The organism is Stenotrophomonas sp. NPDC077421 (assembly GCF_049545505.1).
Classification (GTDB): Bacteria; Pseudomonadota; Gammaproteobacteria; order Xanthomonadales; family Xanthomonadaceae; genus Stenotrophomonas; species Stenotrophomonas nematodicola.
Window position 1 is genome coordinate 1 of record NZ_JBMWDP010000011.1, and the last position, 114521, is coordinate 114521.

General features: G+C 68.7%; 97 protein-coding genes, 1 tRNA gene and 1 pseudogene. 64 read left to right on the top strand and 35 right to left on the bottom strand.

All coding sequences use genetic code 11. The annotated features are described in order from the left end of the window. A pseudogene (locus ACPEH1_RS07875) lies at positions 1–345 on the top strand (succinate--CoA ligase subunit alpha); the annotation flags it as partial. Positions 346–522: 177 nt separating this feature from the next. Further along, entirely contained in the window at positions 523–2157 is a 1635-nt protein-coding gene (locus ACPEH1_RS07880) for an NAD+ synthase (protein ID WP_313242674.1), read from the top strand. 186 nt (positions 2158–2343) lie between these two features. Here ACPEH1_RS07880 and ACPEH1_RS07885 read toward each other — a convergent pair whose 3' ends face one another. Beyond that, positions 2344–3228 carry an outer membrane protein assembly factor BamD gene (locus ACPEH1_RS07885; protein WP_017356167.1) on the bottom strand — a complete coding sequence of 295 codons (885 nt, stop codon included), beginning with the start codon at positions 3226–3228 and terminating at the stop codon, positions 2344–2346. 113 nt (positions 3229–3341) lie between these two features. On the opposite strand from ACPEH1_RS07885, the gene rluD reads away from it, so the two are divergent. From rluD to ACPEH1_RS07900, 3 genes are read left to right on the top strand one after another with little or no spacing between them, the layout of a single operon-like run. Beyond that, positions 3342–4331 carry a 23S rRNA pseudouridine(1911/1915/1917) synthase RluD gene (gene rluD / locus ACPEH1_RS07890; protein ID WP_017356166.1) on the top strand — a complete coding sequence of 330 codons (990 nt, stop codon included), beginning with the start codon at positions 3342–3344 and terminating at the stop codon, positions 4329–4331. After that, on the top strand, positions 4331–5107 hold the full coding sequence (gene pgeF / locus ACPEH1_RS07895; protein ID WP_136003012.1) for a peptidoglycan editing factor PgeF: 777 nt from the start codon (positions 4331–4333) through the stop codon (positions 5105–5107). Before rluD ends, pgeF begins: the two co-directional genes overlap by 1 nt. Further along, positions 5095–5490, top strand: a complete 396-nt coding sequence (locus ACPEH1_RS07900; RefSeq protein ID WP_313242676.1) for a thiol-disulfide oxidoreductase DCC family protein — start codon at positions 5095–5097, stop codon at positions 5488–5490. The genes pgeF and ACPEH1_RS07900 overlap by 13 nt, the downstream gene beginning before the upstream one ends. 16 nt (positions 5491–5506) lie before the next feature. Here the strand turns inward: ACPEH1_RS07900 and ACPEH1_RS07905 are convergent, their stop codons facing one another. The 5 genes from ACPEH1_RS07905 to ACPEH1_RS07925 all read right to left on the bottom strand — a co-directional run bounded on the left by ACPEH1_RS07905 (position 5507) and on the right by ACPEH1_RS07925 (position 13616). Next, positions 5507–6787 carry an OmpA family protein gene (locus tag ACPEH1_RS07905; protein ID WP_313242677.1) on the bottom strand — a complete coding sequence of 427 codons (1281 nt, stop codon included), beginning with the start codon at positions 6785–6787 and terminating at the stop codon, positions 5507–5509. Positions 6788–7117: 330 nt separating this feature from the next. Next, complete coding sequence (gene otsA, locus ACPEH1_RS07910) at positions 7118–8485, bottom strand: alpha,alpha-trehalose-phosphate synthase (UDP-forming) (protein ID WP_423715592.1); 1368 nt, start codon at positions 8483–8485, stop codon at positions 7118–7120. Further along, positions 8482–10272, bottom strand: a complete 1791-nt coding sequence (locus ACPEH1_RS07915) for a glycoside hydrolase family 15 protein (RefSeq protein ID WP_136003016.1) — start codon at positions 10270–10272, stop codon at positions 8482–8484. Before ACPEH1_RS07915 ends, otsA begins: the two co-directional genes overlap by 4 nt. 54 nt (positions 10273–10326) lie before the next feature. Next, the gene (gene otsB, locus ACPEH1_RS07920) at positions 10327–11085 is read right to left on the bottom strand and encodes a trehalose-phosphatase (protein WP_136003017.1); all 759 of its coding nucleotides are present in this window, start codon (positions 11083–11085) and stop codon (positions 10327–10329) included. Positions 11086–11165: 80 nt separating this feature from the next. After that, positions 11166–13616 (bottom strand): TonB-dependent receptor plug domain-containing protein, encoded by a 2451-nt coding sequence (locus tag ACPEH1_RS07925; protein WP_423715593.1) that lies wholly within the window; start codon positions 13614–13616, stop codon positions 11166–11168. Positions 13617–13856: 240 nt separating this feature from the next. Between ACPEH1_RS07925 and ACPEH1_RS07930 the strand changes: the two genes are divergently transcribed. The 4 genes from ACPEH1_RS07930 to ACPEH1_RS07945 all read left to right on the top strand — a co-directional run bounded on the left by ACPEH1_RS07930 (position 13857) and on the right by ACPEH1_RS07945 (position 18783). After that, entirely contained in the window at positions 13857–14339 is a 483-nt protein-coding gene (locus ACPEH1_RS07930; RefSeq protein WP_017356846.1) for a DUF3574 domain-containing protein, read from the top strand. A gap of 32 nt (positions 14340–14371) precedes the next feature. Beyond that, a complete protein-coding gene (locus tag ACPEH1_RS07935) occupies positions 14372–15235 on the top strand; it encodes an XAC2610-related protein (protein WP_262071832.1) in 864 nt (287 codons plus the stop codon). 75 nt (positions 15236–15310) lie between these two features. Beyond that, entirely contained in the window at positions 15311–17032 is a 1722-nt protein-coding gene (locus tag ACPEH1_RS07940) for a thiamine pyrophosphate-dependent enzyme (RefSeq protein ID WP_312709019.1), read from the top strand. A gap of 134 nt (positions 17033–17166) precedes the next feature. Further along, entirely contained in the window at positions 17167–18783 is a 1617-nt protein-coding gene (locus tag ACPEH1_RS07945; RefSeq protein ID WP_423715594.1) for a hypothetical protein, read from the top strand. Positions 18784–18797: 14 nt separating this feature from the next. Here the strand turns inward: ACPEH1_RS07945 and ACPEH1_RS07950 are convergent, their stop codons facing one another. The 5 genes from ACPEH1_RS07950 to ACPEH1_RS07970 all read right to left on the bottom strand — a co-directional run bounded on the left by ACPEH1_RS07950 (position 18798) and on the right by ACPEH1_RS07970 (position 25014). After that, a complete protein-coding gene (locus ACPEH1_RS07950) occupies positions 18798–19508 on the bottom strand; it encodes a glutathione S-transferase (protein WP_017356842.1) in 711 nt (236 codons plus the stop codon). Positions 19509–19574: 66 nt separating this feature from the next. Then, positions 19575–20696 carry a cytochrome-c peroxidase gene (locus tag ACPEH1_RS07955; RefSeq protein ID WP_423715596.1) on the bottom strand — a complete coding sequence of 374 codons (1122 nt, stop codon included), beginning with the start codon at positions 20694–20696 and terminating at the stop codon, positions 19575–19577. A 17-nt stretch (positions 20697–20713) separates the two neighbouring features. Next, the gene (locus ACPEH1_RS07960) at positions 20714–23476 is read right to left on the bottom strand and encodes a hypothetical protein (RefSeq protein WP_423715598.1); all 2763 of its coding nucleotides are present in this window, start codon (positions 23474–23476) and stop codon (positions 20714–20716) included. A gap of 82 nt (positions 23477–23558) precedes the next feature. Next, positions 23559–24530 carry a FecR family protein gene (locus tag ACPEH1_RS07965; protein WP_313242692.1) on the bottom strand — a complete coding sequence of 324 codons (972 nt, stop codon included), beginning with the start codon at positions 24528–24530 and terminating at the stop codon, positions 23559–23561. Next, entirely contained in the window at positions 24520–25014 is a 495-nt protein-coding gene (locus ACPEH1_RS07970) for a sigma-70 family RNA polymerase sigma factor (protein WP_423715599.1), read from the bottom strand. Before ACPEH1_RS07970 ends, ACPEH1_RS07965 begins: the two co-directional genes overlap by 11 nt. A gap of 184 nt (positions 25015–25198) precedes the next feature. Here ACPEH1_RS07970 and clpB point away from each other — a divergent pair, with 184 nt between their 5' ends. The 3 genes from clpB (at position 25199) to ACPEH1_RS07985 (ending at position 30337) form a co-directional block, all read left to right on the top strand. Beyond that, a complete protein-coding gene (gene clpB / locus ACPEH1_RS07975) occupies positions 25199–27784 on the top strand; it encodes an ATP-dependent chaperone ClpB (RefSeq protein WP_423715600.1) in 2586 nt (861 codons plus the stop codon). Between the two features lie 183 nt (positions 27785–27967). Next, complete coding sequence (locus tag ACPEH1_RS07980; RefSeq protein ID WP_017357572.1) at positions 27968–29269, top strand: O-acetylhomoserine aminocarboxypropyltransferase/cysteine synthase family protein; 1302 nt, start codon at positions 27968–27970, stop codon at positions 29267–29269. Positions 29270–29455: 186 nt separating this feature from the next. Next, on the top strand, positions 29456–30337 hold the full coding sequence (locus ACPEH1_RS07985) for an AraC family transcriptional regulator (protein WP_166473364.1): 882 nt from the start codon (positions 29456–29458) through the stop codon (positions 30335–30337). A 12-nt stretch (positions 30338–30349) separates the two neighbouring features. On the opposite strand, the gene ybaL is transcribed toward ACPEH1_RS07985, so the two are convergent. Both ybaL and ACPEH1_RS07995 read right to left on the bottom strand, forming a co-directional pair. Further along, entirely contained in the window at positions 30350–32050 is a 1701-nt protein-coding gene (gene ybaL, locus ACPEH1_RS07990) for a YbaL family putative K(+) efflux transporter (protein ID WP_136003026.1), read from the bottom strand. Positions 32051–32293: 243 nt separating this feature from the next. Continuing rightward, positions 32294–34684, bottom strand: coding sequence for a TonB-dependent receptor plug domain-containing protein (locus ACPEH1_RS07995; RefSeq protein ID WP_017357182.1), 2391 nt, complete (start codon positions 34682–34684; stop codon positions 32294–32296). 344 nt (positions 34685–35028) lie between these two features. On the opposite strand from ACPEH1_RS07995, the gene ACPEH1_RS08000 reads away from it, so the two are divergent. Further along, positions 35029–36885, top strand: coding sequence for an ABC-F family ATP-binding cassette domain-containing protein (locus ACPEH1_RS08000; RefSeq protein WP_136003027.1), 1857 nt, complete (start codon positions 35029–35031; stop codon positions 36883–36885). A gap of 37 nt (positions 36886–36922) precedes the next feature. Here ACPEH1_RS08000 and ACPEH1_RS08005 read toward each other — a convergent pair whose 3' ends face one another. Then, the gene (locus tag ACPEH1_RS08005) at positions 36923–37798 is read right to left on the bottom strand and encodes a LysR family transcriptional regulator (protein ID WP_136003028.1); all 876 of its coding nucleotides are present in this window, start codon (positions 37796–37798) and stop codon (positions 36923–36925) included. 196 nt (positions 37799–37994) lie between these two features. Between ACPEH1_RS08005 and blaL2 the strand changes: the two genes are divergently transcribed. Beyond that, positions 37995–38897, top strand: a complete 903-nt coding sequence (gene blaL2, locus ACPEH1_RS08010) for a L2 family extended-spectrum class A beta-lactamase (RefSeq protein ID WP_136003029.1) — start codon at positions 37995–37997, stop codon at positions 38895–38897. Between the two features lie 38 nt (positions 38898–38935). On the opposite strand, the gene ggpS is transcribed toward blaL2, so the two are convergent. Further along, on the bottom strand, positions 38936–41167 hold the full coding sequence (ggpS, locus tag ACPEH1_RS08015; protein WP_313242707.1) for a glucosylglycerol-phosphate synthase: 2232 nt from the start codon (positions 41165–41167) through the stop codon (positions 38936–38938). 62 nt (positions 41168–41229) lie between these two features. Continuing rightward, complete coding sequence (locus ACPEH1_RS08020; RefSeq protein WP_026070547.1) at positions 41230–42495, bottom strand: MFS transporter; 1266 nt, start codon at positions 42493–42495, stop codon at positions 41230–41232. 124 nt (positions 42496–42619) lie between these two features. Between ACPEH1_RS08020 and ACPEH1_RS08025 the strand changes: the two genes are divergently transcribed. Further along, positions 42620–43246: a hypothetical protein gene (locus ACPEH1_RS08025; RefSeq protein ID WP_017354666.1), complete on the top strand. Its 627-nt coding sequence runs from the start codon at positions 42620–42622 to the stop codon at positions 43244–43246. 25 nt (positions 43247–43271) lie between these two features. On the opposite strand, the gene ACPEH1_RS08030 is transcribed toward ACPEH1_RS08025, so the two are convergent. Further along, positions 43272–43958 carry a DUF3011 domain-containing protein gene (locus ACPEH1_RS08030; RefSeq protein ID WP_423667299.1) on the bottom strand — a complete coding sequence of 229 codons (687 nt, stop codon included), beginning with the start codon at positions 43956–43958 and terminating at the stop codon, positions 43272–43274. Positions 43959–44381: 423 nt separating this feature from the next. Between ACPEH1_RS08030 and aspS the strand changes: the two genes are divergently transcribed. From aspS to ACPEH1_RS08130, 20 genes are all read left to right on the top strand, one after another. Continuing rightward, on the top strand, positions 44382–46133 hold the full coding sequence (gene aspS, locus ACPEH1_RS08035) for an aspartate--tRNA ligase (RefSeq protein WP_136003032.1): 1752 nt from the start codon (positions 44382–44384) through the stop codon (positions 46131–46133). Between the two features lie 198 nt (positions 46134–46331). Beyond that, positions 46332–46682, top strand: coding sequence for a DNA primase (locus ACPEH1_RS08040; protein WP_423715601.1), 351 nt, complete (start codon positions 46332–46334; stop codon positions 46680–46682). Between the two features lie 22 nt (positions 46683–46704). After that, on the top strand, positions 46705–47229 hold the full coding sequence (locus ACPEH1_RS08045) for a GNAT family N-acetyltransferase (protein ID WP_153164681.1): 525 nt from the start codon (positions 46705–46707) through the stop codon (positions 47227–47229). Positions 47230–47352: 123 nt separating this feature from the next. Beyond that, positions 47353–47985, top strand: a complete 633-nt coding sequence (locus ACPEH1_RS08050) for an esterase/lipase family protein (RefSeq protein WP_312709552.1) — start codon at positions 47353–47355, stop codon at positions 47983–47985. A 94-nt stretch (positions 47986–48079) separates the two neighbouring features. Next, on the top strand, positions 48080–48811 hold the full coding sequence (locus ACPEH1_RS08055) for a YebC/PmpR family DNA-binding transcriptional regulator (RefSeq protein WP_017354672.1): 732 nt from the start codon (positions 48080–48082) through the stop codon (positions 48809–48811). Between the two features lie 129 nt (positions 48812–48940). Then, positions 48941–49462: a crossover junction endodeoxyribonuclease RuvC gene (gene ruvC, locus ACPEH1_RS08060; RefSeq protein WP_017354673.1), complete on the top strand. Its 522-nt coding sequence runs from the start codon at positions 48941–48943 to the stop codon at positions 49460–49462. A 10-nt stretch (positions 49463–49472) separates the two neighbouring features. After that, positions 49473–50063, top strand: coding sequence for a Holliday junction branch migration protein RuvA (ruvA, locus tag ACPEH1_RS08065; protein ID WP_017354674.1), 591 nt, complete (start codon positions 49473–49475; stop codon positions 50061–50063). Between the two features lie 52 nt (positions 50064–50115). Further along, a complete protein-coding gene (locus ACPEH1_RS08070) occupies positions 50116–52035 on the top strand; it encodes a potassium transporter Kup (protein WP_017354675.1) in 1920 nt (639 codons plus the stop codon). 111 nt (positions 52036–52146) lie between these two features. Beyond that, on the top strand, positions 52147–53187 hold the full coding sequence (ruvB, locus tag ACPEH1_RS08075; protein ID WP_017354676.1) for a Holliday junction branch migration DNA helicase RuvB: 1041 nt from the start codon (positions 52147–52149) through the stop codon (positions 53185–53187). Next, on the top strand, positions 53177–53608 hold the full coding sequence (gene ybgC, locus ACPEH1_RS08080) for a tol-pal system-associated acyl-CoA thioesterase (RefSeq protein WP_017354677.1): 432 nt from the start codon (positions 53177–53179) through the stop codon (positions 53606–53608). The genes ruvB and ybgC overlap by 11 nt, the downstream gene beginning before the upstream one ends. A gap of 10 nt (positions 53609–53618) precedes the next feature. Then, positions 53619–54398 carry a protein TolQ gene (gene tolQ / locus ACPEH1_RS08085; RefSeq protein ID WP_017354678.1) on the top strand — a complete coding sequence of 260 codons (780 nt, stop codon included), beginning with the start codon at positions 53619–53621 and terminating at the stop codon, positions 54396–54398. 24 nt (positions 54399–54422) lie between these two features. Continuing rightward, positions 54423–54851, top strand: a complete 429-nt coding sequence (gene tolR, locus ACPEH1_RS08090) for a protein TolR (RefSeq protein WP_017354679.1) — start codon at positions 54423–54425, stop codon at positions 54849–54851. After that, positions 54841–55899, top strand: a complete 1059-nt coding sequence (gene tolA, locus ACPEH1_RS08095; protein ID WP_136003036.1) for a cell envelope integrity protein TolA — start codon at positions 54841–54843, stop codon at positions 55897–55899. The genes tolR and tolA overlap by 11 nt, the downstream gene beginning before the upstream one ends. Before the next feature lie 143 nt (positions 55900–56042). Beyond that, on the top strand, positions 56043–57362 hold the full coding sequence (tolB, locus tag ACPEH1_RS08100; protein ID WP_017357011.1) for a Tol-Pal system beta propeller repeat protein TolB: 1320 nt from the start codon (positions 56043–56045) through the stop codon (positions 57360–57362). A gap of 63 nt (positions 57363–57425) precedes the next feature. Continuing rightward, the gene (gene pal, locus ACPEH1_RS08105) at positions 57426–57944 is read left to right on the top strand and encodes a peptidoglycan-associated lipoprotein Pal (protein ID WP_017357010.1); all 519 of its coding nucleotides are present in this window, start codon (positions 57426–57428) and stop codon (positions 57942–57944) included. A 3-nt stretch (positions 57945–57947) separates the two neighbouring features. Beyond that, on the top strand, positions 57948–58751 hold the full coding sequence (gene ybgF, locus ACPEH1_RS08110; protein WP_136003037.1) for a tol-pal system protein YbgF: 804 nt from the start codon (positions 57948–57950) through the stop codon (positions 58749–58751). Between the two features lie 121 nt (positions 58752–58872). Then, a complete protein-coding gene (queE, locus tag ACPEH1_RS08115; protein WP_423715603.1) occupies positions 58873–59571 on the top strand; it encodes a 7-carboxy-7-deazaguanine synthase QueE in 699 nt (232 codons plus the stop codon). Positions 59572–59663: 92 nt separating this feature from the next. Further along, a complete protein-coding gene (gene queC / locus ACPEH1_RS08120; protein WP_017357007.1) occupies positions 59664–60329 on the top strand; it encodes a 7-cyano-7-deazaguanine synthase QueC in 666 nt (221 codons plus the stop codon). 75 nt (positions 60330–60404) lie between these two features. Next, positions 60405–60480 (top strand) — tRNA-Lys (locus ACPEH1_RS08125). Between the two features lie 111 nt (positions 60481–60591). After that, positions 60592–61239, top strand: a complete 648-nt coding sequence (locus tag ACPEH1_RS08130; protein WP_312709449.1) for a DUF922 domain-containing Zn-dependent protease — start codon at positions 60592–60594, stop codon at positions 61237–61239. Between the two features lie 73 nt (positions 61240–61312). On the opposite strand, the gene ACPEH1_RS08135 is transcribed toward ACPEH1_RS08130, so the two are convergent. After that, positions 61313–62791, bottom strand: coding sequence for a S41 family peptidase (locus ACPEH1_RS08135; protein ID WP_313241736.1), 1479 nt, complete (start codon positions 62789–62791; stop codon positions 61313–61315). A gap of 160 nt (positions 62792–62951) precedes the next feature. Between ACPEH1_RS08135 and ACPEH1_RS08140 the strand changes: the two genes are divergently transcribed. Both ACPEH1_RS08140 and ACPEH1_RS08145 read left to right on the top strand, forming a co-directional pair. After that, on the top strand, positions 62952–63422 hold the full coding sequence (locus ACPEH1_RS08140; RefSeq protein WP_423715604.1) for a PA2169 family four-helix-bundle protein: 471 nt from the start codon (positions 62952–62954) through the stop codon (positions 63420–63422). 68 nt (positions 63423–63490) lie between these two features. Continuing rightward, positions 63491–63739: a hypothetical protein gene (locus ACPEH1_RS08145; protein WP_017357003.1), complete on the top strand. Its 249-nt coding sequence runs from the start codon at positions 63491–63493 to the stop codon at positions 63737–63739. An 82-nt stretch (positions 63740–63821) separates the two neighbouring features. Here ACPEH1_RS08145 and ACPEH1_RS08150 read toward each other — a convergent pair whose 3' ends face one another. Then, positions 63822–63977 carry a hypothetical protein gene (locus ACPEH1_RS08150; protein ID WP_423715605.1) on the bottom strand — a complete coding sequence of 52 codons (156 nt, stop codon included), beginning with the start codon at positions 63975–63977 and terminating at the stop codon, positions 63822–63824. A 116-nt stretch (positions 63978–64093) separates the two neighbouring features. Continuing rightward, complete coding sequence (locus ACPEH1_RS08155) at positions 64094–64417, bottom strand: hypothetical protein (protein ID WP_136003043.1); 324 nt, start codon at positions 64415–64417, stop codon at positions 64094–64096. A 256-nt stretch (positions 64418–64673) separates the two neighbouring features. Between ACPEH1_RS08155 and ACPEH1_RS08160 the strand changes: the two genes are divergently transcribed. Next, complete coding sequence (locus ACPEH1_RS08160) at positions 64674–65339, top strand: MliC family protein (RefSeq protein ID WP_423715606.1); 666 nt, start codon at positions 64674–64676, stop codon at positions 65337–65339. Between the two features lie 12 nt (positions 65340–65351). Here the strand turns inward: ACPEH1_RS08160 and ACPEH1_RS08165 are convergent, their stop codons facing one another. The 3 genes from ACPEH1_RS08165 to ACPEH1_RS08175 all read right to left on the bottom strand — a co-directional run bounded on the left by ACPEH1_RS08165 (position 65352) and on the right by ACPEH1_RS08175 (position 67339). Continuing rightward, positions 65352–66020 (bottom strand): DUF3011 domain-containing protein, encoded by a 669-nt coding sequence (locus ACPEH1_RS08165; RefSeq protein WP_313241740.1) that lies wholly within the window; start codon positions 66018–66020, stop codon positions 65352–65354. A 90-nt stretch (positions 66021–66110) separates the two neighbouring features. Then, positions 66111–66512 (bottom strand): response regulator, encoded by a 402-nt coding sequence (locus ACPEH1_RS08170; RefSeq protein ID WP_017356998.1) that lies wholly within the window; start codon positions 66510–66512, stop codon positions 66111–66113. Positions 66513–66568: 56 nt separating this feature from the next. Continuing rightward, a complete protein-coding gene (locus ACPEH1_RS08175; protein WP_423715607.1) occupies positions 66569–67339 on the bottom strand; it encodes a lysostaphin resistance A-like protein in 771 nt (256 codons plus the stop codon). Positions 67340–67491: 152 nt separating this feature from the next. Here ACPEH1_RS08175 and ACPEH1_RS08180 point away from each other — a divergent pair, with 152 nt between their 5' ends. After that, positions 67492–67785, top strand: a complete 294-nt coding sequence (locus ACPEH1_RS08180) for a zf-TFIIB domain-containing protein (protein WP_153164672.1) — start codon at positions 67492–67494, stop codon at positions 67783–67785. A 21-nt stretch (positions 67786–67806) separates the two neighbouring features. On the opposite strand, the gene ACPEH1_RS08185 is transcribed toward ACPEH1_RS08180, so the two are convergent. The 6 genes from ACPEH1_RS08185 to ACPEH1_RS08210 form a co-directional block, all read right to left on the bottom strand. Next, positions 67807–68319 (bottom strand): GNAT family N-acetyltransferase, encoded by a 513-nt coding sequence (locus ACPEH1_RS08185; protein ID WP_313273331.1) that lies wholly within the window; start codon positions 68317–68319, stop codon positions 67807–67809. An 86-nt stretch (positions 68320–68405) separates the two neighbouring features. Beyond that, positions 68406–69386 carry a copper resistance protein B gene (locus tag ACPEH1_RS08190; protein ID WP_423715608.1) on the bottom strand — a complete coding sequence of 327 codons (981 nt, stop codon included), beginning with the start codon at positions 69384–69386 and terminating at the stop codon, positions 68406–68408. Beyond that, positions 69383–71161, bottom strand: coding sequence for a copper resistance system multicopper oxidase (locus tag ACPEH1_RS08195; RefSeq protein ID WP_136003049.1), 1779 nt, complete (start codon positions 71159–71161; stop codon positions 69383–69385). Before ACPEH1_RS08195 ends, ACPEH1_RS08190 begins: the two co-directional genes overlap by 4 nt. 104 nt (positions 71162–71265) lie before the next feature. Beyond that, complete coding sequence (locus tag ACPEH1_RS08200; RefSeq protein ID WP_168355600.1) at positions 71266–71655, bottom strand: CopL family metal-binding regulatory protein; 390 nt, start codon at positions 71653–71655, stop codon at positions 71266–71268. Between the two features lie 94 nt (positions 71656–71749). Continuing rightward, on the bottom strand, positions 71750–73555 hold the full coding sequence (gene recQ / locus ACPEH1_RS08205; protein ID WP_423715611.1) for a DNA helicase RecQ: 1806 nt from the start codon (positions 73553–73555) through the stop codon (positions 71750–71752). 134 nt (positions 73556–73689) lie between these two features. Further along, the gene (locus ACPEH1_RS08210) at positions 73690–74241 is read right to left on the bottom strand and encodes a Dps family protein (protein WP_017356669.1); all 552 of its coding nucleotides are present in this window, start codon (positions 74239–74241) and stop codon (positions 73690–73692) included. A gap of 90 nt (positions 74242–74331) precedes the next feature. On the opposite strand from ACPEH1_RS08210, the gene hrpA reads away from it, so the two are divergent. After that, positions 74332–78438, top strand: coding sequence for an ATP-dependent RNA helicase HrpA (hrpA, locus tag ACPEH1_RS08215; protein ID WP_423715612.1), 4107 nt, complete (start codon positions 74332–74334; stop codon positions 78436–78438). Between the two features lie 39 nt (positions 78439–78477). Here the strand turns inward: hrpA and ACPEH1_RS08220 are convergent, their stop codons facing one another. Further along, positions 78478–79014 carry a hypothetical protein gene (locus ACPEH1_RS08220; protein WP_017357210.1) on the bottom strand — a complete coding sequence of 179 codons (537 nt, stop codon included), beginning with the start codon at positions 79012–79014 and terminating at the stop codon, positions 78478–78480. A 117-nt stretch (positions 79015–79131) separates the two neighbouring features. On the opposite strand from ACPEH1_RS08220, the gene ACPEH1_RS08225 reads away from it, so the two are divergent. The 8 genes from ACPEH1_RS08225 (at position 79132) to tsaB (ending at position 90982) form a co-directional block, all read left to right on the top strand. Next, a complete protein-coding gene (locus tag ACPEH1_RS08225) occupies positions 79132–81285 on the top strand; it encodes a RelA/SpoT family protein (protein ID WP_287250159.1) in 2154 nt (717 codons plus the stop codon). Between the two features lie 29 nt (positions 81286–81314). Continuing rightward, on the top strand, positions 81315–82868 hold the full coding sequence (locus ACPEH1_RS08230) for a hypothetical protein (RefSeq protein ID WP_423715613.1): 1554 nt from the start codon (positions 81315–81317) through the stop codon (positions 82866–82868). 161 nt (positions 82869–83029) lie between these two features. Further along, positions 83030–84019: a glycosyltransferase family 2 protein gene (locus ACPEH1_RS08235; protein WP_017356297.1), complete on the top strand. Its 990-nt coding sequence runs from the start codon at positions 83030–83032 to the stop codon at positions 84017–84019. A gap of 5 nt (positions 84020–84024) precedes the next feature. Next, positions 84025–84972: a glycosyltransferase family 2 protein gene (locus ACPEH1_RS08240; protein ID WP_165699778.1), complete on the top strand. Its 948-nt coding sequence runs from the start codon at positions 84025–84027 to the stop codon at positions 84970–84972. Between the two features lie 84 nt (positions 84973–85056). Then, the gene (gene mrcB / locus ACPEH1_RS08245; RefSeq protein ID WP_136003055.1) at positions 85057–87507 is read left to right on the top strand and encodes a penicillin-binding protein 1B; all 2451 of its coding nucleotides are present in this window, start codon (positions 85057–85059) and stop codon (positions 87505–87507) included. Positions 87508–87524: 17 nt separating this feature from the next. Further along, the gene (locus ACPEH1_RS08250) at positions 87525–88046 is read left to right on the top strand and encodes a hypothetical protein (RefSeq protein ID WP_017356294.1); all 522 of its coding nucleotides are present in this window, start codon (positions 87525–87527) and stop codon (positions 88044–88046) included. A 168-nt stretch (positions 88047–88214) separates the two neighbouring features. Further along, a complete protein-coding gene (locus ACPEH1_RS08255) occupies positions 88215–90272 on the top strand; it encodes an ATP-dependent DNA helicase (RefSeq protein ID WP_423715615.1) in 2058 nt (685 codons plus the stop codon). 5 nt (positions 90273–90277) lie between these two features. Continuing rightward, a complete protein-coding gene (tsaB, locus tag ACPEH1_RS08260) occupies positions 90278–90982 on the top strand; it encodes a tRNA (adenosine(37)-N6)-threonylcarbamoyltransferase complex dimerization subunit type 1 TsaB (RefSeq protein ID WP_136003058.1) in 705 nt (234 codons plus the stop codon). A 35-nt stretch (positions 90983–91017) separates the two neighbouring features. On the opposite strand, the gene ACPEH1_RS08265 is transcribed toward tsaB, so the two are convergent. Both ACPEH1_RS08265 and gshB read right to left on the bottom strand, forming a co-directional pair. Further along, positions 91018–91905 carry an energy transducer TonB family protein gene (locus tag ACPEH1_RS08265; RefSeq protein WP_136003059.1) on the bottom strand — a complete coding sequence of 296 codons (888 nt, stop codon included), beginning with the start codon at positions 91903–91905 and terminating at the stop codon, positions 91018–91020. Continuing rightward, a complete protein-coding gene (gene gshB / locus ACPEH1_RS08270; protein ID WP_017356957.1) occupies positions 91902–92852 on the bottom strand; it encodes a glutathione synthase in 951 nt (316 codons plus the stop codon). Before gshB ends, ACPEH1_RS08265 begins: the two co-directional genes overlap by 4 nt. A gap of 258 nt (positions 92853–93110) precedes the next feature. Between gshB and pilG the strand changes: the two genes are divergently transcribed. From pilG to ACPEH1_RS08305, 7 genes are all read left to right on the top strand, one after another. Further along, entirely contained in the window at positions 93111–93512 is a 402-nt protein-coding gene (gene pilG / locus ACPEH1_RS08275) for a twitching motility response regulator PilG (RefSeq protein WP_017356958.1), read from the top strand. Positions 93513–93530: 18 nt separating this feature from the next. Further along, positions 93531–93893 carry a response regulator gene (locus tag ACPEH1_RS08280; RefSeq protein ID WP_017356959.1) on the top strand — a complete coding sequence of 121 codons (363 nt, stop codon included), beginning with the start codon at positions 93531–93533 and terminating at the stop codon, positions 93891–93893. Continuing rightward, positions 93893–94423, top strand: a complete 531-nt coding sequence (locus tag ACPEH1_RS08285) for a chemotaxis protein CheW (protein WP_017356960.1) — start codon at positions 93893–93895, stop codon at positions 94421–94423. The genes ACPEH1_RS08280 and ACPEH1_RS08285 overlap by 1 nt, the downstream gene beginning before the upstream one ends. Positions 94424–94466: 43 nt before the next feature. Beyond that, the gene (locus tag ACPEH1_RS08290) at positions 94467–96503 is read left to right on the top strand and encodes a methyl-accepting chemotaxis protein (protein ID WP_017356961.1); all 2037 of its coding nucleotides are present in this window, start codon (positions 94467–94469) and stop codon (positions 96501–96503) included. 94 nt (positions 96504–96597) lie between these two features. Continuing rightward, on the top strand, positions 96598–103311 hold the full coding sequence (locus ACPEH1_RS08295) for an Hpt domain-containing protein (protein WP_423715616.1): 6714 nt from the start codon (positions 96598–96600) through the stop codon (positions 103309–103311). After that, the gene (locus tag ACPEH1_RS08300) at positions 103298–104608 is read left to right on the top strand and encodes a chemotaxis protein CheB (protein ID WP_136003062.1); all 1311 of its coding nucleotides are present in this window, start codon (positions 103298–103300) and stop codon (positions 104606–104608) included. Before ACPEH1_RS08295 ends, ACPEH1_RS08300 begins: the two co-directional genes overlap by 14 nt. 34 nt (positions 104609–104642) lie before the next feature. Continuing rightward, the gene (locus tag ACPEH1_RS08305) at positions 104643–105113 is read left to right on the top strand and encodes a chemotaxis protein CheW (protein ID WP_017354592.1); all 471 of its coding nucleotides are present in this window, start codon (positions 104643–104645) and stop codon (positions 105111–105113) included. Positions 105114–105146: 33 nt separating this feature from the next. On the opposite strand, the gene ACPEH1_RS08310 is transcribed toward ACPEH1_RS08305, so the two are convergent. Both ACPEH1_RS08310 and bioA read right to left on the bottom strand, forming a co-directional pair. Further along, positions 105147–105881 carry a 16S rRNA (uracil(1498)-N(3))-methyltransferase gene (locus tag ACPEH1_RS08310; protein ID WP_423715617.1) on the bottom strand — a complete coding sequence of 245 codons (735 nt, stop codon included), beginning with the start codon at positions 105879–105881 and terminating at the stop codon, positions 105147–105149. Continuing rightward, on the bottom strand, positions 105872–107263 hold the full coding sequence (gene bioA / locus ACPEH1_RS08315; RefSeq protein WP_017354594.1) for an adenosylmethionine--8-amino-7-oxononanoate transaminase: 1392 nt from the start codon (positions 107261–107263) through the stop codon (positions 105872–105874). The genes ACPEH1_RS08310 and bioA overlap by 10 nt, the downstream gene beginning before the upstream one ends. Positions 107264–107319: 56 nt before the next feature. Between bioA and nudE the strand changes: the two genes are divergently transcribed. The 8 genes from nudE to gcvH all read left to right on the top strand — a co-directional run bounded on the left by nudE (position 107320) and on the right by gcvH (position 112975). Then, complete coding sequence (gene nudE / locus ACPEH1_RS08320) at positions 107320–107868, top strand: ADP compounds hydrolase NudE (RefSeq protein WP_017354595.1); 549 nt, start codon at positions 107320–107322, stop codon at positions 107866–107868. Further along, positions 107865–108668, top strand: a complete 804-nt coding sequence (gene cysQ / locus ACPEH1_RS08325) for a 3'(2'),5'-bisphosphate nucleotidase CysQ (protein WP_313241750.1) — start codon at positions 107865–107867, stop codon at positions 108666–108668. The genes nudE and cysQ overlap by 4 nt, the downstream gene beginning before the upstream one ends. Before the next feature lie 19 nt (positions 108669–108687). Continuing rightward, a complete protein-coding gene (gene mazG, locus ACPEH1_RS08330) occupies positions 108688–109500 on the top strand; it encodes a nucleoside triphosphate pyrophosphohydrolase (RefSeq protein WP_017354597.1) in 813 nt (270 codons plus the stop codon). Continuing rightward, entirely contained in the window at positions 109497–109820 is a 324-nt protein-coding gene (locus tag ACPEH1_RS08335) for a YnfA family protein (RefSeq protein WP_017354598.1), read from the top strand. The genes mazG and ACPEH1_RS08335 overlap by 4 nt, the downstream gene beginning before the upstream one ends. Before the next feature lie 60 nt (positions 109821–109880). Continuing rightward, a complete protein-coding gene (locus tag ACPEH1_RS08340; protein WP_017354599.1) occupies positions 109881–110843 on the top strand; it encodes an SPFH domain-containing protein in 963 nt (320 codons plus the stop codon). 1 nt (position 110844) lies between these two features. Next, positions 110845–111276, top strand: a complete 432-nt coding sequence (locus tag ACPEH1_RS08345) for an NfeD family protein (RefSeq protein WP_017354600.1) — start codon at positions 110845–110847, stop codon at positions 111274–111276. A 94-nt stretch (positions 111277–111370) separates the two neighbouring features. Beyond that, the gene (gene gcvT / locus ACPEH1_RS08350) at positions 111371–112483 is read left to right on the top strand and encodes a glycine cleavage system aminomethyltransferase GcvT (protein ID WP_017354601.1); all 1113 of its coding nucleotides are present in this window, start codon (positions 111371–111373) and stop codon (positions 112481–112483) included. Between the two features lie 96 nt (positions 112484–112579). Beyond that, positions 112580–112975: a glycine cleavage system protein GcvH gene (gene gcvH / locus ACPEH1_RS08355; RefSeq protein WP_017354602.1), complete on the top strand. Its 396-nt coding sequence runs from the start codon at positions 112580–112582 to the stop codon at positions 112973–112975. Positions 112976–113440: 465 nt separating this feature from the next. Here the strand turns inward: gcvH and ACPEH1_RS08360 are convergent, their stop codons facing one another. Further along, positions 113441–113878: a hypothetical protein gene (locus tag ACPEH1_RS08360; RefSeq protein WP_192813848.1), complete on the bottom strand. Its 438-nt coding sequence runs from the start codon at positions 113876–113878 to the stop codon at positions 113441–113443. Positions 113879–113902: 24 nt separating this feature from the next. Here ACPEH1_RS08360 and ACPEH1_RS08365 point away from each other — a divergent pair, with 24 nt between their 5' ends. Beyond that, positions 113903–114427 (top strand): hypothetical protein, encoded by a 525-nt coding sequence (locus ACPEH1_RS08365; protein WP_017354603.1) that lies wholly within the window; start codon positions 113903–113905, stop codon positions 114425–114427. Positions 114428–114521 lie beyond the last annotated feature (94 nt).

Sequence of the window (114521 nt, forward strand, 5' to 3'; positions counted from 1 at the left end):
ATCGGCATCGGTGGTGACCCGATCAACGGCCTGAACTTCGTCGACTGCCTCAAGCTGTTCAACGAAGACCCGCAGACCGAAGGCATCATCATGGTCGGCGAAATCGGCGGCGACGCCGAGGAAGCCGGTGCCGAGTACATCAAGAACCACGTGAAGAAGCCGGTCGTCGGTTTCATCGCCGGTGCGTCGGCTCCGGCCGGCAAGCGCATGGGCCACGCCGGTGCGATCGCCTCGGGCGGCAAGGGCACTGCGGAAGGCAAGTTCGCCGCGATGGAAGCTGCCGGCGTCGTCACCGTGCGTTCGCCGGGCGACCTGGGTGCCGCGATCGCCAAGCTGGTGAAGTAAGGCCGCCCGCCGCGTACGCGGTGGACATGCCTGAAGCGCCGACCGCTGGTCGGCGGCGTCAAACAGAAAGGCCGCCTCCGGGCGGCCTTTCTGCGTTGGGGCGTGGCACGTGTCCACATGGCTGCCGGCCAGCGGCCGGCACTACAATGGGGCATTGCAACCACCAGGCTGTATCTCATGACGTCGCTTCGCATTGCCCTGGCCCAGTTCGACTTCCCGGTAGGTGCCGTCGCGCAGAACACCGATACCATCATCACGATGATCGGCGAGGCGCGCGACGAGTACGGCGCCGAACTGGTGGTATTCCCGGAACTGGCCATCAGCGGCTATCCGCCGGAGGACCTGCTGCTGCGGCCGCGTTTCCTGTACGACTGCCAGCAGGCGCTGGAGCGCATCGCTGCGGCCACCCAGGGCATCACCGCCGTGGTTGGCTGGCCGCAGGCCGCCGGTGCGGTGGTCTACAACGCGGCCAGCGTGCTGCGCGATGGCCAGGTCCTGCACACCTATCGCAAGCGCGAACTGCCCAACTACGCGGTGTTCGACGAGCGCCGCTACTTCGATGTCGACCCGGACGGCGGCAGCTGCGTGTTCGAGATCAAGGGCGTGCCGGTGGGCCTGCTGATCTGCGAGGACCTGTGGTTCGCCGAGCCGCTGGCCGATACCGTGCGCCAGGGCGCGCAGCTGGTGGTGGTGCCCAACGCCTCGCCGTACGAGCGCGGCAAGCATGCCGAGCGCGATGCCGTGCTGGCCGCACGTACCCGTGAAAGCGGTGCGGCGATCGCCTACCTCAATGTGGTGGGGGGGCAGGATGCGCTGGTGTTCGACGGCGCCTCGGTGGTCGCCGATGGCGATGGCACGGTGCACCCGGCGGCGGCGGCGTTCACCGACCAGTGGCTGGTCGTGGACTACGACGCGCAGACGCGTCGCTTCCTGCCGCGCGAGTGGATCGACGATGGCGACGAGAGCATGGACGCGCTGGCCTGGCGTGCAGTCACCCGGGGCATCCAGGACTACTGCCGCAAGAACGGCTTCAAGAAGGTGTGGCTGGGCCTGTCCGGCGGTATCGATTCGGCGCTGGTGCTGGCGATGGCCGTGGATGCGCTGGGCGCGGCCAACGTCACCGCAGTGCGGCTGCCGTCGCGCTACACCGCCGACATGTCCAACGATCTGGCGGCCGAGCAGTGCCGCGCGCTGGGGGTGAGGCTTGAAGCGGTGTCGATCGAACCGGTGTTCGAGGGCCTGATGCGCGCGCTCGGCCCGATGTTCGAGGGCCAGCCGGCCGATGTCACCGAGGAGAACCTGCAGTCGCGCAGCCGCGGCGTGATCCTGATGGCGCTGTCCAACAAGTTCGGCGGGCTGCTGCTCACCACCGGCAACAAGAGCGAATACGCGGTGGGCTACGCCACCATCTACGGCGACATGTGCGGTGGCTACGCGCCGCTGAAGGACCTGTACAAGACCGAGGTGTTCGGGCTGTCCAAGTGGCGCAACACGGTCGGGGGCGCGCCGGTGATTCCGCCGGCGGTGATTGCCCGGCCGCCGTCCGCCGAACTGCGGGACAACCAGACCGACCAGGACTCGCTGCCCGCCTACGATGTGCTCGATGGCATCCTGTACCGCTACGTCGACCAGGAACAGTCGCGCGAGGAGATCGTGGGGGCCGGCTACGCGCCGGAGGTGGTGGACCGCGTGCTGCGCCTGGTGCGCACAAGCGAGTGGAAGCGCCACCAGGCCGCGCCCGGTCCCAAGGTGTCGCGACGCGCCTTCGGCCGCGAACGCCGCTACCCGATCAGCAACGGCTACAAGGGCTGACACCGGCGACGGCGCCTGGCACAGGCCCCGCGGCCAACCGCGAGGTCACGAACGCCAGGCGCTGGCGAGGGTCCTCGGCGGGAAACACACGCCTTGCGGCCCCAGGCTCAGAGGCGTGTCCCCTCCCTTGGAGAGGAGCCAAAAAAAAGGGCCCGAACCGGGCCCTTTTCTTCGTCACCGCAGGGATTACTTGCGGTTGATCGTGGCGTTGCGCTGACCGGTGCTGGCCGATTTCTCGCCGGCAAACGGGTTCAGCTTGCGCACCATCCACGGGTACTTCGGCCACTTGCCCTGCAGCCACGGGTGGTCGGGCTGGTTCAGCTCGAGCACGCGGCGGGCGTCGTCGGCCAGCGGCTTGTTGTCCAGGTGCGTGTACGCCTCGGCCAGGGTGGCCACGGCGTCGTACTGGAAGGCGCTCTGCGGGTAGGTTTCCAGCAGGTAGTTGGCGCGGCCGGCGGCCGACACCCAGGCCTGGCGGCGCAGGTAGTACAGGGCGTTGTCCAGCTCGTGCTGGGCGAACACGTCGCGCAGCACGATCATGCGCTGGCGGGCGTCGGCGGCATAGCGGCTGTTGGGGTAGCGCTCAGTCACGATGGTGAAGTCGGCGTAGGCCTGGCGCGGGGCGGACAGGTCGCGGCGGCTCGGGTCCAGGGACCACACCCGGCGCAGGAACACCGTGTCGCGGTTGCCGTTGGCCAGGCCGCGGAGGTAGTACAGGTAGGCGATGTTGCGGTGGGTCGGGTAGGTACGGATGAAGCGGTCGATGCTGGACACCGCGTCATCGTGCTTGCCGGCCTTGTACTGGGCGTAGGCCGATTCGATCATCGCCTGCTCGGTGTACGGGCCGTAGGGGTACTGGGCCACCAGACGGCGGAAACTGGCCTCGGCACCGCTCCAGTTGCCCCCCTCCATCAGTTTGTGGCTCTTGTCATAGAGCTGCTCGACCGGCAGCCCTTCATCCGGATTCTTGCCCTTGGTACCGCGATGGCAGCCGGTGGCGACGAAGAGCAGCACCAGCATCAGGGCGGCGAGGCGGACGGGCGCGGACAGCAGAACGGAGCGTCGGATCATGGGGTCAGGGCGGGACGCGGCTGGAATACGAAGGGTCGATGATAGCCTAGTGGCCTGTCCTGCGACTGAAAGTGGTCGCCCGGACCCCAAAATTGTCTCCCCGCGTGGTTCCCATGTCCGATACCCCAGCTGAAAACCCCCGTCAGGCCATCGTGCCCGATACCGCCGCCGGCCGCCGCTTCGATGCGGTGGTTGCCGAACTTTTCCCTGAATACTCCCGCTCGCGCCTGACCGAGTGGATCAAATCCGGCGATCTGCTGCTGGACGGCGAGCCGGCCCGCCCGCGCGACCCGGTGCGCGGCGGCGAGGTCGCCAGCCTGCTTGTCGTGCTCGACACCCAGACCCATGCCGAGCCGGAGGACATCCCGCTGGAGGTCCTGTACGAGGACGAGCACGTGTTCGTCATCAACAAGCCGGTGGGCCTGGTGGTCCACCCCGGTGCGGGCAACCCCACCGGCACGCTGGTCAACGCCCTGCTGTTCCGTGACCCGTCGCTGGCGGTCCTGCCGCGCGCAGGCATCGTGCACCGGCTGGACAAGGACACCAGTGGCGTCATGGTCATCGCGCGCACGCTGGAGGCGCAGACCGCGCTGGTGGCGCAGTTGTCCGCGCGCGAAGTGCATCGCCAGTACCTGGCGGTGGTGGTGGGCGCGCTGGTCTCCGGGGGCACCGCTACCGCCGCCATCGACCGCCATCCGCGCGACCGCGTGCGCATGGCCGTGCGTGAGGACGGCAAGGACGCGATCACCCATTACCGCCTGCGTGAGCGCTTCCGCGCGCACACCGCGCTGGAATGCCGCCTGGAAACCGGCCGCACCCATCAGATCCGCGTGCACATGGCGCACCTGCGCCATCCGATCATCGGCGATCAGCTGTATGGCGGCGCGCTGAAGCTGCCCAAGGGCGCCAGCGATGAGCTGGTCGCCGCGCTGCGCGGCTTCAAGCGCCAGGCACTCCACGCCGAAACGCTGGAGTTCACCCACCCGGTCACCGGCGAGCCGATCCGCAACAGCGCGCCGCCGCCGGCGGACATGCTGGCGCTGCTGCACGCGCTGCGCGAAGACAGCAGGCACTTCGCCGAACTGGAGCGCGGGCGCCGTTGATGGACGCCTCGCTTCCGGTACTGCCGGCCGAGTGGCGCGCGCCGCCGGGCGTGCAGGCGCTGACCACCCTGCGCTACGGCGCAGGCGGATCGGTGGCGCCGTTCGACCAGTTCAACATGGGCAACCGGTACGCCGCCGACGGTGACGACCCGGCGCAGGTGCAGCGCAACCGCGACCTGCTCCAGGCCGGCCTGGTACTGCCCTCGGCCCCGCATTGGCTGCGCCAGGTGCATGGCACCACGGTGCTGCGTTTCGATGCGCCGCCGAGGGCGGCCGGGATCGACGCCGAACCCACTGCCGATGCGGCGGTGACGTCGGCCACAGGCGTGGTCCTGGCCATCCTGACCGCCGATTGCCTGCCGGTGGTGTTCGCCGCGCGCGACGGCAGCGAGATCGGCGCGGCGCATGCCGGCTGGCGCGGCCTGGCCGACGGCATGCTTGAAGCCACGGTGGCCGCCATGCGCACGGTGCCGTCGCAGCTGCAGGCGTGGCTGGGGCCGGCCGCCGGTCCGGCGCACTACGAGGTGGGTGAGGAGGTCAGGGTTGCCTTCCTTGCGCACACGGCCGACGCGGCCACGGCCTTCCAGGCCACCCGCCCGGGTCATTGGCGGGTGGATCTGTACGCGCTGGCCCGTCAGCGTCTGCAGGCAGCCGGGTTGGATGCGGCCGCCATCAGCGGCGGTACCCGGTGCACCATCGCGGCGCCGGAGCACTACTTCTCGCATCGCCGCGATCGTCGCACTGGCCGCATGGCCACGCTGGTATGGCGGGGGTAATCGTCTTCGACGGCGTCTGCGCACTGTGCAGCCGCTGGGTGCGCTTCCTGCTGCGAGTCGACCGGCAGGAGCGCTACCGCTTCGCCGCGATGCAGGGCACGCACGGGCGCGTCCTGCTGCGGCAGCATGGGCTGGACCCGGACGATCCGCTGTCGTTCCTGCTGCTGGAGGACGGCCGCGCCTGGACCGATACCGATGCCATCGTGCGGGTGCTGGTCGGGCTGGGCGGGCCGTGGCGGCTGGCTGTGGTGCTGCGCGCGGTCCCGCGCCGGCTGCGTGATCGCGCCTACCGGGCGCTGGCACGCAACCGCTACCGCTGGTTCGGCCGCCAGGACAGCTGTTTCCTGCCGAGTGCGGAACAGGCACGGCGTTTCCTGGCGTGAGCGCTGCGCCGGCCGCTCAGCGCAGCAGCCGGTAGACCACGCGCCGGTTCTGTGCGCGGCCGGCCTCGCTGCGGTTGTCGGCGATCGGGTCGTCGGCACCGTGCCCCATTGCGTCCAGCATCCCCATCGGCACATCCAGCAGGTGCAGTGCCAGCACCAGCGACTCGGCGCGCTGCTGGCTCAGAGCGCGCCTGGCGGCGGCATCGCCGTGACTGTCGGTATGCACGCCGACCTCCACCCGGGTGCCGGCCGGCAGCTGGCGGAGCGCCGCCGCGGTGGCGTGCAGGGTATCCAGGGAGTCGCCGGTGAGCGCCGTCGCCTCGGGCTGGAACTTCACCACGGTCTGGTTGAGCGCGACCACCACCGCATCGGGCGTGGCGTCGGGCGGCAGCGCGTGCAGGGCGGCGATGCCCGGCGTCCATAGTCCGCGCACGTCGAAGGCACCAAAGTGATCACGCAGTACCCGGGTGACACCCAACCGGTCCTGCACGGTCAGCGCACGGCTGTCCACGCGGATGTGCTCGCCCTCCAGATCGAGCCGCAGGCCGGGGGCGAGCAGGGCGGGCAGGTGGGCGATCAGCCGGTCCTGCCAGCGCGGTGGGCGCGTTCCGCCATCCACCTGCAGTTGGCCGCGTACGTTGTCCTCCCCGTAGCGCTGTACCAGCGCGTTCCATACCCGGCGCTGGTCGGCGGCACGCGGCAGCCGTCCGTCCACCCGCACGTGGTCGCCGTCGACCACCAGTGACAACCGCGCGTCCGCCACCGGCGCCACCCGCGTGGCGGACGTGTCCTGCGGCGGCGCCCGGGTGACCAGGTACAGCCAGCTGGTGGCCAGGATCAGTGACACGCCGATCAGGCAGGCCAGGACGCTGCGCACGGCCACGCCCCGCACGGCCTGGCCCGCCGCGCCGGCGGCATGCGCGTCCAGGCGGCGGGCACGCAGCGCCACCGGCGCGCCGTTGGTGGTGGTCAGCAGATCCACCAGTGGCGGCAGCAACTCGGCGACGATGACGGCGAAGATGCCGGGTGGAAAGCCGGCGCGGCGGGCCAGGCGCGCCAGGTCCTCGCGGCCGATGGCGCGCTCGAGCTGGCTGGCGACGATCGGCTGCTCGTCGCCGCGGCACCAGCTGTGGAACAGCGCGCCCACCCCGGCGCGCTCGAACTGGTCGCCCAGTCCAGCCAACCCGTCTTCGCGGGTGGCGATGTACGCGGTCAACACCGTTACCACGCTGCGCGCGCGGTAGCCCAGATTAAGCCGGGAGGCGGCATCTTCGATCAAGCGGTCAAGCGATGACATGTCTTCAAATCCCCAGTTGAAAAGACCGTGCGCATCACGTCGCACGTGCCTGGCCCACGCCTTGTCGGGGGGCTCTGGGGGCCTGAATGTCGTTAGTCCCTGTCAATGGCGAATGAAAATTCGCAAGCCACTGCCGCAGAAAGTTGCGTTTGCGCAGATCCATTCGCGCCGCCTATCGCTTTTGGCGGCTTGGGACAGCACGGTCTGTCCGGCGGCACGTGTCAAAGACGACACCCGCACGCGCCGTCACCTCACGCGCGCGAAAAGAGACATCTGCAGGGCAGAAGCCGGGCCGAAAGCGACGGCGATGCGCAGCGCCGTCGCCGCGCGTCAGGCGCTTTCCAGCGCCTCCAGGTAGGTCTGCCGCCAGTGATTGATGTCGTAGGTGCGCAGGTGGTCCATCATGGCCTGCCACCGTTCCACGCGTTTGCGCAGCGGCATGGTGGCGGCCGTGGCGATGGCATCGGCCACGCCGTCCAGGTCGTGCGGATTGACCAGCAGCGCGTGCTTCAGCTCATCGGCCGCGCCGGCCAGCAGTGACAGCACCAGCACGCCGGGATTCTCCGGGTCCTGCGAGGCCACGTACTCCTTGGCCACCAGGTTCATGCCGTCGCGCAGCGGGGTGACCAGGCCCACGGCGGCCGCCCGGTAGAAGCCGGTCAGGGTGGCATGGGTGAAGTTCTGGTTGACGTAGCGCAGCGGCGTCCAGTCCGGCGCGGCATGGCCGCCGTTGATGTGTCCGGCGATCTGCTCCAGCTGGCCGCGCAGCTGACGGTACTCGTTGACGTCGCCACGCGACACCGGCGCGATCTGCAGGTAGGTCAGGCTGCCGCGCTGGTCGGGGTGGCGTTCGAGGTAGCGCTCGAAGCCGAGGAAGCGTTCGGGCAGGCCCTTGGAGTAGTCCAGGCGGTCCACGCCAATGGCCAGCTGGCGGTCGCCCAGGCTGTTGCGCAGGGCGCGCACGGCCGGCTTGCTGGCGCCGGCCCCGGCCTGGCGCGCGATGTGGCCGGTATCGATGCCGATCGGGAACGCCGCCGCGCGGAAGCGCCGCCCCCCCGGTGCCTCCAGTTCGCCATCGCCCACCACGCGCCCGCCGCCGAACAGACGTACATAGGACTGGAAACGGTCGGCGTCGCGCTGGGTCTGGAAGCCGACCAGATCGTACGCATACAGGCTGGAGAACAGGCGCAGGTGGTCCGGCATGGCCTGCAGCAGGTCGGCCGAGGGCATCGGCACGTGCAGGAAGAACCCGATGCGGCACCCGATGCCGCGCTCGCGCAGCAGCGAGGCCAGCGGGATCAGATGGTAGTCATGGATCCACACGATGTCGTCGTCGCGCAGCAGCGGCGCGAGCTTCTCGGCGAACAGCGCATTGACCCGGCGGTACGTTTCGCGGGTGGCGCGGTCGTAGTCGACCAGGTCCAGGCGGAAGTGCAGCAGCGGCCACAGCGTGCGGTTGGCGAAGCCGTTGTAGTAACCGTCCACATCGCGCTTGTTGAGATCCATCGTGACGTAGCGGATGTCGCCGTCCAGCTGCTCGTGCAGCGCGCCGCTGGGATCGCGCACCGCCTTGCCGCTCCAGCCGAACCAGACGCCCCCGCGTTCCTTGAGTGCGGCCAGCAGGCCCACGGCCAGGCCGCCAGCGCGGTTTTCGCCCGGGACCGCCACCCGGTTGGACACCACGACCAGCCTGCTCATGACGCCTCCTGCCAGCTGCGCGACAGACGCATCGCGGCGGTCACCAGGCCGACATGCGAGTACGTCTGCGGGAAGTTGCCCCACGCTTCGCCGCTGTCGAAGGCCAGATCCTCGGACAGCAGGCCGAGGTGGTTGCGCCGGGACAGCAGCATCTCGAACATGTCACGCGCTTCGTCCATGCGGCCAATCGCGGCCAGCGCATCGATGTACCAGAAGGTGCAGATGGTGAAGCTGGTTTCCGGCTCGCCGAAGTCGTCCGGCGCCACGTAGCGGTACAGTGCATCACCGTGCTTGAGGTCGCGGCCGATCGCTTCGACGGTGGCCACGAAGCGTGCGTCGTGCGCCTCGATGAACCCGATGTCGGCCAGCAGCAGCAGCGAGGCGTCCAGGCGGTGGCCGCCGTAGGTGTCGGTGAAGTGGCCCAGTTCCTCGCTCCACGCCTCGGCCATGATGCGCGCGTGGATCGTATCGGCGCGGTCGCGCCAGTAGGCCGCGCGGTCATCGAGCTTGAGCCGCACCGCGATCTTGCACAGCCGGTCGCACGCGGCCCAGCACATCGCGCTGGTATAGGTGTGCACCTCGGTGCGCCCACGGAACTCCCACAACCCGGCATCGGGCACATCATGCAGCGCGAAGGCCTGTTCGCCGAGCGGTTCCAGGCGCGCGAAGGTGTGTGCATCGCCCGGGTCCTGCAGGCGGCGGTCGAAGAACAGCTGGGTGGAGGCCAGCACCACGCTGCCGTACACATCGTGCTGGCGCTGCACCCAGGCCAGATTGCCGCGCCGGACCGGGCCCATGCCGCGGTAGCCGGAGAGCGAGGGCACTTCGTCCTCGTCCAGCTTTGCCTCGAAGCCGATGCCGTAAAGCGGCTGCAGGCTGCCATCAGCCGTGGCCAGATTGAAGATGTAGCCCAGGAACTGTTCCATCGTCCGGGTCGCGCCGAGGCGGTTGAGCGCGCGCACCACGAACGCGGCGTCGCGCAGCCAGCAGTAGCGGTAGTCCCAGTTGCGGATGCTGCCCGGCGCCTCCGGAATGGACGTGGTCATTGCCGCGATGATCGCGCCACTGTCCTCGTACTGGCACAGCTTGAGTGTGATCGCGCTGCGGATCACCGCGTCCTGCCACTCCAGCGGAATGGACAGGTAGCGCACCCATTCGCGCCAGTAGTCGCGGGTACGCTGGAAGGCTTCCTGCACATAACCGCTGAGGGAGCGGTCCAGCGACTCGTCCACGCCCAGCACCAGGTGCACCGGGTGGTTGAGCGTGAACGGCAGGCCGTCGCGCACGAAGCGTACCGGTACATCAGTGGTGAGCCGCAGGATGTGGTCGGGCAGGACCCAGCGGATGTGGTTGCTGCCCCAGGTGGCGTCGGGTACGCGTGCACCCCAGTCGGCCAGCGGGCGCGCGCGCACGATAATGCGGGGATTGCCGGCCAGCGGCCGCACCTGGCGGATCAGGCTGACGGGCCGGTAGAAGCGGTCGTTCTGGCGCCAGCGCGGCGCGAAGTCGATGATCTCCAGGGCGCCGCCGTGCTTGTCGTGAAGCACGGTGCGCAGGATGGCGGTGTTGGTCAGGTAGGTCTGTTCGCTGCCGACCAGGTCTTCCAGCTCGATGCCGAAGTCGCCGCCGGTCTGCTGGTTCGGTTCGAGCAGGGCGCAGAAGGTCGGGTCGCCATCGAAGGTGGGCAGGCAGCTCCAGACCACGCGGGCGTGTTTGTCGATCAACGCGCCGAAGCTGCCATTGCCAACAACGCCCAGGTCCAGGGTGGGGACGGTGTCACTACTCATGTCATGAAACTCTCGGGTCAAGCCGGCGCAGGGGGCCGGGGGCAGTGGCGATGCTCAGTACGCGTTCTCGCGCAACCAGGCATGCACGGCACGGATATGCGGCAACGCGAACACCGCCGCGCTGGGCTCGCGTGCCCCCACGAGCACGCTCCAGCCGTGCAGATCGTTGGCGGCGCCGAACCCGTACTCGTCGGTGAGATCGTCGCCGAGGAACACCGGCAACCGGTCGCGGAAGGGCGGGGCGAGCATCAGCCGGCGCAGGGCGCGGCCCTTGTCGCTGCCTTCGGGAACGAATTCGACGACGTGGTCGCCCGGCTGCAGCCGGTAGCCGGTGTGGCCGCGGATGTGCCGCTCGGCAAAGGCACGCACCTCGGGTGCGGCATGCGGTGCACCGCGCCAGTGCAGTGCGAGGCTCTGGCCCTTGTCCTCGACCAGAACACCGGGCTTGCCGTGGGCAAAGCGCATCGCCTGCTGGTGGAGTGCGTGCAGCCATTCGCCGGCATCGGTGCCGGGCACGGTGCTGTCCACCCGGCCATCGCCGTGGCGCAGTTCGTGACCGTGCAGGCCTGCCGCCGGCAGGTGCAGCGGGGCGAACAGCCGGTCGAGTTGATCCAGCGGCCGGCCGCTGATCAGCGCGACCGCACCTTCAAGGCGGTCGCTGATGCGCCCGATGGCCTCGCGGATGTCCGGCAGCAGTTGCACCGCGTCGGGGTCATCGGCGAACTCGATGAGGGTGCCATCCACGTCCAGGAACAGCGCACAGGCATCGTCCAGCAGTGGCGGCGGCGGACGGTGGGGGAAGTCGTTTGCCATGCGGGCCAACATGCCAGCGTGGATGTGATCGCCAGGTAATGGCAATCACATCCACACGGTGGTGCCGGCCGGCAGCGCCGTCAGAACGTATATCGCACGCGCCCGTAGAAGTACGCGCCGTTGCTGCCGATCGGCGACAGCACGTCATACGGCAGGTTGCCGAAGTAATGGATGTCGTCATTGGAGGGATCGGAGTAGTTGTCGGTCAGGTTCTGCCCGCCCACCGCCACGCTCCACTGCGGCGTGATCCTGAACTCCACTTCGGCATCCAGCTGCCACTCGGCACCGTAGGTCTGGCGTGGAAGGTAGCCATCACCGAAGTTGAACACGCGGGTGACGCTGCCATAACGGTTGACCCGGCTGCTCAGCGACCAGCGGTCGTTGGCCCAGCTCGCGGCCAGTGACGCGCGGGTGCGCGGGGTGGCGTCGGTCAGCGTGTTGGTCTCTTCCACGCCGAACAGCACGTAGTCCGGATCCAGCGCGCGCAGGCTGGCGGGGGTGGCCAGGACGTTCTTCAGCGTGGTCCTGGTATAGGCGTAGGTCCCGGTCAGCACCAGCTCGCCCGTGCCGAGCGACTGTCGCCAGTTGCTCACCAGTTCCGCGCCGCGGGTACGGGTGTCGGCAGCATTGACGAAGAAGCTGGCGCTCTGCAGGCCGGCCACGCCGAACTGCTGCTGCACGTAGTCGGTCAGCGCATCGCCGGTGATGCTCTCGGACAGCGCGATGCGGTCGTCGATATCGATCTGGAAGAAATCCAGCGAGACGTCGAAGTGATCGCCGATGCGGCTGGTGAAGCCCAGGCTGGTGTTGAGCGACTTCTCCGGCTTCAGGTCGCGGGCGCCCAGTCCGCGCGCGATGGGGTTGTTCACCGAGAGCACCCGGCCCTGCACCAGCTGGCCGGCGGCGTTGTAGCCGGTAGAGGTGGATTCATAGCCGATCTGCGCCAACGAAGGCGCGCGGAAGTTGTTGGAGACTGCGCCACGCAGCGCGAACGCCGGGGTGAATTCGTAGCGCAGGCCGAGCTTGCCGGTGAGCTCGCCGCCGTAATCATCGCTGTGTTCGTAGCGTGCGGCCAGATCGCTGGAGAAGTGCTCGCCGACCTGGCTGGACAGGCTGGCGTAGGCGCTGACCACATCGCGCGACAACGTGGTGGCATCCTGCGGGGTCAGGCCACCGCCGGCCTGCGAGCCGGTCGGGCGGTCGGTGTACGGGCCGGCCGCATAGCTGCTCGGGTCGCCAGGCCGGGTCTGGTAGTGGTCGTGGCGTGCTTCCAGGCCAAGGCCCAGGCTGTGGGTGATGCTGTCACCCTGCTCGAACACCCGCCCCAGGTCGAGATTGGCCACGGTCAGTTCGTTGCGGTAATCGCCGGTCTTGAAGCGGGTGGGGCTGGTCGGGCCGAGCGAGGCGTTGAGCGAGTTGCGCAGGCGGTAGGTGAAGCTGTTGCTGCCGTAGTCCATGCTGGCATCGTAGTTCCACTCGCCCCACTGGCCGCGTGCGCCGGCCACGGCCTGCACGTCGCGGTTCTCGCCTTCGGAAACCGGGCGGTAGCCATTGGGATACACCTGCGCCCAGTTGGCGTCGCTGTCCGGATAGCGGAAGTAGTTGGCGCCTTCGCTGTCGCGCTGGTTGAACGTGCTGAAGAAGTAGAGCTTGGACGTCTGCCCGAACGGCAGTTCAGTGTTGATCCAGGCGTTGAGGTCCTTGGTGTGGCCGTCGCCCAGCACGTAGTTGCGCTTGCCCTGCAGCGCCAGGTTGGTGGCGTTCTGGTCCCACGGCGGGATCTGGTCGAAGCCGGCGCGGTTGGTGCCCTCGTGGTTCTTCAGCTCCAGGCCCACGCGCAGGAAACCGCCGTCGTCGCCCAGCGCGGTGCCGACCTTGGCGCTGAGGTAGCTGGTCTGGCCATCGGTGAGGGTGCGGTCGACCGGCTTGAGGTCGGTGTGATTGGCACCGAAGCTGGCTTCGATCGCGCCGCCGTCGGCCCCGTCGTCGAGGATCACATTGATCACGCCCGCCACCGCGTCCGAGCCATACAGGGCGCCGGCACCGTCGCGCAGCACTTCGATGCGTTTGATCGCGCTGACCGGGATGGCATTGAAGTCCACCGGCGTGGTGCCCTTGCCGATCTTGCTGTCGGTGTTGACCAGCGCGCTGCTGTGGCGGCGCTTGCCGTTGACCAGTACCAGCACCTGATCCGGGGACAGGCCGCGCAGCTGGGCGGCGCGGATATGGTCGGCGCCCCCGGAGTTGGACTGGCGCGGGAAGTTGAACGAGGGCAGCAGCGCCTGCAGGGCGCTGCCCAGTTCACCGTTGACCACACCGGCCTTGCGGATGTCCTCGGCGGTGAGCACGTCCACCGGCGAGGTGGACTCCAGCACGGTACGGTCCACGGCACGCGTGCCGGTGACGATCACCGTGTCCAGGGTGGTGGCGGAGCCGGGCGCGTCCTGCGCGGTTGCGTCCTGGGCAAGCAGGGGGGAGGAGAGGACGAGCGCGATGGCAAGGCCAAGGCGCGACGCGGACGGACGGGACATGCGGACTCCGGCAGGACGACGAGGGGGAGGAGAAGCGGGAAGGACGCGGGTGCTGCCGGTTGATGGGCGGCACTACCAATCCATCCGGATGAAGCGATATATTATCTTGGCGTGATGAGCCCGTGTGATGCAAGTCCCATCACATGCGGGCATCAGCTGATTGCCGACGGTGATCTGCGCGGGAGACGGATGTCCTGCACGCTTCTTCCCCTGCACGCCCTGTTTTCTGGAGTTTTCGCAATGACGTCCCATGCCTTTCTGCTCGCTCTGGTCCTGGCGGCCACCGGCTGTGCCACCGCCGCTCCTGCGGCCCAGCCGGCTGCGCCTCCGCCGGCCACCGCCACCCTGCAGGGCGACGCCGCGCGTCCCGATGCCGCAGCCGGGTGGGTGCGCAGCGAGCTGTACTTCGGCGTGGGCGAGGAAAGCGGCGCCTCCGAGCGCAGACAGACCGATGCGATCAGCGAGGCGCAGTGGCGCGACTTCCTGGACACCCAGGTCACCCCCCGCTTCCCGGATGGCCTGACCGTGTTCGATGCCTACGGCCAGTGGCTGTTCCGTGGCGCAGCCGAGCCCAACCGCCTGCGCACCAAAGTGCTGGTGGTCCTGCACGAGAACACCCCGCAGCGCCGTGCCGACATCGAGGCGATCCGTCTGGCATGGAAGCAGGCCACCGGTCACCAGTCGGTGCTGTGGGCGCAGCAGGCGGTTGACGTATCGTTCTGACCTTGGGCGCCACCGTGGCGCGGCGGGGAACGATGATGAATCACTGGGACGGATGGCCGCTGGCACTGCTGCTGGCGTTGGCAGCACCGGGTGCGCACGCGCAGGCGGCGGGCCAGGACACGCTGCGCGCCGAGGTCGCCGCTGGCGTGTGGCTGCAGGCGGAGGTAGAGGAGGGCGGCGATATCACGGTCGCGCTCGCGCCGTCGGGTACGCGGCAACGGCTGCCGGGTGCGCCCGACGTGGATGGGCAGTCGCGCCTGTCGGCCGAGGACGTCGATTTCGACGGATGGCCGGAGCTGGTCGCGCGGGCCTCGGTGGGCATGGTCAACGAAGCGGTGGCGGTGTATCGCTACGATCCGCGGCAAAAGGCGATGCAGGCGCTGGCGCCAACGCCCCACGACGATGCGCAGTGCGGCGGCCTGATGGGGCTGACCGTGGACGCGCCCAACCGTACGTTGAGCAGCAGTTGCCGCAGCGGCGCGGTGTGGTACGTGGATCTGTACCGCTACGACGGCCCGCGTCTGCATCTGTACCGTGCGCTGCGCTTCATCCACGGCAGCGATGCGTTCGAGCAGGTGCTGTTCGTCAGGCAGACCGCAGACACCGGCCCGTTCGCGGTGTGGAGCACCTACGATGCGCAGGGCGCTGTCGTGGAGACGGCGATTGCCGACGGCCTGGTGACGCCGGCATCCACCGGTCGCCTGTCGCCGTTCAGCGGCACGGTGGTGCCGGCGCGGCTGCCGCTGCATGCCCGGCCGGGCGAGGGACGCACCTCGCGCTATCTGCTCCGCGACGATCGGGTGGAACTGCTGGACGAACGCGATGGCTGGGTAAAGGTGCGTTACCACAACCCGACCCGGGGCGATGTGCTGGGATGGGTGAACGCGATGCCGTGAGTGCGCGCACGCCCACACGAGTGTCACCTGCCGGGGTCTAGGCTGATGGTTTCCCCCCGGTAGTGGATGTCCGTCATGAGCAAGCGCGTTGCCGAGATCGTGGTTGAAACCCTGCAGGCCGCCGGTGTCCGTCACTGCTACGGCATCGTCGGCGATACCCTCAACCACGTCACCGATGCCATCCATCGCAGCGACATCGACTGGGTGCACATGCGCCATGAAGAGGTAGCCGCGTTCGCGGCCGGTGCCGAGTCGCTGATCAGCGGCAGGCTCACTGCCTGCGCCGGGTCCTGCGGGCCGGGCGGGCTGCATTTCATCAACGGCATCTTCGAGAGCAACCGCAACCGTGCGCCGATGGTGCTGATCGCCAGCCAGGTGGTCACCCCCGAGCTGGGCATGGAGTTTCCGCAGGAAGTGGATTTCAAATCCGTGTACGCCAGTTGCAGCGTGTTCTGCGAGCAGGTGTACAGCCCGCAGCAGGCGCGCCGGGTGGTCACGCTGGCCTGCCAGGCGGCGATCAGCCGGCGCGGCGTGGCGGTGGTGATCCTGCCGGCCGATATCAGCGAAGCAGAGGTCAAGCACGATCCGCCGTTCTCGGTTCACTACACCCAGCCGGTGCTGCGTCCCGGCGATGACGAACTGCAGCGCATCGCCGCGCTGATCGGGGAGGGCAAGCGGATCGGCATCTATGCGGGTGCCGGCTGCGAGCACGCGCACGACCTGCTGGTGGCGCTGGGCGAGCGGCTCAAGGCGCCGATCGCGCACACCTCGCGCGCCAAGGACTTCGTGGAGTACGACAATCCGTACAACATGGGCATGACCGGTATCTTCGGCATCGAGTCGGGCTACCACACGCTGATGGCCTGCGACACGCTGCTGCTGCTCGGCGCGGACTTCGCCTGGGGCCAGTACTACCCGGACAAGGCCACGTTGATCCAGGTGGACCGCGACGGCAGCCATCTGGGGCGTCGCCATCCGGTCGACGTGGGGGTGGTCGGCGACATCGGCCCGACCCTGCAGGCCTTGCTGCCGTTGCTGCCCGAGCGCGACGACCGCAGCTTCCTTGACGAGTGCATCGGCCATCGCGACAAGGCGCTGGCCACGCGGGCCAAGGAAGAGGAACCCGGCGAGGGCACGCTGATCCATCCGCAGCACCTCACTGCGCTGATCGACCGGCACGCCAGTGATGATGCGTTGTTCACCGCTGACGGCGGCTCGCCGATGGTATGGATCCTGCGCCACATCCGCGTCAACGGCCGCCGCCGCACCCTGACCAGCCTGCTGCACGGCACGATGGCCAACGCGATGCCGCAGGCGCTGGGCCTGCAGAAGGCCTATCCGGGCCGGCAGGTGATCTCGCTGTCCGGCGATGGCGGCATCGCCATGCTGCTCGGTGACCTGCTCACCGCGGTGCAGGAGAACCTGCCGATCAAGGTCGTGGTCTACAACAACAGCTCGCTGAATTTCGTCGAGCTCGAGCAGAAGGTCGAAGGCCTGCTGGACAACTACACCGACCTGAAGAACCCCGATTTCGGCCGGCTGGCCGAGGTGATCGGGTTCTACGGCCGCACCGTGACGCGCTCGGAGGACCTGGAGCAGGCGGTCCAGGACGTGCTGGCACACCCGGGCCCAGCACTGCTGGACGTGCACACCAGCCCGACCGAGCTGGTGATGCCGCCGCAGGTGGAAGCCGGACAGGTGGCCGGCACCGCGCTGTATGCCGCCAAGGCCCTGTTGAGCGGGCGGGTGGGCGATGTGCGTGACCTGCTGGCAAACAACTTCCTCAACAGACCCTGATCCCGGCAGGCGGCAGGCGGCAGGCGGCAGGCGCCGCCCGTCCCCACCGCTGCGTACCGGCGTTCCACCCATGCACCTGTTAACGGGGGGCGTGTAGCCCTACCATCGGCTACCCCCCACCTGCAGGCCCCCACATGCCCGCTTCCGCTCCGGTCCGCTCCGGACCGCCCCGCTGGTTCGTCGCCGGCGACCTCAATGGCTTCTTCGGCCTGGTGGTCGACAATCTGTCGATCCTGGGTTTCATCGCGATGGCGCTGGTCGGCATCTTCCAGTTCCCGGCCGAGGTGGTGTTCGGCCGCATGTTCCCGGGGACCGCCTTCGGCGTGCTGGTGGGCAACGTGCTGTACACCTGGATGGCGCGGCGTCTGGCGAGGCGTACCGGCCGCGATGACGTCACCGCCATGCCGCTGGGGCTGGATGCGCCGACCAGCATCGGTATGGCGCTGCTGGTGCTCGGTCCGGCATTCCTGGCGTTCAAGGCGCAGGGCCTGGCGCCGCACGACGCGGCGATCGCCACGTGGCAGCTGGGCATGGCCTCGCTGGTGATCATGGGCGTGCTCAAGGTCATCCTGTCGTTCTTCGGCGAGGCGGTCACCCGCGCGCTGCCGCGCGCGTCACTGCTGGGGTCCATCGCCGGCATCGCGATCGTGCTGATGGGCTTCCTGCCGTTGCTGGAAACGCTGCGCTCGCCGATCGTCGGTTTTGTCACCCTCGGCCTGCTGCTGTACGTGCTGATCGCCAAGCGCCGCCTGCCGATCCGCGCGCCGGGCGTGCTGGTGGCCTTCGTGTTCGGCACGATTCTCTACTACGGCCTGGGTCTGGCCGGGCTGGGCGCGCCGGGCTTCCATGTGCCCGAGTGGACCGCGCCGCAGATCGTACTGCCGTGGCCCACGCTCGGCTTCATCGATGGCCTGCCCACCGCGCTGACCTACCTGCCGCTGCTGCTGCCGTTTGGCCTGCTGATGGTGGTGGGCGGCATCAACGTGTCCGAGAGCGCGCGTGCGGCTGGTGACGACTACCGTACCCGCGACATCCTGCTGGTCGAGGCGGTGGCCACGCTGGTCGCCGGTTTCTGCGGCGGTGTGGCGCAGACCACGCCGTACATCGGCCAGCCGGCCTACAAGCACATGGGCGCGCGCAGCGGCTACACGCTGCTGACCGGTCTGTTCGTGGGTGTCGGCGGCATGCTCGGGGTGATCTCCGGGCTGGTGCAGTGGCTGCCACTGGCGGTGCTGGCGCCGATCATCGTCTACGTGGCCATCGACATCACCACCCAGGCCTTCCAGGCCACGCCGCGCGAACACGCCGGGGCGATGGTGCTGGGTTTCCTGCCGTCGGTGGCCTACCTGCTGGCGATCAAGGCCCCGGGCTGGATCGCGCCGGAACAGCTGGCGGCGATGACCACCACGCTGGACGGGCATGGCCTGCCCGAACTGGCGGTGATCTTCACCCTGGGCAACGGTTTCATCATCACCTCGATGCTGTGGATTGCTGCCGTGGTGGCGATGATCGACGGCAGACTGCTGCGCGCCTCGGCGTTCCTGCTGGTGGCCGCAGCGCTGACCCTGTTCGGCCTGATCCACTCGGTGGACCCGCGCGGCGGCATTTACCTGCCGTGGCAGCTTGCCGGGCTGCCGAAGATCATCAGCTGGCAGTTCGCCGGGGCGTATGTGGCGTTGGCGGGGCTGCTGGCGCTGCTGTCGCTGCTGTCGCTGCAGAAGGATCAAGGGCGTCACGACCCGCGGTCGTGACCTGCCGTTCCGCGTCAGTCTTCCCCATCCAGTTCGGGGTAGTGGCGGAAGATGCCATTGGTGTTGAACGCCAGGCGGCGCCCGGAGGCGAGGTAGGCGGCAATGGTCGGGCGCCGCTCCACCCGTTCCTGCAGGGCGCGCAGCAGCGGCAGCGACGGCCATAGCGCCTGCATGCGGCGCGGGAACATGTAGTCCAGGCCGGACATCAGCTGGAACAGGGATAGATCCACGTAGGAATGCTCACGCAGCGGATGCCGCCCGCCGTTGTGCTTGAGCACGTTCTCGAAGTAGCCCAGGAACCTGGGCAGGCGTTCGGCCCGCATCGTGGCAGCGCGGGCCTTGGCTTCGCGCATCTGGTCTTCGTAATACTGCGACGCGGCGATCGGGTGATGGGTGTCGTGTACTTCAGCCACCAGGTCGGCGATGGTCGCCTGCAGTTGCAGGGCCTGCTGGCGGCGCGAGGCCGCATCGGGGACCAGGCCGAGTTCGGGCGCAAGCAGGTCGAGAATCGCGCTCACCTGCGCCACGACCTGTCTGCCGGTCCGCACGAACGGCGGCGCGAACGGCTGCAGGCCGTCCATCCTGCCATCCAGGAACGGCTGCATCACCGCATCCCCATGCACGCGCGCCATGTCGGTGTAGGCCGCGCCTGCGTCTTCCAGCGCCAGCCGGATGAACTCGCCACGGCCCTGGATGCCGGTCCAGTAGTACAGTTCGTAATGCATGCAGAAACTCCGCAGTACCCGCCTGCAGCTTCGACGCCTGGGCCGAAAGCGGGTGTGATCGTCGCGTCACAGCGTCTGCAGAAACGCCTGGATGGCCTGCAGTTCATCGCGCGTGAGCTGCAGCGGCTGCAGCTGCGGGTCGGGTGCAGGGAAGGGGCCGTGGGCGCCGCTGCCGGTGCGCGGTCGCGGTTTGCCGCCACCGACGTTGTAGAACTGCAGCACCGCGTCCAGCCGGGCGATCGCCCCGTTGTGCATGTACGGCGCGGTGCGCGCCACGCCGCGCAGCGAGGGGGTGCGGAAGCGGCCGCTGTCGGCTGGATCGCCGGTGACCTCGTAGCGGCTCAGGTCCTGGCGCCTGCCGCCGTGGAAGTGCAGGCCCAGATTGTGGAACCCGTGGTCGGTCAGTGCGGGTCCGCTGTGGCAGTTCATGCAGCGGGCCCGCGTGCGGAACAGGTGCAGGCCCTGCAGCTGCTGATCGTCGAGCTGGTCGTGGCGACCGGAAATGAACCGGTCCAGGCGCGAGGGCGGCGGTGCCAGACTGCGCTCGAACGCGGCAATGGCCTGGGCGAGCTGGCGGGTCTCGATGCGGTCATTGCCGAACACGGCGGCGAACGCACGGCGGTAGGTGGCATCGCCGCGCAGGCGGGCGGCGGCTGCGTCGGCGCTGAAGGCCATTTCCTTCGGATCGGCGATCGGCAGCAGCGCCTGATCTTCAAGCGTGGCGGCACGGCCATCCCAGAACAGCCGCTGCAGATGGCCGCTCATGGCCACGCTGGGCGCGTTGCGACGACCGGCCTGGCGGTCGTGCCCGAACGACACGCGGCGGCCATCGGCAAACGCAAGATCGCGTTCGTGGCAACTGGCGCAGGCGATCTGCCCCGAGCGCGACAACTGCGGGTCGTTGAACAGGCGCTGGCCCAGCGCCACCTTGGCCGGGGTGGTGGGATTGTCCGGCGGCGCCACCAGGCCGGGCAGCGGTCCCAGCTCCTGCCAGGCCACGCCGGCGTCCACCTGGGGCGCCGGCCAGCGCGTGCTCGGCTGGGCATACGCCTGGCGCAGGCACGCCGGTGCCGGCAGCGTGCCGGCGGTGGCGAGCTGCCGACGGCAGTCGGGGTCCACCGCCGGCAACGGGATCGACGCGGCGCGGCTGCCGCCCAGCAGCGCGGCGCCCAGCAGCGTGGCGAGCAACAGGTGCCGGCCCGGGCTCAGAACGAGCAGCCCAGTTCCAGCCAGAAGCTGCGGCCCGGCTCGTAGTACGCCGTGCCGGCAACGCCGCTGGTCAGGTTGCTGCGGTTGAGCACGTTCTGCGCCTCCACCCGCACGTACGCCTCCTGGTCACGCGGCAGCGCATGGCGGTATTCGATCGACGCGTCCCAGGTCCAGGTGCCGGAGAACTGCTGCCGCGTCAGGTTGGGCACCGACACGCCCTCGATGATCTCCGGGCGTCCGGTGGCAATGCCCTGGTAGCCGGCGCGGTAGCTGAAACTGTTGTTCCAGGTCAGCCCGAGCGCGGGCAGCTCGGTGCGCGTGCCCAGCCGTGCGCTCCACGGGCGCAGGTAGTCGGTGGCCGGCAGCTGGTGGCGGTACATCAGCTTGCCTTCGTAGCGCACCAGCTCATCCATCAGCAGCGTGTCTTCGTAACTGTTGTAGTTGCGCTTGACGTCGGTGTGGTCGGCCGCCAGCTGCCAGCTGTTGCGCGTGCCGAGGAACGTCCACGGTTCCCGCGAGGCGACGGTGAGGGTGGCGATGCCGGCATCGCTGCGGCCGTCGTTGGTGTATTCGAAGGTGTTGCGGTTGTAGAGCGTGGCATCCAGCGGCTCACCGATCCGGCGGCGGAGCACGTCGCGCCGGCTGCGGCGGTCGACATATTTCGCGCTGATGCGCAGCCCGGCCACGCGCTGGTCCAAGCCCAGCGACCATTCGTCGGCATAGGGCGAATCGAGATCGCGCAGGCGGTTGGTGGCCACGTTCCAGGTCCCCGCCACATCCTCCCAGGCGGTGCTGGCGCTGCGCCGGGTCCTGCTCTCGCGCAGGCGCTCGCGCCCATCGCGCAGCAGGTAGGCGAAGAAGCTGCGGCCGTAATAGCGGTTCACGCCGGCGTTGATGCGGGTGTCCTCATCACCGAACACATCCCAGCTCACCGCCAGACGCGGCGACAGGTTGGTCTGGTTGAACACGTTGTCGCGGTCCAGGCGCAGGCCCGGCCGCACGCTCCAGTTGCCGATGCGGATATCGTCCTGCAGCCAGGCCGCGTATTCCTCGCCACTCACCGAAAATTCGCCGGCGTGGAAGAGCTGCAGCATGCTCAGGTACTGCCCGTTGCCGCTGCCATCAAGCAGCGGCGACAGCGAGCAGCTCACGCTGTCCACGCGCCCGTCGCTGAGCGTGCAGCTGCGTGTGGCCACCGCGCTCTGGTACACGTACTGGTCGTTGAGGCGCTTGTAGTTGGCGTCGCGGCGCTGCACGCTCAGCCCGCCCTGGACGTCGTGCGCGGTGCGGCCCACGGTCACGGTGTCATGGGCGACGGACAGGGTGTAGCCGAGCTTGCGGTCGTGCTGGTCCACGCTGCCCCAGCTGCCTTCGCTGCTCACTGCGGCCACGCCCCAGTCGAAGGCCTGGGAAGGACGCCAATGGCGCATGGTGGTCTCCTCGCTGCGCCGCGACGACTCCAGGTCGCTGTAGCTCAGCCGCTGCGACAGTGTCCAGGCACCGTGCCGCCAGACCGCACTCAGGTTGGCAGTGGGACCGCCGGATTTCAGGTCGAACCAGGAGTTTTTGGTGTTGGCGATGAAGTAGCGGTCATCGGTGGGCGCGTAGCCCAGCCCCAGGCGCAGGTCCAGGGTGTCGCTGCTCCAGTCCAGGGCGATCGTGGCGGCGGTGTTTTCACGGGTCTGGGTGCGCTGGTTGACGTCGTTGCCGGTGGTTGAGCGGCCGGCCGTGTAGGCCCGCAGCGGAATCTCCGAGCGGCTGCGCACCACGGTGCCGATGAGGCCCAACCCGCCCTGCGTGCGGCCCTCCAGCCGCGCGCCCACGCGGTACTTGTCGTAGGCGGGCTGGTAGGCCAGCGTTGCCGATTCTTCGTAGGTGGTGTCCTGGGCCGGGTTGGTGATGATCTGGTCCCACGCCGAGCGCGCCATCCGCATCCACACTTTGCCGGCGAACGCGTCGCTGGCGACGCGTGTGCGCGCATCGACCACGCCGCCGGTGAAGCCGCCGTAGGCCGCCGGCACGTTGGCGTCGTAGACCGTGAGCGATTCCAGCAGGTCCACGTCCACGGCGATGCCCTGCGCGGCGCTGGGAACATCGGAGTTGTGATTGGTGTTCTCGGTCGTGCCCACCGCGGTGGCCACCGGGTCGAGATCGTTGTTGAAGCTGGCACCGTCGAGCAGGAACAGGTTCTGGTAGTACGGCGCACCGTTGATGGAGAAATCGTCCGGGCGGATCTCGCCCATGTTGCGGGTGGTGCGCGAGCGGTCACTGAACTGCACGGCGGGGTTGCCGCGCAGCGCGGTGGCGATGTCACCGTTGCCTTTCACCTGGGCCTGCAGCGCGTGTTCGTCCAGGCGCGTGCCCTGGCCGTAGGGAAGCTGCGAGGGCAGGTAGGTCGAGCCGGCGCTGGCCTCCACCCGCAACGCCGGCATGGGCGCTCTGCCGGAGGCGCGTTCCACCGTATAGCTGCCATCGGCCCGGCGGCGCGCACGCAGGCCGCTGCCGCTCAGCAACTGACTGAAGCCGGCCTCCACCGACAGCCCGTCGGCCACCGGCGGTGCGCTGCGCCCGGCGGCGAGCGCGGGATCGAAGGACAGCGCCACGCCGTGCTGGCCGGCGAAGCTGGACAGCGCCCGCCCGAGCGGCACCGCGGCTGGCTGCAGCTGCGTTTCTTCCGGGGCGGCGGCCACGAACAACGGGGTGGCGAGCAGGGCGAGGGTCAGCGCGCTGGTGGTGAGAAAACGCGGGGATCGGGTCATGGTGGATTCGGTTGGAATGCGGGGTTCCTGTCCTTGCCCCGCGAACGCGCGAAAAGTGTCACCGGCGTGTCGGGCCCATCGGTCAGCGCGGCTCGATCAGCACCCACCAACCGCCGGGTGCGCGTCGCACCCGCACGGGGTAGGTCGCCTCCAGCATCGCCAGACTGCGCTCGGTGTCGTCCAGCGGAAAGGCGCCGGACACCGGGAGCGTGGCGATCGCCGGGTCGCAGCGCAGGCGTCCGTGGCGGTAGCGGCCCAGGTGCGCCAGCAGCGCGGCCAGCGGCATCGCATCGGCGACCCGCATGCCGGTCGTCCAGCTGGTGACGGTGTCGTCCAGCGCCTCGAGGAGGTGGTTGCCGTGCCCATCGAACCGTGCCTGTTCACCGGCCACCATCCGCCAGGCGGGGCCGGTGCCCGCCTGGATCGCCAGTGCGCCTTCCAGCAGGGCAGCATGGGTGTATCCGGTGTCCACGCGCACGTTGAAGCGGGTGCCGAGCGCGGTGATCCGGCCCTGCGACGTCTGCACCGCGAAGGGGCGGGGCGGCATGTGGGTGTCCGTGGTGGTCTCCACCAGGACCTGGCCCTGGTGGAGGTCCAGCGTGCGCTGGCGTGCATCGAGGTGCAGCGAGAGACGGGTGCCGGCATCGAGCACGATCCTGCTGCCATCGGGCAGGCGTGCCCGGCGGCGTTCGCCGATGGCGGTACGCAGCGTGGGGCTGTCCGCGGCAGGGTGCAGCAGGTGCCAGGCCAGCCACGCGCCCGGCGCCAGCGCGAGCCACGCGCCGAGGTGTTTGATCGCGGTGCGCCGCCGCGCGCCGTGCGGCCGCCCGAGCACGGGCAGCGCCGCGGCAGCCGGCACCTGCCCGAGCAGGGCCTGCAGGCGCTGTGCGCGCTGCCACGCACGGGCGTGCTCGGGATGCTGCGCGCACCACTGGTCGCAGGCGCGCCGCACGCCGGCACTGTCGTTGTCATGCAGGCGCAGCAGCCACTCCGCCGCCTGGCCGAGGATTTCCGGGGCGATCGCTGCGTCGCCGCCGGCAGGCTCAGACGGCATGCGCGAGGCAGCCGACGAGGGCGCGTTTCATGTGCCGCTTCACTGTGCTCAGCGACAACCCCGTGCGTACCGCGATGGCGTCGTAGCGCAGCCCGTCGAACTGCGCCAGCAGGAACACCTGCCGTACTGCGGCGGGCAGACCGTCGAGCATGGCATCGATCTGCTGCAGGGCCTCGCGGACCACCTCCTGGTCCTCCAGCGACGGCACCACCGCTTCGGGCAGCGCGGCGAGATGCTCCAGCCACGCGCGCTCCAGCGACTGGCGACGGAACCAGTTGGCGGCCAGGCCGCGCGCTACCGTGGTGAGGAACGCGCGCGGCTCGCGCAGTGCGGCGAGGTCGCGATCCTGCAGCAGCCGCGCAAAGGTGTCCTGGGTCAGGTCGGCGGCGGTCTCGCGGCATCCCACGCGGCCGCTCAGCCAGCCCTGCAGCCAGCAGCGATGGTCCCGGTAGAGGACGCCTAGGAACTCACGTTGTGCCTGCATCGAAGGGCGCCGGTGGTGTGGCCCGGACAGGGCTCGGGAACCAATGGGAATGAGAATGATTCGCAAGTATCGCAGTATGGTGGCTGTATTGCCAGCCCCGGATTGTCTTGAATCACTGCGCGACAACCGCATATCCGGTACATCTGCCAGCCACGCTGGCCATTTCACCAGAGAGGATCTCCCCATGCGGATGGACAAGCTCACCTCGCGTTTCCAGCAGGCGCTGGCCGACGCGCAGTCGCTGGCCGTGGGCCGCGACCACAACATCATCGAACCGGTGCACGTGTTCTCGGCACTGCTGGACCAGCAGGGCGGCAGCACGCGCCCGTTGCTGTCGCAGGCCGGCGTCAACGTGCCGGTGCTGCGCGAACGCCTCAACGAGGCGATGGATGCGCTGCCCAAGGTATCCGGGCAGGAAGGCAACCTGTCGATCGGCAATGACCTCAACCGGCTGCTCAACAACACCGACAAGCTGGCCCAGCAGCATGGCGATGCGTTCATTGCCAGCGAATGGTTCGTGCTGGCTGCCGTGGATGATGGTGGCACGCTGGGCATGGCGCTGCGCGCAGCCGGCGCCGACAAGGCCCGCATCGACGCGGCCATCGACAAGATCCGTGGCGGCGAGAGCGTGCAGTCGGAGAACGCCGAAGACCAGCGCCAGGCGCTGGAGAAGTACACCATCGACCTGACCGCGCGTGCCGAGAGCGGCAAGCTGGACCCGGTGATCGGCCGCGATGAAGAAATCCGGCGCACCATCCAGGTCCTGCAGCGCCGCACCAAGAACAACCCGGTGCTGATCGGCGAACCCGGTGTCGGCAAGACCGCCATCGTCGAAGGACTGGCCCAGCGCATCATCAACGACGAAGTGCCCGAGGGCCTGCGCGGCAAGCGCGTGCTGTCGCTCGACATGGGCGCGCTGATCGCCGGCGCCAAGTTCCGTGGCGAATTCGAGGAACGCCTGAAGGGCGTGCTCAACGACCTGGCCAAGAGCGAAGGGCAGGTGATCCTGTTCATCGACGAGCTGCACACGATGGTCGGCGCGGGCAAGGCCGATGGCGCGATGGACGCCGGCAACATGCTCAAGCCGGCGCTGGCACGTGGCGAACTGCACTGCGTCGGCGCGACCACGCTGGACGAGTACCGCAAGTACATCGAGAAGGACGCCGCGCTGGAGCGCCGTTTCCAGAAGGTGTTCGTTGGCGAACCCAGTGTCGAGGACACCATTGCGATCCTGCGCGGGCTGAAGGAAAAGTACGCGGTGCATCACGGCGTGGAAATCACCGACCCGGCGATCGTGGCGGCCGCGACGCTGTCGCACCGCTACATCGCCGACCGCCAGTTGCCCGACAAGGCCATCGACCTGATGGACGAGGCCGCCTCGCGCATCCGCATGGAGATCGACTCCAAGCCGGAGGAGCTGGACCGTCTGGAGCGTCGGCTGATCCAGCTGAAGATCCAGCGCGAAATGCTCAAGAAGGAAAAGGACGAGGCATCGCGCCAGCGTCTGGCTGATCTGGAGAGCGACATCGATACGCTGGAGCGCGAGTTCTCCGATCTCAACGAGATCTGGAAGTCGGAGAAGGCTGCGTTGCAGGGCGCGACGAAGATCAAGGAGCAGATCGAGCAGGCCAAGCTGGAGCTGGAATCGGCGCAGCGCCGCCAGGATTTCGGCCGCATGAGCGAGATCCAGTACGGCCAATTGCCGCAGTTGGAGAAGCAGCTGGCGGCCGCGCAGGAAGCGGAGAACACCGAGTTCAAGCTGGTGCAGGACCGGGTCACCGCCGAAGAGATTGCCGAGGTGGTCTCGCGCTGGACCGGCATCCCGGTCAACCGCATGCTCGAAGGCGAGCGCGACAAGCTGCTGCGCATGGAAGATGTGCTGCATGAGCGCGTGGTGGGCCAGGAAGAGGCGATCAAGGTCGTCTCCGATGCCGTGCGCCGTTCGCGCGCGGGCCTGTCCGATCCGGACCGGCCCAGCGGCTCGTTCCTGTTCCTGGGGCCGACCGGCGTGGGCAAGACCGAGCTGTGCAAGGCGCTGGCCGAGTTCCTGTTCGACAGCAGCGACGCGATGATCCGCATCGACATGAGCGAGTTCATGGAGAAGCACAGCGTGGCACGCCTGATCGGTGCGCCCCCGGGCTATGTGGGCTATGAGGAGGGCGGTTACCTGACCGAGGCGGTGCGCCGCCGTCCGTACTCGCTGATCCTGCTCGATGAGGTGGAGAAGGCGCATACCGATGTGTTCAACATCCTGCTGCAGGTCCTCGACGATGGTCGCCTGACCGATGGACAGGGCCGCACCGTGGACTTCCGCAACACCGTCATTGTGATGACCTCCAACCTGGGCTCGCACCAGATCCAGGACATGAGCGGCGACGACAGCCCGGAGGCGTACACGCAGATGAAGGCGGCGGTGATGGGCGTGGTGCAGGCGCACTTCCGTCCGGAGTTCATCAACCGGCTGGATGACATCGTGGTGTTCCACCCGCTGGACAAGGCGCAGATCAAGCAGATCGCCAGGATCCAGATGGTTGGTCTGGAGAAGCGCCTGGCCGAGCGTGGGCTGCGCATCGAGGTCAGCGACGCGGCGTTCCAGTTGCTGGGCAACGTCGGCTTCGATCCGGTGTATGGCGCCCGTCCGCTGAAGCGTGCGATCCAGGCGCAGCTGGAAAATCCGCTGGCGCAGAAGATCCTGTCCGGCGAGTTCCTGGGGGGCGACACGATCCGGGTCGATGCCGCCGAGGGCAAGCTGGTCTTCACCAAGGGCTGAGCCGGCACGCCCCGCGCACCGGCCCGGTGGCGTCTGCTACCGGGCCGGTGCCGCGTGTGGCGGTGCGCGGCCCACGTGTCGCATATCACCGCAGCGCCTAAGCGCATGCGTGATCGGCATGAGCACGTGTGCCTGGGCGTGCCGGCGCTCGGGTATCGTCCGGGTTCAACCGGAGGAGGCACGATGAGCGAGCACGGCAGTCCCGACCCGCAATGGAAAGCGGAAACCATCGCCGTGCACGGCGGCTACCGGCCCGACCCGACCACCCGTGCGGTGGCGGTGCCGATCTATCAGACCGTGGCGTATGCCTTCGACGACACCCAGCACGGGGCCGACCTGTTCGACCTGAAGGTGCCGGGCAACATCTACACCCGCATCATGAACCCCACCACCGATGTGCTGGAACAGCGCATCGCGGCGCTGGAAGGCGGCGTGGGCGCGCTGGCGCTGGCCTCGGGCCAGGCGGCGATCACTTATGCGATCCAGACCATTGCCGAGGCCGGTGACAACATCGTCTCGTCCAGCACGCTGTATGGCGGCACCTACAACCTGTTCGCGCATACGCTGCCGCAGTACGGCATCCAGACGCGCTTCGCCGATCCGGACGATCCGGCCTCGTTCGGCGCGCTGATCGACGAGCGCACCAAAGCGGTGTTCGTGGAGTCCATCGGCAACCCCCGCGGCAACATCACCGACATCGAAGCGATTGCGGCGGTGGCCCATGCGCACGGCGTGCCACTGATCGTGGACAACACGGTGGCCACGCCGTACCTGCAGCGTTCGTTCGATTTCGGCGCGGACATTGTGGTGCATTCGCTGACCAAGTACCTCGGCGGCCACGGCACCAGCCTGGGCGGCGCGATCGTCGATTCGGGCCGGTTCCCGTGGGCCGAGCACGCGCAGCGCTTCCGGCGGCTGAATGAACCGGATGTCAGTTACCACGGCGTGGTCTATACCGAGGCCCTCGGTCCGGCCGCCTACATCGGCCGCGCCCGCGTGGTGCCACTGCGCAACACCGGTGCGTCGCTCTCGCCGTTCAACGCCTTCCTGATCCTGCAGGGCATCGAGACGCTGGCGCTGCGCATGGATCGCATCAATGCCAATGCGCTGGCCGTCGCGGAGTTCCTGCGCGACCACCCCAAGGTCGACTGGGTGAACTACGCCGCGCTGCCCGATCATCCCGACCACGCCCGGGTACGGAAGTACCTGCGTGGCCACGGGTCCGGCGTGCTGACCTTTGGCCTGCCCGGCGGCCGCGTGGCGGGCGCGCGCTTCCTGGACGCCCTGCAGCTGTTCACCCGGCTGGTGAACCTGGGCGATGCAAAGTCGCTGGCAACCCACCCGGCATCGACCACGCACCGCCAGCTGGACGCGGCCGAACTGCGCCAGGCTGGGGTCAGCGAGGACACCGTGCGCCTGTCCATCGGCATCGAACACATCGACGACCTGCTGGCCGACCTGCGGCAGGCGTTGGCAACCGCGTAGAGGTGGTACCCACGGCGACCGGTGCGGGCCGGTCGCCGTGGGGTTTTGCCCGGCCCGTCTGCGTGGCTGGTCTCGACCGCACGCGGGCGCTACGCTCTGGCGGTCCTCCACCCATTGCGCAAGATCGGCCACGCGCAGGGGCAGGACACGACGCATGCTGAGCGCCACCCCGACATGGAGCCCGCCATGAGCCGCATCGCCCAGGTACGCCAGCACCACGGTATCGACCGCGTCATCGCCCATCTGCAGGCGTGTCTGCGCGCCGGTGAGCCACTTCCCGATCTGGACGCGCTCGCCGCGATCGCGCACCAGTCTCCGTTCCACTTCCACCGTCTGTACCGTGCGCTGACCGGGGAAACGCCCGGGCGCACCGTGGCCCGATTGCGGTTGCTGCGTGCGCTGCAGCTGCTGGGCCAGGCCGACAGCCGGGTGACGGCCGTCGCCCTCGCCGTCGGCTTTGAAAGCCCGCAGGCACTGGCCCGGGCCTGCCGCCAGGCGTTGGACGCCACGCCGAGCGCGCTGCGTGATGACACCGCCCTGCGCGAGCGTTGGCAGAACGCGCTGCTGCTGCCCGCCGGCGACCATGCGGCGGAGGCCGTGCCGCTGCAGGTCACGGTGACCACGCTGGAGCCGTTCGACGTGGTGGCACTGCGCACGCAGGGTGCGTTCGATGATCTGGACCAGGCCTTCGGCGCGATCTACGCCTGGGCGGCGGAGCAGGGGCTGGCCACGCAGCTGCAACAGCTGGTGGGGGTCGCGCTCAACGACCATCGCGACGTTCCTGCCCGCGCCTGCCTGTTCGACTGCGGCATGGGCTTCGGGCACGCGCCGGAAGGGCTGCCCGCGCCGCTGCGTGCGCTGACGCTGGGCGGCGGCGACCATGCAGTGCTGCGCCACGTGGGCAGCTATGCGGGGCTGGAGGCGGCCACCGACGCGCTGCTGCGCCAGTGGCTGCCCGACAGCGGGCGCGCGCTGCGCGACGCGCCCCTCTACTACCACTACCTGGACGACCCGGAAGACGTGCCCGAGGCGATCCTGCGCGCGGACATCTGCGTGCCGCTGCGCTAGCCCTGCGGGCGGCTACACCACCGGGATGCTGTGCTTGCCCAGGCTGCGGTATGGCGGGGTGGACATCACCATCTCGGCCAGCGAGTAGGCCAGCTCGCGTTCGGCCATCACGGTGCCGTCGGCGCCGTGATCCAGCAGATGCTTGACCTCGGCATCGCTGTGCGCCCGCGCCAGCAGGGTCAGGTCCGGGTTGAGCGCCCGCAGTTTGGCCAGCGTTTCGCCCGCTTCCAGGGGCTGCGGAATGGCCAGCACCGCGATCTTGGCGCGTTCCGGATGGGCTTCGGCCAGCACCCGGTCCGAGGCCGCGCTGCCGCGGATGCCGGGCAGCCCGGCGGCATGCGCCTCGGCCACGTGTTCCTTGTTGTCGTCGATGATCATCACCGGCACGCCGCGATCGCGCAGCACCTGCGCCAGCGCGCTGCCCACCCGTCCGTAGCCGATCACGATGGCATGGTCGTGCAGGTCCAGCGACGGCCCCGGCGGCAGTTCGGTTTCCACGGCGGTCGGGGTCGCCTCCTGGTGCTTGAGCAGCCAGCGGTCGAGCAGGCCGAATACCAGCGGGTTGAGCATGATCGAGATCAGCGCGCCAGCCAGCACCAGCGCCTGCCCGGTGGGCGGCAGGATCTTCAGGGCGACGCCGAGGCCGGCGATGATGAAGGCGAACTCGCCGATCTGCGCCAGGCTGGCCGAGATGGTCAACGCGGTGCCGGTGGGATGGCCGAACGCACGCACGATCACGAAGGCAGCTGCGGACTTGCCGAACATGATGATGGCCGCGGTGGCCAGCACCTGCCACGGGTGCTCGATCAGGATGGCCGGGTTGAACAGCATGCCGACCGAGACGAAGAACAGCACCGCAAAGGCGTCGCGCAGCGGCAGGGAGTCATTGGCGGCCTTGTGGCTGAGTTCGGACTCGTTGAGCAGCATGCCGGCGAAGAACGCGCCGAGCGCGAACGAAACGCCGAACAGCATCGCCGAGCCGAACGCCACGCCGAGCGCGATGGCCAGCACCGACAGCGTGAACAGCTCGCGCGAGCCGGTGCCGGCGATGCGTTCGAGAATCCACGGAATCAACCGGCGGCCGACCACGAGCATCACCGCCACGAACAGGCCCAGCTGCACGAAGGTCCAGCCGATGCTGGCCAGCACGCTGCCGAGGGTGTGCGTTTCGTTGGCGGCATCCGGCCCGAACACGCCGGCCAGCACCGGCATCATCACCAGTGCCAGCACGCACGCGAGGTCTTCCACGATCAGCCAGCCCACCGCGATCTTGCCGCGCTGGGTTTCCAGCAGGCGGCGCTCTTCCATCGCACGCAGCAGCACCACCGTGCTGGCGGTGGCCAGCGAGAAGCCGAACACCACGCCGTGGATCACCGGCCAGCCCATCAACGACGCCAGTCCCCAGCCCAGCAGCGTGGCCACCAGAATCTGGCCGATGGCGCCCGGAATGGCGATCGCTTTGACCGCCATGAGGTCTTTGAGCGAAAAGTGCAGGCCCACGCCGAACATCAGCAGCATCACGCCGATCTCGGCGAGCTGGTTGGCCAGCGCCTGGTCGGCGACGAAGCCGGGGGTGAACGGTCCTACGCAGATGCCAGCAACCAGATAACCGACCAGCGGAGACAAGCGCAGCTTGTTGGCCAGCGCGCCGAAGATGAAGGCGAGCCCGAGGCCAACGGCGACGATGTTGATCAGGTCGGTGTCATGGTGCATCGGGGCTCGCAGAAAGGGGGGATGCCCCGATTTTCACCGATGCGGCCAGATCCGGCAAACACTGACGCATGCGGCGCGTGCCTGTTCCCGTGGTCAGGGCGTGTGTTGTCCGGGACATCGGCCGGTGTGGGCGATGAATGCGCGGAACGCTGTTGTTGCCCGTCCACAACGACGCTGCCCCGGCGGACCGGGGCAGCGGCAGTCATCGCATGGTGGCCGGCCAGTGGCCGGCACTGCCGGGGTTTACCACTTGTACGTTACGCGGCCGTAGACGTACGCGCCGTTGAAGCCGTACGGCGAGTAGTTGCTGTACGGCAGCATGCCCCAGGTCGAGTTCTGCAGGTCCACGGTACGGTCCGGGTACTCGTCCAGCAGGTTGTCCGCGCCCAGGGTGAGCGCCCAGTTCGCGCTGGGCTTGTAGCTCACCGAGGCATCGAGCACCCATGACGCACCGTAGGTCTGGTCGCGCAGCGCGGTGGCCGAGTTGCGCACGGTGAAGCTGCCATAGCGGGTGGCCGCCAGATTGAGGTCCCAGTGGTCCGAACGCCAGGTGCCGCTGAGGATGGCCTTGTCGCGCGGGTAGCTGTCTTCGATGCGGCCGATCTCGTCACGCCCGATCAGCGACTGGGTCAGGCCCAGGCTCTGGAACACCGCCGGCGAGGCGATGAACTTCTTCACCTCGGTTTCGTTGTAGCTGTACGCGGCGGTCAGCTCCAGCGAGCTGGCGGCGAAGGGAAGGGTGTAGCTGGACACCGCGTCCACACCACGGGTGCGGGTGTCCACGCCGTTGGTGAAGTACGAGAACGCGGTGACCTGCGGCAGCCCCAGCCCACCGAGCAGCGCGTTGGTGGCGGCGTTGGTGGTGATGTTGGTGGACAGCACGATGCGGTCGTCGATGTCGATCTGGTACGCATCCACGGTCAGGTACAGGCGGTCCACCGGCTGCAGCACCAGGCCCAGGCTGTAGGAGGTGGAGCTTTCGGCCTTCAGCGGGCTGGCACCCAGCGCCTGCGCGGCAGCGCTGGTGGTGGGGAAGGTGCCGCGTTCGACGAACACGCCGTTGACGATCGTGCTGGTCACCGCCTGGTAGCTCTGCTGGGCCAGCGACGGCGCGCGGAACCCGCTGGAGGCGGTGGCGCGCAGGGCGACCTTGTCGGTGAAGGCATAGCGCGCGGACAGCTTGCCGGAGAACTTGTCGCCGAAGTCCGAGTAGTCCTCATAGCGGCCGGTCGCGCCGGCGGAGAACTTGTCGGTGAAGTCCGCTTCCAGGCCGGCATACACCGCGTAGTTGTTGCGGTCGGCATCCACCGCATTGATAGGGGTGAAACCGCCGAAGCCCTGGGCGCCGCTGCCGGTGTACGAGTTGGGTTCGCCCGGCGACTGCTCCCACGTTTCGCGGCGGTACTCGCCACCGAAGGACAGCGTCACCGGATACGCCAGGCCCCAGTCCAGGGTCTTGGTCACATCGGCGTTGACGATGTCCTGGGTGTACTCCAGCGCGCCGTCGTAGAACGAACGCGGGCTGTTCACGCCGAGGCTGTAGTTGATGCTGTTGCGGGTGTGGAAGTCGATCTTGTTGTAGCCGTGGTTGTAGCTGACGTCCCAGTTCCAGCCGCTGTCGGTGCCGCCCTTGACGCCGGCCACGATCGAGCGGTCCTTGGAGTACTGATTGATCTGCGGCACGAAGCCGTCCGGGTACACCTGTGCCAGCAGCGGGCCCTGGTTGCTGTTGTTGCGCGAGCGGTAGAACGCGAACGAGGTGATGTCGCGGTTGCTGGCCATCGCCGTGGCATAGGCCGAGACGTGGTCGGTGAACTGGAAGCTGGCATTGGCCGAGGCGGCGGTGGCATCCACCTGCGGGTCGCCCACCACAAAGGTGGTCTGGCCGATGTTGGGGAAGTTGCCGGTGTTGGGCGTGGTGCCCTGGTACGGGCCGGCACGGTTGCTCTCGTCCTGCTGGGTGATCTGCCCGGCCACGTGCACGCTGCCGCGGCCGTCGGCGAAGCCAACGCCGGTATCGCCGGAGAGCTGGTACTTGTTGCCGTCGCCGGCCGAGTACTGGCCGGCATCCAGGACCAGGCTGCCGCCGGCGGAGGATCCCTTGAGCACGATGTTGACCACCCCGGCGATCGCATCCGAGCCGTACTGGGCCGACGCGCCGTCGCGCAGCACTTCGACCCGCTCGATCGCGGCGATCGGAATGGCGTTGATGTCCACCGCCGAGGAGCCGCGGCCGATGCTGCCGTTGACGTTGATCTGCGCCGAGGTGTGGCGGCGCTTGCCGTTGACCAGCACCAGCACCTGGTCGGGCGACAGGCCCCGCAGCTGCGCCGGGCGGATGCCGCTGGTGCCGTCGGTCAGCGCCGGGCGCGGGAAGTTCAGCGAGGGCAGGGCGCGCGACAGCGCGGTGGCCAGCTCGGTGGTACCGGTGGACTGCAGCGCCTCGGGGGTGATGATGTCGATCGGCGACTGCGACTCGGCCACGGTGCGGTCGGCGACCCGGGTACCGGTGACGATGATGGTGTCCAGGGTGTTCGCGGCGGCAGGCGGGGCCTGCTGGGCGGAGACGGCGAAACTGGAGACACCGAGCGCGACAGCTACGGCGGCGGCGAGCGTACTGGTCTTGCGGTTCATCAGGATGTGGCTCCGGTAGGGACGGTGCGGCACCGTGGCGACATCACGACTGCGGGGAGCGGGTCTGCGAAGGCGGTTGTTGCGGTGCGCAACAAAGGAATTAGCGGGATATTCATCGCCTGTCAATTCCCGGGTGCATTCGCAAAAAACGTTGCAGCAGCAACCATTTACGTGATGCCCGGGTTTCGACGGAGGGGTCCCGAGGACGCGCGGGCAGGGTCGTGGGAGAGAGAGACGAGCCCTGCCGCGCATCCCGGGGCGCGTCAAGTATTCGTTAACGCTAGAATTACGTCGCAGGAAAGGTGCTCACGAGCACATTCCATTCCGTTATATGGACCCCCAAGATGATTTCCCTTCGTAACTTCGCCTTGCGCCGTGGCGAGCGGCTGCTGTTGTCCAACGTCGACCTGACTCTGCACGCGGGGTACCGCGTTGGCGTGGTCGGCCGCAATGGCGCCGGCAAGTCCAGCCTGTTTGCCGCCGTGAAGGGCGAGCTGGAAGCCGACAAGGGCGACGTCGATCTGCCTGGCAAGGTCCGCATCGCATCGGTGGCCCAGGAAACCCCCTCGCTGCCGGACCCGGCGCTGCAGTTCGTGCTCGAAGGCGACACCGAGGTGGCCGCGGTGCTGCGCGCCGAGGCCGACGCGGCGGCCCGGGAAGACTGGGAGGCGGTGGCCACCGCGCACCAGAAGATGGCTGAAATCGGCGCCTACGACGCCGAAGCGCGGGCCGGCAAGCTGCTGCATGGCCTGGGCTTCCCGGCCGAGACGCATTCCCGGGCGGTGTCGTCGTTCTCCGGTGGCTGGCGCGTGCGCCTCAACCTGGCCCGCGCGCTGATGATGCCCAGCGATCTGCTGCTGCTCGACGAACCGACCAACCACCTCGACCTGGACGCGGTGTTCTGGCTGGAACAGTGGCTGCTCAAGTACCCCGGCACGCTGCTGCTGATCTCGCATGACCGCGAGTTCCTCGACAACGTCGCCACCCATACTCTGCACCTGCATGGCGGTGGCGCCAAGCTGTATCCGGGCGGCTACACCGATTTCGAGCGCCAGCGCGCCGAACAGCTGCGTCAGCAGCAGATCGCGCACGAGAAGGAACAGGCCGAGCGCGCCCACCTGCAGAGCTTCATCGATCGCTTCAAGGCGCAGGCCAGCAAGGCCGCACAGGCGCAGAGCCGCATGAAGCGCCTGGCCAAGCTGGCCGGCACCGAGGCGGTGCGTGCCGAGCGTGAATTCCGTATCGAATTCGCCCCGCCGGCCAAGCTGCCGTTCTCGCTGATCCGCCTGAACCACGTCGATGCCGGCTATGGCCCGGACGCCGTGATCCTGCACGAGGTCGGTTTCGGCCTGGAGGCGGGCCAGCGCATCGGTCTGCTCGGCCCCAACGGCGCCGGCAAGACCACGCTGGTCAAGACCCTGGTCGGCGAGCTGGCGCCGTTGACCGGCGAGCGCGCGGCCCACCCGGACCTGCGCATCGGCTACTTCGCCCAGCACACAGTGGAATCGCTGCACGAAGGCCAGTCGCCGATGGAGCATTTCCGCGATCTGGCCCCGGATGCGCCCAACCAGGCTTTCCGCGATTTCCTCGGCAAGTGGAACTTCGCCGGCGACCGTGCCTTTGAACCGGTGGATGGGTTCTCCGGTGGCGAGCGCGCGCGCCTGGCGCTGGCGCTGATCGCCTGGCAGCAGCCGAACGTGCTGCTGCTCGACGAACCGACCAACCATCTCGACCTGGAAATGCGCGAAGCGCTGGCGGAAGCGTTGGCCGATTTCGAGGGTGCCATCGTGATGGTCTCGCACGACCGCCACCTGATTGGTCTGGTCTGCGACACCTTCTGGCGTGTGGCCGATGGGGTGGTGGAGCCGTTCGACGGCGATCTGGACGCCTACGCGGCGTGGCTGCGGTCGCGTCCGGCGGCGCAGGGCACCAAGCAGAAGATGGCCGCCGCCGCACCGGAGCCGGTGCCGCCGACCCCGCCGCTGCCGCCGCGCAAGCCGGTCAATCCGCACAAGCTGGCAGCCGCCGAAGCCAAAGTGGGCGAGCTGGAGGGCACGCTGGCCGAGCTGGACCGCCAGCTGGCCGATCCGTCCAACTACGCCGACGCAACCCGCATGGCCGTGCTCGGCCGCGACCGCGAAGCGACGGCGGCGCTGCTGGCCAAGGCGGAGCAGAGCTGGATGGAACTGCTGGAAGGTTGATCGTCGGGGGCGATGTGCCGACCGCGGTCGGCACCCGTCAGCCCGTGACCTCTCCCTGCGCCTGCAGCCACTGGCGGAACAGCCGCGCCGCGTCGCTCTCGGGGCGTGAACGCAGGCGCGTCAGCCAGTAGCGGCCCAGGTCCAGCACCGGCGCGAACGGCTGGATCAGGCGCCCCTGCGCCAGGTCCTGCCCGAACATCTTCAGCGGCAGCAGGGCCACGCCATTGCCTGCCGCCGCCGCGCTGGCCAGGGTCAGCGACGAATCGAACACCGGTCCACGCGCTTCCAGCTCCGCCACCCCGGCCGCCTGCAGCCAGCGCGGCCATTCGTCGGTGCGGTAGGACCGCAGCAACGCCACGTTCGCCAGGTCGCGCGGCTGGTGCAGCAGGCGGGCCAGGGCGGGCGCGCACAGCGGGGCGAACGGCGCGTCCAGCACCGCATCACTGACCTGCCCCTGCCAGTCGCCCTCGCCGAAGCGGATCGCCAGATCCAGCCCTTCGCCGGCCAGGTCGATGCGGTTGTTGTGGGTCTGCAGACGCAGGTCGATCTGCGGATGGCGGGCATGGAAGTCCGCCAGGCGCGGCAGCAGCCAGCCTGTGGCGAAGGTGCCGACCACGCCCACACGCAGCACCTCGCGGAAGTGCCCGCCCACGAAACGGTCCAGGCTCACCGCGATCCGGTCGAAGGCCTCGTTGAGCACCGGGTACAGCCGCGCGCCTTCGTCGGTGAGCGCCACGCCACGCGGCAGCCGATGGAACAGCGACACCCCGAGCCGATTCTCCAGTGCGCGGATCTGGTGGCTCAGCGCGGCCTGGCTGACACACAGTTCCAAGGCGGCGCGGGTGAAGTTCTGATGCCGGGCGGCGGCCTCGAAAGCGCGCAGCGCATTGAGCGGCAACTGGGGGCGGAGCATGGGCGCGAGCCGTGAGGAAGATCGATGGATCATCGCACCGTTCCTCTCGAAAGTGCCGATCGTGGGCCGGCAGACCCTGAAATCCGCCCCGGAAATCCGCCGAGGCATAAGAAGGGCGAATGGCTTCCGCTGAAAATGCTCGCTGGTGCCGCGCCGCCACGGCTTCAATACTCTCCGCCTCACCAGGAGAATCCGCATGCTTGCTCGACGACAGTTCCTGCACTGGACCGGGGTGGCCGCCGCCTCCGCGCTGACCGCCACCGCACTGGCGAAAACGCCGCCGCGCACCACGGCCCCGGCGCTGGCCGCCGCCCCCGACTTCGCCGCGCTGGAAGCGGCCAGCGGTGGCCGGCTCGGGGTCACCCTGCTGGACACCGCGTCCGGCCGGCGCATCGGCCACCGCCAGGACGAGCGCTTCCCGATGTGCAGTACCTTCAAGTTCGTCCTGTGTGCGGCGGTGCTTCGCCAGGTCGATGCCGGCCGGCTCGACCTGGACAAGCGCGTGCCGATGCGCGCGGAGGATCTGATCGACCACGCGCCGGTCACCCGGCGGCACATCGGCAAGGACCTCACCGTGCGCGATCTGTGCCGGGCCACGATGATCACCAGCGACAACCCTGCCGCGAACCTGCTGCTGGGGGTGGTGGGCGGGCCGCCTGCCGTCACGCGCTTCCTGCGTGAGCACGGCGATGCGGTGACCCGCAACGACCGTCTCGAGCCGGAGATGAACCGGTTTGCGCCGGGCGACCCGCGCGATACCACCAGCCCGGCGGCGATGGCCGCCAGCCTGCAGCGCTTCCTGCTCGGCCAGGTGCTGGCGCCCGCGTCGCGCCAGCAGCTGGCCGACTGGCTGATCGACAACGAAACCGGCGACGAGCGCCTGCGCGCGGGGCTGGGCAGCACGTGGCGGGTGGGCGACAAGACCGGCAGCAACGGCAAGGACACCACCAACGACATCGCGATGCTGTGGCCGATGGCCGGTGGCACCCCGTGGGTGCTCACCAGCTATCTGCAGGGCGCCACGGTGGACGATGCCGGACGCAATGACGTGCTGCGCCAGGTCGCCGTGCTGGCCGAAGGCATGATGCGCGGCGCCTGAGGTCAGCAGCCGGGCGCTTGCCCGGCTGCATCGCCGTATCAGCCGCGCACCGCCTCCAGGAACTCGCGTCCCCAGCGGTCCACGTCGTAGTACTCCACACTGTCGAACAGCTGTCGCATGCGCCCGGTGGCTTCATCATCGGGCATCGACAATGCCTGCAGCAGCCCGGCGGTGAGGTCGGCCGGATCATGCGGGTTGGTCAGCACCGCGCCCTTCAGCTCGGCGGCGGCGCCGGCGAATTCGCTGAGCACCAGCACGCCGCTGCTGCCTTCGATGCCCTGGGTGGCGACGAATTCCTTGGCCACCAGGTTGAGTCCGTCGCGCAGCGGGGTGATCCACATCACCTGCGCGGCGGCGTAGTGCGCCACCACCTGCTCGAACGGCAGTGCCTGGGCGAAGAAGCGCACCGGCGTCCAGTCCAGCCGCGAGAAGCGCCCGTTGATGCGCCCCACCGCCTGCTCGATCTGGTTCTGCAGGGTCCGGTACACCGTCATCTCGCGCGCGGCCGGCACGCAGATCATCAGCAGGGTGACCTTGCCCAAGCGGTCCGGATGCTGCTCGAGCAGCCGCTCGAATGCCTCCAGTTTGGCCAGCGTGCCCTTGGTGTAGTCCAGCCGTTCCACCGACAGCACCAGCTTGCGCGCGCCGATCTCGCGGCGCAGCTTGAAGATGTCGTTGCGCACGTCGCCGCGCGCCAGCACGGCGTGGATGCGGCGCAGATCGGTGCCGACCGGATGCGCGCCCAGCGCGATCTCCCGATCACCCACGCGCAACCGCGTGGTCATGGTGTCCAGGCCCACCGCGCAGCCATAGGTCAGAAAGCGCGGTGCGCAGCTCTCCCACGCCAGCCGCTCGGCCGGCATCGCCCCGCGCACCACGTCCACGAAATTCTCCACCTGGCGCGGAATGTGGAAGCCGATGTAGTCGCAGCTGAGCAGGCTGCCGATGATTTCGCGCCGCCAGGGCACCACGTTGAAGACGTCGGCGGAGGGGAAGTAGGTGTGGTGGAAGAAGGCGATCTTCAGGTCCGGACGCAGCTCGCGCAGCGTGCCCGGCACCATCCACAGGTTGTAGTCGTGGATCCAGACCGTGGCGCCGTGCGCGGCTTCGGCGGCGGTGGATTCGGCGAACTTGCGGTTCACCTGCAGGAATACCTGCCAGTCGTCCTCGCGGAAGCGCGCGCGCTCCCAGAACACGTGCAGCATCGGCCAGAACGCTTCCTTGGAGAAGCGCTTGTAGAAGATGTCCACTTCCTGCTTGCTCAGCGGCACGCGCGCGGCGGTCAGGGTCGGATAGCGTTCGGCATCCACCGCCAGGTGGGTCTGGAACGGACCGCGCTTGGGATCGTCGATTCCCCACGCCACCCACGAACCCTTCTGCCCGCCGTCGAAGAAGCTCAGCAGCGACGGAATGATGCCGTTGGGCGAGCGCGGCGGGCGCTGGACGAGCACGCCGTCCTGCATGACTTCATCGAACGGCAGGCGGTGGTAGACCATCACCAGTTCGGCGCCATCGGCGCGCGCCTGCGCCGGCGGATGCAGGAACGGGTCATCGCTGGCGAGCAGGCCGAAGTGTTCGATCGCCTCCAGGATGCCGCCGCAGCCGGGCGCCTCGGCGTGGAAGGTGTGGCCGAGCGTAGCCGTGGCTGCGGTCAGGGCCGGCTCCGAATCGCCGACGCACACGCCGCGGAAACCGGCGGTGTACATGGAAAGATCGTTGAGCGTGTCGCCGGCGACCAGGATGCGCTCGCGTGGCAGTTCGAGCAGGCGCGCCAACGCGGACAGCGTGCGGCCCTTGTCCGTGTCCGGCGGCAGGATGTCCAGATAGCGGTCGGCCGAATAGAGCACATCGCAGCCCAGCGCCTGCGCGGCGGCCTGGATCTGTCCGCGCAGCGGCGCCAGCGTGTCTGGATCGCAGAAGTAGGAGCAGCGGCGCTCCTGCGGTACATCCTGGCGCTGCAGCGCGGCGAACGGGCGCATCGCCGCCGCCACCACCTGCTCGCCGGGCCAGTGCGCGTCGATCATCGATTGCAGGGGCTGCAGCGGCTGCAGCGTATGCCCGTCGACCACGGTCGCGCCGACATCGCAGACCACGACATCCGGGCGCGGGATGGCCGGATCGGAGAGCAGGGGCATCACCGCTTCGAGCCCGCGGCCGGTGATGAAGATCAGGCGGATACCGGGGTGCTGGTCGACCAGCCGGTACAGGCGGTGGCGCGCGGCGGCATCGCCGGCGAGGAAGGTGCCATCCAGATCGGTGGCGAGGATCAGTTGCGCGGCCGGCGTGGCCGGCAGGGTACGGGGTGAGGTGGGGACGGTGGGTGTCGATACAGTCAATGCACTTCCTTTTCGGAGTCGGCGGGGTAAGGGGTGTCCTGGGGGGCCTGCTGGTCGGTTTCGGGCATCAGTTCCAGCGCGCCGGGTGTGGTCCGCAGCATCAGGCGGAAGCCGACCGGATGGGTGCGCAGGCGCTGGAAACGCAGCAGACGGGCGGTGGTGAACAGTGCCAGTGCCAGCAGCACCACCGCGAAATACAGCGGCAGCGCGGCCGGGCCGAAGCGCTGCATGCCGGCACCGGCCAGGGCCGGGCCGAACGCGGCACCCACGCCGTGGACCAGCAGCAGGCTGGAGCAGCCCGCAAGCAGGTGCTCGCGTGGCAGGTAGTCGAGCATGTGCGCCACGGCGGACGGATACAGCGCGAAGGCCAGGCCGCCGTAGAAGAAGAACAGGCCGAACAGCAGGTGGGTCTGGAGCTGGATCATCGGCAGCGACGCCACCAGCGCGATGCCCGCGGCGATCAGGCTCAGCACCACCAGCGCGCTGCGCCGGTCGTGGCCGTTGCTGAGCTGGCCCAGCGGCCACTGCAGCACCGCGCCGCCGATGATCGCCACGAGCATGAACAGAGCCACGCCAGTGTCCTCCAGGCCGACCTCGCCGGCATACACCGGCAACAGCCCCCAGAACGCACCCATCGCCAGACCCGACAGGCCTGCCGCCACGGTCGCCACCGGCGCCATCGCGTACAGACGCCGCAGGCTCAACCGGGTCATCACCGGCACGTCCGGCTGGCGCAGGCGGGTCGCGGTCACCGGCAGCACGGCGGCACAGACCAGGATCGCGGTGAGCATGAACATGGCCGTTGCGCTGGCGTCGCCGAGCATCAGCAGCAGTTGGCCCAGCGCAAGCGCGGACAGATTGACCACCATGTACAGCGAGAATGCGCGGCTGCGTTGGGCCGGATCCGGCTCGGCGTTGAGCCAGCTTTCGATCACGGTGTACAGGCCGACAAGGGCGATGCCGGTGGCGATGCGCAGCACGCCCCAGCCCCAGGGGTTGAGCCACAGGGGATGCAGCAGCACCGCGATTGCGGCGAGCGCGGCGAAGAAGGCGAACGCACGGATATGTCCGATGCGGCCGATCAGCGAGGGGGCGAAGAAGGTGCCGATGAAGAACCCGGCGAAATAGCCGGACATCACCAGACCCAGGGTGCCGGCACCAAAGCCGGCCTGCCCGCCGCGCACCGCCAGCAAGGTACCCAGAAGCCCGCTGCCCGTCAGGAGCAGCGCTACTCCCGTGAGCAGGGCGGTCAGCCGCAACACGCGTGCGACCTTCGTGGGGAAGAAGGCGAACCGGTCACGCCACGACCTTAACACAGCGGGGATGAAGCCCTTCGCGATGCGGGAGGCGTTTGCGCTGCCCGGCCGTGGCCGTTAGGGTGGGTCCATGAACGTACTGAAGCTCGTGCCCCTGGCCGCCGCACTGGGGCTTGCCGCCTGTAGTGGCGAACGCGATCCACTCGCCCACGACATCTCGCTGGCGCCGTCGGACGCCTTCATGGCAGCGGTGGCCGCCCATTGCGGCAAGGCGTTTGAAGGCCGCATCGTGGCCAACGAGCCGCGTACCGATGCACCCGATCCGTTCGAAGGCAAGCGGCTGGTCATGCATGTGCGCGGGTGCGACGACCCGGCCCACGAGCTGCGCATTCCCTTCCATGTCGGCGACGACCATTCGCGGACGTGGGTGCTGACCCGCACCTCCCACGGCCTGCGTCTCAAGCACGATCATCGCCATGCAGACGGCAGCCCCGATGCGATCAGCCTCTACGGCGGCGACAGCAAGCCACCGGGCACCGCGCAGCGTCAGGAATTCCCGGTGGATGCCGACTCGGTGGCGATGTTCCGAAAGGCCGACATGCTGCCCTCCGTGCACAACACCTGGGCGATGGAGGTCGATCCGGACCAGCGCTTCATCTATGAGCTGACCCGGCCCGGCGGCCGCCGCTTCCAGGTCGCCTTCGACCTTGCCAGGCCGGTGGCGCTGCCGCCCCCACCGTGGGGCAGCGCCCCCTGACGCAGGCCGCTGCCCCTGGGGTCGGTCAGCGGACGCCGAAGCGCGCCCGGCACCCGCCGTTCACCCACAGGCTGCCGTTGCTGTAGCCCCAGCTGCGGCCTTCCACACAGGCGGTGCCCGACAATTGCTGGATCAATGCCGGGCGTCCCTGGCGGGCATCCCAGGCGCAGGTCTGCTGGCGGTTGTTGTTGCTGCTGCAGGTCACGCTGTAGTTGCTGTCGCCGCCGCCCCAGCCGCCGCCGCTGTTGCCACGGGCCTCGGCAAACTCCCCCCGGCAGCCGCGGTTGACCCATACGCTGCCGTTGCGCGCGCCCCAGGTCTGGCCCTCCACACAGGCCGAGCCGGAGATCTGCCGGACAAGGGTCGCATTGCGCCAACCGGTGTTGCAGGTGCGCTCGCGGTTGTCCTGGCTTTCGCAGCGGATGGTGCCGCCGCTGCCATTGCCGCCGCCCCAGCCGCCGCCGTTGCCCCGCCCTTCAACGAACTCGGCACGGCAGCCACCGCTGACCCACACCGTGCCGTTGCGCGAGCCCCAGTTGCGGCCTTCCACGCAGGTCGTGCCGGAGATCTGCCGGGACAGGCGCGCGCTGCGCCAGCCGGTATTGCAGACCCGCTCGCGGTTGTCCTGGCTTTCGCAGCGCACGGTCCCGTTGTTGCCGCCGCCACCGTTCCAGCCCCCACCATTGCCGCTGCCGCGCAGCGAGGTGGCGATATCCTGTTTGATCCGCGAGAAACCCCAGCCCGAATTGACCTGGGCCAGGTAGAACCGCAGCTGGTCATCGGGGATGCGCCGGCCATCGGACTGGTCGGCGTACTCCTGGCTGATGACCCGGCTGCGGTCCGAGGAGGACAGCTGCGACAGATTCTCCGGGGCGTAGGCACGTGAACTGATCTGGGCCTGCGCCGCGGGGGCGGCCAGGGCGAGCACGGCGGTCAGGCAGGCGACGGTCAGGCGGCGGTTCATGGCGACATCCCCTTGCGGTCGTTGGTGGGCGGACTATAGGAAGGCCCCCGGTTCACAACGCGTGATGCCGGGCCGGCGAGGCCCGATTTGCCCCGCCGCGCCGACGGCCGCAGAATAACGGGCTTTCCGGCGCAGCTTGGTGCCGGCACTCTCCTGCGGAGCTTTACCCCCATGCGTACTCACTTCTGTGGCCTGGTCGACGAGACCCTGATTGGCCAAACCGTTACCCTTGCCGGCTGGACCGACGTTGCCCGCAATCAGGGCGGCGTGTGCTTCATCGATCTGCGCGATCATGAGGGCATCGTGCAGGTGACGGTGGAAGTCGACAACGCGGCCGTGTTCGCCGTGGCCGCCAGCCTGGGCTATGAGGACGTGCTGCAGGTGGAGGGTGTGGTGCGTGCCCGCCATGCGGTCAACGACAAGCTCCGCACCGGCAACGTGGAGGTGATCGCCACGGCCATCACCATCCTCAACAAGGCCGAGCCGCTGCCGTTCCACGCCCACGAGAACCCGGGCGAGGAAACCCGCCTGAAGTACCGCTACCTGGACCTGCGCCGCCCGGAAATGCAGCGTATGCAGCGCACCCGCATCAAGCTGGTGCAGGCGCTGCGCCGCCACCTGGATGCGACCGGCTTCCAGGACATCGAAACCCCGATCCTGACCAAGGCCACCCCCGAGGGCGCGCGCGACTTCCTGGTGCCGGCGCGCATGCATCCGGGCGAGTTCTACGCGTTGCCGCAGAGCCCGCAGCTGTTCAAGCAGATCCTGATGGTGGCCGGCTTCGACCGCTACTACCAGATCGCCCGCTGCTTCCGCGATGAGGCCCTGCGTGCCGACCGCCAGCTGGAGTTCACCCAGCTGGACATGGAATTCGCCTTCGTGCGCGAGCGCGACGTGCAGGATTTCGTGGAAACCATGATCCGCGCCATCTTCAAGGAAGTGGTCGACGTGGAGCTGGATGCCAGCTTCCCGCGCATGACCTGGGCCGAGGCGATGCGCCGGTATGGCTCGGACAAGCCGGACCTGCGCATCGCGCTGGAGCTGGTGGACGTCGCCGAGCTGGTCAAGACCAGTGAGTTCCCGGTGTTCACCGCCGCGGCCAACGATGCCGACGGCCGTGTCGCCGCGCTGCGCATCCCGGGCGGTGCCAGCCTGTCGCGCAAGCAGATCGACGAGTACGCCGCGCATGCCGCCAAGTACGGCGCCAAGGGCCTGGCCTACATCAAGATCGCCGAGAACGGCGAGGTCAGCTCGCCGATCGCCAAGTTCTTCAGCGAGGAGGCCTTCGCCGCCCTGGTTGCGCACGTCGGGGCCGGCAACGGCGACATCGTGTTCTTCGGTGCAGGTGGCTACAACAAGGTGTCCGACTTCATGGGCGCGCTGCGCCTGAAGGCCGGCAAGGACTTCGATCTGGTCGCGGCCGGTTGGGCGCCGCTGTGGGTCACCGACTTCCCGATGTTCGAATACGACGACGAAGCCCAGCGCTACGTCGCCCTGCATCACCCCTTCACCGCCCCGGCAGTGGACGATATCGCCGACCTGCGTGCCAATGCGAAGACGGCCGTGTCGCGCGGCTACGACATGGTGCTCAACGGCAACGAGATCGGCGGCGGTTCGATCCGTATCCACCGCTCGGACATGCAGAGCGCGGTGTTCGAACTGCTCGGCATCGGTGCCGAAGAGGCCGAGGGCAAGTTCGGCTTCCTGCTCGACGCGCTGCGTTTCGGCGCGCCGCCGCACGGTGGCATCGCCTTCGGCATCGACCGTATCGCCGCCCTCATGGCCGGTACCGAATCGATCCGCGACGTGATCCCGTTCCCCAAGACCACCGGCGCGCAGTGCCTGATGACCGGCGCCCCGTCGCCGATCCCGGACGAGCAGCTGGCCGAAGTGCACGTCCAGGTCCGCCCGGCAAAGCAGTAACCTGCGCCGGGCGCTGCCGCGCCCGGCTGCACCAGATCCATCATCGTTCCGTAGAGCCGGGCTCTGCCCGGCCGCACCAGATCCATCATCGTTCCGTAGAGCCGGGCTCTGCCCGGCTGCACCACATCCATCATCGTTCCGTAGAGCCGGGCTCTGCCCGGCTGCACCACATCCATCATCGTCCAGGAGAGCCAGGCAATGACCGAATTTGCATTTTCGCTGGAGTGGGAAAAACTGGGCAATGAGGGCGCCGACGCCGCCCTGGTCACCGAACGCGCCCGCGTCTTCGGCGGCTGGCTGGTGCGCGTGGGGACCAACCCCGCCGCGATGGCCCTGACCTTCGTCGCCGACGGTGAAGGCCGTTGGGATGGCGAGGACTTCGGCGTGGAAGACTACGAAGAAGACGAAGACGACGAAGAAGAATTCGAGGACGAGGAAGAGGAAGAGGGCGACGAGGACGAGGAGTACGAAGAGGAAGAGGAAGAGGAAGAGGACGAGGACGACGCGGAAGGTGACGACGCCGACGCCACCGGCGGAGCGCGGGCGTAACGCCTGCCTCCCGGCACCCGTCATGTACGCCATCCGACGCGCCACCGAGGCCGACGCCGACATCCTGTCGGCGCTGGCCACGCGCACCTTCGTTGAAACCTTCGGCCCCCTGTACCCGGCCGAGGATCTGCAGGCCTTCCTCGATGAGGCCTATCCGGCTGCACGCCAGCGCGTGATCCTGGCCCACCCGGACTACGCGGTGTGGCTGCTGGAGCGCGACGGCGTCGCGGTGGGGCATGCCGCCGCCGGCCCGTGCGGGTTGCCGCACCCGGAGGTCGCGCCGGGCGACGGCGAGCTCAAGCGGCTGTACCTGATCAAGGACGAGCAGAGCTGCGGCTGGGGCAGCCGGCTGCTGGAAACGGCGCTGGACTGGCTCGAACGCGACGGACCGCGCACGCTGTGGCTGGGGGTCTGGTCGGAGAACTTCGGCGCCCAGCGCTTCTACGCCCGCTATGGGTTCAGCAAGGTGGGCACCTACGAATTCCCGGTTGGCACGGTGCGTGATCTGGAGTTCATCCTGCGGCGTCCGCCGACGCCGGCGCGCTGATCCCCTCCCCATTCCCTGCTGACGCCCCGGCTGCACCGGCTTCACCCGCCGTTGCGGCCGCCCTTCGTCTAATGGGGGCGTTTCCTCCCGCAGGTTCCAAGGCCGCATGGCCAGGCTGAGTGCATGACTCCCCCCGTTTTACTGCTGCACGGCATCTGGAACGCCCGCGCCTGGGTTGGCCCCTTGGCCTGGCGCCTGCGCGCCCGGGGGTTCACCGTGGACACCTTCGGCTACGCCAGCGTGTTCGGCGGCCCGGATGTGGCCGTGCCGCAACTGCTGGAGCGGCTCCGCGACAGTGGTCCGGTGTCCCTGGTCGGGCACAGCCTGGGTGGGCTGGTCGCGCTGGAGGCGCTGCGCCGGCAACCCGATCTGCCGGTTTCGCGGGTGGTCTGCCTGGGCTCGCCGCTGCGCGGCAGCGGTACCGCCCGGTCGCTGGCCGATCACGGCTGGTCGCTGGCGCTGGGGCGCAGCAGCGAGCTGCTGCTGGACGGCCTGCCGGCCTGGGAGGGCAGGGCGCAGGTCGGCCTGATCGCCGGCTCGGTCCCGCACGGCCTGGGCAGCCTGCTCGGCGCGATGGGCGAGGCCTCCGACGGCACCGTGGCACTGGATGAGACCCAGTTGCCCGGCCTGACCGACCATTGCGTGGTGCCGGCCAGCCACAGCGGGCTGGTGTTCTCCCCGGACGCCGCGCGCCAGACCGCCGCGTTCCTGCGCGATGGCCGCTTCCGCCACGACCACGCCGCCCACGCGGCCTGAGTCCCGGCGGGCCCCCGGGGGGCGACTAACACGGTCGCGCCGGGCGATCAGGTAGAATCCGCGCCCTGTTCCTCACGCAAGCACGGAAATACTCATGGGTAGAGGCCCCTCCATCGAGAACCGCAAAAACGCGTCCGACGCGAAGCGCGGCAAGATTTTCACCAAGATCATCCGTGAGATCGGCGTTGCCGCGCGCGGCGGTGGAGGCGACCCCAACAACAACCCGCGGCTGCGCGTGGCGATGGACAAGGGCCTGGCCTCGAACATGTCCAAGGACGTGATCGAACGCGCCATCAAGAAGGCCACCGGTGAACTGGAAGGCGTGGAGTACGAGGAGATCCGCTACGAGGGCTATGCCCCCGGTGGCGTGGCCGTGATCGTGGACTGCCTGACCGACAACCGCGTGCGTACCGTGGCCGATGTCCGCCATGCGTTCAGCAAGTGTGGCGGCAACATGGGCACCGAAGGCTCGGTGTCCTTCATGTTCAAGCGCGTGGGCGTGCTCCACTTCGCTGCCGGCGCCAATGAAGAGGCCGTCACCGAGGCGGCCATCGAGGCCGGCGCGGACGACATCGTGGTCTATCCCGAAGATGGTGCGATCGACGTGCTCACCGCCGCCGACAGCTACCACGCGGTCAAGGACGCAATGACGGCGGCCGGGCATACCCCGGACCATGCCGAGCTCACCTTCCGCGCCGACAACGACATCAAGGTCGAGGGCGACACCGCCCTGCAGGTCAAGAAGCTGCTGGACATGCTCGAAGACCTGGACGACGTGCAGGACGTGTTCTCCAACGCCGATCTCGGCGCGGACGCCTACGCCTGACCGTGCGCCTCACCGGTCGCTTTGCGCGACCGGTGAGCGGACAATGCGGACCATGATGACTCCTGCCGTTCCCTGTTATCGCCGCCGCAGCCGTCCGTTCCGGGCCGCAGGCGGCCGTGTGCGTGTCGCATGACCCGCATTCTCGGCATCGACCCCGGTTCGCAGCGCACCGGGGTGGGCATCATTGATGTGGACGCCACCGGCAAGGTCGTGCATGTGCACCACCTGCCGCTGGTGCTGCTGGGCGCCGACGACTTCCCGCAGCGGATGAAGCTGCTGGTGGTCGGGCTGACCGCCCTGGTGGAGGAATACCGCCCGGACGAGGTCGCCATCGAGAAGGTGTTCATGGCCCGCAACCCGGACTCGGCGCTGAAGCTCGGCCAGGCACGCGGCGCGGCGATCTCGGCCGTGGTCATGCGCGACCTGCCGGTCAGCGAATACGCCGCCACCGAGATCAAGCTGGCCGTGGTCGGCCGCGGTGGCGCGGAAAAGCAACAGGTCCAACACATGGTCGGGCTTATGCTCAACCTGAAAACCAAGCTGCAGGCCGACGCCGCCGATGCGTTGGCGGTGGCCATCACCCATGCCCATGTACGGGCGACGGCGCAGCGGCTGGGCGTCAATGCACGCATGGCCTGGAGCCGGAAATGAGGAACACTGCATGATTGGTCGTCTGCGCGGGATCGTGGCCTACAAGGCGCCGCCGTGGCTGCTGGTGGATGTCAACGGCGTCGGCTATGAGCTGGAAGCCCCGATGAGCACCTTCTACGACCTGCCCGAGCTGGGCCGCGAGGTCACCCTGTTCACCCATTACGCGCAGAAGGAAGACAGCGTTTCGCTGTACGGATTCCTGCGCGAGGGCGAGCGCCGACTGTTCCGCGACGTGCAGAAGGTCAGCGGCATCGGCGCCAGGATCGCGCTGGCGGTCCTTTCCGGCGTCAGCGTGGACGAGTTCGCACGCATGGTGCAGGCCGGTGACATCACCGCGCTGACCCGCATCCCGGGCATCGGCAAGAAGACCGCCGAGCGCATGGTGCTCGAGCTGCGCGACCGCGCCGCCACCTTCGGCGGGGGCGGGGCGCCGATCGCCGGGGCCGCACCGGCCACCGATCCGGTCTCCGAAGCCACCGTGGCCCTGCAGCAACTGGGGTACAAACCCACCGAGGCGGCGCGCATGGCGCGCGACGCCAATGCCGACGGCGATGACGTCGCCACGGTCATCCGCAAGGCCCTGCAGGCCGCGCTGCGCTGAGCAGCCGCCTGCTTCCCCGATCCTGAACGCCTGACGTCCGCACCGGAGCCCCATGTCCACGACCACCCCCCAGCACAGCAACGGCCAGGCCCCGCACGGCCACGCGCCGGCGGCCGGCGGCCTGGCCCTGATGATCGGCGCCATCGGCGTGGTGTTCGGCGACATCGGCACCAGCCCGCTGTACACGCTGAAAGAAGCGTTCTCGCCGCACTACGGGCTCAACAGCGACCACGACACCGTGCTGGGTGTGCTGTCGCTGGCGTTCTGGGCGCTCAATATCGTGGTCACGCTCAAGTACGTGACCATCATCATGCGGGCCGACAACGACGGCGAGGGCGGCATCATGGCCCTGATGGCGTTGACCCAGCGCACCCTGCGCCACGGTTCACGCTCGGCCTACGTGGTGGGCATCCTCGGCATCTTCGGCGCTTCGCTGTTCTTCGGCGATGGCGTGATCACCCCGGCCATTTCCGTGCTCGGTGCGGTCGAAGGCCTGGAGGTGGCCGCGCCCGGCCTGCATGCCTTCATCGTCCCGATCACCGTGGTGGTGCTGCTTGCCGTGTTCGGGGTGCAGCGTTTCGGTACCGCGCGGATCGGCAAACTGTTCGGGCCGATCACCTCGATCTGGTTCATCTCGCTGGCCGCGATCGGCATCTGGAACATCATTGATTCCCCGGAAGTGCTCAAGGCCTTCAACCCGATGTGGGCGCTGCGCTTCTTCATGGAGCACGGCTGGCATGGGGTGTTCATCCTCGGCGCGGTGGTGCTGGCGGTGACCGGTGGCGAGGCGCTGTACGCCGACATGGGGCACTTCGGCGCCAAGCCGATCCGCCATGCGTGGTACTTCTTCGTGCTGCCGTGCCTGGTGCTGAACTACCTGGGACAGGGCGCGCTGGTGCTCAACAACCCCGAAGCGGTGAAAAACCCCTTCTTCGAGGCCGTGCCGGAGTGGGCGCTGTACCCGATGATCATCCTGGCCACGATGGCGGCGGTGATCGCCTCGCAGTCGGTGATCACCGGTGCGTTCTCGGTCTCGCGCCAGGCCATGCAGCTGGGGTACATCCCGCGCATGCGCATTACCCATACCTCGCACGACACCATCGGCCAGATCTACATCCCGGGCATCAACTGGGGCATCGCGGTGATGGTGATCGGCCTGGTGCTGGCGTTCCGCAGCTCCTCCAACCTGGCCGTGGCCTACGGCATCTCGGTGTCGGCCACGATGCTCATCGATACGCTGCTGCTGGCGCTGGTCGCCCGCGCGCTGTGGCCGACCTCGCGCTACTGGATCATCCCGCTGTGCGCGGTGTTCTTCGTCATCGACCTCGGCTTTGTGATCGCCAACGGCGCCAAGCTGCTGCAGGGCGCCTGGTTCCCGGTGGTGCTCGGCATCGTGCTGTTCACGATGATGCGCACCTGGCGGCGTGGCCGCGAGCTGCTGCGCGATGAGATCCGCAAGGACGGCATCCGCATCGACACGTTCCTGCCCGGGCTGATGCTGGCCCCGCCGGTACGCGTGCCGGGCACGGCCGTGTTCCTGACCGCCGACCCGTCGGTGGCGCCGCATGCGCTGATGCACAACCTCAAGCACAACAAGGTGCTGCACGAGCGCAACGTGTTCCTGCACGTGGTCACCCTGCCGGTGCCGTACGCGCCGGAAGGCCAGCGTCTGAAGATCGAGTCGGTGGGTGACGAGTTCTACCGCATCTACGTGCGCTTCGGTTTCATGGAGACCCCGGACGTGCCGTTGGCGCTGATGCGCTCGTGCGACCACGGCGGGATCTACTTCGATCCGATGGACACCACCTTCTTTGCCAGCCGCGAAACCATCGTGGCCACGGCCAACCGCGGCATGCCGATCTGGCGCGACAAGCTGTTCGCGCTGATGCATCGCAACGCCGCGCCCGCGACCGGGTTCTTCCGGATTCCGGGCAACCGGCTGGTCGAACTGGGCGCCCAGGTGGAGATCTGACGCGGCAGCGCGCAACCCGCTGCCCCGGGGAGTGCCGGCCCGGTCAGGAGCCGGCCTGCGGCCGGCATTGCCCGGGCGCGGATCGCGCTCCTTTTGCCGCATAATTGCACCATGACTGACGACCGCATCATCGGTGCCGGTGCCACCCGCGAGGATGACACCACCGACGCCAGCATCCGCCCCAAGCGCATGGCCGACTACCTCGGCCAGGCGCCTGTGCGCGAGCAGCTGTCGATCTACATCGACGCGGCCAAGGGGCGTGGCGATGCGCTCGACCACGTGCTGATCTTCGGCCCGCCCGGGCTGGGCAAGACCACCCTGAGCCACGTGATCGCCAACGAACTGGGCGTGGCGCTGCGGGTGACGTCGGGGCCGGTGATCGAAAAGGCCGGTGATCTGGCGGCGCTGCTGACCAACCTGCAGCCGCACGATGTGCTGTTCATCGACGAGATCCACCGCCTGTCGCCCGTGGTCGAGGAAGTGCTGTACCCGGCGATGGAGGATTTCCAGATCGACATCATGATCGGTGAAGGCCCTGCGGCCCGCTCGATCAAGATCGACCTGCCACCGTTCACCCTGATCGGGGCCACCACGCGGGCCGGCCTGCTGACCGCGCCGCTGCGCGACCGCTTCGGCATCGTCCACCGGCTGGAGTTCTACACGCCCGAGGAACTGACCCGGATCGTGCGTCGCTCGGCCGCCATCCTCAACATCGACTGCACCGCCGAAGGCGCAGCCGAGATCGCGCGGCGTTCGCGCGGCACCCCGCGCATCGCCAACCGGCTGTTGCGGCGGGTGCGCGACTACGCTCAGGTCAAGGCCGCCGGCCATATCGACCAGGCCGTGGCCCAGGCCGCCATGCAGATGCTGAAAGTGGACCCGGAAGGGTTCGACGACCTCGACCGGCGCCTGCTCAGGACGATGGTCGACTACTTCGACGGTGGTCCGGTGGGCATCGAGTCGCTGGCAGCGGCCCTGTCCGAAGAGCGTGGCACCCTGGAAGATGTGGTCGAGCCCTACCTGATCCAGCAGGGCTTCCTGATCCGTACCGCGCGCGGCCGCATGTGCACGCACAAGGCTTACCGGCACATGGGCCTGAAGCCGAAGACCCCCCCCGCCGACCTGTTCGCGGAGGTGCCTGATGTCGGTTAGCCCCGGGTTCAGTTGGCCGACACGCATTTACTGGGAAGATACCGATGCTGGCGGTGTGGTCTACCACGCCCGCTATGTCGCCTTCATGGAGAGGGCGCGCACTGAATGGATGCGGGCACTGGGCTTTGGGCAGGAGCGTACGCGCACCGACCACGGGCTGGTGTTCGCGGTCCGCTCGATGAGCATGGATTTCCTGAGGCCGGCGCGACTGGACGATGCGCTGGCCGTGACCGCCACGCTGGTGCAGTGCAAGCGCGCCAGCCTGGTGTTCCACCAGGCGGTGTGTCGCGGCGATGAAACGCTGCTGACCGCGCAGGTGAAGATCGCGGCACTGGACGCCACCACATTCAAACCGCGCGGCATGGACGATGCATTCCATGCGGTGCTGAAACACCACGAATTTCCAGAATCCGCACACTGAGGAACAACGGATGATCGCAATGCTCCTGGCCCTGCAGGCCACGGTGGTCGAGGCGCTGCCGCAGGAAGTCACCAGCGCCGCGTCGCAGACCGTCGCGCAAGCCGCGCATGGCGGTGGCATCAATTACCTGGACCTGATGGTCAAGGCCAGCATCCCGGTGAAGATCATCGTGCTGCTGCTGCTGGCCGGCTCGTTCATCAGCTGGGTGATCATCTTCCGCAAGGCGCGCGTGTTCAACGCCGCCAACCGCGAAGCCGATGAGTTCGAAAGCCGTTTCTGGTCCGGTGCTGACCTGGGCAAGCTGTACAGCGCTGCCACCGACCGCAACCGCAAGGTGGGGGGTCTGGAGGCCATCTTCGAAGCCGGCTTCCGCGAGTTCACCCGCCTGCGCGACAAGCGCCGGCTGGACGGCCGCGCCCAGCTCGAAGGCGCCCAGCGCGCCATGCGGACCACCTACACCCGTGAAGTGGACCAGATGGAGCGCAGCCTGGAGCTGCTCGCCAACATCGGGTCCACCGCCCCGTACGTGGGCCTGGTCGGTACGGTGTTCGGCATCATGGTGACCATGCACGACATGATCAACAGTGGCGAGCAGGCCGGTATCGCCTCGGTCGCGCCGGGCATTTCCGAAGCCCTGTTCGCCACGGCCATCGGCCTGTTCGTGGCGATCCCGGCAGTGTGGGCCTACAACCGCTTCACCACCCGCGTGGAGCGCCTGTCGGTCCGCTTCGAAACCTTCGCAGAAGAGTTCAGCTCGATCCTGCAGCGCCAGACCGCGGGCGACGAGTAAGCGCCCAGCACCAAGGACCCTGCCATGACCGCTGCCATTGGCCGCCGCAAGCGCCGAAAGCTCAAATCCGAAATCAACGTCGTGCCCTACATCGACGTGATGCTGGTGCTGCTCATCATCTTCATGGTCACCGCGCCGCTGCTCACCCTGAGCTTCGATGTGGACCTGCCCAACTCCCAGGCCAAGGCCCTGGAGAGCAAGCAGGACCCGGTCGTGGTCTCGGTGCGCCTGGACGGCCAGCTCACGCTGAAGCTGCCTGACGCCAAGGAGCCGGCCGTGATGGAGGCGGCCGAACTGCAGGCGCGCCTCGGCGCCCTGTCGGCGCAGGACAAAAACCTGCGCGTGATCGTCGCCGCCGACCGCGCCGTGGCCTATGAAAAGGTCGTTGCGGCGATGGACGTGATCAAGCGCGCCAATGTCGAAAAGGTGGGTCTGGCGACCGATGCACGCTGAAGCCCTGCCACCGCAGCGCCAGCCCGAGGAAAAGTGGGGTCTGCCGATCGCGCTGGCGTTGGCCGTGCACCTGCTGCTGGCGCTGGTGTTCATCGCCGCCTGGCTGTGGTCGCCCCAGCGCAGCACCGAGGCTGCCGCCGGCGACCCGGCGATCGAGGCCAGCCTGCAGTTGTCGGCCGCCGAGGCCTCCGCTGCACGGCAGGCGCTGCGCGCCTCCGAATCGCTGCCTGCGCTGCCCGAGCCGGTTGCCCAGCCCGAGCCCATTCCCGAAGACACCGTGCCGCCGCCGCAGCCGCTGCCCGAGCCGCGTCCGCAGGATGCGCCGACCCCGCAGCAGCAACAGGCCCAGGAGCGCGTGGCCCAGCCGGACAAGATCGACCAGGAAGCGGTCAACGCCCTGGCGGTGTCGGCCGAGAAGGCCAGGCAGGAGCAGGAGGCCAAGCGCCGCCAGGAACAGATCGACCTGACCGAGCGCAAGCGGCAGGAGCAGGCCGAGCAGAAGCTGCGGCTGGCAAAGCAGCAGGAAGAGGCCGACCGGAAGAAGAAGCTGGCCGAGCAGGAGCAGAAGGCCAATGACGCCAAGGCCGACGCCGAGCGCGACAGGAAGCTGGCCGAGATCCGCGCCAAGCGTGCGCAGGCCGAGAAGGAAGCCAAGCTGGCCGAGCAGAAGCTGCGCCAGGTCACCGCCGCGCGCGCGGCCAGCGCGGCCGCCTCGACCGCCGGCGCTACCGGGGCTGCCCAGCCGGCAGCCGGTGCGGGTGGTACCAGTGACGACCTGCGGGCCAAATACGCCGCCGCCATCCAGGCCAAGGTCACCGAGACCTGGATCCGTCCGCCGAGCGTGTCGCCGGGGCAGGGCTGCCGTATCGCGATCGTGCAGTTGCCGGGTGGCCGGGTGATGTCGGCGACCGTGGTGCCGCCATGCCCGTACGATGACGGCGCCAAACGCTCGCTGGAGGCGGCCGTGTTGAACGCCCAGCCGTTGCCCTACCGCGGCTTCGAAACCGTTTTCGCGCGCGAACTCACCCTCAACTTCCGGCCGGAATGAGTGCCTGGGGCGCCCGTATCGTTAACGCGATGTGAGAGCGCCCCGGTTCGACACTCGGATTTCACGTGTGGTTGATTCATGATTGCGAAACCGTTCAACCCGGTTCTGTTATCCCTCGTTGTGGTTTCCCGACTGAGCATTCCATGAAGATGATGTCTCGTTTACTGGTCGCGTGCGCGGCCCTGTTGCTCCCGTTTGCTGCCCTGGCGCAGCAGAAGGGCCTTGAAATCGACATCATTGGCGGCCGTGTCTCGGCCACGCCGATCACGGTGGTGCCGATGCCCTACCAGGGCTCCGCCGCCGCACCGGCCACCGATGTCGCTGCCGTGGTCCGCGCCGACCTGGACCGTTCCGGCCAGTTCAGCACCCTGCCTGACGCGCAGATCGTCGAGAAGCCGACCCGCGGCAGCGAGATCCAGTTCCCCACCTGGCGCGCGCTGAAGCAGAACTACATCGTGGTCGGCCGCGTCATGGACGCCGGCGCCGGTGCCTACCGCGTCGAGTACGAGCTGTATGACGTGCCCAAGGGCGAGCGCCTGCTCGGCCTGGCGATGACCGCCCGCGGCACCGCCATGCGCGATGTCGCCCACCAGATGGCCGATGCCATCTACGAGAAGATCACCGGTGTCCGCGGCGCCTTCTGGACCCGCATCGCCTATGTCACCGCCAGCGGCAAGGGCGATGCCATGCGTTACGCCCTGATGGTGGCCGACTCGGACGGCTTCAACCCGCAGACCATCGTGCGTTCGGCCGAGCCGCTGCTCTCGCCGACCTGGAGCCCGGACGGCAGCCGGCTGGCCTATGTCAGCTTCGAGCGCGGCAATTCGGCCATCTACATCCAGAACATCGCCACCGGCGCCCGTGAACTGGTCACCAGCTTCCGCGGCATCAACAGCGCCCCCTCGTTCTCCCCGGACGGGCGTCGCCTGGCCCTGTCGCTGTCGCGCAGCGGCAACCCGGAAATCTACGTGATGGACCTGGGCAGCAAGCAGCTGACCCAGTTGACCAACCACTTCGCCATCGACACCGAGCCGACCTGGAGCCCGGATGGCAGCAGCGTCTACTTCACCTCCGACCGTGGCGGCCGCCCGCAGATCTACCAGGTCCCGGCCAGCGGCGGCAGCGCCTCGCGCGTGACCTTCCAGGGCAACTACAACGCCACCCCGAGCCTGTCCTACGACGGCAAGAAGCTGGTGGTGGCCCAGGGCAGCGGCAATACCTACAAGATCGCGCTGATGGACAGCAGCCTGGGCTCGGCGCGCTGGAGCACGCTGTCGCCGGGGTCGCTGGACGAATCGCCGAGCTTTGCGCCCAACGCAAGCATGGTGTTGTATGCCGCCCGTGAGGGTGGCCGAGGTGTGTTGTATGCCGTGTCGGCCGATGCGCGCGTGCGCCAGCGGCTGGTTCTGGCCGACGGTGACGTCCGCGAGCCGTCGTGGTCGCCATACCGTACAAAGCGCTAACAGAGTGTTAAGATTCGCCGTATTCATCCCTCATCCGGCTTTAGGAGCCTCAAAGGTATCGCCATGAACAAGTCCACCCGTGTTCTGCTTGTCTCCCTGTTGTCCGTGGCCGTCCTGGCCGGTTGCTCCAAGAAGGTGAAGGAAGCGCCGGAAGCTCCGGTCGATACCGGCACCTCGACCACCCAGCCGACCGGTCCGTCGACCTCGGGCCTGTACGGTCCGGGCGATCTGGATACCGATTCCTGCCTGCGCCAGCGCGTGGTGTACTTCGATCTGGACCAGGACAGCCTGAAGCCGGAGTTCCAGGCCATCATGGCCTGCCACGCCAAGTACCTGCGTGACCGTCCGTCCTCGCGCATCACCCTGCAGGGCCACGCCGACGAGCGCGGTTCGCGTGCCTACAACCAGGCCCTGGGCGAGCGTCGTGGCAATGGCGTCTCCTCGGCGCTGCAGGCCAACGGTGGCTCGGCGTCGCAGCTGACCGTCGTGTCCTACGGTGAAGAGCGTCCGGTCTGCACCGAGACCAACGAGTCCTGCTGGTCGCAGAACCGTCGCGTCGAAATCGTTTACACCGCTCAGTAATAGATGCGCCTTCGATTCATATCGATGATCGTTGCGGCAGCCCTCGTGGCTGCCGCACCGGCCTACGCGCAACGTCAGAGTCTGGCCGACCGCGTGGGGTCGCTTGAGCAGCAGGTGCTCAACAACCAGTCCAACACGGACATGCTCAACCAGCTCAATCAGCTCCGCACGCAGGTGCAGGCGCTGCAGTCGCAGGTGGAGCAGTTGCAGCACGAGAACGCCCAGCTCAAGCAGACCAGCCAGGACCAGTATCTGGATCTGGACGGGCGGCTGAACCGGCTGGAAGGCGGCACTCCGCCGGCCCTGCCTGCCGCGCCTGCTGCCAAGGCCCCCGTGGCCCCCCCGAAACCGGCAACGGCCGCTTCCGAGCGGCCGCCTTCCGTGCACGGCGATCCTGGCAGCCTGTCGGCCAGCGGCGACGAACGCACCGCCTACAACGTCGCCTTCGACGCCCTCAAGGCTGGCAAGTACGACGATTCCGCGCAGCTCTTCCTGAGCTTCCTGGAGCTGTACCCCAACGGCGTGTATACCCCCAATGCCTTGTACTGGCTGGGCGAGAGCTACTACGCCACCCGCAATTTCCCGCTGGCCGAGGCGCAGTTCCGCGACCTCGTCTCGCGCTACCCGACCCACGACAAGGCGTCCGGTGGCATGCTCAAGATCGGCCTGTCGCAGTATGGCGAAGGCAAAACCGACGCCGCCCAGGCCACCCTGGAGCAGGTCGTCAGCACCTACCCGGGCTCGGATGCCGCGCGCACCGCGCAGGACCGCCTCCAGTCGATCCGGCTGGGCCAGCAGATCCGCTGAGACCCCGCCGGCCCAGGCCGGTATACTTGGCTGTTGGGCGACCACCAGCGCGGTCGTCACCTGTAGGGCCGGGCCATGCCCGGCCGTCGTCGTTTCCGCAGCCGTAGTCCCAGAACACCTCATGACCGCATCCCTGTCCGCCGCCGCCGCGCTCCCCAGCGAGATCGTGCAATCGCCCCTGCCGCGCCTGAGGATCACCGAGATCTTCACCTCGTTGCAGGGCGAAGCCGATACTGCCGGCTGGCCGACCGTGTTCGTCCGGCTGACCGGTTGCCCGCTCAGGTGCACCTACTGTGACACCGCGTACGCCTTCCACGGCGGCACCTGGTGGGACATCGATGCGATCGTGGCCGAGGTGGTGGCGCAGGGCGTCCACCACGTCTGCGTGACCGGCGGCGAGCCGCTGGCGCAGAAGCGCTGCCTGGTGCTGCTTGAAAAGCTCTGCGATGCCGGCCTGGATGTCTCGCTGGAAACCTCCGGTGCGCTGGACGTCAGCGCGGTGGACCCGCGCGTCTCTCGCGTGGTTGACCTCAAGACCCCCGGCTCGGGTGAAATGGCCCGCAACCGGCTGGAGAACCTGCCGCTGCTGACCCGCCGCGACCAGATCAAGTTCGTGCTGTGCAGCCGCGAGGATTACGACTGGGCGCGCGGCATGGTCGCCGAGCACCGGCTCAATGAGCGCAGCATGGTGCTGTTCTCGCCGAGCAAGAGCCAGCTGAGCCCGCGCGAACTGGCCGACTGGATCGTCGAGGACCGCCTGCCGGTGCGCTTCCAGATGCAGCTTCACAAGCTCCTCTGGGACGACGCGCCCGGGCGATGACCGGCTGCCGGGCGGCCCCCGGCCGCTCTTACTGATTCATTCCGGCGCGGGACAGCGTGCTGGCTTTCCCGCAACCTACCGGAAACACCCCCATGAAGAATGCAGTTGTCCTCCTGTCCGGCGGCATGGATTCGGCCGCCGTCGTCGCCATCGCCCGTGAGCAGGGTTTCGCCGTCCATGCGCTGAGCGTGCGCTACGGCCAGCGCCACACCTCCGAACTCGATGCCGCCGCCGCGGTGGCCACGGCGCTCGGCGCCGTCGCCCACAAGACCGTCAACGTCGACCTGCGCAGCATCGGCGGTTCGGCGCTAACCGACGATATCGACGTGCCCGAGGCGGGCGGCGAGGGCATCCCCGTCACCTACGTGCCGGCGCGCAACACCATCATGCTGTCCGTCGCCCTGGGCTGGGCCGAAGTGCTGGGCGCCAACGACATCTTCTGCGGCGTCAACGCCGTGGACTACTCCGGCTACCCGGACTGCCGCCCCGAATTCATCGCGGCCTTCCAGACTCTGGCCAACCTGGCCACCAAGGCCGGCGTGGAAGGGGCGGGCATCCAGGTCCACGCCCCGCTGCAGTTCCTGAGCAAGGCCGACATCGTGCGTGAAGGCGTGCGCCTGGGCGTGGACTTCGGCCTGACCGTGTCCTGCTACAACGCCGACGACAGCGGCGCGGCCTGCGGCCACTGCGATGCCTGCCGCCTGCGCGCGCAGGGCTTCGCCGATGCGGGCGTGGCCGATCCCACCCGTTACGCCTGATCGCCACACGGGTACGCCTGCGCGCCAAGATAGGTTAGAATGCGCACCCCCGGCAGCGATGTCGAGGCATGCAATGGGCCGTTAGCTCAGTCGGTAGAGCAGAAGACTTTTAATCTTTTGGTCGATGGTTCGAATCCATCACGGCCCACCATTGCATCGATGAACGAAGGCGCCTGCGAGGGCGCCTTTTTTCGTTGCGCCACGTTGCGGCCCGCCAGCATTTCACGCACTCTTTCTGCTTCATTGAAGGCAGGGACAGCGCATGATGCAGGGAACGCACACCACGGCGGCGGTGGCAACCAACGGATCAGCTGCTGCACGCAGCGGGATCGCGCCCGGGTGGCGCCGCGCAGCCGGGGGCGCTCTGCTGCTTGCCGCGCTGGGCATCGCAACCGTGCAGGCAGCGCCGGACGCCGGTCTGACGATCGAGTACTACGACGTGCAGGGAACCACGCTCGAGCAACTGCGCGAGTCGCTGCGCACCCTCGGACCGGTGGATGACGATGGCGAACGCCACCACGGCCAGGTGCGCTGGAACCTGCAGTGGCGCTACAACTACAGCACCGATCGCGGTGGCTGCCGGCTGACCGGATTCACCGTCCAGCGCAGCACCACCATGCAGTTGCCGCGCTGGGTGGATGTGGATCGCGTGTCACCGGCGCTGCGCAGTGATTGGGAGCGGTACAGCCGCGCGCTGCGCCTGCATGAGGATGGCCACGTGGAGACCGGTGCGCTGGCGGCGGCCGAGATCGAACGTCGTACGGCGGCGGTCAAGCGCAGTCCCACCTGCGCGGCACTGACCGCCACGCTGGATGAGATCGGCAAGGCCGTGATCCAGGAATTCAAGGCGCGCGATGTCGAGTACGACGCGACGACCGGGCATGGCGCCACGCAGGACGCGCAGATCTGAAGAACACGCGATTAGCTCCCGCTCAACGCGACCGCCGGTCACACCGCGATCAGCCGGCGTGACCGCGATCCCGTCAGTATCGCGCCAGATCGAGATCGATCACGTCGAGCACCCGTTGCGCACGGGCGCGTGCCGACTCCCCGGCACGCGCGCCCACCGCAACATCCGGCACGATGCCGGCGACCTCGTCGCTGCCATCGGCACGCAGCCGCACACAGTTGGGGATGCGCACGCGCAGATGGCTGTTGGGCAGTTCGGCGGGTGACTCCGCGCTCATGAACCCGCAGCCGTAGCCGCCGCTGCGGGTGCCGACAACACGCGCGATGCCGTTGTCCTGCAAGCGGGCCGCGAACATCTCCGCCGAGGACGAGGTTTTGCCGTCGATCAGCAGATAGACCGGGCCGTGCCAGGCACCGCGGTGCGCACGCACGTCCTGCGCCCAGTCCAGGCGGTGGGCGATGAGGAAGTCGTCGAGCCGATCCACGGCCGGGTCGGCCAACGGGCCGCCGGACGTCCCTGCCGCGACCAGGCGCCGGCAGCGCTGCGCCGACCAGTCCTGTTGGGTCTGCCAGACCCACGACAGGTCGCAGGCAGGGGACTGTGCGGCACGCAGCGCGGCCGCAAACGCCGTGCGCTGCTGCGTCAGCATCGGGCGGGCACGGGCGTCGGGGTGGTGGCGGGTCAGCGCGTCGTCGAGTCGCTCGAACTGTTCCTGCAGATAGTCGACGCCGGTGCCGGACGCGCTCATCTGCAACGTGGCCGAGCGCACCGGCTGATCGGTAAACAGGCGGGCGAGGGTATCGCCGCTGTCGTCGCCACCGGGGTTGGTGCCGACGTCCACCAGCACCGCGTCCACCGCCTGCTGCCGGAAACGACGCAGCGTGGCGGCGATCTCCGCGACCCAGGCCTCCTGCAGCGTGGCCCGCATCGTGCGCACCCCATCGGCGTGGCGCAGCTGCGGCCACAGCCGATGGCACAGGCCGGGATAGCGCAGCGCATCGAACTCGTGCAGGCGCAGCAGGCCGACGCGGCCTCCGTGGGCAAGGGTGATCACGCCGCTGCGCAGGGCCGGGTCGGCGCTGCCGCCGTCGGCGTGGTACGCCGGCAGCGTCTGCAGCGGCAGGCTGTAGTCCTGGCGGCCTTCTTCGATCACGCCCAGCACCGCGCAGCCGGTGGCCGCGTCCAGGGCGCGCGGGTCCACCGCGGTGGGCATCGGCCCGGGTGCATCGGTTGATTGGCGGTCGAGCAGGGCCAGATGCCCATCATGGAAACCGGCCAGGAACGTGCGCAGTGCCTGTTCCGCTTCGGCATCGTCGTGCGCCTCGTCCAGTGCGCGGGTGGCGGCACGTGCCAGGGCCGGCAGGTCCACACCGCTCTGCGGCGACGCCATCCAGGCCAGGTGGGCGTAGTCGTCCTGCAGCGTCTGCGTCAGCGCGGCCAGATCGGCGCGCCAGGCGGCGCGGTCCACCTCGGTGGCGGCGTGGACAGGTGCCGTTGCCAGCACCCCGAGCAGTGCGCCGGTGAGCGCCATCCGTAGCGTGCGTGGTGTCATCCGTGATCTCCGCGGGTGCGGCGCGCCGTTGCGCCGGTGTCTGCATGGAACCTGCACGATGCTAGCAAACAACAGCGCCCTCACACCCCCGTTCCGCAACCGCGCGCATGATCAGGCCGTACCCCTGAAGTCGGGATCGACGATCCCACGGAGCGGTGCCATGAAGACCATCAACACCGGCCCGCGCGTCCGCGCGCTCAACCAGATCATCGGCGTGGCCCGTGACGGGCACGACCTGTATGCGCGCGGCGTAGCGGACATGCAGGACAGTGACCCGGACCTGAGCGCGCTGCTGATGCGCATGGCGGAGTCGAGCGCCAGGGTAGTGGACCGCGTGAGTGGACTGGTACGCAGGGAAGGCGGCCGGCCAGTCCGACACGGCACGATCATCGGCCATGTGCGCGGGTATTTCGGGTGGCTGGGTACGGTGCTGGGCGATGCCGGCATCCAGTATCTGAGCGAAGGCCAAGCCAGCGAGGCCCGGTTGATCCGAGTCATGGAAGCGGCGGTACGCCACGGTGACCTTGGTGAGGACACGTACGGGACGCTGGACGCGATGCTGCGCGACACACGCCTGTGCCACGACGACATGCGCGGGCGGCTGGACACCATGCGCGCGCGCGATCCCTGAGGAAGCGTCGGACATCTCATGCAACAGTACCAGCGGCACGCAAGGCGTGCCCGCCACGGAGTGGGTCAATGATGATCGTACTGAAGGATTCGACGGGCAGGCGCCTGCGTCTGGGCGAGGGGTGTCTGCTGGAAGACGGCGTACTGTTCCACCGTCGCACGATGCTGGTGGCGGTTGGCGATGGCCTCCGCCTGGCGCCCGGCGTGCTTGACGTGATCAACGCGTCGGTCGCCGGCAGCGCGTGGTTGTCGATGGAACAGGAAGGCAACCTGGCCGCCCGGCCATTGCGCTGGGAAACGCTGCATGTATCGAGCTGAGTCCCCGCGTCGTTGCAACCCCTTACACCCGTGAGGCTGCGCGGACGCGCAGCCCCACCGAATCTGTGCAACGCCGCCGCTGTTACTTCTGCTGCGGCGAACGGGTGCTGTCTTTGTTGTCCTGCTGCTGCTTCTGCTGCTTGGCCAACGCGTCCTTGTGCTCCTGCTCCTTCTGCTGGTCGGTCTGGGCAGCGGCATTCTTCTGGACGTTGTTTTCGTTGTTCTGCATGGTGGACATGGTGTTACTCCAATACGACGTGATGTCGCAGGAGCCATACTGGACCGGGTGCCGTTACGCAGCGGTCGCACGCACATGAGGGTAGGGTTAGTGCCCGTTCCCGTGCGTGGAACCATTCAGATGAACAGGTCGATCACGTCAATCAGCGTGTCAGTGCTGTCGTGTTCGTGCTGGCGCTCGTAGTGGTGCTGGTCGCGCGCGTCGAGCTGCTCATCGTCGATCAGGCCGCTGAAGTACACCATGCCGACAAGCAGTACCACCGGCGATGCCAGCAGCGACAGCAGCAGCTGGAACAGCCCGAGCAGCACGCCGCCCTTGAACATCGTCGCGATGGCGAGCACGCCGCCGCAAAGGCCGAGCGCGATCCCCAGCAACAACCCGGCCCAGCCCCACGGCAGCAGGAAACTCAGCCATGACAGCAGCAGGACCAGCCATGCCACGCGCGCGCGCCGGCTTGGCGGCGGTGTCCTGGCAGAAGACGCGGAGGCGGACGCAGAGGAAGGCGCGGGGGAAGTGCTGGCGGTCGACATGCAGGGTCCTTCTTGCAAGAGGGCTACATCCTACCGTCCGCGCGCCGTACGCGCAGCGGCGTGCACCTGCCCTCAACGCGGAGGTGGCGATACTGCGGGCGATACCCGTTGCGCGCCGGTGCGCGCAGAATACGAGCCTGTCCGTTGTCGTACCGCTGGAGGTTGCATGAACCGTATCGTCCTTGCCGTTGCCGTCACACTGGCCCTGGTGGGCTGCTCGCGCAGTCCTGAGCCGGCCGACCCTGCATCCCCCGCAGCGGCGCCTGCAGCGCGCACCGCCCCCGTCGCACTGCCTGCAGCGCCGTCGGATACGGCCACCGCCACGCCCTCGTTCGACTGCGCCAAGGCCACGTCCGATGCGGAAAAGTGGGTGTGTACCGACGAAGGACTGGCCGCACTGGACCGTCAGTTGGCTGCACGGTACAAGCGCGCGCAGACCGCGCCGGACGAAGTGGATATCGCGGCCGAGCAGCGGGGCTGGATCAAGGGGCGCGATGCGTGCACCCGCGCCGTGGACCCGCGCCAATGTCTGCGCGAGGCCTACCAGACGCGTCTTGTGGAGCTGACCGTCAGCGGCGGCGGCGTCCCCGCGAGCGCAACCGGCACTTATCGCTGCGACGATGCCGACAAACCGCTGAAGGTCGTGTTCTACAACGACATCGACCCGGCAGCGGCGATCGTGACTCTGGGCACCGACCAGGCCATCGTGTTCCCGATCGAAAGCGCCAGCGGCAGCCGCTACGGCCGCGAAGGCGTGGCGTTCTGGGAACACCAGGGCGAGGCGACGCTGGACTTCTACGGCACCGCGTTGCGCTGCACGGCGGACCGCTGACGGCGTCGAGGATCAGCGTACGCGTCGGTAGCGCACCTCGTTCTGGCGATCGCCCACCTCCGTAGTGACAAAGCCGTCGCGGCTCTGGCTGATGTCGAACACGCTGTCGCCGACATTCAGCCGGCCGCCGTTGACCCAGCCGGACAGGGTCTGGCCGCGCGCCTGCGCGGACATGCGGCCGTCGCCGTCGATGCGCATGCGGATATCGGTACCGTACATGGCGTTGTAGCCCTCGAACTCCCCGATCATCCAGGACGGCACATACGATGTGTGGCGGGCGCCCTGGTAGCGGGTGTCGTCGTAGCGGTCGTCGGATGTCTTGTTGGCGTTGTGGACCATCGCGCCCAGGATGGCCGCGCCGATCAGCACGCCGGCGGCCACCTTGGCGTCGTGGTTGTCATCGTTGTCCCGGTCGTGGCGCGAGCCGCTTCCCTGCACGCGGAAGGTGGCCCGGCAGCCGTCGTCCACCCACACCTCGCGGCGGTCGTAGTCCCAGCTGCGGCCTTGGCGGCAGTCCGCGCCGGACAGCTGCCGGTCCAGGCTGACATGGCCGGCGTACGGCAGGGAGCAGGCGTGATACCGGTTGTCGCGGCTTTCGCAGGTGACGACATCATCGGCCCGCGCATCGGCGAGGCCGGCTATCATCAGCAGGGGGGCACTCCAGAGAAGACGGGTCTGCATGGCACGTGTCCGTGGCCCACGGGCGGGCCCTGTAGATCGAACGATGCCAGTCGCGGATGAAAAATGGATGAAGGCGCGTGCCTGCGCCGCTCAGGCCGCGCGGCCGGTTTCCATGACACCGAAACAGGTGCGGATGGCATCGAGCAGCTCGCTCATCGAGTACGGCTTGGGCAGGAAATGGATGCCCTCGCGCAGGCGCCCGGTCACCTCGGCCGGGTCGAGTCCGGAGGTGACCAGCACCGGCAGACCCGGGTGATGGGTACGGATGCAGTGGGCGGCGTCGATCCCGTTGAGCTCGCCCAGGCACACGTCGGTAAACACCAGGTCGAACCGCTCACCCGCGCGCAGCAATCCCAGCGCTGCCTCGGCCGTGCTCACCGCCGTCACCTCGCAGGCCTGGCTCTCCAGCGCGAGCCGGCTGAGCTCGCGGGTATCTTCGGTGTCTTCGATCAGCAGTACGCGCGGGATGACGTGGCGCTTGGACAGCAACATGACGCGGAATTCCTGGGGTCGGCCGGAAACGGCGCGCAAGTATGGGGCGGCGAAGGTTAGCGGGTCGTGCAGGCGGCCCGGTGGGTGCGATGCCGATGCAGCAGATACACGCCGGCGACGGCCAGCAGCGCGGCCGACAGCCGCAGGCTGTTGCCCTGCCAGCCGATGGCGGTGGCATCGTTTACCTGCATGACGTTCCAGGCCATGTTCAGCGACACGTGCAGCACCACGGCGCTCCACAGCGTGTTGCGGTCCAGGCGGCACAGCACGGCGAACACGACGCCGCCGATGCCGGTCATTGCGAACACGCGTAGTGCCATGCCGCCGCCACCACCAAAGGACCACCAGTGGATGGCGCCGAAGATGACCGCCTGTACCAGAGCCGCTGGCCACCAGGGCCAGCCCTGATGGCGGTGGGCGAACAGGAAGCCGAAGCCGCGGAAGATGATTTCCTCGGCCAGTGGAAACAGCAGTGCGAGCATCACCAGCGGCAGCAGGCTCGCCTCTGCGCTGATGCCGCCCAGCCACCACAGGCCAAGCCAGCACGGCAAGGTGGCCAGCAGCACGATGGCCGGACCCTGCCAGCCGCTGCCGCCCAGCCCCAGGGCATGCCGGAGGGGCAGGCCGGGACGCAGCCAGGCCGCAACGGCAAGGACCAGCAGCACGCCCAGTCCGTTGTCGACGATGGCGCCGCCGAAGGGAATGGGCAGGCCGGGAATCGGCACGCCGGCCCAGCCGGCAAGATCACGCAGGTTGATCGACACCAGCAGGGTGATGACGATCAGGCTGGCGCTGAGCCAGCGGGGACCTGGGTGGGGGGCGGACATGGCCGGATTCCTTGGCGTGTGGTGCGCGCAGTGTGCGGCGCTGGCAACGCGGAATCATGGGGCAGAGGTCGGGGGGCCGTTGGTCATGCGGCGTTGCGCCGTACTCAGCCACGGCAGGGTAGAGTCGGGGTTTGATCGATGGAGTGGCGACGATGCAATGCCCCGTATGCAAGACCCAGGCGCTGGTGATGTCCGAGCGCCAGGGCATCGAGATCGACTACTGCCCGCAGTGCCGTGGCGTCTGGTTGGACCGTGGCGAACTGGACAAGATCATCGAACGCTCGGTGGGCGGCGCCGCGCCGGCACCGGTACGTTCGGCCGCGCCTCCGCCGCCTCCGGCGGTGCAGCATCGCGATACGCGTCATCTGGGCCAGCAGTACGGCGACCAGCAGGGCTATCGCAAGAAGAAGAAGGAGAGCTTCCTGTCGGACCTGTTCGACTTCTGAGCCGGACCGGCTGCGCCGGTCTCAGGGCCGGCGCAGGATGAACTCCAGGTCGCGGCTGTCGCCGACCACGAAGTCGTACTGGCCGACCGGCACGCAGCCGTAGCGCGCATAGAAGCGCTGCGCACCGTGGTTTTCCGACCACACGCCCACCCACAGGGTGCGGCGTGCGGGCTGGTCCAGCCAAGTGAGGAACGCGTCCATCAGGCGCGCGCCATGACCACCGCTCTGGTGGCGTGCCAGCACATACAGGCGCTTCAGCTCGATATCGCCCGGGCGCGCATCGGCATGGGGCAATCCGTTCGGGCCGGCTGCCAGATAGCCCACCGCGCGCCCGTCCTCTTCCAGCAGCCACACCGCGCTGTGCGGATCCTCCAGCTCGCGGCGCTGCGGTGCCGGGCTGTAGTGCGCCTGCAGGAACGCGTGAAGATCGTCCGGCGGATACGAATCGCCGAAGGTTTCGGTGTAGGTCGCGATGGCGATGGCCGACAGGGCGTCGGCATCGGCCACGCTGGCACGGCGGATATGCAGGGACATGGGAGCGCGGATGGGGAAACGGTGCGGCAGCTTACGGCATCCCGGGCATGCCCCGGGCGCGCGCGGCGCCCGGGATGCATGCTGGCCTAGAACCAGACCCGCACGCCGGCGACCCAGCGGGTGTCGCGCGCGTCTTCGCCGGCGGCCGCGTGATAGTCGGCGGTGTCGCCGAACAGGCGCTCGTGACTGATGCCGATGTACGGGGCGAAGCGGCGGCTGAACTCGTAGCGCAGGCGCAGGCCGGCCTCGACCTTGTTCAGGCCGGCACCGGTGCCGTATTCGGGTTCATCCTTGGCCGAGAACGTGGCCTCCACCAGCGGCTGCAGGATCAACCGGTTGGTCAGCAGCAGCTCGTATTCCACTTCGACCGTGGCTGCGACCTGGCCGCCTTCGCCGACGTAGGCGGTGGCGGAGGTTTCGAACTTGTACGGCGCCAGGCCCTGGATGCCGATGGCCGCCCAGGTGCGCGAATCGGCAGGACGGATGTCCTGCTTCACCCCGACCAGGACGTCCCACCACGGCGACACGCTGCGGCCGTACAGCAGCTCCAGGTCCGACGATCCGGTGCGGCCATCGCTGCGTTCGCCTTCACTGCGCAGCCAGAGGCGGTTGATGTTGCCGCCGATCCAGCCGCTGGCCTCCCAGGCCTGGCCATTGCCGTGTTTGCCGTCCCACTGCTCCAGGCGGTTGATCAGCACCATGCTGTGGATCTCCGGCGCGTGTTCCATCGCGTCGTGGTCGATCGGCGGAAACGCGGCGATGCGATCGGCCTCGGTGACGGCGGGAATCGGCTCCAGCGGTTCCCGCAGCGCGGGTGCTGCGTGACCCATCGCCGCATGGTCCATCCGGCTGTGGTCCATGCTGCCGTGGTCCATCGTTGCATGGTCCATCCGGGTGTGGTCCATGCCGTCATGGTCGGGGTTGGAGGTCGTCCCGGCGGTGGCGGGTGGCGACGTGTCCGCCGCCACGGTGGCATGCGCATGCGACTGCGCCCAGGCGGGCGCTGACAGGGTGGCCAGCAGCGCCGCCGTCAGCAGGCGGGGCGCGTGAGCGGTGAGCGTGCTCATTCTTCAATCCTCACTTCGCGCATCATGCCCGCTTCCATGTGGTAGAGCAGATGGCAGTGGTACGCCCAGCGGCCCAGTGCGTCCGCGCGCACGCGGTAGGTGCGGCGCGTGCCGGGAGGCATGTCGATGGTGTGCTTGCGCAGGTGGAAGTCGCCGTCGGCGTTTTCCAGGTCGCTCCACACGCCGTGCAGGTGGATGGGGTGCTGCATCATCGTGTCGTTGACCAGCACGATGCGCATGCGCTCGCCGTAGTTCAGGCGCAGCGGTTCCGCGCTGGCGAAGGGAATGCCGTCGAAGGACCAGCTGAACTTTTCCATGTGCCCGGTGAGGTGCAGCTCGACCTCGCGGCCGGGATCGCGCCCATCCGGATCGTCGAACAGGCTGCGCATCGCGCCGTAGGTAAGCACCTGGCGGCCGTTGTCGCGCAATCCGATGCCGGGATCGTCGAGCTTGGGCTCGGTGGCCATGCTCTGCATGTCGATCAGCGGATTGCCCGTCTCGCTCGGCGCGTGGCGCGGCGCCTTGTCGTTGCCGCCGTGCGCGGCGTGGCCCATGCTGGCGCCGCAGCCGCCTTCCATGCCCTTCATGTCGTGGCCCATGCCGCCCATGTCGTGGCCCATGTCGGACATGGTCAGCAGCGGGCGTGGGTCGCGCGCGGGAATGGGGGCCTGCAGGCCGTGGCGTACTGCCAGCGTGCCGGCGGCATAACCGGTGCGGCCCATGTCCTGGCAGAACAGGGTGTAGGCATCCTGGCCGCCGGGTTCGACGATGACATCGAAGGTTTCCGCTGGTGCGATGCGGAATTCATCGATGGTGACCGGATGGATGTATTGCCCGTCGGCGGCGACCACGGTCATCTTCAGGCCGGGAATGCGCACATCGAAGTAGGTCATCGAGCCGCCGTTGATGAAACGCAGCAGCACCTTCTCGCCACTGCGGAACAGCCCGGTCCAGTTGCCGGCCGGCGTGGTGCCGTTGAGCAGGTAGGTATAGGTATGCGCGTTGATGTCGGAGATGTCGGTGGGGGTCATCCGCATCCGGCCCCACATGCCGCGGTCGGCGGTGGCCGCAGCCCAGCCGTCGCGGCGCACGTCGCGCAGGAAGTCGGGCAGGGTGCGCTTGTAGTAGTTGTCGTACTCGGCGAGCTTCTTCATGCGCCGGAACAGCGCACCCGGGTCCATGTCGGTCCAGTCCGAGAGCATGATCACGTGTTCGCGGTCGTAGCGGTACGGCGCCGGCTGCAGCGGGTCGATGATCAGTGCGCCGTACAGGCCGGCCTGTTCCTGGAACATCGAATGGCTGTGGTACCAGTACGTGCCGGACTGCTTGAGGGTGAACCGGTACTGGTAGGCCTCGCCCGGCGCGATGCCGTTGAAGCTCAGGCCTGGCACACCGTCCATGTTGGCTGGCAGCAGGATGCCGTGCCAATGGATGGACGTGGGGTGGCCCTGCAGCGCATTGGCCACGCGGACCGTGACGGTATCGCCTTCGCGCCAGCGCAGGATGGGCGCCGGCAGGCTGCCGTTGACGGTGATTGCCGGGCGGGTACGGCCGGTGAAGTTGGCGAGCGACTCGCCGATGCTCAACTGGAACGCCTGGCCGCTGAGTACCTGCGGGGCGGCAGCGAGCGCGGGACCGGCGGCGGCGAACGCGCGCGGGCTGAGGCCGGTGGCGGCCAGGCCGGCGGCGACGCCTCCGGCGGCCAGCCCCTGGACGAACAGGCGGCGCGACGGCATGGGCAGCGTGCCCGGGCCGGGTTGGGTTGGGAAAGACATTGCAGCTCCGAATCGGATCCAATGGCACGCGCAGGTGCCGATACGCCAACCGCGCACGCAGCGCGGGGCATCGCGTCAGTCGGGCGCTCGCGGGGAGCGCGGGATCAGGCGATCGGAGGGCGGGTGATGCGGTCCAGCGGCAGGCTGGGCAGCCCGGCGCGGATCGGCGGCAGCGGTGCCTGCGCGGGCGGGGGCGGTGTGGCGATCCAGGCGATCTGTACGGCCAGGCTGGGTTGCTGTGCACAGGTGCGCAGGCAATCCTTGATCTTGCAGGGATCGCCCTGCTGCGGTGCCTGGGCGTGGTCGAGCCCCGCCGACGGCGGCGGCGCGGTCACGGCGTCGTGGCCGTGGCAGGGCGGCGCGGGAGCGGTGACGGCAGCATCCACCGGGTGCGCCATTGCCAGCGCCATCGGCCCGGCCAAGGCGGCGTTCAACCCGTTGAGCAACAGGCTGAGCATCAGGATCAGGCGCAGGAGCAGGCCACCGGCGGTCATGGGCGCCACCTTACCGCCAACGCGGCGACGGCGCATCCGTGGCTGAACGCGGGATTCAACTCTGGAGCCCACTCCGTCAGCGCGTACGGTCCCATCAGCCTTCCTCACGCACGATCTCGACCAGCCGCGCGCCATAACGCGACAGCTTGGTGCCGCCGATGCCACCGACCCGGGCGAGCGCATCGACGCTGGTGGGCCGCTGTTCGGCGATGTTGCGCAGGGTGCTGTCGTGGAAGATCACAAAGGCCGGCACGTTCTGTTCCCGCGCCAGCTCGGCGCGCAGGCCGCGCAGGGCGTTGAACAGCGCCAGGTCCTGCGGCAGCACGGACAGGCCGGTGCGCTGGCCGCTGCGGTCGCGCTCGCGGCCGGCGGCGGGGCTTTCGCGGCGCATCATCACCTTGCGCCGGCCCTTGAGCACGTCGCGGCTGGCATCGGTGAGGCGCAGGCCGCCGTAGGCATCGCTGTCCACTTCGAGCAGGCTGGCGGCCACCAGCTGGCGGAACACGCTGCGCCAGGTGCGGGCGTCCAGATCCTTGCCGATGCCATAGGTGCTCAGTTCGGTATGCCCGAACTGGCGGATCTTCTCGTTCTCACCACCGCGCAGGATGTCGATCAGGTGGCCGACGCCGAAGCGCTGGCCGCTGCGGTACACGCAGCTCAGCGCCTTCTGGGCGGCCACGCTGGCATCCCAGGCATCGGGGGGGACCAGGCAGTTGTCGCAGTTGCCGCAGGGCTGCGGGTAGGTTTCGCCGAAGCCGGCCAGCAGAACCTGGCGGCGGCACTGCATGGATTCGCAGTAGCCGAGCAGGTGGTCGAGCTTGGTGCGCTCGAGTGTTTTCCGCTCTTCGCCGGCCTCGGACTGCTCGATCATCTGCTTGAGCAGCACCACATCGCCCAGGCCGTAGCAGAGCCAGGCCTCGGCCGGTTCACCGTCGCGCCCGGCGCGCCCGGTTTCCTGGTAGTAGCCTTCCATCGACTTGGGCAGGTCGGTATGCGCGACGAAGCGGACATCGGGTTTGTCGATGCCCATGCCGAAGGCGATGGTGGCGCACATCACGATGCCGTCCTCGCGCAGGAAGCGGCGCTGGTTGGCGGCGCGCACTTCGGCGGGCAGGCCGGCGTGGTAAGGCAGTGCGTTCATACCCTCGCGGCACAGGAACTCGGCGGTCTCCTCGACCTTTCGCCGCGACATGCAGTAGACGATGCCGGCCGCGTCGCGATGCGCCTTGAGGAAGTCCAGCAGCTGGCGCTTGGCGTTGTCCTTCTGGACGACCGTGTAGCGGATGTTGGGGCGGTCGAAGGAGCTGACGAAGTGCTGGGCGTTGGTGAGGTCCAGCCGCTCGGCGATTTCACGCTGGGTCGGCGGGTCGGCGGTGGCGGTGAGCGCGATGCGCGGCACGTCCGGCCAGCGCTCGTGCAGCACGGTCAGCTGGCGGTATTCGGGACGGAAGTCATGGCCCCATTGCGAGACGCAATGGGCCTCATCGATGGCGAACAGGGCGATCCGGCTGCGCGCCAGCAGGGACAGGAAGCGGCCGGTGAGCAACCGCTCCGGTGCGACGTACAGCAGCTCCAGTTCACCAGCCACCAGCTCCCGTTCCACCCGCGCAGCGGTTTCCGCGTCCAGCGTGGAATTGAGGTACTCGGCGCGCACGCCCAGCTGGCGCAGGGCGTCGACCTGGTCCTGCATGAGGGCGATCAGCGGGGAGATGACGATGCCGGTGCCGTCGCGCAGCAGGGAAGGCACCTGGTAGCACAGCGACTTGCCGCCGCCCGTGGGCATCAATACGAGCGCGTCATTGCCGGCGGCGACATGTTCGACGATCGCCTGCTGCGGACCGCGGAAATCGTCGTAACCAAAGATGCGGCTGAGCAGGTCGTGCGCGGGGCGGGAAGACATCGACGTAGTTTACAGGGCCGAGCGACCTGAGGAGGGTCAGTCGACTCTGGATCTGAACGTCGGCGATGCGCCATCCGGGGACGAAGCCCCCCTTGAGACCAAGGGGGGACAGGAGGGGCAACGCCCCGGCGGGATTACTGCAGCAAGGAACGCAGCATCCAGGCGTACTTCTCGTGGGTCTGCAGGCGCTGGGTCATCAGATCTTCGGTCGGGGCGTCGTCGGCGTCGGCGGCCACATCAAGCACCTTGCGGGCGGTGCGGCACACGGCCTCGTTGGCGGCGACCAACTGGCGTACCATTTCACGCCAGTCCGCGCTGTCGGTCAGGCCCGGTTCCTCGGCGATCGAGGTCAGGGCCGCGAACTCGCGGTAGGAGCCGGGGGCGTTGAAGCCCAGTGCACGGATACGTTCAGCAACGTCGTCCAGGGCTGCCCACTGCTCGGTGTACTGGGTCTCGAACATGGTGTGCAGCGAGTTGAACATCGACCCGGTGACATTCCAATGGAAATTGTGGGTCTTCAGGTAGAGCGTGAACGCATCCGCCTGGAAGGCCGCCAGCCCATCGGCAATCTTCTTGCGATCGCCTTCCTTGATCCCGATATCGATGTTCGGGGCCGAGGGGGCCGCCGTTGCCAGCTTCTGCTTACCGGTCTGGGTCTTCTTTGCCGGCGTCTTGGTTTTCGCCATGGGGGATATCCTCCTTGTGGATGGGATGGCCTTCACAATAGATCAGACTAACCTTTCAGATGTAATCAAAGTTTTAAAACGATCCGATTGATGACCGCTATCAACAAACCCTCCGTTTCCTCTCTGCACCTGCACCAGCGCGCGATCGACGGGGCGATGAGCCGCGACCGCGGTCGCTTGCTGGGGATGCTCTCGCGCTGTCGCGCCAAACCGGCCGATGCGGCGGTGGCGGCCGCGTTCGAGCAGGCCTTGCAGGCGTCGGTACAGCGGCGTGAGGCACGCGCGCGGAACCGGCCGACGATCAGTCTGGACGACACCCTGCCGATTGCGCGTGAAGCTGAACGGATCACCGCCCTGATCCGCGACCACCAGGTCGTGGTGATTGCCGGTGAGACCGGGTCGGGCAAGACCACCCAGCTGCCGAAGCTGTGTCTGGCCGCCGGACGGGGCGTGGCGGGGATGATCGGCTGCACCCAGCCGCGACGGATCGCCGCACGTGCGGTGGCCACCCGTGTGGCCCAGGAACTCCAGTCCGAGCTGGGCACGACGGTGGGGTACCAGGTGCGCTTCACCGACCGGGTTGGCGACGACACCCGCATCAAGTTCATGACCGACGGCATCCTGCTGGCGGAGATCAGCAGCGACCGCTGGCTCTCGCAGTACGACACGATCATCGTCGACGAGGCCCACGAGCGCAGCCTCAACATCGACTTCCTGCTGGGCTACCTCAAGCAGCTGTTGAAAAAGCGGCCGGACCTGAAGTTGATCGTGACGTCGGCGACGATCGACACATCGCGGTTCGCCGAGCATTTCGACGATGCGCCGGTGATCAGTGTCGAGGGACGCACCTTCCCGGTGGAAGTACGCTACCGCCCGCTGGAAGGCGAGGGCGGCGGCGACGAGGAGGGCGGCCGCGACGGCGAGCGCACCGTGAACGAGGCGGTGGTGGCGGCGGTGGATGAGATCACCCGGCTCGATCCGCGCGGCGACATCCTGCTGTTCTTCCCCGGCGAACGCGAGATCCGCGACGCGCACCAGTCCCTGGAACGGCGCAAGTACCGCGAAACCGAGGTGCTGCCGCTGTACGCGCGGCTGTCGGTGAAGGACCAGGACCAGGTGTTCAACCCGGGCAGTAAACGGCGCATCGTGCTGGCCACCAACGTGGCCGAAACCTCGCTGACCGTGCCGCGCATCCGCTATGTGGTCGATCCCGGCCTGGCCCGGGTCAAGCGTTACAGCCCGCGGCAGAAGCTGGACCGCCTGCATATCGAAGCGGTGTCGCAGGCCAGCGCCAACCAGCGCAAGGGCCGTTGCGGACGTGTGTCGGAGGGCATCTGCTACCGCCTGTACTCGGAAGCGGAGTTCCTGTCGCGGGCCGAGTTCACCGACCCTGAAATCCGCCGCTCCAGCCTGGCCGGCGTGATCCTGCGGATGCTGCAGCTCGGCCTGGGACGGATCGAGGACTTCCCGTTCCTCGAAGCGCCGGACGAGCGCGCGATCGCCGATGGCTGGCAGCAGCTGGGTGAACTGGGCGCGGTGGACGCCGAGCGTCGGCTGACTCCGGTCGGGCGACAGATGGCGCGCCTGCCGGTGGACGTCAAGCTGGCGCGCATGCTGGTGGCGGCGCAGGCGCAGGGATGCCTGCGGCCGATGCTGGTGATCGCCGCGTTCCTGGGTATCCAGGACCCGCGCGAGCGCCCGCCCGAAGCGCGCGCCGCCGCCGACAACGCGCACGCGCTGTTTGCCGACGGCCGCTCCGAGTTCGTCGGCGTGCTGCGCCTGTGGGACGGCTACCGCCAGGCCCATGAGGACCTGACCCAATCCAAGCTGCGGGGCTGGTGCGAACGCCATTTCCTTGGCTTCCTGCGCATGCGCGAGTGGCGCGAGCTGCATCGCCAGCTGCGCGTCCTGTGCGAAGAACTCGGCTGGACCGAAGAGCCGGCCGCAACGGCGCTGGAACCTTTGCTGGCCGGATCGTCCGCGCCGGCGCCGACGCGCGACGATGATGCCAGGATCAAAGCCACCCGTGGCCAGCAGCACCGTGCCGCACGCCTGGCCCGCGAGGGCAAGGCCGAGCCGCTCCCAGCCACGGCGGCACCGGCATCGGCCGCGCCTGCCGACGCCCGCGAGGCGCGCGGTGGCTTCAGTGAGAAGGTGCGCGCTGCGGCCTACCAGACGCTGCACCGCGCGCTGATCGCCGGCCTGCCCACGCAGATCGGCCACCGCAGCGACAAGGGCGACTTCCTTGCCCCGCGTCAGCGCCGGTTCCTGCCGTTCCCCGGCTCGGTGCTGGCCAAGCGGCCGCCGCCGTGGCTGCTCACCGCGACGCTGCTGGATACCCAGAAAATCTGGGGCCTGACCAACGCGGCGATCGAACCGGACTGGGTGATCGCCGAGCTGCCGCACCTGCTGCTGCGCAAGCACTTCGACCCGCACTGGTCGCGCGCGCAGGGCCAGGTGCTGGCCTCCGAGCAGATCAGTCTGTTCGGGCTGGTGCTGGCACCGAAGAAGCCGGTGCACTACGGCCGCATCGCGCCGGGCGAGGCGCACGACATTTTCGTGCGCCAGGGACTGGTGACCGGCGAGATCAACACGCGCGCCAGCGTCATCGCCGACAACCTCAAGGTGCTGGAGCAGGCGCGCGAGGAAGAGGCCAAGCTGCGTCGTGCCGGCATCGTCGCCGACGAAGGCTGGCAGGCCCGCTGGTACCTGGACCGGATCCCGGCCGAGATCCATTCGGCTACCGGCCTGGATACGTGGTGGAAGGGACTGGCGCCGGACAAGCGGCGCGCGCTGGCGTGGACGCTGGCCGATCTGTTGCCCGGCGAGGGCAGCGATGCCGACCGCTATCCAGCGTACCTGCCGCTGGGCGACGCGCGGCTGGCGCTGCATTACCGCTTCGAACCCGGCAGCGAGGACGACGGGGTCAGCCTGGATGTTCCGCTGCACCTGCTCAATGCGCTGGATCCGGCGCGGCTGTCGTGGCTTGCGCCGGGCTTCGTCGCCGACAAGGCCTCGGCGCTGATCCGCAGCCTGCCCAAGGCGATGCGTCGCAACTACGTTCCGGCGCCGGATTTCGGCCGTGCGTTCGCCGAGGCGTACCCGGACCCCACCGCTGACGATATCCGCGGCGAACTGGCGCGGTTCCTGTCGCGGGCCACCGGGGCGCAGGTGGCGGCCACCGACTTCGATGATGCCGCGCTGGAATCGCATCTGCGCATGAACCTGCGCCTGCACGACGCCAATGGCACGCTGCTGGCCACCTCCCGTGATCTGGATGCGCTGCGGGCACGCTTCGGCGAGAAGGCCGGGGCGGCCTTCGCCGCGCGGGCCGGGCGGGCGCTGGCGGCCGACGGGCTGCGTGATTTCCCGGCCACGGCGATTCCGCTGCAGGTGCCCGGCGAAGCCGGAGTGCCGGCCTATCCGGCGTTGGTGGATGACGGCGAGAGCGCCGCGCTGCGCATCTTCGCCGATCGCAACGAAGCACTGGAGCAGCATCCGCGCGGGGTGCGCCGCCTGCTGGAGATCGCGCTGGCCGACAAGGCCAAGCAGGCGCGCAAGCAGTTGCCCGTTCCGCCCAAGACCGGGTTGTTGTATGCCGCGATCGAATCGCAGGAGCGGTTGCGCGGGGATCTGGTCGAGGCGGCGATGAACGCGGTGCTGGCCGATGGCCTGGGTGACATCCGCGACCCGGCCGCGTTCGCGCAGCGGCGCGATGCGGCGGGCAAAGGCCTGTTCGGCGAGGCGATGGCGCGGCTGAAACTGGCCGAAAACATCCTGGCCCACGTCGCCGAGCTCAAGCCGCAGCTGGAAGCACCGTTGATGGGCTGGGCACGCGGCAATCTGGACGACATGGAGCAGCAGCTGGCCGCGCTGATCCATCCCGGCTTCCTGCGCGATACGCCGGCCGATGCGCTCGCACAGCTGCCGCGCTACCTGCGCGCGATGATCCTGCGTGCCGAACGTGCCAAGCGCGATCCGCCACGCGACCAGGCGCGGATGCTGGAACTGCGCCCGTTCCTGGACGCGCTGCACGAGGCCGAACAGCGCGGCCAACGCGACCGTCCGCAGTGGCAGGAACTGCGCTGGGATCTGGAAGAGCTGCGGGTGTCGCTGTTCGCGCAGGAGCTTGGGGCAAAAAGCGGGATTTCAGCCAAGAAGCTGGCCCAGCGCGTGGCGGCGCTGCGCAGGCCTTGAGCCAATGGCCGCCCCGCGGGTTGCGCGGGGCGGTCGCGGTTACTTGACGCGACGGACCTTGGCGCGGGTGTTGGCGCCCTTCACCTGCAGGTACCAGGCGCCCATCACGCCGGGGGTGATGGTGACCTGCGGCGACTGCGCGCGGATGCCGGACAGGCTGGCACTGTCGGTCTGCTCCCACTCCTGCGCATTGGCCAGCACATAGCGGCGGCCCTTGCCGAAACCGCGGAACTCGCCTTCCAGCGTGCTGATGATCGGCTCGCTGCTGCCGAAGTCGAAGAAGCCGCGGTTCTTGACGATCACTTCCTGGCGGCCTTCCTCGCGCGCCTGCTCCTTGACCTGCTCGCGGACCTGCTCGCGCACATCGGCGGCAACGGCGGCGACCTTGCCCTGCAGCCAGTTGTTGAGTGCGGCCAGTTCGGCGGGTTTGAGCTTGTCCAGGCCGGCTGCCTTGAATTCCTCCGGCGTCATCTGCTGCTGCAGGTCGCCTTCGACCACGCGCTGTGCCCAGGCAGGTGCCGACAGGCTGAGCAGGACGGCCACAGCGGCCAACAACCGCAGACGGGAAAAGCGCATGGCAGGTCTCCTTGGGATGAACGCAGTGTAGGGCCAATGGGCCGGTGCAGCGGTTTTGATTGTTCCCTCGCACGGGCGGCGCTAGTGTAGCTACCTCTGTCTTGTCTGCACGATGCTGTGAACCGCGCTTCTGTCCCCGGCCTGGATGCCTTGTTGAACCGACCCTCGGCGTCGTCGCTGCCGCCTGCCCTGTGCGAGGCGCTGCGCGCGCGCTGGCAGGCGCCCGATACCGATCAGCAGATGCGCAGCAGCTGGACGGTGCTGGCTGACACGCTGGACGCGCTGGCGCTGCTGTCGGCCGATGAAAGCGCGTTGCTGGCCGCTCTGCTGTTCGACCTGCCGGGACTGCGCGCCGGACTGGACGGCCTGCCCTTGGGCACGCTGAAGCCGGCGGTGGTGGGCCTGCTGGAGGGCCAGGACGCGGCCGACCAGGTGTGGGCGCTGCACGCCGGCCGCGAGGCCGGTCGCAACAGCGAGGGCCTGCGCCGGCTGCTGCTGTCGATCATCCAGGACCTGCGCGTGGTGCCGATCCTGCTGTCGCGGCAGCTGGCGCGCATGCGCGCGGCCGACCGCCTGCCGGACGAACAGCGCCGTGCGCTGGCCCAGCTTACCCGCGACATCCATGCGCCGCTGGCCAACCGCCTGGGCATCTGGCAGTTGAAGTGGGAACTGGAAGACCTCGCGTTCCGCCATCTGGAGCCGGAAACCTACCGCCGCATCGCCCGCGAGGTGGATGAAACCCGCGTGGCGCGCGAGCGCTATGTGGAAAGTGTCAAGAAGGCGCTCGCGCGCGAACTGGCCGCTCAGGGCATCCACGCCGAGGTCAGTGGCCGCCCGAAGCACATCTACAGCATCTGGCGGAAGATGCAGAAAAAGCGGCTGGCCTTCGAGCAGCTGTACGACATCCGTGCGTTGCGGTTGATGGTCGATGACGTGGCCGCCTGCTACGCGGCGCTGGGCGTGGTGCATGCGCTGTGGGCGCCGGTACCCAGTGAATTCGACGATTACATCGCGCGGCCCAAGGCAAACGATTACCGCTCGCTGCATACGGCGGTGGTCGGCCCGGAAGGGCGCACCATCGAAGTGCAGATCCGCACCCATGACATGCACGCCCAGGCCGAACTCGGCGTGGCCGCGCACTGGCGTTACAAGGAAGGCAGCAAGGGCGCGGAGAAGGCGTTTGATCGCAAGATCACCTGGATGCGGCAGTTGCTGGAGCATTCCCAGGACGGGCAGGCCGGCGAACTGGCCGGCGCGCTGGATGCCGAGCTGACCGAGGACCGGGTGTACGCGCTGAGCCCCAAAGGCGAGGTGATGGACCTGCCGCAGGGCGCCACCCCGCTGGATTTCGCTTACCACGTGCACACGATGGTCGGGCACCGCTGCCGGGGCGCCAAGGTCAACGGCCGCATCGTGCCGCTGACCTATCGCCTGCGCAGCGGCGACCGGGTCGAGATCCTCACCTCCAAGGAGGCCGATCCGCGGCGCGACTGGCTGCTGGCCTCCAACGGCTTTCTGGCCAGCAACCGCTCGCGGGAGAAGGTCCGTGGCTGGTTCCACAAGCTGGACCGGGCGCGCAATGTGCAGGCCGGTCGCGATCTGCTCGACCGTGAACTCAAGCGCCTCGGTCTGCAGCACGCCGACCTCGGCGTGGCGGCCAGAAAATTCCATGCCGACAGCGTGGACGATCTGTATATCCAGGTCGCACTGGGCGATACCGGGCCCAGCCAGGTCAGCCGTGCACTGCTGGAGGCCGAACGTGCCGCCAGCCAGCCGACGGTACCGGCACTGCCGCGCCCGACCGCGCGCCGCGACAGCCTGGGCAAGTCCAAATTCACCGTGCAGGGTGTGGGCAACCTGCTGGTGCAGCTCGCGCGGTGCTGCCAGCCGGTGGCCGGCGAGCCGATCGTCGGCTACCTCACCCGCAGCCGTGGCGTCACTGTCCACCGCACCGACTGCGCCGCACTGGCGCGCCTGTCGGCGGCCAGCCCGCAGCGCATCCTGCCGGTGGAGTGGGGCCAGGCAGGCGGTGGCTACGAAGTGGACGTGGTGGTCGAGGCCGTGGACCGGCGCTGGCTGCTCAAGGACATCACCAATCTGATCGCGCAGGAAGACGCGTATGTGCTGGACATCCACAGCGACAACGTGCGCAACAGTGGTCGTGCGCACCTGCGGCTGCGGCTGAAGGTCAGCGATTACGGTCAGTTGTCCACGCTGCTGGGCAAGCTGGATGCCCTGCCGGGTGTCAGCGAAGCCCGGCGTCTAGGCTGACCTCACGTGACGCCGGCTAGGCTCGCGGCATGAGCCGTGACGCTGACAGGCAGAACCGCGCGCACGAGGTGCTGAGCCGCGTCCGTCGCGAAGGGCGCTGGTGGTGGCTGCAGGCACGTCATGCGCGGCGCATCTGGCGCTGGGCGGTGCTGGCAGCGGCGGTCCTGTTCATTGCCCTGGTGCTGCTGCGCCGGCCGTTGGCCAACTGGTTCTGGGACGCACCGCCGATCGAGCATCTCCTGCAGCAGGGCGACCGCGCGCTGGCCGCCGGCCGGCTGACCGCCACCGATGGGACCGGCGCACGCGAGTGGTATGAGGCCGCGCAGGCAATGGACAGCGACCGCGCCGAGGCGCGTGCCGGACTGGTGCGCACCGGTCAGGCGGCGGTGCAGCAGGCCCGCGGTGCGCTGGCGCAAGGCGACATCGAGGCTGCCGAGACGGCGCTGGCACTGGCGCGCACGCTGCAGGTGCCGCGGCGCGATGTCGATGGGGTGGCCCAGCAGCTGCGCCAGCAGCGCGTGGCGCGCGCCGGCGTGGAGGACCTGCTGGCGCGCGCGGCCGCCGCGTTGCAGGCGCAGCGCCTGGACGACGGCCCGGACAGCGCGTTGCCGCTCTACCAGCAGGTGCTGGTGCTGGTCCCCACCCAGGTGCAGGCCCTGGAAGGACGCGAAGATGCCCTGTCAGATCTGCTGCAGCAGGCGCGGGCGAACGCCGTGCGGGGGGATGTGGCTGCCGCGGCGGCGGCCGTGCGCCGTGCGCGTGGCTTCGATGCCGGCCATGTGGACCTGCCCGCTACCGAGGAAGCGCTGAACATTGCGCTGGAGCGGCGCCTGCGCGACGGCCAGGCGGCACTGCGCCGGGAGCGCCTGGAGACGGCGGTTACCGCTTTCCAGGCGGTGCTGGCGGCGGCGCCGGACGACGCCGCCGCGCGCCAGGGACTGCAGCGCGTGGCCGAGGCCCACATGCAGCGCGCCGCGCGCCTGGCCGGTGACTTCCGCTTCGAGGCGGCCGGGCAGGCGCTCGCCTCGGCCCAGGCGCTGGGGGCGTCGGCGCGCACACTGGCCGACGCGCGCCGGGGTATCGAGCAGGCCCGGCAGGCACAACGGGCGCTGCAGGCGCCGACCGCGCCGCGGGCGCAGCGCGAGCGCAGCCTGATGGCGCTGCTGCGGCGCATCGAGGAGGCCGAAGCGCGTGGCGACTTTCTCGCGCCACCGGGCCGCAGCGCCTACGACGCGCTGCGCGAAGCACAGGCCCTGGCGCCGCAGGATGTGCGCGTGCGCGCCGCCGCCGGGCGGCTGCTGCCGGCCAGCCGCACCTGCTTCGAAGACCGTCTGCGTGAGAACCGGGTGGTCGCCGCAGGCGCATGCCTGGAGGCCTGGCAGACCCTGGCGCGCAGCGATGCGAGCCTGTCGCAGGCCCGGCAACGCCTCGCCCAGCGCTGGCTGGCGATCGGCAGCGAGCGGCTCGGCGCCGGTGATATCGACTTTGCCGCGCAGGCGCTGGACCAGGCGCGCCACTGGCAGCCGGACCTGCCCGAGCTGCCGGCCTTCGCCGAGCGCCTGCGCAGCGCGCAGGGCGGCTGAGCCGCGGCGCACCGCCGACCCGGGTCGGCTATAGTGCCGCCGTTGTCATTTCCGCCCAGCCCCGCAATGCCCACGCATGCCCGTGTCTTCTTCCGCTCTCCCTGCCGCGCTCCGCGCGGCAGCGTGCCGGCGCGCTGCGCGACTGCCGCCCGGGATGTGGCGTGACCACGGCCGGCGGCCTGCAGGTCTCCGTTGCACTCTGCACTTGGAATGGAGAAGCGTTCCTGGCCGGGCAGCTGCGCAGTATCGCTGCCCAGCGCCGGCGTCCTGACCAGGTGGTCATTTGCGACGACTGTTCCAGCGATTCGACCTGGTCGTGCCTGCAACAGGAAGCGGAGACGCTGCGCGGGCTCGGCATCCAGGTCGACCTGCATCGGCATGCGGCGAACCTGGGCTACGTGCGCAACTTCGAGTACGCCCTGCGCCACTGCCGGGGCGACATCGTGTTCCTGTGCGATCAGGACGATGTGTGGCATCCGGACAAGGTGGCCGAGTTTGCGGCGGCGTTCGAGCGCCGCCCGGCCCTGACGATGCTGCACGGCGACGCCCGGCTCGTCGACGGGCAGGGCGAGCCGCTCGGTGCGCGTCTGTTCGAGGTGCTTGAGGTGGGTGCCGATGACATCGCGCGCGAGCACCGCGGCGAGGCATTCGAGGTGCTGCTCGGGCGCAACGTGGTGACCGGTGCCACGGCGGCGCTGCGCCGTGGCCTGGTCGATGTCGCCCTGCCGGTCGCGCCGGGCTGGATCCATGACGAGTGGCTGGCGCTGGTCGCGGCTGCCGGCGATGGTCTGGACTGCCTGGAGCCGCCCCTGGTCGATTACCGCCAGCACGGCGGCAACCAGGTCGGCGCACGGCGGCGTGGCGTGCGCGACCGCGTGATGCATGACGGCGCGGCGCGCCGGGCGTACCTGACCAAGCGGGTTGCACAGCTGGAAGCCCTGTCGGCGCGGATTGACGACGGCCTGGTGCTGTCGGCCGAACGCCGGACAATGGTGCAGCAGCGGCTGCTGCATGCGCGCGCACGTGCCGCGCTGCCCGGGTCGTTCTGGGCGCGCGCGCGGCAGGTATGGGGCGAGTACCGTAGCGGGCGCTACACACGCTTTTCCAATGGCCTGCGTTCGCTGGCCATCGATCTTCTGGATGTGAAGTGACCGACATGACGATTTCCCAGGCCACGCCCCCCCGGCAGGCCGTGGCTGCCGCCGACATCTGCGCGGTGATCGTGACCTACGCGCCCGATCTGGATCTGCTGGCGCGCGTGGTCGCAGCCGTGCGTGACCAGGTCGGGCACGTGGTGGTGTTCGACAACGGCAGTCCGGCGGCGGATGTGGCTGCCCGGCTGCACACACTCGCCGGGGAGGGCGTGAGTGTGATCGCCTCGCCGGTCAATGTCGGTCTCGGTGCAGCGCTCAACCGTGCGTGTGAGCAGGCGCGCCGGATCGGCGTGGGGCACGTGATGCTGATGGACCAGGACAGCGTGCTGGAAGCCGGCATGGTCCAGACCCTCGCCACGGCGCTGGCGGCGCTGCAGCAGCAGGGACCGGTGGCGGCGGTGGGCCCCCAGTTCCGCGATTCGCGCAGTGGCGATCTTGCGCCGTTCATCCGTCTTGGTTTTCCGATCAACCACAAGCTGTATGGCGGCCCGGGCCAGTACGTGCCCTGCGATTTCCTGATCACCTCCGGTTCGCTGATTCCGCTGGCGTCGCTGGATCGCGTGGGCCCGATGGACGAGTCGCTGTTCATCGACAACATCGACATGGACTGGTGCTTCCGGGCGACGGCGGCGGGCTTGGGGCTGTATGGCGTCTGTGATGCGCAGATGCAGCACAGCATCGGCGAGCAGTTGAGACCGTCCCGGATCAAGCGCGATGGCGTCATCGTGCACAAGCCGTTCCGCCTGTACTACATCATGCGCAACCGGGTATTGCTGTACGGGCGTCCGCACACCTCCCGGGTCTGGGTGGGCCAGGATCTCCCGCGGCTTGTCCTCAAGCTGATCAGCAACGGGGTGGTCATCGCGCCCCGCCTGGTTCGCCTGCGGTTCATGTTGCGCGGCCTCTGGGATGGCGTGCGCGGGCGCAGCGGTCCCATGCCGCCTGCGTAGCCGCCTGAACGCCGCACAGGCAGGCGCCGCAACGGCTGCTGCGCTGCGTTAGACTGCCGCGATCCTCCTGTTGCGCAATGTACCGTGCCCCGACGCCACGATTCCGACGAGTTCGACGAGTTCGACGACGACACCGAAAGCCGCTGGCCGCAGTGGCGCCGCCGCCTGATCACCTGGGGCATGGCCGCGTTCGCGCTCGCGCTGGGATTCCTGATCCCCTATACGGTGTACCTGAACCAACAGGTCACCCAGCGTTTCGGTGAACTGCGCTGGCAGATTCCGACCCGTGTCTACGCGCGCCCGCTGGTGCTGGCCCCCGGCGTGGCGATGGATGCGCAGACACTGAAGACCGAACTGGCGGCGTCGGCCTACCGGGAAGACGGCACCGGCAAACCGGTGGCCACCTATGCCCAGGAGGGCGGCCGCTTCATCATTTCCAGCCGCGGCTACAACGATGTGGACGGCCCGGTGGCGCCCCGCCGCGTCGAACTGAGCCTGTCTGGCGGCCAGGTTGCCTCGCTGCGCGATGCCGACAGCCGCAAGGCGCTCAAGGCCGCGCGCCTGGACCCGGCGCGGATTGCCACGCTGTACGGGCAGAAGCAGGAAGAACGGCGCCTGGTCCGGATCGAAGAGACCCCCGAACTGCTGGTGACCGGCCTGCAGGCGGTCGAAGACAAGGACTTCAACCGCCATCACGGCATCGACCTGAGCGGCATCGCGCGGGCGATCTGGGTGACGGTGCGCTCCGGCGGACAGAGCCGCCAGGGCGCGTCCACGCTGACCCAGCAGCTGGCCCGCAGCGGTCTGCTCGGGATCGGCAAGGAACAGACCGTCACCCGCAAGTTCAATGAAGTGCTGTACGCGCTGATCATGGAGGCGCGCTACGACAAGCGCACCATCCTGGAGGCGTACCTCAATCAGGTGTACCTCGGGCAGCGCGGCAGCCAGGCCATCCACGGCATGTCCTCGGGTGCGGAATTCTGGTTTGGGCGCGATCTGTCCTCGCTCGGCACCGAGCACGTCGCGCTGCTGATCGGTCTGGTCAAGGGCCCGTCCTACTACGACCCCCGGCGCAACCCGGAGCGCGCGCTGGACCGGCGCAACTTCGTGCTGGGCAAGCTGCATGAGAGCCAGCTGATCGACGATGCCGAGTACCAGCGTGCGCTGAAGGCGCCGCTGGGCGTGCCGAAGAATCCCGGCCTGATCGCGGCGAACCGGTTCCCGGCCTACGTGGACCTGGTGCGCCGCCAGCTGGGTCACGACTACCCGGAGGCCGCGCTGCAGGGCGCAGGCCTGAGCGTGATGACCGGCATGTCGCCCTCCGCGCAGGCGTACGCGGAAGGCGCGGTGACGCGCACGCTGAAGTCGCTGGAAACCAAGCGTCGCCCCGAGCTGCAGGCCGGGCTGGTGCTGACCGACGTGCACAACGGCGACGTGCTGGCCGTGGTCGGCAGCCGCGACGTGTCCGAGCCCGGCTTCAACCGTGCGATCGAAGCGCAGCGCCAGGTCGGTTCGCTGCTCAAGCCGTTCGTGTATCTGCTGGCGCTGGCGCAACCGGACCGCTACTCGCTGGCCAGCTGGGTCGATGATTCGCCGGTGACCGTGCAGCTCAGCCGCGGCAAGCGCTGGACGCCTGGCAACGCCGACAACCGCAGCCACGGCACGGTGCGGATGATCGATGCGCTGGCGCACTCCTACAACCAGGCCACGGTGCGGATCGGCATGGCGGTCGAGCCGCAGCGGCTCACCCAGCTGATCCATGTGCTGGCCGGTATCAAGGCCGAAGCGAATCCGGCGGTGATCCTGGGCGCGACCGACCAGAGCCCGTATGCGATGGCGCAGCTGTACCAGTTCCTGGCCTCCGGCGGTGAGATCCAGCCGCTGCACGCCGTGCGTGGCGTGCTCGATCCGCAGGGCAAGCTGCTCAAACGCTATGACAAATCCCCCGCGCCGGCACAGGAGGGCGACTCGATCGCCGCCAACCTGATCAGCATCGGTCTGCAGCAGGTGGTGTCCAGCGGCACCGCCCAGCGCCTGAACGCCGACGGCCTGGCCCGCCTGCAGCCCGCCGGCAAGACCGGCACGTCCAACGACGGACGCGACAGCTGGTATGCCGGCTATACCGGCGACCACCTGGCCGTGGTGTGGATCGGCAACGATCAGAACGCGCAGACCGGCCTGTTTGGTGCCAGCGGCGCCATGCGGGTCTGGTCGGGCATCTTCACCCGCCTGCCGAGTTCGCCGTTGCGGGTCAGCAACAAGGGACTGGATTGGCAGTACGTGGAAGCCAGCGGCACCGCCAGTACCGATGAAACCTGTCCGGGAGCCCGTCGCTTCCCGTTCGTCGTGGGCTACGCCCCCGCCTATGCGCCCTGTGCGCCCCCGGCCGTGCTGCCGGAGGGTGAGGGTGACGGGCAGGGGGACGGTGAAACCCAGGGCGGCGGCTGGCGCAGCTGGTTCGGAATGGAACGCAAGCAGGATGCTGCCCCTGAACCGGCGCAAAGCGCGCCGGCGGCCACCCCTCCTGCGCGTTGAGTCCTGCCATGTCTTCGATGTTCCCGCTTCGTCCGATCGCGCTGGTCGCGGTCAGCCTGTCCCTTGCCGCGTGCGTCAGCAGCACGCCGCCGGTAAAACCGCCGGTGGTTGCCACGGTCAGCCCGGCCCAGCGCCTGGCCGCCGTCGACGCTGCTGCCGGCAATGACGACACTGAACTGGCGGTGCAGCCGCTGCGCGATGCCCAGGTCGACGACCTGCGCGCGCATGCCCAGGCCCGCCGCCAGGCCAACGATCTGGCTGGCGCGGCAGAGGCGCTCAACCAGGCCCTGCTGATTGTCGAGGGCGATCCGGCCGTGCTGCAGGAGCGGGCCGAAATCGCTCTGCTGCAGGGCGACTGGGCACGCGCCGAAGCGCTGTCGCGAAAGGCCGTGGACCTCGGCTCGAAGACCGGGCCGCTGTGCCGTCGCCACTGGGCCACCATCGAACAGGCCCGCCTGGCCCGCGGCGAAAAGGAAAACGCGGTGTCGGCGCACGCGCAGCTGGACGGCTGCACCGTCCCGGGCATCAAACGGTATTGAGCAGTGCCGGCCCACGTGACGTAGTGCCGGCCCACGTCACGTAGTGCCGGGCTCTGCCCGGCAGTGCCGGGTTCTGCCCGGCAGCATCTGACCGGGAACAGCAGGGCAGAGCCCCGCTCCACGACGGCAATCCGGCGCGCGGTGGCGGCCGGGGATTATCATGGGGCGATGTCCCGCCTTGCCACTGCCAGCGGCGACGCCCTCAGCGAGGGCGGTGCGCTTGCCAGCCAACTTGATGCCTTCGTGCCGCGCCCGGCGCAGCTGCGCCTGACCGCGGCCATCGCCGAAGCCTTCGACCAGCGCGACGTGCTGCTGGCCGAGGCCGGTACCGGCACCGGCAAGACCTACGCCTACCTGGTGCCGGCCCTGCTGTCCGGGCTGAAGACCATCATCTCCACCGGTACCCGCGCGCTGCAGGACCAGCTTTACCACCGCGATCTGCCGCGTGTGCGCGCCGCACTGGGGGTAGGTCACAGCAGTGCGCTGCTCAAGGGCCGCGCCAACTATCTGTGCCGCTACCGCCTGCAGCAGGCGCGTGGCGAGCCGCGCTTCTCCTCGCCGGAACAGGTGGCCCAGTTCCAGCGCATCCTGGCGTGGTCGGGGCGTACGCGCTTTGGCGATATGGCCGAACTGGACGCGCTGCCGGAAGATTCGCCGCTGTACCCGATGGTGACCTCCACGGTCGACAACTGTCTCGGTACCGAGTGCCCGTTCTGGGACGACTGCTTCGTGGTGCAGGCCCGTCAGCGCGCCCAGGCGGCCGACGTGGTGGTGGTCAACCACCATCTGCTGTTGGCCGACCTGGCGCTGAAACAGGAGGGCTTCGGCGAAATTCTGCCGGGCGCGCAGGCCTTCGTGATCGACGAAGCGCACCAGCTGCCGGAGCTGGCCACCAACTTCTTCGGCGAAGGTTTCGGCATGCGCCCCTGGCAGGAGCTGGCGCGCGACTGTCTGGCAGAGAGCCGCAGCGTGGCCGGCGCACAGGCCGCGCTGCAGGCGCCTGCCGCCGCACTGGAGCAGGGGCTGCGCGATCTGCGCATCGCGATGGATGGCCTGCCGCCGCGCGGCACCCAATGGCGCGCGCTGGCGGTGCCGCAGGTGCGCGACGGATTCGACGCGGCGATGGCCGCGCTGGTGACGCTGCGCGATGGCCTGGCCGGCGTGCGCGAGGCGTCGCCCGGCCTGGACGCCTGCCATGCGCGTGCGCAGGAGGCGGTGTCGCGGCTGTCGCGGTGGCTGGGCGACGATGCGCCGCTGCCGGATTTCGACGTGGACCCCGAGCAGGTGCCGACACCGGCCGAGGTGCTCTGGTACGAACTGACGCCACGCGGCTTCCGTTGCCAGCGCACCCCGATGGATGTCTCCGGACCGCTGCGCGAGCATCGGCAGCGCTCGATGGCGGCCTGGGTATTCACCTCGGCCACGCTGACCGTGGACGGCCATTTCGATCACATCGCGCAGCGGCTCGGCCTGGACGACCCGGTGACGCTGCTGCAGGCCAGCCCGTTCGACTGGGCGCGCCAGGCGCTGTGTTACCTGCCCACCGATCTGCCCGATCCGGGCGCGCGCGGTTTCGGCACCGCGCTGATCCGCGCCTTGACCCCGGTGCTGGCGGCGTCCGACGGACGTGCTTTCCTGCTGTTCGCCTCGCACCGCGCCCTGCGCGAAGCAGCCGAAGCGCTGCGCGATGCCCCTTGGCCCTTGTTCGTACAGGGCGAGGCGCCGCGTGCCACGCTGCTGCAGCGCTTCCGCGAGTCGGGCAATGGCGTGCTGCTCGGCTCGGCCAGTTTCCGCGAAGGCGTGGACGTGGTCGGCGATGCGCTGAGCGTGGTGGTGATCGACAAACTGCCCTTTGCCGCCCCGGACGATCCGGTGTTCGAAGCGCGCCTGGACGCGATCCGCCGCGACGGCGGCAACCCGTTCCGCGACGAGCAGCTGCCCCAGGCGGTGATCGCGCTCAAGCAGGGCGTGGGCCGGTTGATCCGCAGCGAGACCGACCGCGGCGTGCTGGTGCTGTGCGATCCGCGCCTGCTCAGCCGCGGCTACGGCCGGATATTCCTGGATTCGCTGCCGCCGTTCCGCCGCACCCGGGCGCTGGACGATGTCCGCGCCTTCTTTGCGCCACAATGGCCCGCCGACGCGGCCAGCGGGCCTGCCGTTGCCGCTGCCGTTCCCGCCGCTGCAGCGGCGCCGGCCGCCGACGATTTCCCCACTTCCCTGTTCTGACCGCCATGAAACTGCTTGCCTTTGAAACCGCCACCGAAGCCTGCTCCGTCGCCCTGCATGTGGATGGGCAGGTGCTGGAGCGCTTCGAGATCGCCCCGCGCCGCCATGCCGAGCTGAGCCTGCCGTGGGCCGAGGCGCTGCTGGCCGAGGCGGGCGTGGCCCGGTCGCAGCTGGATGCGATCGCGCTCAGCCGCGGCCCCGGCGCCTTCACCGGCGTACGCCTGGCGATCGCGATCGCGCAGGGGATCGCCCTGGCGCTGGACCGTCCGCTGGTACCGATTTCAACGCTGCAGACGCTGGCGCTGCGTGCGCCGGCCGATGCCGACCAGGTGCTGTCCAGCATCGACGCGCGCATGGGCGAGGTGTACGTGGCCCGCCAGGTGCGCGTGGACGGCCAATGGCGGCTGCAGGGCGAGGAAGTGGTGTGCGCGCCCGACGCCGTGGTCCTGCCCGACGGCACGCGCTGGTTCGGCGTGGGCACCGGGTTCGGTGCTGCCGATGGCGTGCTGGCCACGCGCCTGGCGCCGCAGCTGGCGGGCGTGGATCCGCTGGCCCTGCCGCGCGCCTCGGACGTGCTGGCGCTGGCAGTGCCGGCGTTCGAGCGCGGTGAGGCCGTGGCGCCGGAGCGGGTGGAGCCGGCCTATCTGCGCGACAACGTGGCGTTGACCCTGGTCGAGCAGCAGGCCGCGCGGGCGGCAAAGCAGGGGTAGTGGCGTACCGGCGCCCGGCCTCGTCAGTGGCCGGGTCAGCGGTCGTCGCGCAGCTCGCCGCCGGGCAGGAACACCCAGGTACGCGTGACCTGCAGGATGTCCACGCCATCGTCGGTTCTGGGCAGCGGCGGGAACGGCTGGGCCAGGGCGATGACGCGCAGCGCGGTGGCATCCAGCAGGGGGCTGTTGCTGCTGCGCAGGATGCGGCTGCTTTCCACGCTGCCGTCGCGGCGGACGCCCACGGTGATCACCACCTGGCCGCCGAGCCGGCGTTGGCGCGCCTCATCGGGGTAGTTCAGATTGCCCACCCGCTCGGCACGGTCGACCCAGGCCCGCAGGTAGTTGGCGTAGGCGTATTCGCGCGTGCTCGCCGACACGAACTTCCGGTTGGGGCGCTTGGCGTACTGCGCCGAGCGCAGGTGCACTTCGGCCGCCAGCCGCGCCATCTCCGCGTCGCGCTGTTCGCGTGCGGTGACCGGCGCGTCCGGCGTGGGGCGGTCGGGCAGCGGTTGCGGCTGCGCGTCGGCGACGCTGTCGGGGCTGTTGCGGCTGCTGATCACGCGTGCCTGCGGGGGCGGCGGGCTGGCCGCATCCTGGCGCTGCTGCGGCACCGGCGACAGGCCGGTCTGCGGCTGCGGCACGATCCCGGCCTGGTTGTCGCGCGGGCGCTCGGCCTTGTCGTGGTCGCCACCGCCGACCTGGCTGGCCTGGGCAAGGAAGTCGGCCTGTTTGGGCGTCAGCGCGGTCCGGGTCTGGCTGAAGATCACATCCAGGGTCGGCACCAACGGGGCCTGGTCGCTGACCGCGAAGCCCACGCCGAGGATGAGCAGCCCGTGCACGATCACCGACAGGGTCAGGGTCGCGCCCAGCCGCTGCGACTCGCGCGCCTGCGGGCTGGGGGCCGGAGCGACGCGGGCACTCATTGCGGCAGACCGGCCTCGATCGCATCGAACAGCAGCCCGGCGATGTTGAGGCCGAACTGCGCATCCAGTTCGCGTACGCAGGTGGGGCTGGTGACGTTGACCTCGGTGAGATAGTCGCCGATCACGTCCAGGCCGACGAAGCGCATGCCACGGCGCTTCATTTCCGGGCCCACCTGCGCGGCGATCCAGCGGTCGCGCTCGCTCAGCGGGCGGCCTTCGCCGCGGCCGCCGGCGGCGAGATTGCCACGGAACTCGTCGCCCTGCGGGATGCGCGCCAGGCAGTAGTCGACCGGTTCGCCGTCCACCAGCAGGATGCGCTTGTCGCCGGCGGTGATGTCGGGAATGAACTTCTGCGCCAGCGCCAGCGTACGCCCGCCGTCGGTCAGGGTTTCCAGAATCACGTTCAGGTTCGGGTCGCCGGTGCCGCTGCGGAAGATCGAGCGCCCGCCCATGCCATCCAGCGGCTTGAGCACGGCCTGGCCGTGTTCGAGCACGAAGGCTTTCAGGTCGGCACTGCGACGGCTGACCAGGGTCGGCGGACAGCACTGCGGGAACAGCAGCGCAGCCAGCTTCTCATTGAAGTCGCGCAGGCCCTGCGGGTCGTTCACGACCATCGCGCCGGCCTGCCCGGCCACGCTGAGCACGTGGGTGTCGTAGATGAATTCGGCATCCACCGGCGGGTCCTTGCGCATCAGCACGACCTGGCCGGGGCCGAACGGGGTCTGGCTGAATTCGCCCAGGGTGAACCAGTCCCGCGCGTCGTCGCGCACCTGCAGCGGTGCGGTCCGGGCGACCGCCTGGCCGTCCCGCAGCGCCAGGCCGCCCGGAGCGACGTAGTGCAGGGCATGGCCGCGTCGCTGGGCTTCCAGCAGCATGGCGAAGGTGGTGTCTTTGGCAATCTTGATGTCGGCGATGGGGTCCATCACCACGATGACGTTCAACGGCATGGTCGCAACCTGGCGGGCAGGCCGATGATGGTAGCGGCAATGGGCCCCGGTTGCCTGCCCGGCACGGCTGCAACGCAGTGTCCGCCGGCGCCGGTGGCGGCCGCGGGTTTGCGCAGTTCCGGGTCCGGCGGGGGGCGGAGACCCGCGGCCTGCTTGGCGGCAGCCGCGGTGCTTGAAGCCTGCGCCGGAATTGGGATATAGATACGCTTTCGCAGCGGCGCCAGACCAGCAGAAGCGTCGCGCGCTCGGGGAAAGGTAATGACTGAAAACATGGCTGCGGGTGGGGAACTCGCAGGGCTCAGGGTCATGGTCATCGACGATTCGAAGACCATTCGCAGGACCGCGGAAACACTGCTCAAGCGCGAAGGCTGCGAGGTGGTGACCGCGACCGATGGTTTCGAGGCGCTGGCCAAGATCGCCGACCAGCAACCGCAGATCATCTTCGTGGACATCATGATGCCGCGTCTTGACGGGTATCAGACCTGCGCGTTGATCAAGGGCAACCAGCTGTTCAAGTCCACGCCGGTGATCATGCTGTCCTCCAAGGACGGCCTGTTCGACAAGGCGCGCGGGCGCATCGTCGGCTCGGAGCAGTACCTGACCAAGCCATTCACGCGTGAAGAACTGCTGGGTGCCATCCGCACATACGTAAACGCCTGACCAGGGGGGAAAGGCACAATGGCTCGAATCGTTCTGATCGAGGATTCACCGACCGACCGTGCGGTGTTCACGCAGTGGTTGCGCAAGGCCGGCCATGAAGTACTGGAAGCGGACAACGCCGAGGACGGGCTCCAGCTCGTGCGCGAGCAGTTGCCGCAGCTGGTGCTGATGGACGTCGTGCTGCCGGGCATGAGTGGTTTCCAGGCGACCCGCGCGATGGCGCGGGACGCAGCGACCAGGCACATCCCGGTGGTCATCGTCAGTACCAAGGCGATGGAAACCGACAAGGCATGGGGGCTGCGACAGGGGGCGGCCGATTACATCGTCAAGCCGCCGCGCGAGGAGGAACTGATCGCGCGGATCAACGAACTGGTGGTCTGATGCGCTCTCCCTTCGACATCCTGGAAGCCTACGAACGGCGCAGCCTGGCCCATGCCGTGCAGCTGCCGGAACGACAGTTTTCGCAGGATCTGTGGCGTGGTGTCGGCTACCGGGTCGGCAGGCGCCGGCTGGTGTCCGACTTCCGTGAAGTGGTTGAAATCGTGCCGATGCCGCCGGTGACCCCGGTGCCCGGCGCGCAGCCGTGGCTGCTGGGCGTGGGCAACCTGCGCGGCAATCTGTTCCCGGTGGTCGACCTGAAGTACTTCCTGGAAGGCGAGCGCACCGTGCAGCAGGAAGGCCAGCGCGTGCTGATCATGCGCCAGGCCGGTGGCGACGTCGCGCTGACCATCGATGAGCTGTTCGGCCAGCGCAGCTTCGAGCAGGACCAGGACGTGGCGGCCGGCGATCTCGCCGAAGGCCGGTACGGCCACTTCGTCGACCGCGCCTTCCACGGCGACGGTCATGACTGGGGCGTGTTCTCGCTGTCGCTGCTGTCGCGCACCCCCGAATTCAGGCAGGCCGCGGCCTGACCGTCGCCGTCTGTCTCACCGCATTGAAGATCGAGGTTGAACCATGAGTACTGCTTCGGAATCCGCCAAGGCCGGCAAGCTGGGCTCGGTGGGAACCAATTTCTGGCTGGGCCTGCTGGCCCTGTCGATGATCGTGTTCGGCGTCAACACCGGCGTAGCCACCTGGCAGGGCAGCCGCCTGGCCGGCGCCAGCACCGGCGCGGCCGACCTGCAGGTGTTGTCCCAGCAGCTGGCCAACCAGGGCCGTGAGGCGGTGTCGGGCAACGCGCAGGCGTTCACTGCGTTCAAGGACACCAAGACCCGCATCGAAGGCACGGTGAGCAACCTCAAGGGGCGCTACGGCAACGAGGCCAACGTGGCCGGCCCGCTGGAGCAGCTCAGCCAGACCTGGGAGCCGCTCGGCAAGAGCGCCGGCCAGCTGGTGGCCAGTGAACCGGCGGTGCTGGCGCTGGCCGGCAATGCCAACAACTTCGTCAACGGCGTGCCGGCCCTGCAGGCGCAGCTGAACGAAGTGGTCCGCGCGATGTCGGCCGGCGGCGCGCCCGCCTCGCAGGTCTACAACGCCCTGCAGCAGGTCGTGGTGGTGGGCTCGATGGCCCGCCGTGTGACCGAAATGCGCGCCGGTGGCGCCAATGCCGCTGCCGCCGGCGATGCGCTGGCGCGCGACTCGGTGGTGTTCACCCAGGTGCTCGACGCGCTGCGCAACGGCAACGAGGAACTGGGCATCACCCCGGTCCGCAACGCCGCCGCACTGACCGCGCTGGAGCAGTCGCAGAAGCAGTGGGACACGATGAAGCAGGACGCCGACGCGATCCTGGCCAGCTCGCGCCAGCTGTTCGCCGCGCAGTCGTCGGCCGCCGCCCTGACCGCCGGCGCCGGCAGGATGCTGGACGACAGCAAGAAGCTGTTCGAAGCCTTCTCCTCGTTCGGTTCGGTGCGCGATACGCGGTTGTTCCCGAACTTCTGGCTGGGCGTCATTTCCGGCGCGCTGTCGCTGATCGCCATCGTCGGCTTCGTCAGCAGCACCGTGCGCAGCCGCTCGCGTGAACAGGAACTGCGCTACCAGACCCAGGTGGAGTTCAACAGCCGCAACCAGCAGGCGATCATGCGGCTGCTGGACGAAATCAGCTCGCTGGGTGAAGGCGACCTGACGGTCAAGGCCTCGGTGACCGAGGACATGACCGGCGCGATCGCCGACGCGATCAACTACGCCGTGGACGAACTGCGCCACCTGGTGACCACCATCAACGACACCTCGGCCAAGGTCGCCGTGTCCACCCAGGAAACGCAGGCCACGGCCATGCAGCTGGCCGAAGCGGCCGGTCACCAGGCCAACCAGATCACCTCGGCGTCGGACCGCATCGGCGAAATCGCGTCGAGCATCGAGCAGGTGTCGCGCAACTCGGCCGAATCGGCCGACGTGGCCCAGCGCTCGGTGGTCATCGCCGCCGAAGGTGCCGGCGTGGTGCGCGAAACGATCCAGGGCATGGACCAGATCCGCGACCAGATCCAGGAAACCTCCAAGCGCATCAAGCGCCTGGGTGAGTCCTCGCAGGAAATCGGCTCGATCGTGGAACTGATCAACGACATTTCCGAGCAGACCAACATCCTGGCCTTGAACGCGGCCGTGCAGGCGGCCTCGGCCGGTGAAGCCGGGCGTGGTTTCGCGGTCGTGGCCGACGAAGTGCAGCGCCTGGCAGAACGTACCTCCGGCGCGACGCGACGCATCGAAAACCTCGTCCAGGCCATTCAGGCCGATACCAACGAAGCGGTCAGCTCGATGGAGCAGACCACCGCCGAAGTGGTGTCCGGTGCGCGCCTGGCCGAAGACGCCGGTACCGCCCTGACCGAAATCGAACGCGTGTCCAACGCGCTCAACAACCTCATCAAGAACATCTCGATCGCTGCCCAGCAGCAGTCGGCCGCTGCATCGGACATCACCCGCACGATGGGCGTGATCCGTCAGATTACCGGCCAGACCTCGCAGGGTGCGGGACAGACCGCCGAGTCGATCGGTCATTTGGCACAGCTGGCGGCCGACCTGCGCCGCTCGGTTGCCGACTTCAAGCTGCCGGCGTGAACGACCGGCAGGGCGGAGAGGGAAGGAATCAGCAGATGATGCATCGCCACAATCACCAGCACATCCTGTGCGCGAACCTGCCCGGAGCCCTGGCATGAGCACGCTGCGCGATGCGATGAGCCACGCTGCCCTGGGCTGGGTCAAGCCGGAGCTGGACGAAACTCTGCGCCAGGTCCGGCACGAGGTCGAGTACTTCGTGGAAGACCCCGCTGACGGCGGCCGCATGCGCTTCTGCGCCGGCTACCTGCATCAGGTGCAGGGCACCCTGCGGATGGTCGAGCTGTACGCTCCGGCGATGGTGGCCGAGGAGCTGGAACAGCTGGCCAACGCCATCGGTGCCGGACAGGTGCCCGACCGCGATGAAGCCTGTGCCACGCTGATGCGCGGCAGCGTGCTGCTGCCCGATTATCTGGAGCGCCTGCAGAACGGCCACCGGGATATCCCGATCGTGCTGCTGCCGCTGCTCAATGACATCCGGGCTGCGCGCGCTGCGCCGGGCATCAACGAAAGCGTGCTGTTCGCTTTCGCGCCGGACAGCGCCAGCGCCACCGAAGCCGAACTGGACCACGCGCGCGGCAGCCTGAGCGGCCGCAACCGCGAGCTGCTCGATACCGTGGGCAACGCGGTCAAGGAAGAACTGCTGCGCATCAAGGATGCGCTCGATCTGCACCTGCGCACCAACGGCGAGCCGGTGCAGCTGCAGACCCAGGTCAACGAGCTGGGTGCGGTGGCCGATACCCTCGGCATGATGGGCCTGGGCGTTGCCCGCGGCGTGGTCGTGCAGCAGCGCGATGCGCTGCGCAGCGTGGTCGACGGCGAACAGCAGATCGACGAAGGGCTGCTGCTGGATATCGCCGGCGCGCTGCTGTACGTGGACGCATCGCTGGACGACCAGGTGGCCCACCTCGGGGCCGGCGGCAGTGGCGAGGACGACCCGAGCGCGGTGGAAAACCGCCGCACGGTGGAAGTGCTGGCCCATGAGGCGATCGCCAACTTCGCCGCGGCGCGCGAGCATTTCGTCGCCTTCATCGAAACCAACTGGAGCCACGCGCAGCTGCAGGAAGTGCCGCGCCTGCTGGGCGAGGTGTCCGGCGCGCTGCGCATGCTGGATCTGGCCGTGCCGGCCGACTACCTGCAGGGCGTGCGCCAGTACATTGCCGTTGAGCTGATCGGCAAACAGCGCGTTCCCAGCGGTCGCCAGCTCGACACGCTGGCCGATGCGATGGCCAGCCTGGAGTACTACCTGGAAGCGCTGCGCGAACGCCGTCCCGGTCGCGACGAGATCCTGGACATCACCCGCAGCAGCCTGGAAACCCTGCGTTACTGGCCGTTGCCGGATGCCGGCAGCGCGCCGGCGGATACCAGCGCCGAAGCGCTGCCGGTCGCCGCCGAGCGCATCGATGTGGCCGCGTGGGACGCGCCGTCGATCGAGCCGATCGCGATCGAACCGACCCCGCTCACCGCGCAGGAACCGGTCAGCGTGCCGCCCCCGTTGCCGGACTTCACCTTCGATCCGCTGCCCGCGGCACCCGCGCAACCCGCGCCGTCCGCGCCGGTCGCGCTGGTGTTCAACGCCTCCACCGCACCGGTGGCACCGGACGCGCCGCAGTGGGAGCTGTCCACCGCGCGGCCGCATGATGAGGTCTCACCGGCATCTGCCGCGTTCGATCCGGTGCAGGCCGAAACGCCGACCGCGCCGACCGCATGGAACCTCGTGCCGACGCTGGACAGCGTTGCCGCCGAGGCCGCCGATACCGACACCGCCGATGCGCTGTCGGGGGCCGATGATGTCGATGCCGTGGCCGACGAGATCGTGATCGCCCACAGCGCCGCCGGCTTCGACCCGGTGGCCGCTGAGCATGACGTGCTGGACATCAGCGACGAGCCGATCGAGTTCACCTTCGACGACGACCTGCGCAACGCCGACGACGTGCTGTCGCTGGATGTCCAGGATGCCCAGCGTGTCCAGGAGGCCGCGCACCTGGCCGAACCGGACGCGTTCGATGTGGACGCATTGCCGACCTTCCTGCAGGACACCGCCGCCGGCGGCGCCAGCGATGGCGTTGCCGCGTCCGGCGACATGGACGCGGATGCACCTGCGCCGGTCGAGGACGCTGTCCCCGCCGATGCGCTGCCGGACGACACCCTGGCGGTCGATGTGCCGCTGACCCCGGTCAGCGGCGGCGTGCATGAAGCGGTGATCGGCAAGATCGACCTCGATGACGAATCGGCGCGGTTCCTGGCCGAGCTGGACGCGGCGGCGGCCCAGTTCACCACCCAGCCCGTCGAGACACCGGTCGCGGCCACGCTGGCGCCGGACACCCTTGATACCAGCATCGATGCCGGTTTCGAGGACGATGGCGAAAACATCGACCAGGACATCCGCGACGTCTTCATCGAGGAATTCGACGAGGAACTGGAGAATCTGGGCAACCTGCTGCCGGCATGGCGTGCCGCGCCCGACAATCTGGACCGCCTGCGCCCGATCCGTCGCGTCTTCCATACCCTCAAGGGCAGCGGCCGTCTGGTGGGCGCACGCACCCTGGGCGAGTTCAGCTGGAAGGTCGAAGGCATGCTCAACCGCGTGCTCGACGGCAGCCGCGCGGCCACCCCGGCGGTCGTCGCGATGGTCACCCAGGCCTATGAAGTGCTGCCGCAGCTCAATGCCGCGCTGCGCGGCGACAGCCGCGTGACCGCCGACCTGCAGGCCATGCAGGCCATTGCCGACCGCGTGGCGGCCGGTGAAGAGACCTTCCACGTGCCGCTGCAGCGCCCGGCCCCCGTTGCCGCGCCCGTGGCGGAGAACACGACCGCCGAGACGCCTGTCGAGCCCGCGCTCGAGGTGCTGGCGGACGCCCCGGTCGAGGCCGGTACGCCGGCCAATATCGACAGCGTGCTGCGCGAAATCCTCGAGGCCGAGGTCGACACCCACCTGGCCACGCTGCACGCGTGGCTGGATTCGGCAGCGGCGACCCCGGCGCCGGTGACCGATCTGCTGCTGCGTGCCATGCACACCATGAACGGTGCGTTCGCGATGACCGAGGTGCCGGAGATCACGGCCGTCACCGGGGCTGCCGAATCGTTCATCAAGCGCTCGCTGGCGGCCGGTGAAACGCCGGAGACCGACGGTGTGGCGGCGCTGCGCGATGCCGCCGCCGCGATCACGCTGACCATGAACGCGTTGCAGACCGAGTTCCCGCGCATTCCGGTGCAGCACGACCTGGCCGCACGCCTGCAGGCGCTGGCCGATCGGCTGCCCGAAGCGCGCTGGCCGGCGCTGGTCGACGACGACGCGATCGACGTGGAGACGGCGGAGCTCGATGCGCTCGACGCCGACGCCGACGTCATCGACGCCATCGACGCCGAGCCGGTGGTCGAGGCAGTGAAGAGCGCGGATGCCGATGCGACAGCAATCGATGCACCGTCTGAGGCTGATGCCCATGCTGACGAGCGCATCGAGGACATCGACGCTGTCGCGGTGAGTGACGCCGGACAGAGGGCGGCCGCCGATCCACTGGGCGCGGACGTACTGCCCGACGCCGACGCATCCGTACAGGACGTCGACGCGGCCGGCTTCGCCCGTGCCGATGCGTCCGACGACGTGGATGTGCAGGACGCGGAGCTCGAGGCCGACGGCCTGGTGGTCCTGGATGCGGCAGACCTGGCCGCCGACGAGGCGTCGGTGCTGTCCATCGGCGACCTGACGGGCAGCGACGACCTGTCCCGCTTCCTCGATGAAACATCGCTCCCGGCGGCCCTTGCCACCGGTACGGCCGGCGTCGCGACCGCCAGCGGCGACGACGCCGATGCCGACGTGGTTGTTGCGGTGGATGCCGTGCTGGAGACCGCCGCGAACGACACCGCAGCGGACGGTCTGGACGCGGTCGAGCTCACCGCCGCCGATGACCTGTCGCGCTACTTTGGTGTGGTCCACGACAACGCCGGCGCCGCGCCGGCAGACCACGACGCCACCGATGCCGCGCCGCCGGCGTTCGACGGTGAGGCGTTCAGCGACGAGGAAGAGGACGCCCTCATTGCCGACGCCCATGCCCTGGACGACGTGTTGCCGCCGGTGCCGTCGTTCGGCGAGCCGGTGGATACGCAACAGGCGCTGGATGACGGCCTGACCGTGGTCGATGCGCCGGAGGGCAATGAGGCGCCCGTGGTGGGGGTGATCGGACTCGACGCCAGCAACGATGACGGCGCCGAAGCGGATGCGTTCGCCGATACGCTGGACGACACCGGAACGCAGGAGAGCGCCGCAACGCGCGTCGCGCCCACGCCGTTCTTCGAACTGGAACAGTCCACCGTCGCGATCGATGCATCGGTCGATGCGCCGGCATCCTCCGCGACCCTTGACGCCGACGCCGACGCCGACGCCGACGCCGACCCCGGGCAGGCGCCCACGCGGGTCGATGGGCAGGGTGCCGAGGATGCCGCCGACGCGCTGGACTTCAGCGTGCTCGACCAGGAGCTGGTCGACATCTTCGTGGAGGAGGGCAAGGATCTGCTCGACCACTGCGATGGCCTGATCAGCGAACTGCGCGCCGCGCCGCAGGACCGCGACGTGCTGGCCGGGCTGCAGCGCGATCTGCACACCCTCAAGGGTGGCGCGCGCATGGCCGGGATCAATCCGATCGGTGACCTTGGCCACGGCATCGAATCGTTGCTGGAAGCCGTGGCGGCCAACCGCACCGACATTGACCGCAGCGACGTCCATCTGCTGGAGCGTGGCTTCGACCGCCTGCACCAGATGCTCACCCGCACCGGTGACCACCGCACGGTGGCGATGCCCGACGACCTGATCGCCGCCTTCGAGCAGCGGACCCAGGGCCGTGCGGTCGTGGTCGAGGACGCGCTGCCGGCCGAAGCGCCGGTGGTGGAGGACCGCAACCAGGCCGTGGCCGATGCGATCGCCACACGGGTGGCCGCACCGCTGTCCGCGCCGGTGCCGCTGGAAGTGGTCGGCGACGACGACGCGCTGGCACGTCCGCAGCAGGAACAGGTGCGTGTGCGCGCCGATCTGCTTGACCGCCTGGTCAACCATGCCGGTGAGGTGGCGATCTACCGTTCGCGGCTTGAGCAGCAGCTGGGCGCGTTCCGGGGGGCCATGTCCGAACTGGACCGCACCAACGCCCGTCTGCGCGACCAGCTGCGCCGACTCGACCTGGAAACCGAAGCGCAGATTGTCGCGCGCTACCAGCGCGAGCAGGACCAGGCCGACCACAAGTTCGATCCGCTGGAACTGGACCGCTTCTCCACCCTGCAGCAGCTCAGCCGCGCGCTGAACGAATCGGCGGCCGACCTGGGAGGCCTGCAGGGTGTGCTGGATGATCTGTCGCGCCAGTACGACGTCCTGCTGCAGCAGCAGTCGCGCGTCAGCTCGGAACTGCAGGATGGCCTGATGCGCGCGCGCATGGTGCCGTTCGACGGGCTGGTGCCGCGCCTGCGCCGCGTGGTGCGCCAGGCCGGCCAGGACACCGGCAAGCAGGTGCATGTCACGCTGGAAGGCACCCACGGCGAACTGGACCGCAACGTGCTGGACCGCATGGTCGCGCCGCTGGAACACATGCTGCGCAACTCGGTCGCCCACGGTCTTGAAACGCCGGAGCAGCGCCGTGCCGCCGGCAAGCCGGAAGAGGGCGAGATCGCCATCCGCCTGCGTCGCGAGGGCTCGGAAATCGTGCTGGAAGTGGCCGACGATGGCGCCGGCCTGGACCGTGACGCGATCCGTCGCCGTGCCGAACAGCGCGGTCTGATCGAGGCCGATGCGGTCCTCAACGACACCGAATTGGACGCGATGATCTTCGCCTCCGGCTTCAGCACCGCCGACCAGGTCAGCCAGCTGGCCGGCCGTGGCGTGGGCATGGATGTGGTGCACAACGAAGTACGCCAGCTCGGCGGCTCGGTGGACATCCACTCCGTGCGGGGGCAGGGCGTCACCTTCACGCTGCGCCTGCCGCAGACGCTGGCGGTCACCCAGGCCGTGTTCGTGCAGATCGGTGACACCACCTACGCGGTACCGGTGGCGTCGGTCAGCGGCATCGGCCGCATCTCCCGCGAGCGTTTCGAGTCCACCAGCGCCGGTGTGTACCACTACGGCGGCGAAGAGTTCGCCCTGCACGACCTGGGCACGCTGGTCGGCCAGGCCCAGGCACGCGCCGAAGGCCAGGCCCAGGTGCCGCTGCTGCTGGTGCGCGCCGGCGACCTGCGGGCCGCCGTGGCCATCGACCAGGTGCTCGGCAACCGCGAAATCGTGGTCAAACCGGTGGGTCTGCAGATCGCATCGGTGCCGGGTATCTACGGCGCCACGATCACCGGCGATGGCCGCGTCGTGGTCATCCTCGACGTCGCGCCGCTGGTGCGTCGTTTCCTCGCCAACCCGCACAAGCCGATCGCGGTGACCACCCAGGTCAGCGACCGCGACGTGCCGCTGGTCATGGTGGTGGACGACTCGCTGACGATGCGCAAGGTCACCGGCCGCATTCTGGAGCGCCACAACTTCGAAGTGACCGTCGCCCGCGACGGTGTCGAAGCACTGGAGCGGCTGGAGGAGCGCGTGCCCGATCTGATGCTGCTGGATATCGAGATGCCGCGCATGGATGGCTATGAACTGGCCACCGCGATGCGCGCCGATCCGCGTTACCAGCAGGTGCCGATCGTGATGATCACCTCGCGCAGCGGCGACAAGCACCGCCAGCGTGCGTTCGAAATCGGTGTCCAGCGCTACCTGGGCAAGCCGTACCAGGAACTGGATCTGATGCGAAACGTTTACGACCTGCTGGGGATCGCCCGTGTCCGCGAGTGACTCCCATCCCCTGTTGTCGGTGGCGCTGCTGGCCCGTGACGGTGCGGCGCGCGACCGCCTGCGCGATGCGCTCGGCCACGCCGGTGCGCGCCTGGTGTTCGAGGGCGATCCCAATACCCTGGAGCCACAGGCGCTGCGCGATGCCGATCCGGGCGCGGTGCTGATCGCACTGGAACCGGCCATCGAGGATGCGCTGGAACGCCTGGACCCGGTGCTGGCGTCGCCCTCGCTGACCCTGATCTTCGACGAGGCCGACCTGGCCGCCCGTCGCGACGGCTGGGAAGCCCAGCGCTGGGCGCGTCACCTGGCGGCCAAGCTGCATGGGCACCAGGACGTGCTGCCGCCGGGCTCGGAGCAGGACCACCTGCTGCAGCCCGAACCTGGCCTGCCGACCACCCCGGCGCAGCTGCATGCCGATGCGCCGCTGTCGTTCCACGTGCGCGAGGCGTTCGACGCGGCGACCGAGGTGCCGGCCGACGGTCTCTACCAGGCGCCGTCCGGCATCCGCGAGCCGATGTCGCTGGAAGAAGCGCTGGCCGGGCTGCAGGCACCGCCGGAAACGGTGCCGGCGCCCGTCAACGCGGCGCCGCCGGTGGCGCCGCCCCCGTTGCCGGTGGCCTCCTTTGGCGATCACAGCAGCTGGTCGCTGGTCGATGACCACGGCACGCCTGCTGCAGCGTCCGTCGCCGCCGCTGTGCCGCCGCCTGCGTTCGACAGCGAACGCCTGTCGCTGGTGGCGCTGGAAGCCGACGTGGACCCGGGCAGTGCCGCCCCCGGCGCGGTCCTCGTGCTGGCAGGCATCGGCGGTCCGGACGCACTGCGCCGGCTGCTGGCTGGCCTGCCGGCCACGCTGGCTGCGCCGGTACTGGTGCACATGCGCCTGGACGGCGGCCGATACGGCAACCTGGTCAAACAGATGGCCCGCGTCTCCGCGCTGCCGGTGGTGCTGGCCGAAGCCGCGCAGCCGGTGGAAGCCGGGCAGGTGTACATCCTGTCCGACGACATCGGCGTGACCGTCCACAACCGCGGCCTGCACTTCGTCGCCGATGCCCACGGCGTCCAGGTCGGCGCGCTGCCGCCGGCGCACAGTGCGGTGGTGCTGCTCAGTGGCGCCGATGCCAGTCAGGTCGATGACGTACTCGCGCTGGCCGTGGCCGGTGCCTGGGTGGCCGGCCAGGTGGGTGAGGGCTGCTACGACCCGACCGCCGCCAATGCGGTGGTCGCTGCGGGCATGGAGGCCGGTGAGCCGCAGCAGCTGGCCCAGGTCATCGCCGATCGTTGGGGCGGGGACACGTGAACCACGCCGCCGCCCATTACAGGAACCAGAGCGCATGAGCTACGCCAACAACGACGAAATCCGCGGCGTCCTGATCCAGGCCGGGCATGAGCGCGTGCTGCTGCCCAACGCCACCGTCGCCGAAATGATGTCCAAAGTGCCGGTTGAGACGATCGCCGATGCGCCCGCCTGGCTGGTGGGGCAGATCGCGTGGCATGGCTGGGAAGTGCCGCTGCTTTCGTTCGCGCGCCTGTCCGGGCTCGGCGACGAGCCGGTACATGGCAACAACAAGGTGGTGGTGCTGAAGGCCCTGGGAGGCAATGCGCAACGCCCCTATTTCGCCCTGCTGACCCAGAGCTTCCCGCAGTTGATCTCCGTCCCGCGCGACGGCCTGCTGGCCGACGCCTCCGAGGAAACCCTGCCGCAGGGCGTGCACATGCGTGTGCTGCTGGGCGAGCAGAGCGCACTGCTGCCGGACCTGGACGCGCTGGAAGCAGCGTTGGACCAGGCCCACCCGGTGGCGTGACCGGCAGGCCACGACCGGGGGTCGTGGCACTGCTTACCCCAGATCGCCCAAACGCGCCTGCACGGCCGCAATCGCGGCCAGCCCGGCGGTCTCGGTGCGCAGGATGCGCGGACCCAGCTGCAGGCCCTGGAAGCCGGCCTGCTGCAGTGCCTGGCGGTCGCGCGGCGACCAGCCGCCCTCGGGCCCGATCGCGATCACCACACCGCCGGCCGCCGCCTGCAGGGTGGACAGGCGATGCTCGCCGAGGGGATCCAGGGTCAGCTTGAGCGCCCCGGCGGGCAGGCCGCGTGCTGCATCGAGCAGCGATTGCGGTGCGGCCACGGACGGCACGCGTGCCCGGCCAGACTGGCCGCAGGCCGAGACCACCACGCTGATCCAGTGGGCCAGGCGCTTTTCCGCGCGCGCCGCATCCAGCTTTACTTCGGTGCGTTCGGCGTTCACCGGCACGATGGCATTCACGCCCAGCTCGGTGGCCTTCTGCAGGATCAGGTCCATTTTCTCCCCGCGCGCGATGCCCTGCAGCAGGGTGATGTGCAGCGGCGACTCGTTGGCCACCTCGCGGGCGTCATCGATGCGCACCTGCGCATCGCGCTTGCCTGCTTCGACCAGGCGTGCGGTGTAGTCGTGGCCATCGCCGTTGAACAGCACGCAGGTATCGCCCTCCCGCAGGCGCATCACGCGCACCAGGTGGTTGGCCGCGTCCTCGGGCAGCGACACGGTCTGGCCGATCGCGAGGGCGGTCGGGATGAAGCTGCGGGTCACGCGCATGCGGTGGCGTCCTCGATGGCGGCCAGGGTGGTCTGGGCCAGCAGGTCCAGGTGTTCGTCCTCCACGCAATAGGGAGGCATCCAATACAGCACGTTGCCGAGCGGGCGCAGCACCACCCCGCGCTTCAGCGCGGCGGTGTAGGCGCGCAGCCCGATCCGCGCCTCGGCAGGGAAGGGGGTGTGTCTGTCGCCGTTGCGGGCAAGCTCGAAGGCCACCACCATGCCGGCCTGGCGCACGTCGGCCATGTGGGGATGGTCGGCGAACGGCGCGGCCAGTCGCCGCATCACCTCGGCGGTGCTGCGGTTGCGCGCGATCACATCGTCAGTGGCGAAGATGTCCAGCGTGGCCAGCGCGGCCGCGCAGGCCAGCGGATTGCCCGTATAGCTGTGCGAATGCAGGAAGGCACGCTCGCGCGAGTCATCCAGGAAGGCGTCGTACAGTGCCTGGGTGGTCAATACCGCGGCCAGCGGCAGGAAGCCACCGGTAAGGCCCTTGGACAGGCACAGCAGGTCCGGCATCACCCCGGCCTGTTCGCAGGCGAACAGCGTGCCGGTGCGGCCAAAGCCGGTAGCGATTTCATCGGCGATCAGGAATGCGCCGTTGGCATCGCACAGCGCCCGCGCCCGCTGCAGATACACCGGGTCGTGCATGCGCATGCCGCCGGCGCACTGCAGCCGCGGCTCCAGAATCACCGCGCAGATCTCGCCGGGATGCCGGTCGAACAGGTCGGCCAGGCGGTCGGCGGCCTCATGGGCGCGCTGGGCGGCACTTTGACCGGGCTCGGCCAGATAGGCGTCGGGAGACGGCGCGAACAGCGCTTCGGTGAGGAGGGGCGCATACACCCGGCGGTACAGCGGAATGTCCCCGACCGACAGGGCGCCCAGCGTCTCGCCGTGGTAGCCGTTCTCCAGCGCCACGAAGCGGGTCCGGTGCATCTCGCCGCGGTTGCGGAAGTAATGGAACGCCATCTTCAGCGCCACCTCCACGCCGGCCGACCCGTTGTCGGCGTAGAACACCTTGGCCAGCGGGTCGCGCCCGGGCTGACGCGGTGCGATCGCCAGCAGGCGCTCGGCCAGGGCCACCGCCGGTTCGTGGCTGAAGCCGGCCAGCATCACCTGCTCCAGCTGGGTAGCCTGGTGCGCGATGGCCGCGCCGATGCGGGGCTCGGCGTGACCGAACAGATTGGTCCACCAGCTGCTCACCGCATCCAGGTAGCGGCGGCCATCATGGTCGATCAGCCACGGGCCTTCGCCACGCGCGATCGGTACCAGGGGCAGGGTGTCGGGGTGCTCGCGCATCTGGGTGCACGGGTGCCACAGCACAGCCAGGTCGCGTTGCCGCCACCGGTCGGCCAGCGTGAGGGGGGCTGGGTCTGCTAGCATTTCGGGCTCATGAACACGTTTTCACCTGCACACATTCTATCCAAGAGCCTGTTCGCATGAGCCGTCGCCTGCCCATCATCCACCAGATCACGGACGAGGAAAGCGGGCCCTTCCAGCGCCAGCACCTGGACCTGGAATTCTCCAACGGCGAACGCCGCCGTTTCGAGCGTCTGGTCAGCCGGGGCCACGGCGCGGTGGTCGTGGTGCCGATGCTCGACGAGGAGACCGTGCTGCTGGTGCGTGAATACGCGGCCGGCGTGCACCGTTACGAGCTCGGCCTGGTCAAAGGGCGCATCGATGCCGGGGAAAGCCCCGAGCAGGCCGCCGACCGCGAACTGAAGGAAGAGGCGGGGTACGGTGCCCGCCGCATTGATGTGCTGCGCGCGATGACGCTGGCGCCGACCTACATGAGCCACCAGTCCTGGCTGGTGGTGGCCCGCGACCTCTATCCCGAACGCCTGGTCGGCGACGAACCCGAGGAGCTGGAAGTGGTGCCCTGGAAGCTGGCCGATCTGGACCAGCTGATGCTGCGCGAGGACGTCTCCGAAGGCCGTTCGCTGGCGGCGTTGTTCATCGCCCGCGAGTGGCTGGGACGTCGGGAATGATCAAACTCACGACGGATCTGCGCGAAACCGTCATCGCCATCGCCCAGGACGCCGCCGCCGCCATCATGGGGGTGTATGCCACTGAGTTCGATGTGGAGATCAAATCCGATCGCAGCCCGCTCACCGCGGCCGACCTGGCCGCCAACCAGGTGATCGAGCGCGGCCTTGGCCAGCTCACTCCGGACCTGCCGATCCTGTCCGAGGAATCGGCGCAGGTGCCGTGGGAGGTGCGCCAGCACTGGGGTGCCTATTGGCTGGTCGATCCGCTCGACGGCACCCGCGAGTTCGTCAAGCGCAACGACGAGTTCAGCGTCAACATCGCGCTGATCTACCAGGGGGCGCCGGCCTTCGGCGTGGTGCTGGCGCCGGTCAGTGGCACGGTCTGGCATGCGATGCGTGGTGAGCTGGCGTATCGCCGCGACGGCATGCGCGACTCGGTGCTGCGCACCCGCACGCCGGCCGTGCCCCCGCTGAAGGTCGCCGCCAGCCGTTCGCACCGCAGCCCGCAGACGCAGGCGCTGCTGGACCGGATGGGCGGGATCGAGCTGGTCGCACAGGGCTCGTCGCTGAAATTCTGCCGGCTCGCCGAGGGCACGCTCGACGTCTACCCCCGGTTGGGACCGACCGCCGAATGGGACACCGCCGCAGGTCAGTGCGTGCTGCACGCCGCCGGTGGTGCGGTGCTGTCGGCGGCCACCGGCAAGCCGTTCCGCTACAACCGCCGCGACACCCTGTTGAACGGCGACTTCATCGCGCTGGGCGATACCCGCCTGCCGTGGCGCGACTGGTTGCCTGCCTGACCCCATCGGAGAACCCCGCATGACCCCCAGTGCCGAACTGGACCGCCTGCTGCAGATCATGGCGCGCCTGCGCGATCCCACGCAGGGGTGCCCGTGGGACCTGCAGCAGGACTTCGCCAGCATTGCCCCGTATACCGTCGAGGAGGCCTACGAAGTGGCCGACGCGATCGACCGCGGCGACCTGGACGACCTCAAGGACGAACTGGGCGATCTGCTGCTGCAGGTGGTCTTCCACGCACAGATGGCCAGCGAGCAGGGCGCGTTCGCCTTCGCCGACGTCGCCCGTGCGATCAGTGACAAGATGCAGCGGCGTCATCCGCACATCTTCGCCGACGTGGAGGTCGACGACGCCGACCAGGTCAACCTGAACTGGGAGGCGATCAAGCGTGCCGAACGCGCGGCCAAGGGCCACACCGATACCTCCGCGCTGGCCGGCATTTCGCGTGGCCTGCCCGAGTGGCAGCGGGCGGTGAAGCTGCAGGCCCGCGCGGCCCGGGTCGGCTTCGACTGGCCCGACCCGCAGCCGGTGCTGGACAAGGTGCGCGAGGAACTGGACGAGGTGGCGGCGGAATTCGCCCGCGGTGATGTCCAGGCCAACCACGCGCGCCTGCAGGAAGAACTCGGGGACCTCCTGTTCGTCTGTGCCAACCTGGCCCGGCACGCCAAGGTCGATGTCGGCGCGGCGCTGCGCCAGGCCAACCACAAGTTCGAGCGCCGCTTCCGCGCGATGGAGGCGCAGGCCGCCGCCGCCGGGCAGCGCATGGACGCGCTGGACCTGGAGGCGCAGGAGCGCCTCTGGCAGCAGGCCAAGCGCGACGAAGCGACATCGTGAACACGCTGCTGCTGTTCGTACTGACCGCCGTGGCCGAAATCGTCGGCTGCTACCTGCCGTGGCTGTGGCTGCGCAAGGACGGCAGTGCGTGGCTGCTGCTGCCGGCAGCGGCCAGCCTGGCCCTGTTCGCCTGGCTGCTGACCCTGCATCCGGTCGCCAGCGGCCGCGTCTACGCCGCCTACGGGGGCGTCTACATCGGCACTGCGCTGATGTGGCTGTGGCTGGTGGACGGCATTCGTCCCAGCCGCTGGGATCTGCTTGGCGTCGCCCTGTGCCTGGCCGGGATGACGGTGATCATGTTTGCCCCCCGCGGCAGCTGAACCGGGTGTCGCAGCGCAACTGACCGTACAATCGGGACATCACAGGGAAAGGAGTTTCCGATGTTTCCGACCATGCTGTTCTCGCTGGTGCTTGCCTTCGTGGCCGTCGTCATCCTGTTCAAGGCCGTGCGCATGGTGCCGCAGGGCTACGAGTGGACGGTCGAGCGCTTCGGCCGCTACACCCACACCATGTCCCCCGGCCTGCATTTCCTGATTCCGATCGTCTACGGCGTCGGTCGCAAGGTGAACATGATGGAGCAGGTGCTGGACGTGCCCAGCCAGGAAGTGATCACCAAGGACAACGCCGCGGTGCGCGTGGACGGCGTGGTGTTCTTCCAGGTGCTCGACGCGTCCAAGGCGGCCTATGAAGTGGCCAACCTGGAAGTGGCGATGATCGCGCTGGTGCAGACCAACATCCGCACCGTGATCGGATCGATGGACCTGGACGAATCGCTCAGCCAGCGCGAGGTGATCAATGCCCAGCTGCTGAGCGTGGTCGATCATGCCACCAACCCGTGGGGCGTGAAGGTCAACCGCATCGAAATCCGCGACATCCAGCCCCCGCGCGACCTGCTCGACGCGATGGCTCGGCAGATGAAGGCCGAGCGCGAAAAGCGCGCGCAGATTCTGGAAGCCGAAGGCTCGCGCCAGTCCGAGATCCTGCGTGCCGAAGGCGAGAAGCAGGCGGCCGTGCTCGAAGCCGAAGGCCGCAAGGAAGCCGCGTTCCGCGATGCGGAGGCGCGTGAGCGCCTGGCCGAGGCCGAAGCCAAGGCGACCGAAATGGTGTCCGACGCGATCGCCAAGGGCGACGTGCAGGCGATCAACTACTTCATCGCGCAGAAGTATGTGGAGGCGTTCAAGGAACTGGCGACCTCGCCGAACCAGAAGCTGGTGCTGATGCCGATGGAGGCCAGTGGCGTGATCGGATCGATCGCCGGTGTGGCCGAACTGGCCAAGGAAGCGTTCGCCAAGCAGGAAGAGAAGAAGGCCGCGCGCGCGGTGCCGCCGCGGATCGGAGGCTGACATGCGCTGGGAGGTCGTAGGCTGGGGCGCGCTGGCATTGGTGCTGTTTGCGGCCGAAGCGCTGGCCCCGGGGGCGTTCATGCTGTGGATCGGCATCGGGGCGGCGGCGGTGTTCGTGCTGGTGGCCGTGTTCGCCGACATTCCGCTGCTGTGGCAGGTGGTCGCGTTCGTGCTGCTCAGCGTGGTGTCGATCCAGTGCTACCGGCGCTGGGGGCGCTCCCACGATCGGCAGAGCGACGCGCCGTTGTTGAACCGGCGTGCCGAACAGCTGGTGGGGCGGGTGGTGCTGCTGGACCAGCCGATCGTCGCCGGCAAGGGCCGCGCCAAGGTCGACGACGCGTTCTGGGTGGTGGATGGCCCGGACCTGCCGGCCGGGAGCGCGGTACGGGTGGTGGCGGTGGCGGGCATGACGCTGAAAGTGCAACCGGTCTGAGCAGGCTGCGGCGGCGCATTCCGCACCGCCGCAGGCGTTGTGAAGACGGTTCTGGGATAATGGCGCTCTTGCCTTCATTCCCCCGGAACCGGTCATGACCCAGAAGACGCTTCTCAACGACACCCACCGCGCACTCGGCGCCAAGATGGTCGATTTCGGTGGCTGGGACATGCCCATCCACTATGGCTCGCAGCTGGACGAACACCACCTCGTGCGTGCCGACGCGGGCATGTTCGACGTCAGCCACATGACCGTGGTCGATCTGCGCGGCGCGCAGGTCAAGCCGTTCCTGCGCCGCCTGCTGGCCAACTCGGTGGACAAGCTCAAGGCCACCGGCAAGGCGCTGTACTCGTGCATGCTCAACCCGCAGGGCGGGGTGATCGACGACCTGATCGTCTACTACCTGGCCGACGACTTCTTCCGCATGGTGGTGAACGCCTCCACCCGCGAGAAGGACCTGGCCTGGATCCGTGAACAGGCGGCCGCCTTCGACGTGCAGGTCACCGAGCGCGACGACCTGGCGATCATCGCCGTGCAGGGCCCCACCGCACGCGCGCGCGTGATCGGCCTGGCCGCGGAGGGCGACCGCGCCGCATTGAACACGCTCGGCCGTTTCGCCGCGATCGAGGCGACCGCCGCCAGCGGTGCGCCGCTGTTCGTGGCGCGCACCGGCTACACCGGTGAGGACGGGTTTGAAATCCTGATTCCGCAGAGCGACGTGGTCGCCTTCTGGAACGCCCTGGCGCAGGCCGGCGTACGTCCGGCCGGGTTGGGCGCGCGCGACACGCTGCGCCTGGAAGCCGGCATGAACCTGTATGGCCAGGACATGGACGAGCAGATCACCCCGTACGAAGCCGCCCTGGCCTGGACCGTGGCGCTGGACGAAGGCCGCGACTTCATCGGCCGCGAGGTGCTGGAAGCGCAGAAGGCGGCGGGCGACGCACGCCAGCTGATCGGCCTGGTGATGGACGAGAAGGGCGTGCTGCGCCACGGCCAGGCGGTACTCACCGCCAGCGGCCAGGGCGAGATCCTGTCCGGCACCTTCTCCCCGACGCTGGGCAAGGGCATCGCGTTCGCCCGCGTGCCGGCCGGTGAGCTGGGCCAGGTGCACGTGGACATCCGCGGCAAGCAGGTCCCGGTGCGCGTGGTGAAGTTCCCGTTCGTGCGCGAAGGTCAGGCCCAGCCCGGCGTGCTGGTCGAGGCCTGATCCAGCAGTTTCCGGCGCGCGGTTGCCCAGCGGCCCGCGCCGGTTGGTTACACTACCCCCGTTTCCCGAACCCCTGAATTTTCTCGGAGCAGTTCCATGAGCGAGATCCCCGGCGACCTCAAATTCCTCAAGTCCCACGAGTGGGCGCGCGTCGAAGGCAATGGCCGCGTCACCGTCGGTATTTCCGACCATGCCCAGGGCCTGCTTGGCGACCTGGTCTACGTCGAGCTGCCCAACGTCGGCGACACGGTCAAGGCGGGCGAGCAGGCCGCCGTCGTCGAGTCGGTGAAGGCCGCCTCGGACGTGTACAGCCCGATCACCGGTACCGTGGTCGAGGTCAACAGCGCGCTGTCGGACAAGCCGGAAACCATCAACGAAGATGCGTACGGCGAAGGCTGGATCTTCGTGGTGGAAGTGACCGGCACCGACGAGTTGAACGAGTTGCTGGCGCCGGACGACTACGCCGAGCTGCTGGAGAACGAGGATCACTGATCCTGCGTCGCTCCCAGGAACGGCCGCCTTGTGCGGCCGTTTTTTTTTGGGCTGTTCTCCCGCGGACGGGAAAACGAACGGCATGCACCGGCGCGGCGGCGTTAGCGAGGCGTGATGATGTTGCGGTGTGCGCGCGCTGCCGGCGCGTTCCGCGTCGGCTCATGCCGTCGGGTTGGGAACCCATCGCGACGGGTCATGAGCATGCCGATGCGCGTCGCCGCACATCGACATGCGGTCGCAGGACGACCGCTGGCGACCTGCCGAAGGTGCGATCGCGCCGACACTGCGCGGCAGAAAGTTTGCGCATTTGCGTCAATCGGGTAGTAAAAAGCGCAGCCGGATGTGAAAACTTTTCCGACGGATTTTGCCCCTTTGTTGGCAGCCGGTCAGACAGGCGCGCCGCTGCTCGCACACCTGCCTGTGCGCATGCCGCCACCCGGGGTGTGTTTCGCGAAAGTGCTTCTTTTAAGTTGTTTTTGTTTCAGGGCTTGCCGCCGACAGGGCATCGGCGTGTCCGTTGGTGTGGGCATGACGTGTCGGTACGGGGTGTCCAACGGGTGCTCGGCGCAGCGCGTCGGACGTGTCCGGTGTGAAAATTTTTCGCCGGGGTTGTTGACAGTGAAAAAAAGCGTGATTAGGTTTCGCCAAGCAGACCTTGCCTGCCAAGAGAGTGAGCAGAATCGACATCCAGTCGCGAAGCACAACCAGGACATCCACCTTGCATCCGATGACGGTGGAGTCGGCTTCGCTTCCTTCGGTGAAATGCAAGGGCACCCCTGATCCGACACCTGCCTGGCCGATCCCGGTAGGTGTCCCCGTATCCGTCACGACGCGCATGACGCGACGGCGGTCCCCGCAACGCAGCAACGGCGGGTTTGCTTTACCTGGGCGTTTCAACTCCATAGATCACTGACGAGGAGCCATCCCATGGCAACCAAGAAAGCTGCGAAGAAAAAGCCGGCCGCCAAAAAGGCAGCCAAGAAGGTCGCTAAGAAGGCGACTGCCCGTAAAGCCGTGAAGAAGGTCGCCAAGAAGGCGGCGGCCAAGAAGACGGTGAAGAAGGCCGCCAAGAAGGCGACCGCCCGCAAGGCAGTGAAGAAGACAGCCGCCAAGAAGGCGGTCAAGAAGGTAGCGAAGAAGGCGGCTGCCAAGAAGACCGCGAAGAAGGCAGTGAAGAAGACGGCGAAGAAGGCCGTCCGGAAGGTCGCCAAGAAGGCGGCTGCCAAGAAGACCGCGAAGAAGGCTGTCCGCAAGGTAGCCAAGAAGGCGGCGGCCAAGAAGGCCACCCGCAAGACGGCGAAGAAGGCCGTCAAGAAGGTAGCCAAGAAGGCTACGGCGAAGAAGGCCACCGCCAAGAAGGCGGTCAAGAAGGTTGCAAAGCGCAAGCCGGCAGCCCGCAAGAAGAAGGCTGCCCCGGTCGCCCTGCCGGCAACCCCGGCACCGCTGATCTAAGCGTTTCCCGATAGCCGCACCTGAAACTCCTTCCCCGGCAGCCCAGCGGGGAGGGAGTTTTTTTATGGGTGCGTTTCCGGCCGGTGCCCACAGA

Bases quoted from the DNA above. Each gene is read 5' to 3' on its own strand.
- ACPEH1_RS08265 (WP_136003059.1), bottom strand. From the start codon at position 91,905: ATGAGTGCCCGCGTCGCTCCGGCCCCCAGCCCGCAGGCGCGCGAGTCG.
- ACPEH1_RS08360 (WP_192813848.1), bottom strand. From the start codon at position 113,878: ATGGAGTTGAAACGCCCAGGTAAAGCAAACCCGCCGTTGCTGCGTTGC.
- queC (WP_017357007.1), top strand. From the start codon at position 59,664: ATGAAGAATGCAGTTGTCCTCCTGTCCGGCGGCATGGATTCGGCCGCC.
- ACPEH1_RS07945 (WP_423715594.1), top strand. From the start codon at position 17,167: ATGCCCGCTTCCGCTCCGGTCCGCTCCGGACCGCCCCGCTGGTTCGTC.
- ACPEH1_RS08175 (WP_423715607.1), bottom strand. From the start codon at position 67,339: ATGTCCGCCCCCCACCCAGGTCCCCGCTGGCTCAGCGCCAGCCTGATC.
- ruvB (WP_017354676.1), top strand. From the start codon at position 52,147: ATGACTGACGACCGCATCATCGGTGCCGGTGCCACCCGCGAGGATGAC.
- cysQ (WP_313241750.1), top strand. From the start codon at position 107,865: ATGATCAAACTCACGACGGATCTGCGCGAAACCGTCATCGCCATCGCC.
- ACPEH1_RS07905 (WP_313242677.1), bottom strand. From the start codon at position 6,787: ATGTCATCGCTTGACCGCTTGATCGAAGATGCCGCCTCCCGGCTTAAT.
- ACPEH1_RS08170 (WP_017356998.1), bottom strand. From the start codon at position 66,512: ATGTTGCTGTCCAAGCGCCACGTCATCCCGCGCGTACTGCTGATCGAA.
- ACPEH1_RS08310 (WP_423715617.1), bottom strand. From the start codon at position 105,881: ATGCGCGTGACCCGCAGCTTCATCCCGACCGCCCTCGCGATCGGCCAG.
- ACPEH1_RS08305 (WP_017354592.1), top strand. From the start codon at position 104,643: ATGAGCTACGCCAACAACGACGAAATCCGCGGCGTCCTGATCCAGGCC.
- ruvC (WP_017354673.1), top strand. From the start codon at position 48,941: ATGACCCGCATTCTCGGCATCGACCCCGGTTCGCAGCGCACCGGGGTG.
- ACPEH1_RS08150 (WP_423715605.1), bottom strand. From the start codon at position 63,977: ATGTCCACCATGCAGAACAACGAAAACAACGTCCAGAAGAATGCCGCT.
- ACPEH1_RS07995 (WP_017357182.1), bottom strand. From the start codon at position 34,684: ATGAACCGCAAGACCAGTACGCTCGCCGCCGCCGTAGCTGTCGCGCTC.
- ACPEH1_RS08165 (WP_313241740.1), bottom strand. From the start codon at position 66,020: ATGCAGACCCGTCTTCTCTGGAGTGCCCCCCTGCTGATGATAGCCGGC.
- ACPEH1_RS08345 (WP_017354600.1), top strand. From the start codon at position 110,845: ATGCGCTGGGAGGTCGTAGGCTGGGGCGCGCTGGCATTGGTGCTGTTT.
- bioA (WP_017354594.1), bottom strand. From the start codon at position 107,263: ATGCTAGCAGACCCAGCCCCCCTCACGCTGGCCGACCGGTGGCGGCAA.
- gcvT (WP_017354601.1), top strand. From the start codon at position 111,371: ATGACCCAGAAGACGCTTCTCAACGACACCCACCGCGCACTCGGCGCC.
- ACPEH1_RS08220 (WP_017357210.1), bottom strand. From the start codon at position 79,014: ATGCGCTTTTCCCGTCTGCGGTTGTTGGCCGCTGTGGCCGTCCTGCTC.
- nudE (WP_017354595.1), top strand. From the start codon at position 107,320: ATGAGCCGTCGCCTGCCCATCATCCACCAGATCACGGACGAGGAAAGC.
- ACPEH1_RS07950 (WP_017356842.1), bottom strand. From the start codon at position 19,508: ATGCATTACGAACTGTACTACTGGACCGGCATCCAGGGCCGTGGCGAG.
- ACPEH1_RS08040 (WP_423715601.1), top strand. From the start codon at position 46,332: ATGACCGAATTTGCATTTTCGCTGGAGTGGGAAAAACTGGGCAATGAG.
- tolA (WP_136003036.1), top strand. From the start codon at position 54,841: ATGCACGCTGAAGCCCTGCCACCGCAGCGCCAGCCCGAGGAAAAGTGG.
- ACPEH1_RS08000 (WP_136003027.1), top strand. From the start codon at position 35,029: ATGATTTCCCTTCGTAACTTCGCCTTGCGCCGTGGCGAGCGGCTGCTG.
- tsaB (WP_136003058.1), top strand. From the start codon at position 90,278: ATGAAACTGCTTGCCTTTGAAACCGCCACCGAAGCCTGCTCCGTCGCC.
- ACPEH1_RS07880 (WP_313242674.1), top strand. From the start codon at position 523: ATGACGTCGCTTCGCATTGCCCTGGCCCAGTTCGACTTCCCGGTAGGT.
- ACPEH1_RS08140 (WP_423715604.1), top strand. From the start codon at position 62,952: ATGAAGACCATCAACACCGGCCCGCGCGTCCGCGCGCTCAACCAGATC.
- ACPEH1_RS07925 (WP_423715593.1), bottom strand. From the start codon at position 13,616: ATGTCCCGTCCGTCCGCGTCGCGCCTTGGCCTTGCCATCGCGCTCGTC.
- ACPEH1_RS08230 (WP_423715613.1), top strand. From the start codon at position 81,315: ATGAGCCGTGACGCTGACAGGCAGAACCGCGCGCACGAGGTGCTGAGC.
- ACPEH1_RS08210 (WP_017356669.1), bottom strand. From the start codon at position 74,241: ATGGCGAAAACCAAGACGCCGGCAAAGAAGACCCAGACCGGTAAGCAG.
- ACPEH1_RS07915 (WP_136003016.1), bottom strand. From the start codon at position 10,272: ATGAGTAGTGACACCGTCCCCACCCTGGACCTGGGCGTTGTTGGCAAT.
- ACPEH1_RS08135 (WP_313241736.1), bottom strand. From the start codon at position 62,791: ATGACACCACGCACGCTACGGATGGCGCTCACCGGCGCACTGCTCGGG.
- otsB (WP_136003017.1), bottom strand. From the start codon at position 11,085: ATGGCAAACGACTTCCCCCACCGTCCGCCGCCGCCACTGCTGGACGAT.
- pal (WP_017357010.1), top strand. From the start codon at position 57,426: ATGAACAAGTCCACCCGTGTTCTGCTTGTCTCCCTGTTGTCCGTGGCC.
- pilG (WP_017356958.1), top strand. From the start codon at position 93,111: ATGACTGAAAACATGGCTGCGGGTGGGGAACTCGCAGGGCTCAGGGTC.
- ACPEH1_RS08050 (WP_312709552.1), top strand. From the start codon at position 47,353: ATGACTCCCCCCGTTTTACTGCTGCACGGCATCTGGAACGCCCGCGCC.
- rluD (WP_017356166.1), top strand. From the start codon at position 3,342: ATGTCCGATACCCCAGCTGAAAACCCCCGTCAGGCCATCGTGCCCGAT.
- ACPEH1_RS08365 (WP_017354603.1), top strand. From the start codon at position 113,903: ATGGCAACCAAGAAAGCTGCGAAGAAAAAGCCGGCCGCCAAAAAGGCA.
- ACPEH1_RS08295 (WP_423715616.1), top strand. From the start codon at position 96,598: ATGAGCACGCTGCGCGATGCGATGAGCCACGCTGCCCTGGGCTGGGTC.
- tolR (WP_017354679.1), top strand. From the start codon at position 54,423: ATGACCGCTGCCATTGGCCGCCGCAAGCGCCGAAAGCTCAAATCCGAA.
- ACPEH1_RS08290 (WP_017356961.1), top strand. From the start codon at position 94,467: ATGAGTACTGCTTCGGAATCCGCCAAGGCCGGCAAGCTGGGCTCGGTG.
- ACPEH1_RS08145 (WP_017357003.1), top strand. From the start codon at position 63,491: ATGATGATCGTACTGAAGGATTCGACGGGCAGGCGCCTGCGTCTGGGC.
- ybgF (WP_136003037.1), top strand. From the start codon at position 57,948: ATGCGCCTTCGATTCATATCGATGATCGTTGCGGCAGCCCTCGTGGCT.
- hrpA (WP_423715612.1), top strand. From the start codon at position 74,332: ATGACCGCTATCAACAAACCCTCCGTTTCCTCTCTGCACCTGCACCAG.
- ACPEH1_RS08160 (WP_423715606.1), top strand. From the start codon at position 64,674: ATGAACCGTATCGTCCTTGCCGTTGCCGTCACACTGGCCCTGGTGGGC.
- ACPEH1_RS08285 (WP_017356960.1), top strand. From the start codon at position 93,893: ATGCGCTCTCCCTTCGACATCCTGGAAGCCTACGAACGGCGCAGCCTG.
- otsA (WP_423715592.1), bottom strand. From the start codon at position 8,485: ATGAGCAGGCTGGTCGTGGTGTCCAACCGGGTGGCGGTCCCGGGCGAA.
- ACPEH1_RS08005 (WP_136003028.1), bottom strand. From the start codon at position 37,798: ATGCTCCGCCCCCAGTTGCCGCTCAATGCGCTGCGCGCTTTCGAGGCC.
- ACPEH1_RS08025 (WP_017354666.1), top strand. From the start codon at position 42,620: ATGAACGTACTGAAGCTCGTGCCCCTGGCCGCCGCACTGGGGCTTGCC.
- ACPEH1_RS07900 (WP_313242676.1), top strand. From the start codon at position 5,095: ATGGCGGGGGTAATCGTCTTCGACGGCGTCTGCGCACTGTGCAGCCGC.
- ACPEH1_RS07940 (WP_312709019.1), top strand. From the start codon at position 15,311: ATGAGCAAGCGCGTTGCCGAGATCGTGGTTGAAACCCTGCAGGCCGCC.
- ACPEH1_RS08280 (WP_017356959.1), top strand. From the start codon at position 93,531: ATGGCTCGAATCGTTCTGATCGAGGATTCACCGACCGACCGTGCGGTG.
- queE (WP_423715603.1), top strand. From the start codon at position 58,873: ATGACCGCATCCCTGTCCGCCGCCGCCGCGCTCCCCAGCGAGATCGTG.
- ACPEH1_RS07970 (WP_423715599.1), bottom strand. From the start codon at position 25,014: ATGCAGGCACAACGTGAGTTCCTAGGCGTCCTCTACCGGGACCATCGC.
- ACPEH1_RS08070 (WP_017354675.1), top strand. From the start codon at position 50,116: ATGTCCACGACCACCCCCCAGCACAGCAACGGCCAGGCCCCGCACGGC.
- gshB (WP_017356957.1), bottom strand. From the start codon at position 92,852: ATGCCGTTGAACGTCATCGTGGTGATGGACCCCATCGCCGACATCAAG.
- ACPEH1_RS08250 (WP_017356294.1), top strand. From the start codon at position 87,525: ATGTTCCCGCTTCGTCCGATCGCGCTGGTCGCGGTCAGCCTGTCCCTT.
- ruvA (WP_017354674.1), top strand. From the start codon at position 49,473: ATGATTGGTCGTCTGCGCGGGATCGTGGCCTACAAGGCGCCGCCGTGG.
- ACPEH1_RS08185 (WP_313273331.1), bottom strand. From the start codon at position 68,319: ATGTCCCTGCATATCCGCCGTGCCAGCGTGGCCGATGCCGACGCCCTG.
- ACPEH1_RS08200 (WP_168355600.1), bottom strand. From the start codon at position 71,655: ATGACCGCCGGTGGCCTGCTCCTGCGCCTGATCCTGATGCTCAGCCTG.
- blaL2 (WP_136003029.1), top strand. From the start codon at position 37,995: ATGCTTGCTCGACGACAGTTCCTGCACTGGACCGGGGTGGCCGCCGCC.
- ACPEH1_RS08190 (WP_423715608.1), bottom strand. From the start codon at position 69,386: ATGAGCACGCTCACCGCTCACGCGCCCCGCCTGCTGACGGCGGCGCTG.
- ACPEH1_RS07965 (WP_313242692.1), bottom strand. From the start codon at position 24,530: ATGCCGTCTGAGCCTGCCGGCGGCGACGCAGCGATCGCCCCGGAAATC.
- ACPEH1_RS07980 (WP_017357572.1), top strand. From the start codon at position 27,968: ATGAGCGAGCACGGCAGTCCCGACCCGCAATGGAAAGCGGAAACCATC.
- ACPEH1_RS07885 (WP_017356167.1), bottom strand. From the start codon at position 3,228: ATGATCCGACGCTCCGTTCTGCTGTCCGCGCCCGTCCGCCTCGCCGCC.
- ACPEH1_RS08055 (WP_017354672.1), top strand. From the start codon at position 48,080: ATGGGTAGAGGCCCCTCCATCGAGAACCGCAAAAACGCGTCCGACGCG.
- ACPEH1_RS08340 (WP_017354599.1), top strand. From the start codon at position 109,881: ATGTTTCCGACCATGCTGTTCTCGCTGGTGCTTGCCTTCGTGGCCGTC.
- pgeF (WP_136003012.1), top strand. From the start codon at position 4,331: ATGGACGCCTCGCTTCCGGTACTGCCGGCCGAGTGGCGCGCGCCGCCG.
- ACPEH1_RS08195 (WP_136003049.1), bottom strand. From the start codon at position 71,161: ATGTCTTTCCCAACCCAACCCGGCCCGGGCACGCTGCCCATGCCGTCG.
- ACPEH1_RS07930 (WP_017356846.1), top strand. From the start codon at position 13,857: ATGACGTCCCATGCCTTTCTGCTCGCTCTGGTCCTGGCGGCCACCGGC.
- tolB (WP_017357011.1), top strand. From the start codon at position 56,043: ATGAAGATGATGTCTCGTTTACTGGTCGCGTGCGCGGCCCTGTTGCTC.
- gcvH (WP_017354602.1), top strand. From the start codon at position 112,580: ATGAGCGAGATCCCCGGCGACCTCAAATTCCTCAAGTCCCACGAGTGG.
- ACPEH1_RS08255 (WP_423715615.1), top strand. From the start codon at position 88,215: ATGTCCCGCCTTGCCACTGCCAGCGGCGACGCCCTCAGCGAGGGCGGT.
- ACPEH1_RS08130 (WP_312709449.1), top strand. From the start codon at position 60,592: ATGATGCAGGGAACGCACACCACGGCGGCGGTGGCAACCAACGGATCA.
- ACPEH1_RS08180 (WP_153164672.1), top strand. From the start codon at position 67,492: ATGCAATGCCCCGTATGCAAGACCCAGGCGCTGGTGATGTCCGAGCGC.
- ybaL (WP_136003026.1), bottom strand. From the start codon at position 32,050: ATGCACCATGACACCGACCTGATCAACATCGTCGCCGTTGGCCTCGGG.
- ybgC (WP_017354677.1), top strand. From the start codon at position 53,177: ATGTCGGTTAGCCCCGGGTTCAGTTGGCCGACACGCATTTACTGGGAA.
- aspS (WP_136003032.1), top strand. From the start codon at position 44,382: ATGCGTACTCACTTCTGTGGCCTGGTCGACGAGACCCTGATTGGCCAA.
- recQ (WP_423715611.1), bottom strand. From the start codon at position 73,555: ATGTCTTCCCGCCCCGCGCACGACCTGCTCAGCCGCATCTTTGGTTAC.
- ACPEH1_RS08045 (WP_153164681.1), top strand. From the start codon at position 46,705: ATGTACGCCATCCGACGCGCCACCGAGGCCGACGCCGACATCCTGTCG.
- ACPEH1_RS07985 (WP_166473364.1), top strand. From the start codon at position 29,456: ATGAGCCGCATCGCCCAGGTACGCCAGCACCACGGTATCGACCGCGTC.
- ACPEH1_RS07960 (WP_423715598.1), bottom strand. From the start codon at position 23,476: ATGACCCGATCCCCGCGTTTTCTCACCACCAGCGCGCTGACCCTCGCC.
- ACPEH1_RS07935 (WP_262071832.1), top strand. From the start codon at position 14,372: ATGATGAATCACTGGGACGGATGGCCGCTGGCACTGCTGCTGGCGTTG.
- mazG (WP_017354597.1), top strand. From the start codon at position 108,688: ATGACCCCCAGTGCCGAACTGGACCGCCTGCTGCAGATCATGGCGCGC.
- clpB (WP_423715600.1), top strand. From the start codon at position 25,199: ATGCGGATGGACAAGCTCACCTCGCGTTTCCAGCAGGCGCTGGCCGAC.
- tolQ (WP_017354678.1), top strand. From the start codon at position 53,619: ATGATCGCAATGCTCCTGGCCCTGCAGGCCACGGTGGTCGAGGCGCTG.
- ACPEH1_RS08240 (WP_165699778.1), top strand. From the start codon at position 84,025: ATGACGATTTCCCAGGCCACGCCCCCCCGGCAGGCCGTGGCTGCCGCC.